Origin of the sequence: Levilactobacillus fujinensis (assembly GCF_003946335.1) — a bacterium.
Taxonomy (GTDB): domain Bacteria; phylum Bacillota; class Bacilli; order Lactobacillales; family Lactobacillaceae; genus Levilactobacillus; species Levilactobacillus fujinensis.
The window spans coordinates 1-82,877 of the sequence record NZ_RHNX01000011.1 but is presented as its reverse complement, the minus strand read 5'-3'; the positions used below and the strand labels follow the sequence as shown (position 1 = coordinate 82,877).

At 47.7% G+C, this 82,877-nt stretch carries 78 protein-coding genes, 1 riboswitch and 1 other annotated feature; of the genes, 14 read left to right on the top strand and 64 right to left on the bottom strand.

Features of this window, described 5'->3' with window-relative positions; all coding sequences use genetic code 11:
- Window positions 1-130: 130 nt before the first annotated feature.
- From EKM89_RS05985 to EKM89_RS05945, 9 genes are all read right to left on the bottom strand, one after another.
- A complete protein-coding gene (locus EKM89_RS05985) occupies window positions 131-439 on the bottom strand; it encodes a HesB/YadR/YfhF family protein (RefSeq protein WP_125686647.1) in 309 nt (102 codons plus the stop codon).
- A gap of 463 nt (window positions 440-902) precedes the next feature.
- Complete coding sequence (gene greA, locus EKM89_RS05980) at window positions 903-1,379, bottom strand: transcription elongation factor GreA (RefSeq protein ID WP_125686645.1); 477 nt, start codon at window positions 1,377-1,379, stop codon at window positions 903-905.
- A gap of 108 nt (window positions 1,380-1,487) precedes the next feature.
- Entirely contained in the window at window positions 1,488-2,171 is a 684-nt protein-coding gene (gene udk / locus EKM89_RS05975; protein ID WP_382333202.1) for a uridine kinase, read from the bottom strand.
- Window positions 2,172-2,174: 3 nt separating this feature from the next.
- On the bottom strand, window positions 2,175-3,308 hold the full coding sequence (gene mltG / locus EKM89_RS05970) for an endolytic transglycosylase MltG (protein WP_125686641.1): 1,134 nt from the start codon (window positions 3,306-3,308) through the stop codon (window positions 2,175-2,177).
- Between the two features lie 399 nt (window positions 3,309-3,707).
- Entirely contained in the window at window positions 3,708-6,116 is a 2,409-nt protein-coding gene (pheT, locus tag EKM89_RS05965; protein ID WP_125686639.1) for a phenylalanine--tRNA ligase subunit beta, read from the bottom strand.
- A gap of 9 nt (window positions 6,117-6,125) precedes the next feature.
- Window positions 6,126-7,172: a phenylalanine--tRNA ligase subunit alpha gene (gene pheS / locus EKM89_RS05960; protein ID WP_125686637.1), complete on the bottom strand. Its 1,047-nt coding sequence runs from the start codon at window positions 7,170-7,172 to the stop codon at window positions 6,126-6,128.
- 367 nt (window positions 7,173-7,539) lie between these two features.
- Window positions 7,540-7,908 carry a winged helix-turn-helix transcriptional regulator gene (locus EKM89_RS05955; RefSeq protein WP_125686635.1) on the bottom strand — a complete coding sequence of 123 codons (369 nt, stop codon included), beginning with the start codon at window positions 7,906-7,908 and terminating at the stop codon, window positions 7,540-7,542.
- Between the two features lie 35 nt (window positions 7,909-7,943).
- Window positions 7,944-8,441, bottom strand: coding sequence for an HD domain-containing protein (locus tag EKM89_RS05950; protein WP_048736225.1), 498 nt, complete (start codon window positions 8,439-8,441; stop codon window positions 7,944-7,946).
- Window positions 8,442-8,660: 219 nt separating this feature from the next.
- Window positions 8,661-9,431 carry a TrmH family RNA methyltransferase gene (locus EKM89_RS05945; protein ID WP_125686633.1) on the bottom strand — a complete coding sequence of 257 codons (771 nt, stop codon included), beginning with the start codon at window positions 9,429-9,431 and terminating at the stop codon, window positions 8,661-8,663.
- 183 nt (window positions 9,432-9,614) lie between these two features.
- On the opposite strand from EKM89_RS05945, the gene EKM89_RS05940 reads away from it, so the two are divergent.
- Together EKM89_RS05940 and yidC are read left to right on the top strand one after the other, a co-directional pair.
- Complete coding sequence (locus EKM89_RS05940) at window positions 9,615-9,887, top strand: acylphosphatase (protein ID WP_125686631.1); 273 nt, start codon at window positions 9,615-9,617, stop codon at window positions 9,885-9,887.
- A gap of 101 nt (window positions 9,888-9,988) precedes the next feature.
- Window positions 9,989-10,900, top strand: coding sequence for a membrane protein insertase YidC (gene yidC, locus EKM89_RS05935; RefSeq protein WP_125686629.1), 912 nt, complete (start codon window positions 9,989-9,991; stop codon window positions 10,898-10,900).
- A 617-nt stretch (window positions 10,901-11,517) separates the two neighbouring features.
- Here yidC and EKM89_RS05930 read toward each other — a convergent pair.
- The 3 genes from EKM89_RS05930 to EKM89_RS05920 form a co-directional block, all read right to left on the bottom strand.
- Complete coding sequence (locus EKM89_RS05930; protein WP_125686626.1) at window positions 11,518-11,922, bottom strand: YxeA family protein; 405 nt, start codon at window positions 11,920-11,922, stop codon at window positions 11,518-11,520.
- 146 nt (window positions 11,923-12,068) lie between these two features.
- A complete protein-coding gene (locus EKM89_RS05925; RefSeq protein ID WP_125686624.1) occupies window positions 12,069-13,700 on the bottom strand; it encodes a HAMP domain-containing sensor histidine kinase in 1,632 nt (543 codons plus the stop codon).
- The gene (locus EKM89_RS05920; RefSeq protein WP_048736232.1) at window positions 13,697-14,383 is read right to left on the bottom strand and encodes a response regulator transcription factor; all 687 of its coding nucleotides are present in this window, start codon (window positions 14,381-14,383) and stop codon (window positions 13,697-13,699) included. The genes EKM89_RS05925 and EKM89_RS05920 overlap by 4 nt, the downstream gene beginning before the upstream one ends.
- A 417-nt stretch (window positions 14,384-14,800) precedes the next feature.
- Between EKM89_RS05920 and adhP the strand changes: the two genes are divergently transcribed.
- A complete protein-coding gene (gene adhP, locus EKM89_RS05915; RefSeq protein ID WP_125686622.1) occupies window positions 14,801-15,817 on the top strand; it encodes an alcohol dehydrogenase AdhP in 1,017 nt (338 codons plus the stop codon).
- A 186-nt stretch (window positions 15,818-16,003) separates the two neighbouring features.
- On the opposite strand, the gene EKM89_RS05910 is transcribed toward adhP, so the two are convergent.
- The 32 genes from EKM89_RS05910 to EKM89_RS05755 all read right to left on the bottom strand — a co-directional run bounded on the left by EKM89_RS05910 (window position 16,004) and on the right by EKM89_RS05755 (window position 47,890).
- Window positions 16,004-16,651 carry a matrixin family metalloprotease gene (locus EKM89_RS05910; protein WP_125686619.1) on the bottom strand — a complete coding sequence of 216 codons (648 nt, stop codon included), beginning with the start codon at window positions 16,649-16,651 and terminating at the stop codon, window positions 16,004-16,006.
- Between the two features lie 170 nt (window positions 16,652-16,821).
- A complete protein-coding gene (locus EKM89_RS05905) occupies window positions 16,822-18,102 on the bottom strand; it encodes an FAD-binding oxidoreductase (protein ID WP_125686617.1) in 1,281 nt (426 codons plus the stop codon).
- Complete coding sequence (locus EKM89_RS05900) at window positions 18,096-18,854, bottom strand: FAD:protein FMN transferase (protein ID WP_125686615.1); 759 nt, start codon at window positions 18,852-18,854, stop codon at window positions 18,096-18,098. The genes EKM89_RS05905 and EKM89_RS05900 overlap by 7 nt, the downstream gene beginning before the upstream one ends.
- A gap of 4 nt (window positions 18,855-18,858) precedes the next feature.
- Window positions 18,859-19,326 carry an FMN-binding protein gene (locus EKM89_RS05895; protein WP_125686613.1) on the bottom strand — a complete coding sequence of 156 codons (468 nt, stop codon included), beginning with the start codon at window positions 19,324-19,326 and terminating at the stop codon, window positions 18,859-18,861.
- A 225-nt stretch (window positions 19,327-19,551) separates the two neighbouring features.
- The gene (locus tag EKM89_RS05890) at window positions 19,552-19,749 is read right to left on the bottom strand and encodes a hypothetical protein (protein ID WP_125686611.1); all 198 of its coding nucleotides are present in this window, start codon (window positions 19,747-19,749) and stop codon (window positions 19,552-19,554) included.
- An 83-nt stretch (window positions 19,750-19,832) separates the two neighbouring features.
- Complete coding sequence (locus EKM89_RS05885) at window positions 19,833-20,642, bottom strand: Cof-type HAD-IIB family hydrolase (RefSeq protein ID WP_125686609.1); 810 nt, start codon at window positions 20,640-20,642, stop codon at window positions 19,833-19,835.
- A gap of 476 nt (window positions 20,643-21,118) precedes the next feature.
- A complete protein-coding gene (rpmF, locus tag EKM89_RS05880) occupies window positions 21,119-21,307 on the bottom strand; it encodes a 50S ribosomal protein L32 (protein ID WP_048731903.1) in 189 nt (62 codons plus the stop codon).
- A gap of 66 nt (window positions 21,308-21,373) precedes the next feature.
- Window positions 21,374-21,925, bottom strand: a complete 552-nt coding sequence (locus EKM89_RS05875; RefSeq protein WP_125686607.1) for a DUF177 domain-containing protein — start codon at window positions 21,923-21,925, stop codon at window positions 21,374-21,376.
- Window positions 21,926-21,998: 73 nt separating this feature from the next.
- The gene (locus tag EKM89_RS05870) at window positions 21,999-23,147 is read right to left on the bottom strand and encodes a nucleotidyltransferase (protein WP_125686605.1); all 1,149 of its coding nucleotides are present in this window, start codon (window positions 23,145-23,147) and stop codon (window positions 21,999-22,001) included.
- Window positions 23,148-23,149: 2 nt separating this feature from the next.
- Window positions 23,150-23,896: a class I SAM-dependent DNA methyltransferase gene (locus EKM89_RS05865; RefSeq protein ID WP_125686603.1), complete on the bottom strand. Its 747-nt coding sequence runs from the start codon at window positions 23,894-23,896 to the stop codon at window positions 23,150-23,152.
- On the bottom strand, window positions 23,893-24,249 hold the full coding sequence (rsfS, locus tag EKM89_RS05860; protein WP_125686601.1) for a ribosome silencing factor: 357 nt from the start codon (window positions 24,247-24,249) through the stop codon (window positions 23,893-23,895). The genes EKM89_RS05865 and rsfS overlap by 4 nt, the downstream gene beginning before the upstream one ends.
- 13 nt (window positions 24,250-24,262) lie before the next feature.
- A complete protein-coding gene (yqeK, locus tag EKM89_RS05855; RefSeq protein ID WP_125686599.1) occupies window positions 24,263-24,868 on the bottom strand; it encodes a bis(5'-nucleosyl)-tetraphosphatase (symmetrical) YqeK in 606 nt (201 codons plus the stop codon).
- Window positions 24,861-25,493, bottom strand: coding sequence for a nicotinate-nucleotide adenylyltransferase (locus tag EKM89_RS05850; RefSeq protein ID WP_125686597.1), 633 nt, complete (start codon window positions 25,491-25,493; stop codon window positions 24,861-24,863). The genes yqeK and EKM89_RS05850 overlap by 8 nt, the downstream gene beginning before the upstream one ends.
- A gap of 15 nt (window positions 25,494-25,508) precedes the next feature.
- Entirely contained in the window at window positions 25,509-25,817 is a 309-nt protein-coding gene (locus tag EKM89_RS05845; protein ID WP_125686594.1) for a YhbY family RNA-binding protein, read from the bottom strand.
- A gap of 17 nt (window positions 25,818-25,834) precedes the next feature.
- Complete coding sequence (yqeH, locus tag EKM89_RS05840; protein ID WP_125686592.1) at window positions 25,835-26,977, bottom strand: ribosome biogenesis GTPase YqeH; 1,143 nt, start codon at window positions 26,975-26,977, stop codon at window positions 25,835-25,837.
- A complete protein-coding gene (locus EKM89_RS05835) occupies window positions 26,958-27,500 on the bottom strand; it encodes a YqeG family HAD IIIA-type phosphatase (protein WP_125686590.1) in 543 nt (180 codons plus the stop codon). The genes yqeH and EKM89_RS05835 overlap by 20 nt, the downstream gene beginning before the upstream one ends.
- Window positions 27,501-27,904: 404 nt before the next feature.
- Window positions 27,905-28,264 (bottom strand): 50S ribosomal protein L20, encoded by a 360-nt coding sequence (gene rplT, locus EKM89_RS05830; RefSeq protein ID WP_048731924.1) that lies wholly within the window; start codon window positions 28,262-28,264, stop codon window positions 27,905-27,907.
- 70 nt (window positions 28,265-28,334) lie between these two features.
- The gene (gene rpmI / locus EKM89_RS05825; RefSeq protein WP_048731926.1) at window positions 28,335-28,529 is read right to left on the bottom strand and encodes a 50S ribosomal protein L35; all 195 of its coding nucleotides are present in this window, start codon (window positions 28,527-28,529) and stop codon (window positions 28,335-28,337) included.
- A 46-nt stretch (window positions 28,530-28,575) separates the two neighbouring features.
- Window positions 28,576-29,100, bottom strand: a complete 525-nt coding sequence (gene infC, locus EKM89_RS05820) for a translation initiation factor IF-3 (RefSeq protein WP_225421827.1) — start codon at window positions 29,098-29,100, stop codon at window positions 28,576-28,578.
- Window positions 29,101-29,137: 37 nt separating this feature from the next.
- Window positions 29,138-29,278: a sequence feature (ribosomal protein L20 leader region), on the bottom strand.
- Between the two features lie 91 nt (window positions 29,279-29,369).
- Window positions 29,370-30,854, bottom strand: a complete 1,485-nt coding sequence (locus EKM89_RS05815) for an MDR family MFS transporter (protein ID WP_125686588.1) — start codon at window positions 30,852-30,854, stop codon at window positions 29,370-29,372.
- A 260-nt stretch (window positions 30,855-31,114) separates the two neighbouring features.
- Window positions 31,115-33,058 (bottom strand): threonine--tRNA ligase, encoded by a 1,944-nt coding sequence (thrS, locus tag EKM89_RS05810; protein ID WP_125686586.1) that lies wholly within the window; start codon window positions 33,056-33,058, stop codon window positions 31,115-31,117.
- A gap of 561 nt (window positions 33,059-33,619) precedes the next feature.
- Window positions 33,620-34,546 (bottom strand): primosomal protein DnaI, encoded by a 927-nt coding sequence (gene dnaI / locus EKM89_RS05805; RefSeq protein WP_125686584.1) that lies wholly within the window; start codon window positions 34,544-34,546, stop codon window positions 33,620-33,622.
- A 3-nt stretch (window positions 34,547-34,549) separates the two neighbouring features.
- The gene (locus EKM89_RS05800) at window positions 34,550-35,914 is read right to left on the bottom strand and encodes a replication initiation and membrane attachment family protein (protein ID WP_125686582.1); all 1,365 of its coding nucleotides are present in this window, start codon (window positions 35,912-35,914) and stop codon (window positions 34,550-34,552) included.
- Window positions 35,915-35,917: 3 nt separating this feature from the next.
- Window positions 35,918-36,418 (bottom strand): transcriptional regulator NrdR, encoded by a 501-nt coding sequence (gene nrdR / locus EKM89_RS05795; RefSeq protein WP_048731935.1) that lies wholly within the window; start codon window positions 36,416-36,418, stop codon window positions 35,918-35,920.
- A gap of 322 nt (window positions 36,419-36,740) precedes the next feature.
- Window positions 36,741-37,340 carry a dephospho-CoA kinase gene (gene coaE / locus EKM89_RS05790; RefSeq protein WP_125686580.1) on the bottom strand — a complete coding sequence of 200 codons (600 nt, stop codon included), beginning with the start codon at window positions 37,338-37,340 and terminating at the stop codon, window positions 36,741-36,743.
- Window positions 37,333-38,193, bottom strand: a complete 861-nt coding sequence (mutM, locus tag EKM89_RS05785; protein ID WP_125686578.1) for a bifunctional DNA-formamidopyrimidine glycosylase/DNA-(apurinic or apyrimidinic site) lyase — start codon at window positions 38,191-38,193, stop codon at window positions 37,333-37,335. The genes coaE and mutM overlap by 8 nt, the downstream gene beginning before the upstream one ends.
- 20 nt (window positions 38,194-38,213) lie before the next feature.
- Window positions 38,214-40,874, bottom strand: a complete 2,661-nt coding sequence (gene polA / locus EKM89_RS05780) for a DNA polymerase I (protein ID WP_125686576.1) — start codon at window positions 40,872-40,874, stop codon at window positions 38,214-38,216.
- 201 nt (window positions 40,875-41,075) lie between these two features.
- A complete protein-coding gene (locus EKM89_RS05775) occupies window positions 41,076-41,786 on the bottom strand; it encodes a Bax inhibitor-1/YccA family protein (protein WP_125686574.1) in 711 nt (236 codons plus the stop codon).
- A gap of 440 nt (window positions 41,787-42,226) precedes the next feature.
- On the bottom strand, window positions 42,227-43,558 hold the full coding sequence (murC, locus tag EKM89_RS05770; protein ID WP_125686650.1) for a UDP-N-acetylmuramate--L-alanine ligase: 1,332 nt from the start codon (window positions 43,556-43,558) through the stop codon (window positions 42,227-42,229).
- A gap of 139 nt (window positions 43,559-43,697) precedes the next feature.
- The gene (locus tag EKM89_RS05765; protein ID WP_125686572.1) at window positions 43,698-46,532 is read right to left on the bottom strand and encodes a DNA translocase FtsK; all 2,835 of its coding nucleotides are present in this window, start codon (window positions 46,530-46,532) and stop codon (window positions 43,698-43,700) included.
- 364 nt (window positions 46,533-46,896) lie between these two features.
- Window positions 46,897-47,535 carry a YtpR family tRNA-binding protein gene (gene ytpR, locus EKM89_RS05760; RefSeq protein ID WP_125686570.1) on the bottom strand — a complete coding sequence of 213 codons (639 nt, stop codon included), beginning with the start codon at window positions 47,533-47,535 and terminating at the stop codon, window positions 46,897-46,899.
- 22 nt (window positions 47,536-47,557) lie between these two features.
- Window positions 47,558-47,890: a thioredoxin family protein gene (locus EKM89_RS05755; RefSeq protein ID WP_125686568.1), complete on the bottom strand. Its 333-nt coding sequence runs from the start codon at window positions 47,888-47,890 to the stop codon at window positions 47,558-47,560.
- Between the two features lie 177 nt (window positions 47,891-48,067).
- Here EKM89_RS05755 and EKM89_RS05750 point away from each other — a divergent pair, with 177 nt between their 5' ends.
- On the top strand, window positions 48,068-48,394 hold the full coding sequence (locus tag EKM89_RS05750; RefSeq protein ID WP_125686566.1) for a PepSY domain-containing protein: 327 nt from the start codon (window positions 48,068-48,070) through the stop codon (window positions 48,392-48,394).
- Between the two features lie 511 nt (window positions 48,395-48,905).
- Window positions 48,906-49,847: a nucleoside hydrolase gene (locus EKM89_RS05745; protein WP_125686564.1), complete on the top strand. Its 942-nt coding sequence runs from the start codon at window positions 48,906-48,908 to the stop codon at window positions 49,845-49,847.
- A 645-nt stretch (window positions 49,848-50,492) separates the two neighbouring features.
- On the opposite strand, the gene EKM89_RS05740 is transcribed toward EKM89_RS05745, so the two are convergent.
- Together EKM89_RS05740 and pepV are read right to left on the bottom strand one after the other, a co-directional pair.
- The gene (locus tag EKM89_RS05740) at window positions 50,493-50,999 is read right to left on the bottom strand and encodes a universal stress protein (protein WP_125686562.1); all 507 of its coding nucleotides are present in this window, start codon (window positions 50,997-50,999) and stop codon (window positions 50,493-50,495) included.
- A gap of 34 nt (window positions 51,000-51,033) precedes the next feature.
- The gene (pepV, locus tag EKM89_RS05735) at window positions 51,034-52,434 is read right to left on the bottom strand and encodes a dipeptidase PepV (protein WP_125686560.1); all 1,401 of its coding nucleotides are present in this window, start codon (window positions 52,432-52,434) and stop codon (window positions 51,034-51,036) included.
- A gap of 137 nt (window positions 52,435-52,571) precedes the next feature.
- On the opposite strand from pepV, the gene EKM89_RS05730 reads away from it, so the two are divergent.
- Window positions 52,572-53,402: an NAD(P)H-hydrate dehydratase gene (locus tag EKM89_RS05730; RefSeq protein WP_125686558.1), complete on the top strand. Its 831-nt coding sequence runs from the start codon at window positions 52,572-52,574 to the stop codon at window positions 53,400-53,402.
- A 227-nt stretch (window positions 53,403-53,629) separates the two neighbouring features.
- Here the strand turns inward: EKM89_RS05730 and EKM89_RS05725 are convergent, their stop codons facing one another.
- Entirely contained in the window at window positions 53,630-54,319 is a 690-nt protein-coding gene (locus EKM89_RS05725; RefSeq protein WP_125686556.1) for a pseudouridine synthase domain-containing protein, read from the bottom strand.
- Window positions 54,320-54,331: 12 nt separating this feature from the next.
- Window positions 54,332-55,972: a putative polysaccharide biosynthesis protein gene (locus EKM89_RS05720; protein ID WP_125686554.1), complete on the bottom strand. Its 1,641-nt coding sequence runs from the start codon at window positions 55,970-55,972 to the stop codon at window positions 54,332-54,334.
- A gap of 244 nt (window positions 55,973-56,216) precedes the next feature.
- Here EKM89_RS05720 and EKM89_RS05715 point away from each other — a divergent pair, with 244 nt between their 5' ends.
- Window positions 56,217-56,537 carry a hypothetical protein gene (locus tag EKM89_RS05715; RefSeq protein ID WP_125686552.1) on the top strand — a complete coding sequence of 107 codons (321 nt, stop codon included), beginning with the start codon at window positions 56,217-56,219 and terminating at the stop codon, window positions 56,535-56,537.
- Between the two features lie 448 nt (window positions 56,538-56,985).
- Window positions 56,986-57,753 carry a flavodoxin family protein gene (locus EKM89_RS05710; RefSeq protein ID WP_125686550.1) on the top strand — a complete coding sequence of 256 codons (768 nt, stop codon included), beginning with the start codon at window positions 56,986-56,988 and terminating at the stop codon, window positions 57,751-57,753.
- Between the two features lie 312 nt (window positions 57,754-58,065).
- Here EKM89_RS05710 and EKM89_RS05705 read toward each other — a convergent pair whose 3' ends face one another.
- The 3 genes from EKM89_RS05705 to leuS form a co-directional block, all read right to left on the bottom strand.
- Window positions 58,066-58,737 (bottom strand): AAA family ATPase, encoded by a 672-nt coding sequence (locus EKM89_RS05705; RefSeq protein ID WP_125686547.1) that lies wholly within the window; start codon window positions 58,735-58,737, stop codon window positions 58,066-58,068.
- Between the two features lie 229 nt (window positions 58,738-58,966).
- Window positions 58,967-59,725: a hypothetical protein gene (locus EKM89_RS05700; protein WP_125686545.1), complete on the bottom strand. Its 759-nt coding sequence runs from the start codon at window positions 59,723-59,725 to the stop codon at window positions 58,967-58,969.
- A gap of 399 nt (window positions 59,726-60,124) precedes the next feature.
- Window positions 60,125-62,554, bottom strand: coding sequence for a leucine--tRNA ligase (gene leuS, locus EKM89_RS05695; protein WP_125686543.1), 2,430 nt, complete (start codon window positions 62,552-62,554; stop codon window positions 60,125-60,127).
- 1,066 nt (window positions 62,555-63,620) lie between these two features.
- Here leuS and EKM89_RS05690 point away from each other — a divergent pair.
- On the top strand, window positions 63,621-64,259 hold the full coding sequence (locus EKM89_RS05690; RefSeq protein WP_125686541.1) for a phosphatase PAP2 family protein: 639 nt from the start codon (window positions 63,621-63,623) through the stop codon (window positions 64,257-64,259).
- Entirely contained in the window at window positions 64,260-64,826 is a 567-nt protein-coding gene (locus EKM89_RS05685) for a class I SAM-dependent methyltransferase (RefSeq protein WP_125686539.1), read from the top strand.
- A 321-nt stretch (window positions 64,827-65,147) separates the two neighbouring features.
- On the opposite strand, the gene EKM89_RS05675 is transcribed toward EKM89_RS05685, so the two are convergent.
- The 7 genes from EKM89_RS05675 to lysA are packed head-to-tail and all read right to left on the bottom strand — an operon-like array spanning window position 65,148 to window position 72,306.
- Window positions 65,148-66,212, bottom strand: coding sequence for an aspartate-semialdehyde dehydrogenase (locus EKM89_RS05675; protein WP_125686535.1), 1,065 nt, complete (start codon window positions 66,210-66,212; stop codon window positions 65,148-65,150).
- 31 nt (window positions 66,213-66,243) lie between these two features.
- Window positions 66,244-67,431: an aminotransferase class I/II-fold pyridoxal phosphate-dependent enzyme gene (locus tag EKM89_RS05670; RefSeq protein WP_125686533.1), complete on the bottom strand. Its 1,188-nt coding sequence runs from the start codon at window positions 67,429-67,431 to the stop codon at window positions 66,244-66,246.
- 26 nt (window positions 67,432-67,457) lie between these two features.
- Window positions 67,458-68,234: a 4-hydroxy-tetrahydrodipicolinate reductase gene (dapB, locus tag EKM89_RS05665; RefSeq protein WP_125686530.1), complete on the bottom strand. Its 777-nt coding sequence runs from the start codon at window positions 68,232-68,234 to the stop codon at window positions 67,458-67,460.
- On the bottom strand, window positions 68,231-69,118 hold the full coding sequence (gene dapA, locus EKM89_RS05660) for a 4-hydroxy-tetrahydrodipicolinate synthase (RefSeq protein ID WP_125686528.1): 888 nt from the start codon (window positions 69,116-69,118) through the stop codon (window positions 68,231-68,233). The genes dapB and dapA overlap by 4 nt, the downstream gene beginning before the upstream one ends.
- A 14-nt stretch (window positions 69,119-69,132) precedes the next feature.
- Entirely contained in the window at window positions 69,133-70,278 is a 1,146-nt protein-coding gene (locus EKM89_RS05655; RefSeq protein ID WP_125686526.1) for an N-acetyldiaminopimelate deacetylase, read from the bottom strand.
- Between the two features lie 3 nt (window positions 70,279-70,281).
- The gene (gene dapD / locus EKM89_RS05650; RefSeq protein WP_125686524.1) at window positions 70,282-70,986 is read right to left on the bottom strand and encodes a 2,3,4,5-tetrahydropyridine-2,6-dicarboxylate N-acetyltransferase; all 705 of its coding nucleotides are present in this window, start codon (window positions 70,984-70,986) and stop codon (window positions 70,282-70,284) included.
- An 18-nt stretch (window positions 70,987-71,004) separates the two neighbouring features.
- Window positions 71,005-72,306 carry a diaminopimelate decarboxylase gene (lysA, locus tag EKM89_RS05645; protein WP_125686521.1) on the bottom strand — a complete coding sequence of 434 codons (1,302 nt, stop codon included), beginning with the start codon at window positions 72,304-72,306 and terminating at the stop codon, window positions 71,005-71,007.
- A gap of 226 nt (window positions 72,307-72,532) precedes the next feature.
- Window positions 72,533-72,714: riboswitch (Lysine riboswitch) on the bottom strand.
- Between the two features lie 171 nt (window positions 72,715-72,885).
- On the opposite strand from lysA, the gene EKM89_RS05640 reads away from it, so the two are divergent.
- Window positions 72,886-74,253 carry an aspartate kinase gene (locus EKM89_RS05640; RefSeq protein WP_125686519.1) on the top strand — a complete coding sequence of 456 codons (1,368 nt, stop codon included), beginning with the start codon at window positions 72,886-72,888 and terminating at the stop codon, window positions 74,251-74,253.
- Between the two features lie 3 nt (window positions 74,254-74,256).
- Window positions 74,257-75,246 carry a diaminopimelate epimerase gene (dapF, locus tag EKM89_RS05635; RefSeq protein ID WP_125686517.1) on the top strand — a complete coding sequence of 330 codons (990 nt, stop codon included), beginning with the start codon at window positions 74,257-74,259 and terminating at the stop codon, window positions 75,244-75,246.
- Between the two features lie 356 nt (window positions 75,247-75,602).
- On the opposite strand, the gene EKM89_RS05630 is transcribed toward dapF, so the two are convergent.
- From EKM89_RS05630 to EKM89_RS05605, 6 genes are all read right to left on the bottom strand, one after another.
- On the bottom strand, window positions 75,603-76,928 hold the full coding sequence (locus tag EKM89_RS05630; RefSeq protein WP_125686515.1) for a glycosyltransferase family 2 protein: 1,326 nt from the start codon (window positions 76,926-76,928) through the stop codon (window positions 75,603-75,605).
- Between the two features lie 37 nt (window positions 76,929-76,965).
- Complete coding sequence (locus EKM89_RS05625; RefSeq protein WP_125686513.1) at window positions 76,966-77,499, bottom strand: hypothetical protein; 534 nt, start codon at window positions 77,497-77,499, stop codon at window positions 76,966-76,968.
- Window positions 77,499-78,302: an EAL domain-containing protein gene (locus EKM89_RS05620; RefSeq protein ID WP_125686511.1), complete on the bottom strand. Its 804-nt coding sequence runs from the start codon at window positions 78,300-78,302 to the stop codon at window positions 77,499-77,501. Before EKM89_RS05620 ends, EKM89_RS05625 begins: the two co-directional genes overlap by 1 nt.
- Window positions 78,303-78,406: 104 nt before the next feature.
- Entirely contained in the window at window positions 78,407-79,135 is a 729-nt protein-coding gene (locus tag EKM89_RS05615; RefSeq protein ID WP_125686509.1) for an adaptor protein MecA, read from the bottom strand.
- A gap of 149 nt (window positions 79,136-79,284) precedes the next feature.
- Window positions 79,285-79,689 carry a transcriptional regulator SpxA gene (gene spxA / locus EKM89_RS05610; RefSeq protein WP_125686507.1) on the bottom strand — a complete coding sequence of 135 codons (405 nt, stop codon included), beginning with the start codon at window positions 79,687-79,689 and terminating at the stop codon, window positions 79,285-79,287.
- Between the two features lie 261 nt (window positions 79,690-79,950).
- Complete coding sequence (locus tag EKM89_RS05605; RefSeq protein WP_125686505.1) at window positions 79,951-80,691, bottom strand: MBL fold metallo-hydrolase; 741 nt, start codon at window positions 80,689-80,691, stop codon at window positions 79,951-79,953.
- 176 nt (window positions 80,692-80,867) lie between these two features.
- Here EKM89_RS05605 and EKM89_RS05600 point away from each other — a divergent pair, with 176 nt between their 5' ends.
- Window positions 80,868-81,377 carry an antibiotic biosynthesis monooxygenase gene (locus EKM89_RS05600; RefSeq protein ID WP_125686503.1) on the top strand — a complete coding sequence of 170 codons (510 nt, stop codon included), beginning with the start codon at window positions 80,868-80,870 and terminating at the stop codon, window positions 81,375-81,377.
- Window positions 81,378-81,522: 145 nt separating this feature from the next.
- Complete coding sequence (locus EKM89_RS05595) at window positions 81,523-82,689, top strand: DUF2075 domain-containing protein (protein ID WP_164510518.1); 1,167 nt, start codon at window positions 81,523-81,525, stop codon at window positions 82,687-82,689.
- Window positions 82,690-82,877 lie beyond the last annotated feature (188 nt).

The window sequence follows — 82,877 nt, the reverse complement described above, 5'->3', positions numbered from 1 at the left end:
GTACAAAAAAGAGGCCCAATTCGTAAATGAATTGAACCTCCGAAATTCCCTCCATCAACACCGGTTGACAAAGAGCCAAAAGAAATCCCATCATTGCGATTACCGCAATGATGGGATTTTTGGTTCATATTTAACGGTCAAGTTCACCGTTATCATCATAAATGTAGGTTGGACCATCAGTTTGTGGATCGTAGTCAATTGTCAGGTCATACCCAACGAAGAACCACTGGTCGCCTTCGGTAATGTAGTAAGTCACATCGTCCTTCTTTTCAGCAACAATGGGGTCACGGGGATTATCATCAGGGGTCATCCCCAAAGAGAATCCTTGATGAACAGGTGTTTTACCGTAGACCTTACCAAAGAAACGAATCCCACGGCCAGTCATTCCCATTTCATCACGGAACCATTTGCTGGCTGCATCAGTAACTGTAATCTTCATAATTATAAGACTCCTCTTAAACAGGCTATGAATCCGTTTTCAATCTCATTTATACCACGCCAAGGCGGTCCTTGGCAAGTATCATTTCACAAACTACATTATGCACGATTTAATTGTGCTTATCCAACAAAATGCTCAGTTGATTGTGTGTTCAACCTGATAGCAAAAAGTTGTAAGCCAAAATATTCACCTTACTTTTGTGACCGTAAGAATTGTCACCGCTAGATTAGTGGTAATGACCGCACCTCCGGCTACCAGGGATTCCACTCGCTGTGGGGACCAAAGAACGGGATTCCGGCTATGCAATCTCAGAACGGCCAACTAGGCCGAGAGATTGACAGCCAGGGAAATCAGACATGGCGTTTTACCTAGCCAACTAGTACTCAAAAAGTGGTGCCACGACAATTACCTGCCATGGCACCACTTGAGACTTCAAATTGCAGTCTTTTATTATAAATTTGCTTTATTCAACCGCTAAAATTTTAACAGACATAGAACCACCTGGCGTGTCAAAACTGACCTCTTCACCCTTTCGGTGACCCAAAAGGCCCTTAGCAATTGGCGAGTCGTTAGAGATCTTACCAGACATTGGGTCTGCTTCTGCGGCACCAACGATGGTGTAGTCTTCAGGCTCCTCATCGGGAAGTTCCTTAAAAGTCACTTTCTTACCAACGGTGATTTCGTCTTTGTCGGTAGAATCATTGTCGATGATCTGCGCGTATTGGAGCATCCGTTCAACGGTACTGATTCGTGTCTCTAACATGCTTTGTTCGTCCTTGGCTGATTCGTATTCGGAATTTTCGGAAAGGTCCCCGTATGAACGGGCAATCTTAATGCGATCGATTACCTTAGGCCGTTGAACCATTTTTAAGTCCTCAAGCTCCTTTTCCAGCTTTTCCTTACCTTCTTCAGTCATTGGATACATCTTGTCTTGTGCCACACTGGCCACCCCTTTTATCTTTTTTTTATGTTATTGGCCGCCATTGCGAACCAACTTTATTTTTAATTTTAGAAAAGGTTAGCCGTCATCCAGCTAACCCGTCCTATTCTATATGCTTGTATCTGGATTGTCAAAAACTTCTTTATTTCCACTGGCTTCTAAAATGGCCCGAATCTTCGTAACTAACAAGTCGATGGCCACTTGGTTCTCGCCACCTTCTGGGACAATCAGATCGGCGTAACGTTTTGTTGGTTCCACGAACTGGTGATAAGTTGGCTTAACCGTTGCTAGATACTGTTGGATAACGGATTCCAGCGAACGACCCCGTTCGTTCATATCCCGTTGAATCCGCCGAATGATCCGAATATCATCGTCGGTATCAACGAAGACCTTGATGTCCATAAGATCCCGCAAACGTTCATCATCTAAAATTAAGATACCTTCCAAAATAATGACGTCGCGTGGTTCCTGATGAATCGTTTTCTTACTTCGTGTCGACAACGTGTAATCGTAAACCGGTTTTTCAATGGATTCGTATTTCAGTAACTGCTTTAGTTGCTTAACCAGGAGGTCAGTATCAAAGGCCAAGGGGTGGTCGTAGTTAACGGCTGCCCGCTCTTCCATCGTCATATCGTCCTGATTATTGTAGTACGAATCCTGCTGCAGGATCATAATGGAATGTCCAATCAACTGATTGAAAATTGCCCGACTAACGGTCGTTTTACCGCTACCAGAACCCCCGGTAACTCCAATAATAATCGGTCGTTTTTTGTTTGCCAACACTGTCGCCATCCTTTATTTATTATCGCTTGCTAATGAACTTGTCTTTTCTTGATGCTGCGCGTACGTCTCGGAGAAGTAGACCTTCCCTGTCTTGGTGTTCGCGATGAAGTAGTAGTACCCTTTCTTCCGGTCCGTTGGATGTAAGACTGCCTTCACGGAAGAGACACTTGGATTATCGAAAGGTCCTGGCCCATAACCTGTATGAATGTACAGATTATATGGCGACTTCGTCTTCAGATCCTTGTATGTCAAAGTTTTCTTTGTCGTCTTCAACGCATATTGAACGGAAATATCGGATTGTAAGGCCATCCCGGCGTCGATGCGGTTTAAGAAAACACCGGCAATCTTATTCCGATCGGACTGGGTCACCCCTTCACGTTCAACCAGAGAAGCCAGCGTCAATGTTGCTTGCACCGTCCGCTTTTGTTTCTTAATGGTGGCATAACTACCCTGTAAGTTTTGGTCCGTTTTAGCAACCATTTCGGTAATCAATTGCTTTAAAGTCATCTTTTTGCCAGCTTGATAAGTTGCTGGTGCCAAGTAACCTTCCAACCGGTACCGAACGTTTTTGGCCTTCTTGGCCGAGTTTAAAAGTTGTGGGTACTTCGCAGCCAACTGATTAAAGAAGGCTTTGTCCGTAATCACACTCATAAATTCTTTCTTGGTGAAATCGGTCTGAATTGGAATTTCTGCGGCTAACTGATCGATTGTTTCACCTTCACGCATGAGTACCTTTCCAGCAGTACTCTGAATTGGCTCGGCGGACCCGCCTCTTTGTAATTGCTTGGCAATCTGCTTAAGTGTCATCGACGGTTTCAATTGGTAATACCCCGCCCGGAAATTAGTAAACTTGTTTGATTTGACGTAGTAGTTAAAGACCATACCACTCTTAACCACTTTTTTATCCTGCAAAATTTCCCCGATTTTATTGGACGTCGCCCCCATAGGAACGTGAACCTGAACGACGTTATTGTTGCTAGAATCCATCGGTTTGAGCGCTGACTGAAAATAGTGATACCCAATAAATCCAATTGCCACGGCCAAAATGACCAGTAGGCTCACCACACCAACCATAATTCTCCGAACAAACGAGCGTTTATTCCCCGAATCTTGCCGTGATGGGGTGGGATTTGTGCCATTATCCAACTTATTTCCTCCGTTCTATGCCATAGTCTTCTCTATTATACAGAATTTCCCCGTTTACGGAAACCTGAAAGCGCTACTTTGAGGAAAATGTAATCTTTTGATTGGTTATCAAATCCATTAGCAAAATAAGCTGTGTCTAACCATGACTACTTTTTATGGTCTCGGCACCCATACCGGTCCTCCGTCCACCCCCACTCGACAGTAATTGATAACACGACATTTTTTCGACATCGACTAGCATCCTGGTACTGACCAATAAAAAAGCTGCCACTATCAGTAAGACCAAACGCACACCAAAAGACGTTGCCAATCCCCACACCACGGGTCATTAACAACGTCTTTACTTATTCAGTTAGCAATCTTAATGCGCACCAACCTAAACACACTTTTTGTCACCCGTTACCGAATTTCAGCGCCTAAGTCGTCTTGCAACCGCTTCTCAACCTTTTCAAAGGCCTGTGTTACGGCGTCATCGACTAATGTTTCGTGCTTGTCTTGGTACGTTAATGTGTAGGCCAAGGACTTCTTGCCCTTTGGTACCTTGACACCATCATACACGTCAAACAGCTTAACGGATTGTAAGAACGCGCCGCCTCGCTTTTCGATCAACGCTACAATTTGGTCATTCGAGATTTCGTCCGGCACTAACATCGCAATATCTCGTGTAATGGCCGGGTAACGAGAAATGACATCGTATTGGTTTTCCTGTTTGGGCATATCGATGATTGCTTGTAAATTCAGTTCAAAGACATAAGTGGCCCCTATCTTGAATTTCTTCGCAATCGTAGGATGAACTTGTCCCATGAACCCAATTCGATGACCGTGAACCAAAATGTCCGCCGTCCGACCAGGATGCATTTCTGGTATGTCTGCATTGGCCTCGTAGGTTACATCGCCGTTGATGGCCATGTCCTTCAAGTAAGCAGCCACAATCCCCTTGACCTGGTAGAAGTCAACGTCTTGCGCAGGTTGATTCCACCCGGCAGGCATTAACGTCCCCGTAACGGCCCCGGCGATATGTTCTTCTTCGCTAGGCCGGTCGTTGCCAGCCTCACGGTAGAAGACCCGTCCCTGTTCATACAAGGCAACGTCTTTTACCTTCCGGGCAGTGTTGTAGGCAATGTCGTCTAGCAGCCCCGTGATAACGTTCATTCGCAACACCGCGTGGTCCACGCTCATTGGCCAAGCCAACTTAGTTTCTTCGCTCGGTTGCATCATAAACATTTTCGCCTTGTCGGTCGTCGTTAACGCGTAAGAAATAGCTTGGTTCAACCCTAAGCCTTCCAAGGAATGACGGGTTGACCGCATTAATTTTTGAGCACTCGTCAACGTTCCCATGGTCATCCGACCAGTTGGTAGCGTCGTTGGTAAGTCGTCGTACCCATAGATCCGCGCGATTTCTTCCAATAAGTCCGCTGGAATGTGAATATCGTTCCGCCGAATTGGTACGGTGACCGTCATGTCCTCACCGGCTGTAGTAACCGTGAAGCCCAAGCTCTCTAAGATATGAACAACCTTAGCTAGCTCGAGGTCCGTCCCTAAGACGGCGTTGACGTGTGCCAATGATAACGGGATAACAGTTGGCTTCGGCACGTTGTCCGAACCAATTACCGTACCAGCTTGAACGGCGCCGTCTGCCAAATTCGTCATCAGTTCTGCGGCCGCATCCAACGCGTCTTGAACGCCAGCGCGATTAACACCTCGTTCAAAACGTTGGGAAGCATCCGTATGCAAATTGTGACGTTGCGCAGCCTTACGGATATGGTCGTGCTCAAATACAGCAGCTTCAATAGCCACCGTGGTCGTTTCGTCAGTAATTGACGTGGTCAACCCGCCCATCACACCAGCTAAGGCGATTGGCGCTTGGTCGTCAGCAATCACGATATCATGCTCATCCAGGTCATGTTCGCCCTCGTCAAGTGTCGTTAATTTTTCACCGGCCTTGGCATTTCGAACGTAAACATCTTGTCCAGCAAACTTGTCATAGTCAAAAGCATGTAACGGCTGGCCGTACTTCAACATGATGTAGTTCGTGATGTCGACTACGTTATTGATTGGCCGGTAATCGGCATTCCATAAACGAATTTGGAGCCACATTGGACTTGGTGCAATTTTCACTTGCTTAACGAGGCGCATCCGGTATTGCGGTGCCAAATCGGCGTTGGCGTGAATGGCCAATTGATCAGCGATTGCAGCGCCAGTTTCCTTAACTTCAGGTTGGTCCAACGTAACTGGCTGGTCATAAATAGCAGCCAGGTCACGTAACGTTCCATTGAGGCTCAACATATCCCCACGGTTAGGTGTCACGTCTAAGTCGATCAGACTATCGTTCATCCCCAGGTAATCATAAACGTCATCTCCAGGCGTTGCGTCGGCTGGCAACACATAGATGCCATCAACGTAATCCTTAGGAACCACATCATCAGAAAAGCCAATCTCTTGCAAAGCACAGATCATCCCTGCAGACGGGATACCGCGCATCTTTGACTTTTTGATTTTTACATTATCCGCAATCCGTGACCCTGGCAAAGCCACAATGACCATTTGGCCCTTAGCAATGTTAGGGGCACCACAAACGATTTGTAAGGGCTCGTCTTCACCGACGTCCACTTGGCAAATGTGTAAGTGATCTGAGTCTGGATGGGCTTCAATAGCTAACACATGGCCGACAACGATTTTCTTCAACCCATCGCTGGGCTTAACCACGTCGTCAACTTCAACGGAAGTCCGTTCGATCTTTTCCGCCAAGTCAGCGGGTTTAACGTTTAAATCTAAATATTCTTTAATCCAATTGTATGAAATCTTCATGGTTGGCGGCTATCCTTTCTTTGTGAATTGCGTGAGGAAACGAACATCGTTTAGGTAAAAGTTCCGGATATCATCAACACCGTACTTCAACATTGCAAATCGGTCTGGACCAACCCCAAAGGCAAATCCACCGTAAACGTCGGGATCTACACCAGCCATCTTCAAGACGTTGGGATGAACCATCCCGGCACCGAGGACTTCGATCCAGCCGGTGTTCTTGCAGACTTTGCATCCCTTACCGCCACAGTTAAAGCAGGTAATATCGGCTTCAACGGAAGGTTCCGTGAATGGGAAGTAGCTAGGCCGCAACCGAACGTCAAATTTATCACCGAAGAGTTCGTGCGCTAGGACCTGTAAAGTCCCCTTCAAGTCAGCCATCGTGATATGCTTGTCGATCACTAACCCTTCCACCTGATGGAATTGGTGAGAGTGCGTTGGGTCATCAGTATCACGACGATAAACGACACCGGGGGAAATCATTTTAAGCGGTCCTTGACTGAAGTCGTGCGTCTCTAACGTTCGGGCCTGCATGGGTGAAGTCTGGGTCCGCATTAAGATTTCCTTCGTAATGTAGAATGTGTCCTGCATGTCACGAGCTGGATGATTCTTAGGCAAGTTCATCATTTCAAAGTTGTATTTGTCTTCTTCAACTTCGGGGCCGCTAAGTACTTGGTAGCCCATCCCCAAGAAGAGGTCTTCGATTTGATCGATAATCTGTTGGATCACGTGAGGTTCACCCTTAGCTACTGGGGTCCCAGGTAACGTCACATCGATCTTTTCATTAGCCAACCGGGCGTTTAAGACGGCATTTTCTAATTCTTCACGCCGCTTAGTCAAAGCCGCCGTCAAGTCATCTCGAATTTCGTTAGCAAAGGCACCCACCTTAGGCCGCTCTTCAGCATCTAAGTCACGCATTCCCCGTAAAACTTCGGTAATGGGACCCTTCTTACCTAACAGTGAGACCCGCACCTGATTAACGTCCTTGAGGTCAGTAGATTTTTTAATTTCTGCTAAACCGCGTTGATGCAGTTCGTCTAATTTATCTTTTAACGACATACGTCATCCTCCATTTTTTTATATCCTAGTACCAAAACATGCCATAAATTCCGCGTTTCAAGCCAATAAAAAAGGCTTCCTCCCCATAAATATAGGGACGAAGCTTCGCGGTACCACCCTGATTCAGTCGAAATCCGGGGACTCCGACCACACTCAGTCGTGATAACGGTCACTTACCGGAAAATCATTCATCGCCATTTGACGACTCCCGATTCCAACTCAGGAACTGAATTCACCCGCTAATCCGAAGTTTGCTTCCAGTCATGGCAAACTCTTCCTGACAAATCGCGCTGGCTACTACTTTTCCATCATCGCTTTTGAACTATTACGTGCTTTAAGCCTAACGAATTTCGCTAAGTCTGTCAACCTACTTTTGGTTAATTTCGGTTGGACAGTACCACTTATCGGACCACGCATGAACAGCCGTCATAATATCTTTAAATTCTTGGCCCTTTTGTGTTAACTCATATTCGATCAAGGCATTATCTGGAAACGTCTGGCGTAAAATAATTCCGTTAAATTCCAATTCCTTTAACCGTTCAACTAAGACCCGATCACTACAGCGCGGAATTTTCCGGGCTAGATCACGGAACCGCTGTGGCCCTTCTTGAAGTAAAACGTCAATAATTAAGCCGTTCCATTTCTTGCCCAAGAACGAGAAGGTTTGTTCAAACCGGGGACACAGCTCAAAATCAACCGTGTTCTCATCCTGTTTATTTGGTGACATCATTTGCATCGTTAGTTTTGCCTCCCATCCACGTTTCGTTGAAACTAGGCGTTAGGCGTGAGTTTGCTCATGAGAGCTTCCACACGTTTACGAGCTGGTCCACAGAATTCATGAACGGCTTCGTAATCATCTACCAAAGAAACAATCGCACTTTCGCGATACTTTGGCGTTGCCAGGGTAGCACCCCACATATGTTTCAAGATGATATCCTTTTCCATCGGACTCAGGTCCGTCAACTTTTCAGCATTCCGGAGTGCAACTCGCGGATGAATAAACGCATGCGAACCCAAGTTAAACTTCGTCGTCCGCCAATCATAATAAAACAAATCATGTAACAACCCACCCCGCGCAACGGCCCGGGTATTCAAACCAAGTTTCTTTGCAATCAAATAACTGTTGTAGGACACTGAAATACAGTGTGTTAATCGGTCAGAATGATGGTGCTGGGTGTAATTCGCCAGGCGTTGGACCGGCTCCTTGGCCAACAAATCAGAAACTAAAGCAAGGTACTCGGGGTCATCACGCCAAGTCAGTTTGGTCATAGAATGCTTCCTTTTCATTTTAAATTATGATTTTTAGTCACTTAATTACCCTATATCATACGTTCTTTTACATAAATTGCAACCATTACGTCCTATTTGTCAGGGTATTTACCATTTTTTAAAAAATAGTTGATTTGGCTTGACTTAATCTGGCCGTACCCCGGCTGTCAGGGATTCCGCACACTATCAAAGGACCCATAAAAGTTCAGCGCAAACTTTCTAACCAACTAGTCGGAACATAACTACCCCTGCAGCTATGGCCACGTTCAAAGACTCTGCTTGACCCTTAATCGGGATGTATAGATTTCGGGTAGTCAATTTTTGGAGGTCAGGCGCCATCCCGTTACCCTCATTCCCCATCACGATGGCACCCGCTGTCAAGACTGGAACATCGCGGTAGTCCTTCGCCTGGGGGTCAAGATTCGTCCCGTACACCGGCAAATGGCGCCCCGTGAAGGTTGAAATCCAATCGTGTAGATCCGCCTCGACCACTTCGATGTGAAATTGACTCCCCTGCATCGACCGTAAGACCTTTGGCAAAAAGCGACTGGCCGTCCCCTTACCAAAAACGACTCCGGTCAAACCGGCAGCGTCTGCCGTTCTAACCATTGTCCCAATGTTTCCCGGATCTTGCACGTAATCTAGGAAAAGCCAAACACCTTTGGCTGTCATGGGGTCACCGGCCGTGTCCTTAGGGAGTGGGACCGTCGCAAAGATCCCCTGTGGTGTTCCGGTATCGCCCAACGTCTGTGCTATGCTGTCGGTCAGCTCATAGGTCGCCACGTTAGCCGGCAATTCAGCCACGTGGTCGGCTAATTGCTCTGCCGTCCCCATAATTGCTACCAATGGCTGTTGCGCCTTGATGGCCTCTTGGACCAAATGCCAGCCCTCTAATAAGTAAGTTTGGGTGGCTTTTCTTCCTTTTTTACTGGTCAGTGACCGCCATTGCTTGACCTTTTTATTTTGTCCCGACGTAATTTTTTCTCTCACTAGTGATGACTCCCATCTCGAATTTAATATTGGTTGATTTCAAAAAACTCATTATGGATGCCCCAAACTGGCGACACGTTTTTCTGTTCCATTTTCATTCTAATCTTACCATACTACTAGGCAAGACTGGGACCTACGCGTTATGATTGACCTAAAACTTTTATCAGTCAAGGAGGTCGCCAATTGGAAACCAAAAAAATTCTGGTCACTGGTCAGGTACAGGGCGTTGGCTTTCGCTGGTCAACTACCCGTTTAGCCAAGCAGCTGGCTATCACCGGTACCGTCAAGAATCTTCCTAGCGGTCAGGTCGCCATTGTCGCTAGTGGCGACCCCGACCAATTGACCACATTTATTAAGCAACTTCGTCAAGAAACGACGCCTTGGGTGGTCATTACCGATTTAGACGTCACGTACAGTCCTACGCATCACTTTAGTGATTTTCGGATTATTATTTGAAAAAGCCCGTCAAATCAAGTAAGATGTTTGATGTTAACGGCAATTTGGTCGTTTGGGGGCGTCTACGCTCTACATGCTATCTAAAGGGGTTCAAAATAAAAATGAAAATCTCCAAAAGAGTTTCGGTTACCGCAGCTTTGGCGGCACTGGCACTGATTTTAAGTGGCTGTGTGCAGACAAAAAACGGTAAACCCTACGGCTTCGTCTATGACTACTTAGCCATTCCCGGGCAACACGTGATGGACTGGCTGGCCAATATCTTTGGTGGCAGTTATGGTTGGGCCATCATCATCTTGACCGTAATCGTGCGGATGGTCTTGCTGCCAATCATGGTTAAGCAAATGCGTGACGCTACGGTACAGCAAGAAAAGGTCTCCATGATTCGGCCACAAATGACTGCCTTACAAAAACAACAAAAGGCTGCCAAAACACAGGAAGAACAACAGGCTGCTAGTCAAGCCATGATGGCACTCTACCGGAACAACGGGATCAGTATGACTGGTGGGATCGGTTGTCTGCCACTGTTGATTCAAATGCCTATCTTCGCTGCTCTGTATGCCGCTATTCGGTATTCACCAGAACTATCTAAAGCCGTCTTCTTCACGATTCCACTGGGACATTCTAGTTGGATTCTGGCCGTTTTATCCTTCCTGTCTTATTTATTACAAGGTTACCTGTCCTTATTGGGAATGCCCGAAGAACAGAAGAAGCAGATGCGCTTCACGCTCTTCCTTTCTCCAGTAATGATTCTGTTCTTCACAATCAGTTCACCCGCTGGACTGGGCCTGTACTTCTTCGTTGGTGGGTTATTCGCTTGCCTACAAACGTTGATCATTAACTTCTACCGACCACGGATTCGTAAAGAAATCACCGAAAAGATGAAGAGTCAACCCGCTCCTGTTCAACCTGTTATTTCTAAACCTGTCACGCCAGCCGCTAAGCAAGCGAGTGTTCAAAAAACGAGTCAAAAGAACCGCAACCGTAACGCGGGTAAGCAGCAACATCATAAATAAACTATGAAACTTTAGGCAGTCCGGGGGCAATCGGGCTGCCTTTTTTTGTACTTACTTACTGAAGGTTGAAAGTCCCGAAACACACATTATGACCGTTGTCACAACGATACTCGGTCTAAAATTAGGCAACGTTGTCCAACTATCGCCTTACCGGCTGACGTAGTTGGTCTGAGGCAACATGGATTATGCCGCTAGGAACGCTGCTGAATTATGCTTAAACTTTAGCGACCACTTGGGATTCAGTGATTGAAATTGACATGTACAATTAGAGCCGGAGTGCGGCTGTTTTCACTAATTTAGCCGTGATAATCCTTACTGTCGCAAGAGTAACGCAAAAATTTTGGCTTTCACCCTTTAGTTACTTACAGAAATTAAAAATCAAACTAGCCACGTGATATTCGTGGTAGCAAGGATTGTCACCACGAAATAAAACTAGTCACCCTCTGACTGCCAGAGGTTCTACTTGCTTACGCCAGCAGTGTTCCCCAATTGTAGCTAGCACGTAACCACTCAGCACCCCACTGCCGGTCGTTTGTAGGCTACAATATTCTGATAAATCAATAGCGGTGCCAGCAACCTCAATCGATCACTGCCACCGCTATTTTTAATCTATCCCGTTATACCATCATCAGGCTCTGCCGAACGCCGCTTGGAACCGACTCTCTGCCAATTGCACCCCAGGACTCTACATTCTGTCCCTTCGTTGAAATCTTCAAAAACTTCTGTGGTTTCAAACGCCACTGAGAATCAAACGTTAACGTTCGTGACTTTCCCGCCGAATTGTAGGTTAGCAATTGATAGGTGTACTCATCTTCGCCACCACCACCAATAAAATGTCGCACCGGTTTGGCATTTGTTGACGCGTAGACCGTCTCTGCTTTAACCATTGGATTCACATTATCCAAGGCCATCGCTAACTCAGAATGCTTATTTCTCGTCATATTGGGTAATACAATTGCTCCCACTCCTGCTAATACTACTAAAACACCGATTACTGATAAAAACTTCCCCAAAATTTTCATAATAAGCTCCTCTGCATTGGTTAATTACTCAAGTAACTAAGTAGTTACCATAGAATAACTAATTTTATAAAAGTTGTCAACCCCAAAAAGGCGCCACCGAATTTTCTCCTAATGAGAAGAGTCGGTGACGCCTTGATTATTGTACTTTAATCCGTGTGTTCTTGAGAATTATCGGTCGACTTCTTTTGCGAATCGTTTACTAACAATTCTGACTGAATACCGGTAATTTCATTCGCCGCTTGGGCTTGTTCTTTTTTCTTATTGAGAATCTTTGCATCGGCATCTGCTAAAATTGGCAGGGAAATACGGAAGACTGACCCATGACCCAAGGCACTCTCAATGGTAATGTGCCCATGATAGGCTTCAATCAGACGCTTGGCAATCGCTAGACCCAGGCCATTGCCCCCCTTAGTCCGTGAACGGGCCTTATCTACCCGATAGAAGCGGTTAAAGACGCGGTCGCGGTTCTCCTGCGAAATTCCTTCACCAAAGTCCTGAACGGCAATCTCAATATTGCGGGAATCACTCTCATATGATAAGTGGACCTCTTTACGCTTCTGCGAATATTTCACCGCATTGTCCAACAGAATAATTAAGATTTGCTCCAGATGGTTTCGATAGATTTGTGCTTGAATCGGCTGATGGACATCGTCATCCAGAATAAACAGGTAGTCCGGATGAATCATCTTGAAGTTATCATAGACCTGCGTCACGACTTCCGTGACATCAGAAACTTCATTGGTATAGTTCACTTCGATCTGTTCGGCTCGTTGCAAGTCTAACATCTCTTGAACTAAGCTCTGCATTCGCTTAGTTTCCTGTAGAGAAGCCTTGATCGACTCGTTCAACACCTCTGGGTCATCCTTGCCCCACCGGTCCAGCATCTCCATGTGTCCCTGAATGATGGCCACCGGCGTCCGCAATTCATGAGAGACATCCTCCACAAATTGCTGTTGTTGATCCATATAACGCTGGGTGGTATCCAACATACTGTTAAATAGCAGACCCAGGTCACTCAACTCATCTTGATGATGCATCTCGGGCACCCGTACGTCCGTTTGTGGATCCTCACGCACAGCATGAATCGTTTCCCGAATTGCCTCCACCGGTCGCAACAGAAAAGTGGCTAAAATATAGCTCAACACCGCTGCTGCTAAAGCTGCCATGAGGCCAAGCACCACTTCGATCTGAAGTAGCTTGACCTGAGTAGCCCGGTAATCACGTAGATTATCCGTAACCTGAACGTACCCAATGATGGCATTCCCCTGTTTCGAACGAATTGGTGTTCGCCCAACCAAGCTCTTTTGGTGCGCAATCATTTGGGTCTGAATGCTTTGTTGCTTGGTCCGTTTGAACTGAATTGCCCCCTGCCGCGTAGTAAAGAGCGGATTCCCACTCTGGTCATACACAGTTACCGTTTGGCTATCGCGAGCAAGACTGGTAATTACCGCATTGGTATAGGGTGCTGCCGGTTTCTTCTCCTCGTTCAAAACTGCCTTCGGCCGTAACAGATTATTCACTGCCACACCTGTCAGCGGTTCCTTTTGGGTATTCAGCTTCTCAACCACCACATTTAACGTATCTCCCACGTGCGTTTTTTCCTGCCGCATGAGAACTGTCATGAAACTATTAAAAATCAGCAACACAATGACCGCGAAAATGACTAGGACGCCGAAAGCGGTGGACAGAGCCCACTCCCACTTAACGGAAAAGCGGAACCCCTTAGATTCTTTTGGTGTCTCCTCATCTGCCGCTAAATCAATTTCGGGCGATTTCACGAACGCATCACGTACCCTGTGCCCCGAACCGTCTGGATATAACTCTTTTGGCCCGGCACGTCAATTTTATTCCGTAAGTAACGTACGTAAACGTCCACCACGTTCGTTTCAACTTCGGACTCGTAACCCCAAACCTTAGTCAGCAGCACATCTCGCGCCAAAACAACGTTAATATTTTCCATTAAGGCCAAGAGTAGTTCATATTCCCGTTTTGTCAGGTTGATGACTTCATCACCCCGCCGAACAATCCGGTTTTCCTTTTCAATCGTTAAGTCCTTAAACTTCACGGTCGTTTGCTTCGTGTTCTTCTGTTCGCCCTCCAAATGAATCCGTCGCAGCAGTGCCCGAACACGAGCGAGCAATTCTTCGATGGCAAACGGCTTAACAATATAATCATCGGCACCATGGTCTAACCCAGAAACGCGGTCGATCACGGAATCTCTAGCAGTCATCATGATGATCGGCGTGCTCTTAACTTCACGCACCCGCCGAGCAACTTCGATGCCATTGAGTTCTGGCAACATTAAATCTAGCAAAATGACATCGAAATCTTGCGACAACGCTGCCTCCAAACCGGTCCGCCCATTAAACTGCACATCGGTCTCATACCCTTCATGCTTCAACTCAAGCTCGACAAAACGAGCGAGATTTTTTTCGTCTTCAATAATTAAAATTCGACTCATTGCGTTTTAACTCCTCTGGCTAATTAGCTGCGGTCGCTTTCGGTTAAACCTCACCGACTGTGACCGTCCGATATTCATTTCAACATTTAATTTTATCATATTTTCTCATAATTGTATGCGAAAACCGACAGCTCTCTCATATTTATCACTTATGTAAAGAATCCAAACGGGGGTCACTCTAATTTTATGAAATTGCAACCGGTTGTATTCTATTGAAACAGTTGCTTTTGAAAGGGCTTCTATATACTTACTTCACATTAGTAAGCAACTCTAATTAGCATTCTAAGCCCGTTAAGATAAGAAGGGTTATTATGGACTATAACAATTAATTCTCGAATTGTTCAAATTTTCACTTGAATTTATTTGGGGATTAAGTATACTAGGTCTTGTAGACAATATAGAAAAGGGGAATTTTTCATGAAAGCAGCAGTTATTCGCGATTCAGTTGATGGTTACGTAGACATTAAGGACGTTACACTTCGCCCCATTACCCACGGTGAAGCTTTAGTTAAGATGGAATATTGTGGCCTTTGTCACACCGATTTACACGTTGCCGCTGGTGACTTCGGAAAGCAACCAGGCCGGATCATTGGTCATGAAGGTGTTGGTAAAGTTATCCAAGTTGCCGACGATGTTGAAAACTTAAAGATTGGTGACCGTGTCTCTGTCGCTTGGTTCTTCAAGGGCTGTGGCCACTGTGAATACTGCCTGTCCGGTCGTGAAACCCTTTGCCGTAACGTGAAGAACTCTGGGTTCACTGTTGATGGTGCCATGGCTGAAGAATGTATCGTTGATGCCAACTACGCCGTTAAGGTTCCAGAAGGTTTGGATCCAGTTGAAGCAACTTCCCTGACTTGTGCCGGTGTTACCATGTACAAGGCTTTGAAGGTCGGCGAAACGAAGCCAGGTCAATGGGTTGAAGTTGTTGGTGCCGGTGGTTTGGGTAACTTAGCCATTCAATACGCCCACAACGTCTTCGGTGCTCACGTTATCGCCGTTGATGGTAACCCTGACAAATTAGCTGCTGCTAAGAAGGACGGCGCTGAAATCTTAATCAACCGTCATGATGGTGATGTTGCTGAACAAATTCAAAAGAAGGTTGGCGGTGTTGATAACGCACAAGTTACCGCCGTTACCAAAGATGCCTTCACCCAGTCCGTTAACGCTTTGAAGCCAGATGGCAAGTTAGTTGCCGTTGCCCTTCCTCAAGGTGATATGGAATTGAACATTGCTAAGACTGTTCTGGATGGTATTTCTGTTCGTGGTTCCTTAGTTGGGACTCGTCAAGACCTCGCTGAAACCTTCCAATTCGGTGCTGAAGGTAAAGTTCACCCTATCGTTAAGACTCGTCGCCTCGATGAAGTTAACGACATCATTGATGAAATGAAGAACAACTCGATTGTTGGTCGGATGGTTGTTGATTTCACGAAGTAATTCTCAATTAACCTGATTTAAAATAAGACACGTGATGGTTTCCCTTTTGGGAAGTCATCACGTGTCTTTTAGTTTACGAGATTGAAAGTTATGCTGTCTCACACCAACTACGTCACAGATATGGGCTCAGGCGTGTCGTTCTACTGAGTCAGCAGGTGATTCCCCCACTTATCTCATTGGCCCGAGCTATTTCATCTGTCCCGTGTAAATTAATTTCAACGCCTTAATATCACCTGGTGACAATTTCATATGCCCCTGGTCGATTGGATACATGACCGAAGTATGATCCTTGCTATGGTCTAAGCCCAGAGCATGGCCAATCTTATGAATTGCGACCGATGTTTCTTGACCAGCCGGGTAAGTCACGTTTAAACCCGCTCGTGCTAAGTTTAGAGACGGGGTGCGATAGCTCAAACCATGTTTGATTTCCGGCCCCCCCTCGCCTAACTCCAAAAAGTTAGCCCGTGGCATTTCCTTCTCGTAAATGAAGAAGGTCAGTCCATTTTGAAAGGTCGTCGGTTTCCCCGCCACTAGGTTCACGATGCCCGTCTCATTATAGACCGAAATGGCCTTGTCGAAGAGCGGTTTGAAGTCCGGATCGACGCCCTTGGCGAAATGATAATAGTACGTCCGTTGCAACGAACGTGGCTGCACGATTGATTCGATTGGCGTGGCATGTGCACTCTCTCGTCGCCCTACCAGCGGTAAATGCATTCCCGCCGCCTTCGCCACACTAGCCGACGACGTCTTTAACGTCTGAATCCCGTTACCCCAAATGCCGACCCACACCAAACACCCCAGCACGACCAACAACACTCCCCAACGTTTTCGCATGGTGGTTTTCTCCTCTATCCAGTCTATTGCCAGTTTAGTGGATACTTAAGAAAATTACCATTCAAACTCAAATTTAGAAGCAATCGCTAACGTTTTTTAATCTTTTGGTACCGGCTAATGAGTTCTCTAATGCCCTTCACAGCTTAATATAACTATATTTATAATCGACACTACCAATTAAATTCCTCGTAATACATATCTTTAGCCGCAACTCCATGCTGGGTAAGTGCGCGTTGCCACGTTCGCCCCATGACTGCTGGTCCAGAAATCAGATAAATGGTCGCAGTCGAGTTGAGTCCCGCCACCGTTTGTGTAACATCAAATCGGCTAGCTTGCACGTGTAGGCTGAGCTGTGACTGCGTACTGGCTCGCCGCCGTAGTTCCTGTGCATAAATCAGTTGTCCCACTGTGTGTGCCGTGTAGTATAAGTCAACGTTAACTGCTGGTTTGGCTGCAATAATCGCTAATAATGGCACGATTCCACTGCCGCCACCAATCAAAACCAACCGGTCGTGGGGGTGTTCTTGCAGCACCGTCATGAAGCGGCCATAACCGCCCATCAGTCGTGCTTGACTTCCTACCGACACCGTTTGAACCTGCCGCGTGAAGTCGCCATCCCCACGAATTGCTAGCACGACGATTCCAGAATCATCGACAGCATTGACAACGGAAAATGGATGCAGCTCCCGAAGCCCAGCAATTTCAGGGAACTTTAAAAAAACGTAGTCCCCAGCCGCCACCTTTAATTGTTGGGGGTGCCGTAACTGGAAGGTCAGTTCAACAAAGTTAGTCGTTAGTCGGCGCGTTGCTACTAATCGTGCACGAGGAAGTCGCCAAATCTGCCGATACTTTTGCCACAAATACAGGCCCATAACTACTGCTGTATAACCATTAAATAACCAAATGTACGCTGTGATAGCTGTGATGTAACTGATTAATTGGACGTGAATGAAGACCAATAGGACTGCCACCAAATTTAAACGGTGAAGCCACACGGAGAACTCATGGTGAAAAATCCGTTCTAGCTGGCGCTTAACCTGCCGTAACAGCCGACTACGGTTCGTCAACCAGCCTGCCATAAACACAAGTGAATAGATTGCAAGACCCATGAAGAGGTCAAAAGACCAATCGCCAGTCTGCTTGATCAGACCAAACGACTGGGTACCCGTCTTATGCAGGTAAGCCAAACTGATGGCAAATATGCTGAGTATCCCATGAATAAAGTAAACACTAGGCAAACCAATCAACCGATCCAACCATTTTGGCCGCGTACTTAAGTAAATAGCGGCTAAAAACCAGACGTAAGCAATTGACCCCCACTGAATCGCCAAGGATTCACTGGCATAGGTCGCTGGTAACCCCAGTGCCAACGCCTGAATCAGCGGTAAGGGCACCACGAATAGGACCATTAACCACACGATACCTTGGACGTACGGGACACGTTTTAACATGGCTGTTCCTCCCCCACGATTTGATTCGACTGATCAACAAGAATACTTTGTAACCGTCCTGCCGTTAACCGGTTGAACGCTATCGGTCCCATAGACATTGCTGCAGTCGCCCAGATATCGGCGGTGATCAAGTCACGGGCGATGATGGTCGCCTGTTGCAAGGTTCGCTGAACATCCTGCCGAACAATGTGCTCACCATGCCGACTGGTTCCAGAGGTTGCCATGGCCCCATTTCCCAGCTGAAATCCAGTTAGGAGTTGTTGCCGGTCACTGGGATCCTCAACACCAACTTGCCAGCGAAAAGTCGTCATGGCCGAAACACCCGTCTGGATGTCTCCAGCGCCATTGATAGCAGCTGCCACCAACGTCTCATTGGTTAAAAGTGGCTGTAAATAGCGGGTAAAGGCATTTTGAATCGCCCACCCCTTCACAATACCCGTCGGATCAAATTGACCGCGAAAGAAGGGGTCAAATCCCCCAGCCGTCGCTTCTTGCGCACGCATTACCAGACCATAGACCTCCTGAAACTCCGCCGTACAATCCGCAGCGGCCAACTCCCCACGCTGAAACTGACACACCAGCGAGGTCGCTTTAAACGGTGAAAAGTCCTGGTCAATGTGTTGGAGATATCGCGTCACTTTTTGCACGGTCAGTGTGGCATGGAAATTCTGATCACCTGCAACGACAAATTTTACTGAGAAAGGCATCTCCATTGCAATAATTTGTTTTGTAATTAGTTTGGTCTCTGCCATGAGCTTAACCCTCCGCTTGGTCTAAAGCGTTCTGTAGGGATCCGGTGAACCCCTTATAGGTCTCGCTGGCACCGGACACTAACTGAATTTTGGCACTCTGCTTTTTCAAAGTTTCTGCCTTATAAGTCGGCAGTGCCTGTGCATTAATCTCCTTGTCGTGACCATTATCATTCGGATACTCAAGGACTTTAACGCTCGTAATCTTGCCATTTTTGATGACGGTTTGGACCTGCACATCGCCCCACTGGGTAGCTGTGGCTTTCCCCGTATACGTTCCATTTTGATACTTCTGACGAGCAGAGCTACTCTGACTAGCCGAGGAAGCTTTCTGCGAGAAACTTGCAGCACTTGTCGACGTCTGTGTCGTGGACTGGGCAGTGGCATTACGATTTTTGAAGAAGAGGAGGTACCCATCGATAATGATGGCGACCGTGATAATTAGAGCTAAACAGCTTTGAATTAATCTTTTCATTTCACTCACCTCATTTTGACTTGAAGTATAGAAAGAAATCATGAAGTTAATGTGAAGAACCGTTTACAAACTGGCTAAGATAGTTAAGAATCTTACCCAAGATACTACCACGCTGGCTAACCGTGAGACAATTCGTATGGGCTGAAATCTACGTTTTAACAATCTACAAACAAACATACAAAAAATAAGACCGCGACACAATCGTCACAGTCCCAAGTCAAAATTTCATTTAAATAGTTGGCGTTGGCCTGTCTCGCTAGCCTTAAAATGTGTTATCTGCGCCAGTCGTTGTTGATCCGGCCGCACGACTAGCCGTGAATCGGAGACCGCCGCCGACTTAGTCTGATCGCCCAAGTCAATGAGTCCCCAGCCATCACCAAAGATTGCTATCGTCGCCACAGCAACTAATAACACGCGTTTCACACCTATCACCGCCCTCACTATCGAGCAGTATACCCATCTCATATGGGGAATGACGATATAAGTACCCTGTTCGGGCGTTAGCCTTACAAAATTCGCTCAGTAATTGTCTTCAAAACGCCATCATGGTCATTATCGATCGCCGTCGTGTGCGTTGCCGCGGCTTGAATCTCGGGTTTAGCATTACACATTGCCCAACCCTCTCCGACAAATTGGAGTAAGGGGACATCATTCGCACCATCACCGAATGCCATAATCTCATCAGAATTGACATTAAATCGCTGTGCTAACCACTGCACAGCCTGTAACTTGCCCACATTACCCGCAACCACGTCCGCCACGCCATAACCGCTGTCATGTGCGCGTAACTCGCCATCAAAATCAGCGTTTATCTGCGTGACCAATTGACGTGACTGTTTTGACGTTGTCGAGACACTAATTTTCTTAATCCGATCCGTCACCATACTGAGATCGTCAACCTGCTGTAAATGATCATAGAACTTCTCGGCAGCGTCAATTAAGGCTTGTGGCGCACCAGTCTGCGTATAGGACCCTTGCTGGCCAACCAGAATCAGATAGGACGCCCGCAGGTAGTCCCGTTGCCAGTCGACCGTCACAAAATGCTGGACCTGCTCTGGCGTCAAACTACCATCAAAGACCTGTTGACCCTTTAAGTAGATTGAGGCACCATTCTCTGCAACGACCGCTAAGTTATCCGCCATGACTGGTGCAAACAGCTGTTGCAAATGTGCATACTGATTTCCCGACGACAGAACCAAGGTGATGCCCTTTGCTGCCAAGTGACGCAACGTTACCTGCAGTAATTCCTGATTATAACTCTGATCCCCGTGTAGCAACGTCCCGTTCAGGTCGGTTGCGATTAATTTGATTGCCACGATCTCACTCCTCAGTTTCTCTTCGTAGGCTACATTATACGCGAAAATTTAGATAGTCCCCAAACTAAAAGTTAAAATTAATGCAGGCTCTTCATACGAACATACAAATTAGCAACCTCGGGGGGCTTCAACTGGCACTAGCCCCCACGGTGAATAGGCACCACGCTTGTTACCATTCGAGTTTAGAGTCCATTTTGCGCTGTATTATTACGGGTGAAGGACGAATAAAAATATGACTTACGATTGTTGTCACAACGATACTGAACCTAGAAATTAAGGGCCTAGAATAAAACCTCAGACTCCCTTGGTATTTCCGAATTTACATTGCTGAAACGTAGGATAAAAGCCAGTCTTGTCCAATCATCGCCTTACCAGCCGGCAACCGTTGCGCAGTCACCTTACCATATTTGTTTACATTGCCACAAAAAAGCCCCCAGAAGCCGCGGACTTCATGGGAGCTTTTAAACTAAATTGAATTAGTTGTTTGCGTTCTTAACCGCAACGACCTGACGGCCATCGTAGAAACCACAACTTGGGCAAACCATGTGTGACTTACGTAATTCACCACAGTTAGGGCAAGCAGTTAAATTAGGCATCGTTAACTTAATGTGACCACGACGCATAGCCTTTTTCGTCTTAGACGTTTTCCGCTTAGGTACAGCCAAAGAAAACACCTCCTTCAAATAAATTATATCCACTAGTGAAAAAATTTTTAAGGCTTACAAAGAAGATTATTGATCATCCTGATCAGGGAAGAAATCTTTTAGCTTTGCAAGACGTGGATCAACTGATTGATTTTCCTTCTCAACCTTAGCAAGGTCAGCCTCAGCAACGACTTCCCAGTCGTCACCAGTTGGCATCTCAGCACCCTGCTGTTCAGCTTTTGAAAGAATGTGCATCGGAATCTGTAAAATAATGTTATCCCCGATGGCCTTTTCAATATCGATCTGGTCATCCTTCACCACCATCACAACGTCGGTCTTTTCATACCGTTGCGTTGCGGCAGGGTCGGAAACATAAAATTCCGTCATTTTGAAATCTACGGGTAAGTCTACCGGCTCAAGCGAGCGGCTAGACGGGACCGTTAAGTCCGCGGTTACCTGGGCATCAACGACAACGTCACCGGCCACGACGGAAACAATTCCCTTAGCGTGAACGGCGCTCAAATCTAAAACATCATCGCCATAACGTTCCATCAAATCCGCTTTTAAATTCAGCGTCTCATCAAACGTTAGCGGATCATTCCGGTAATTCTTGCGGAGCTCGGTCAACGACCATTTCATCGCAATCCCTCCAATGCAACGTGATAAATTATACCTGTCAAAAAATGTGATGTCAAGGTAATTTCCTTGATAGTCACTCTGAAATCGTTTTTTTCACCGGGATTCGACCATAATCTTGTTTTTCTCCCGTAATTAAGGTTCGTAGCGCGCCCAACCGATCATCAAATTCGCCGGGACCCTTTTGCCAATCCCGGTCTGCACGACTAATCAGTGGAAGGCTCACCTGCTTTTTGATCTGATGTAGGTATGCTTGACCAGCCGTTGAATAACCCAATACCCGTAAGTACTGCGGTTGCGGCTGCATTTCAGCCGGCTTAGCCTGTAATAGCAGATAGGCCGATTGTCGTTGTAACCGTGTGTAGGTGTAACGTTTCGTCTTGACAGCGTGCATAAACGCCGTAAAACTCTCACTAGTCACCGCAGCCTTCTTCAACCGGTACTCGACACCCTCGGTGATTTGATACACTTGACGCAAATCAGCCACATCACCGCTAACCAACTGATAGCGCAGTAACGGCCAAAAATCTTTCCAGCTCGTCAATTGCGCCGCCTGTAGCAGGTCTAAGGTCGTTGTGGGAACGACCGGCACAACTGCCGACCACTCCCCACTTAGGGCCGCAGAACGTACTGCAGTGGCACTTGCAAAGACCGTTGCCGACGCAATCAGAGAATCATTGTGCTGACTCCCTTTTCTCGGCAACGGGACCAAAGTCAATGGATTGCCCTGACGACGATTCGCGAGCGCATAGAAGAATCCTAAAATATCATTGGCCGCATTCAGCGTAATCCCCGTTTGTTCACGCAGATATCCCTGAAAAAGTGAAGCATACGTTTGATCAAAGCGTTTAAACGTTGCCGAATCAGTCGGTAAATGGGCCATCAGCCGCTCGTAATCCATCTCCGGGTGTTCGGTTCCGAATGCCAACCAATGGCATTGGAGCGCCGCTAAGAGGCTTACACCACCGCTTGCAAATAAATGTGCTGGCTGCAAGGCTGCCGCACCGGGCAGTTCCACGACTAAATCAACGCCACCGGCCAAAGCCGCTTGCGTCCGTTGCCACTTATCCATTAATGCTGGTTCGCCGCGCTGGACCCAGTTCCCACTCATGGCCGCCACAACCACATCCGCTCCCGTTTGTGCGCGGGCCTGCTCAATCTGATAGCGGTGGCCATTGTGAAATGGGTTATACTCTGCAATGATTCCCACTGCCTGTAACGTCATGCCTAGGCCTCCCGTGTGACCTCGAAGAACCAACGAGTCGTATCGGTCGCCACGTCGCTATTCCCAAAGTCAGCACTGACTCGGTTCACCGTCAACCCCGCTTCCTTTAAGGCAGCCTGATAGTCAACTAATGGATACGTGCGTTCATGGTGTAATTCCGTTACTTTGCGGTACTCCCCGGTTTCTTTATTCAACGTGAAGAAAGCCAGGTCGTGTTCGGCCGCGTGTTCTTCGTCTTCGATTCCATAACTAGTCCAAACGAAGGCCCGCGTATCATCAACGTAATTGTACATGTACCCGGGATAAACGTCATCCGTCTGGTGCGGCGTAATCACGTCGAATAGAAACTTGCCACCGACGTTCAAATGATCACGAACCTGCGTAAAGGCCTGTGTCACTTCATCGAGGTCAGTCAAATAGCAGAATGAGTCGGCAAAGCAGGTCACCGTTTGGAACGTGCTCTCTAACCCACTCAGATCCAACATGTTACCGGCAATTAATGGCATGATCACGTGGTCTTCTTCAGCATGCTTCGCGGCTAATGCGAGCATATCTTCTGACAGATCCAAACCACTCACGTCGTAGCCAGCCTTGGCTAACAGGACACCCAGGCGTCCACTCCCACATGCAAGGTCAAGGAGTGATCCGCTGGTTGGGGCAACCCTAGCGGCGACAAAATCCAGCCACTGATCGTACATGGCTGGATCGAATAATTCGTCGTAAAGCTCAGCGAAGGATTGATAGATCATGCTTCAACCCATTGGCCCAGATCAACTTCTGGGGCATCAGACCACAACTTTTCTAAGTTGTAGTGACTTCTTTGCTCCTTTTGGAAGACGTGAACGACCACGTCGCCTAAATCAATTAAGATCCAAGTGGCTTCGTTTTTACCTTCAACGTCGCGAATAGCAACATCATTGGCATTCATTTGGTCAGTAATTTCGTCCGCAATAGCTTGAACTTGACGGTTAGAATTAGCCTCCATAATCAGGAAGTAATCTGCCATCAAACTCACCTTAGTCATATCTAAAGCGGTCATTTCCTCTGCACGCTTGTCTTCAGCGGCTTTTACTGCGATTTTTAAAATTTCTTTGCTTTCCATGCAAGTACTCCTCTCAAACGTTGAGATAACGCGGTACCCACGCATTGTAGGTATCAATAGTTTTGGGATAAATTTTTTGGTTGTTTTCAATTAGGTAGGCTAACGTATGTTTCGTTTGAAACGCCACGCCAGCGCCCAGGTCTTGCGCGGTGATTTTACGGGCCTCATCCACATCGGGAAAATCACGACCGGGCTCAATGTAATCAGCCATGTACACAATTTGTTCGAGGGGCGACATATAAACCGCGCCAGTCGTATGATGTCGGATTGCATTCAGAATATCTTCATCATAAATACCCAACTCATGTTTGACCAGCTCAGCACCGACCACCCCATGCCAAATCGCATTGCCATAATTTAACAGCTCCGGATCCAGATGATACTGTTTAATGGCCGCAATAAAATCCTCGTCCGGTCGTTGTTTGGCATAGTCATGAGTCAGCCCCGCAATGCTGGCCTTCTCCTCGTCCACGTCGTTGGCCCGTGCCAACTTCACAGCCGTCCGTTCCACCCGTTGGACATGGGCAAAACGCTTAGGCCGCAAATGCTGCTCGATTCGGTCAAGTAAGTCCTGCCGTGTCCCAGCAAAAATATTTTCTGTATACGTTCGTTCAGTCACGATATAACAGATGCTCCTTTATATAGAGGTCGACCATGGTCGGCACCAGATAACGCACGGACTGGCCGCGCCGAACCTGATCTCTGACCATCGTCGAGCTGATCCCGATTTGGGGCACATCGACCCACAGCACGGGATACGGCGATTCACGCGTAAAACCTTGACGGCAGACACCCACAAACTGGACCAATTTGACTAACTCATCAATGCGGTACCATTTCGGCAAATAAGCCACCATGTCCCCACCGATAATAAAGTAATATTGGTTCTCTGGGTGAGCCTGCGTCAATTGTAACATGGTGTCGTAAGAATAACTGCGACCGCCACGCGCAACTTCCGTTAACTCTAAATCAAACCGCGGATTGTCCGCAATGGCCGCCTTAACCATCGCCACGCGATCCTTAGCCGGAATTGTTAATTTCCGGTCAACGTGCGGTGGCTCAGCGTCAGGCATAAATAAAACGCGATCTAAACCAAGCTGAGTTGCCACTTGGTCCGCAATCACCAGATGTCCTAAATGGGGCGGATTAAATGTTCCACCCAGAATACCGATGCGACGTTTCTTCGCCGTAGCCGCCATCTCTGTAGCGACCTGCGTACTCGTTCGTTCTAAAATCTTGACCACGACAGTCAAACCTCCCTACATATTTTCAACGACTGCTGAAATCTTTTGATTTTCTTCATCCGTTGCGACCCGGTACAAGACAAGTACCCGACCAATCGTTTGGACAACTTGAATATTGGTGTTGTCTTCGATAAATGCTTTCGTTTCGTCAACGGAAACTTCTGCACTCTGTTGGAGATTGATTTTAATTAATTCGCGATTCTCTAACGCCCCGGTCAATTGATCCAACCAAGCTTGCGTTAACCCATTCTTACCCACGGAAAAAAGTGGGTGCATGGTGTGTGCATGTGCGCGTAAATATCGTTTTTGTTTGCCTCGTAACAAGTTTTATTCCTCCATTATTAAATCATTGCTCGTCGTAGTAAAACACCAACACCGGTGGGGGCCCAACCGGTCACATTGACCCCGGCAGGCAAACTGATCCAGCCCAATCCTTCAAAAACCAAGTCGCTCTTCTCGGTGGTCTTGAATTCATGTGCCACTAACGGTGGAAAATCGTCCTTATCGTCAGCATGTGGCGGTGTCAGTAACTGGCCTAATTGCCGCGCATAAAAATCATCGGCATTTTCCAGCTTTGTTCGGTGAATGTACAAGTTATTTTCAAAGTATGCCGTAAACCCATTTTTGCGACCATTTGTGTAGTCAAAGCGTGCAATTCCACCTAAGAAAAGCGTTTGTTGACTCTCTAGTTGGTAAACTTTGGGCTTGATCTGCTTTTGGGGCGTCACAAGTTTCAAATCTTTTCCATCTAGGAAATGGGCCATTTGCTCGTTTTGAATAATCCCAGGTGTATCAACCAAGACGTGATCATCGTCTAGGGGTAACTCAATCTTATCCAACGTGGTTCCCGGGAACCGTGACGTCGTGATTAGGTCCTTGACCCCAGTGTTTTGACGAATGATCTGGTTGATCAACGTGGACTTACCAACGTTAGTTACCCCGACCACGTAGACATCACGATCACCCCGGTACTTGTTGATCATTTGTAATAACTGATCAACGGACTGGTTGGTTTTGGCACTCAACAGCGTCACATCGATTGGCCGCAATCCTTGTTCGTTGGCCCGTTGCCGTAACCAGTCTTGTAACTTGCTGCGTTTCAAAGAACGCGGTAAGAGGTCTTCCTTGTTCCCCACTAGTAAAATGGGATTATTCCCCACAAACCGGTGAAGTCCTGGAATCACACTTCCGTTGAAATCAAAGATGTCCACGACGTACACAATCAACGCATTTGCATCTTGAATCTGCGTCAATAGGTGTAGGAAATCATCGTCAGTCAGTCCCACGGGAACAATCTCGTTGTAATGCCGTAACCTGAAGCACCGTTGGCAATACACTTCTTGGTTCTCCATGCCTTTATCTAATGCCGACTGCGGCGTGTATCCGGGTGCCGTCTTGTCCGTCGTTTGAATCTCCGCGCCACAGCCAATACAGTGGAGTGGCTCACCGTCAACTAAAACGGGTTCAGTGTGCTTTTCGTTCATTAAGATCCTCCTGCCAAGTTAATTCTGGATAATCGTGGCGCAACCGCCACATCACAACTTTTTCCAACACGCGATTGCCTTTGGTAATCCACGCATCAGATTTTAAAATGGGTTTGACCAATACGCTACGAATGCCCGTGTGATGGGCAGACCACACATCCGTCAGTAATTGATCGCCGACCATGATGACTTCATCGCGACGAAGGTGCCACCGCCGCAAAGCGCGTCTCAATCCCCACGATAACGGTTTTAACGCCCGATGAATATACGGGAGGTTAAACGGTGCGACCGCGCGATCTACCCGCGCACGGCTGTTATTCGACACAACGATGACCCGAATGCCGGCCAATTCGAGCAACGTTAACCAATGCCGTAACTCGGGTGTTCCGTCCGGATTATTCCAAGCAATCAACGTATTGTCCAGATCTGTCAAGACTGCTCGGACCCCGTTTTCACGCAGTTGCTTAGGTGTCAAATCGTATATGTTCGTAACCATCCACGTGGGTTTAAATTGAGAAACCATGCGGGTGACTGCCCCCCTTCGTCCATTTGCCAATAATGGCATGTCTAGCTTTTTATTATACGCAATCCAAATCAATTTTACCACCATCAACGGCTGAGATTCCTTAAGTTTACGATTCGGATCGGTTAAAATTTATTGCACCATAGTTGCTAGATATGGACTCAGGCGTGTCGTTCTACTCAGTCAGTCGGTGAGCTGTGAACTGCCTACTGGCTTAGTTGAACGACAGACTTGAAGACTCCCGGTTTTCGAAGCTTCAAATTGCACCCGCACCCTTTTCAGCCCATATCTACCGACCAGTAAAGCAAAGACAACACTATGCCGCCAGCTTCATGGCTAGTGTTGCCAGTGATGGCTAATAAAAAAGACCCCGCATACGCGAAGTCCCTTTATCATTAACTGAATTAAGCAGCCAATGCTTCTTTAGCTTGGTCAGCCAAAGCAGTGAAAGCACTAGCATCGTTAACTGCTAAGTCGGCTAACATCTTCCGGTTAACGTCAATGTTGGCTAACTTCAAACCGTGCATCAACTTGCTGTAGCTCAGACCATTCATCCGAGCTGCTGCGTTGATCCGGGCAATCCAAAGCTTACGGAAGTTACGCTTCGTAGCTTTGCGGTCACGGAAGGCGTATTGACGGCCCTTCATGACTTGGTCCTTAGCTACCTTAAATAAACGGTGCTTAGAACCACGGTAACCCTTAGCTAACTTTAAAACCTTTTTGCGACGTGCGCGTGTAACAGTACCGCCTTTAACTCGTGGCATAATCTTTTCCTCCTAAATCAATTCAAACATTATGTCGACATTTCGTCGACCCGAAAAATTAGTGACCGGCTTACTTTTGTAAAAGTGCGCGGTAAGTCTTGATGGTCGTTTCGTTCATCATCCGGGTACCACGAAGGTTCCGGCGTTGCTTCTTGGTCTTACCGTGGAAACGGTGAGACGTGTATGCGTTGGCACTCTTGATACCGCCCTTGGCAGTTACTTTAAAACGCTTAGCTGCGGCGCGGTTAGTCTTCATCTTTGGCATAATACGAAATATCCTCCTTAAATCGGTAGCTAGGCTACCCAATCAATTACTTATTCTCAGCGATGGGTGACAACATGAGAAACATGCTGCGACCATCCATCTTTGGCCGTTGTTCAACTGTAGCGACGTCAGAAGTTTCCTGAGCCATCCGGTTGAGCACCTCACGACCAATGTCCTTATGCGTAATTGCCCGACCCTTAAACCGAATTGAGACCCGAACCTTTTCACCCTTACCCAAGAACTTCTTAGCGTTCTTCAGCTTGGTGTTAAAGTCGTTGGTATCAATCGTAGGGCTGAGCCGTACTTCTTTGACACTGATCACTTTTTGCTTTTTACGAGCTTCGCGTTGCTTCTTTTGCAACTCAAAGCGGTATTTCCCGTAGTCCATGATTCGGGCTACTGGTGGCTTAGCTTTCGGTGCAACCAAAACTAAATCGAGGTTAGCGTCTTCAGCAATCTGCAAAGCTTCTTGCTTAGACTTAATACCCAATTGTTCACCGTCGCCGGCAATCAATCGAACTTCGCGTGCGCGAATCCCCTCGTTGACAATCGTGTCGTTTGCTATGGTAATCCACCTCCAAAATAATCTCGAGAACTGCAGAAATCTCACTCACAAAAAAATGCGGGAACCTTTGATGAAAATCAAACGGCTCCCGCACCAAAATCCAATCTAAATGATTAGATAACGTGCATATCCAGCCCAATAACCTACGTCATAAGGCGAGAAGCGGAAGCCTCTGCTTAATTTCTCAACTTAACCATCATACCAGCTAGCCCGTTTCATGTCAACGGGTGTTTCTTAGTTTTTCAGAAAATCGGCCGTTCTGACAGTTGCCTCGATTAGTCATCAGGCGCCCCACTACCCAAAACCTGATTGCTATGATCCAGCCGGTTAATGACAAATGTCAACACAACGATGACAAACCCAATCACATAAACCCAATGCAAGCCATTATACAGGATATGCCGCAGGGTTGGCAATAAATTCTCCGGCAAATCACTCGCCGTCTGTGGGTTGATCAGGCGATTCATCATCGCCATACTTGTCCCCGCAGAACGCGTGATTCCCTGCTGCATCCCCGTGTTTAGGATAATTCCAAAAATAGAAACCATCAGAGTTTGGCCAATCGTCCGACCTAACGTGTTGAATGAGGTCGCCACCCCGACATTTTCAGCCGAGACCAAGCGCTGAGAAGTCAGCGTGGTTGTTGTCATAGCAATCCCAAAGCCAAAGCCGTTGACTGCCGTAATGATGAAGAACCAGCCAAACGACGCCTGCATCGGTAATAAAGCTAACGCTAAACCCGCTACTAAGATAAAAGACAGGCTAAAGTATAAGATCCGTCGGGGCGTCCAACGCGCCAAAAAGCAACTCGTTGCAAAGGCCCCCACGACCCACATCAATGAGTTCGGTGTTAACGCTAAACCAGCCTCCGAAGCGGAAACACCATGAAGGCCTTGGCCCCAGGTCGGCACGTAAACCGTCAGTGCCATTAAGTAGCCATTGATCAACGCCGCAATCGTATTTTGCACGATGAATGGCCGATTCTTAAAGAGTTCTAGCGAGATAATCGGGTCGACCGCCCGTTTTTCTCGCCGAACGAATAATATCAGACTGACAGTGCTGATTACCAACCCACCGATGAATCCCGCCCAGATGATGGGGTGACTGCTAAGCACTTGAAAACTCAACATCAGGCTAAGCAAGCATAACATCAACCAGAAGCTCCCCAAATAATCGATACTCTCCGTTCGCTGCCGCTTAGGTTCGTGTAAGTATAATTGAAATAATAACATGGTGATTAATCCAATTGGCACGTTAATGAAGAAAATCCAGTGCCAGCTGAGTTTGTCGATGATGACACCACCCAGTAAAGGTGCTAGCACTGCCGCAATTCCCCACGCGGAGTTCGTAATTCCTAAGATTTTTGCCCGTTTTTCAATCGAATAAATATCAGCAATAATCGTCATTGAGACTGGAAGTAAGGCACCTGCTCCAATTCCTTGAATCGCCCGCCAAAAAATTAAGACTGGCATGCTCGTAGCCAGTCCGCTCATCGCCGACCCCACAATGAACACGGCTAGTCCAAACTGCATGATTGGTTTACGGCCGATCACATCGGCGAGTTTGCCATAGATTGGCGTCACCATCGCGGTGGCCAGTAAGTAAATTGAAAAGACCCAGTTCATCAACGCAACACCATGTAGATTTCCGACAATTGTGGGTAGGGCGGTCGATACGATGGTCCCTTCAATCGCGCTCACAAATGTTGCCACGTAAATAGCAATCGTCACGGCAAGCACGTTGGTTCTTGGCTGTGACATCCTAACATCTTCCTTCTTAGATATAGATACGCTCTTCGGTCGCTTCCCAAAACGTCTCCACTTCGTCCGCACGGCTGTCACCACCGTAATCATTCGACGCCATTCGTCCACGGGTCCTCTAAACAACTCTATGAACTACGTTACCACTTCTCCTCATGACTCTCTAGCTAAAGAAAACGAGGCCGCCAATTTAGCGTCCCCGTTTCCCTTTATGATATATGTGTCAAGAACCAGCTACATTCTTGATCTTAAAGTTAGTTTTACTTTTCTTCGCGGCTATAAGAAGCAATATCGCCTAAGATTTCCTTGACGAAGGCATCACTACTCATGGACTCACTATTGTCTTCCCCATACTTCCGTACAGAGACCGTCCCGTTAGCCATTTCGTCTTCACCAACAACCAACGTGTATGGAATCTTATGCGTTTGGGCATCACGAATCAGGTAACCCATCTTTTCACCACGCTTGTCGACGTTGACCCGGACATCAGCAGCCTTTAATTCGGCAGCCAATTTATCGGCGTAAGCACCATGCTTTTCTTCGGAAACAGGAATGATGGTTACTTGCTTAGGCGCTAACCAAGTTGGGAAAGCCCCCTTGTAGATTTCAGTCAGATAAGCGGTGAACCGTTCCATCGTTGAAACCAAGCCACGGTGAATCATAACTGGACGGTGTTCTTCACCATCGGCACCGACATAGTGTAAGTCGAAGCGTTCTGGCAGCATGAAGTCCAATTGAATCGTTGAAAGCGTTTCTTCGTTTCCAAGAGCCGTCTTCGTTTGCACGTCTAACTTAGGACCGTAGAAGGCAGCTTCCCCTTCGGCTTCAACGTAAGGTAAGCCAAGGTCATCCATGGCACCCTTCAACATCTTTTGTGCGTTGTTCCACATTTCGTCATCATCGAAGTACTTTTCCGTGTTCTTAGGGTCACGGTAGCTCAGACGGAACGTGTAATCCTTGATATCAAAGTCATTGTAAACCTTAACCATCAAGTCCAGGATACTCTTGAATTCATCTTGGATTTGTTCTGGTGCAACGAACGTGTGACCATCGTTCAAGGTCATTTCACGAACTCGTTGCAGACCACTCAGGGCACCGGACTTTTCGTAACGGTGCATCATCCCTAATTCAGCGATCCGTAATGGCAATTCACGGTAAGAACGGATGTGGTGGTTATAAATTTGAATGTGGCTTGGGCAGTTCATTGGCCGCAATTCGAGTTGTTCGCCATCACCCATATCCATTGGTGGAAACATATCTTCACGGTAGTGGGCCCAGTGACCGGATTGCTTATACAGATCCAAGTTAGCAAGGACTGGCGTGTAAACATGTTGGTAACCGTTAGCAACTTCCTTGTCGATGATATAACGTTCGATGGTTCGCCGAATCGTGGCACCGTTTGGCATCCAGTAAGGTAACCCGGCACCAACCTTAGGATCAACAAAGAATAAGTCGAGTTGATTCCCAATGACACGGTGGTCACGGTCATGGGCTTCTTGACGCTTAACTAAGTCGGCATCCAAGTCAGCTTGCTTGTAGAAGGCCGTCCCATAAATCCGTTGGAGCATTGGGTTTGAGGACTTGCCTTGCCAGTAAGCACCGGCAACGGAGAGCAACTTGAACTTCTTGACGTCACCCGTGTTGACTAATTGGGCACCATCACTGAGAATTTGGTAGTCACCGATTTTCAGGAAAGAAACGGCGTCGCCAACAACGGCATTGATCAATTCAGTCGTGTAAGGATCGTCTTTAGCAGCGGCTAAAGCGTCGTCCTTGTTCAAGGAGACCCGTTCGATAGGCAGTTTGTCACTAATTAATTTTTCAACGATCACAGCTAAGGCGTCTAATTCGTCAACGCTAACTTGTTGATCATCCTTGTCGGTATCCACGAAGAACCCGTCTTCGTCAGCACTAACTTCACCCAAACGAATGGCTGGGAATTCCTTCTTCAAGGCGATCCGCAGTAATGCGGCAGTCGTGTTCCGCAAAACGCTCAACCCTTCGTCGCTGTCCTTCGTGATGATTTCAATAGCACCATCACCGGCCAGTGGCGTCAAGTAATCGACCACTTTGCCATCTAACTTAGCGGCAACGGCCTTCTTTGCTAAACTGATGGAAATAGACTTGGCAACGTCAGCGGGCGTTGACCCTTCTGGAAATGCTTTCGCTTTACCATCAGGGAATTTGATTGAAATATCTGCCATAATTATGATCTCCCTCATTGATTTTTGGATGGTCGTCGACGCAAAAAGTCCCCAGCACCTATTAAATAGGCACTGGGGACGTCAATAACGTGGTTCCACCCGATATTTTTCACGAGACTACTCCCGTGAACTCTAGTCGTCGATAACGGAACGGACCGGCCGAAAATTTCCTTTCGACAGCTGAGGAAAGCGGTAATGTTTGCGGTCGCTGAGTCGGCTTCCAAGCTAGGCCAACTCTTCCTGTGAACGATCCCGCCAACACCATGTCTTTCGTCATAGCTCTTCTTGGTTTCATTGACTATTAAACACTTGCCAGTGAAAGTTGTCAAGCACTGACAGGGAATTTGTTCAAGATCGATAGCCAATGATCGCACTATGGCTGCCAGGGATTCCACTTGCTGCAGGAGAGCCGTCAGCCAAAAAATCCGTTTCTAGTTCGTCTGAAAAACGCGAAATCACACATCTCTCAAGTTGTTTCCGCTGTCAACCAAGATTCTAACAGATTTGGACTCAGGTCTATTGTTCACCCCGTTCTAGTCTCCAGAGAGGCAAAAACTAACCCTATTGTGGCCGTCGATTGACACCAACCATCGTAATTTCACGGGCTAGGAAACGAATTCGCTGCATCAGGCGTTGGGCCTTCAGTGGCTCATCATCCCCACGCGTTGAAATTCGTAAATGTTCCGTCTCTAATTGCTGCATAGAGAAATTAGAACTAAAAAACGTAGGTAATTCCTCTTGCATCCGGTACTCCAAAATGACACCGAGAATATCGTCACGAACCCATGCGGACATTGCATCTGCCCCGATATCGTCAATCATTAAGACCGGTGCATTCTTCAAAGCATCGAGTTTATCAGCCACACCGTTTTTGGCAATCGAATTCTTCATCTCGACTGCAAAACTTGGAAAGTGAACTAGCGTGCTGGAAAATCCGTCTGTAGCCAATTCATTCGCTAAGGCTGCCAGTAAATAAGTTTTCCCCACGCCAAAGCTACCAGCCAAATATAAGGCTTGGTGGCGACGTTTCGGACTCGCTTCATAGGCATCTTTAAAGTCCAACACTGCCATCAAGGCCTCCGCACGATCAGCATCCTGGTCAAATTCAGTCAGACTGGCATCCCGAATATTCTTTGGCATCGCAATCGACTTGACCCGTTGGCGTAGTGCTTGTTGAGCCTGCTTTTCTTGTGTTTCAACTGTGGGCACGTAAGCAACATCAATAAGGTGATTCGACACAAGTAACTGTGGTTCGTACCCCGTTGCAAAGGTCACGCCCCCCTTTGCTAATTTTTCCCTTTCGCTCACAAATTCATAAAGTTTTGCTGCCGATCGGGTCATCACGTCTGCTGCCAGCTCTGCTTGATGCTCATGATAAAACTGGATGACCTGTGGATCTGCGTAGACTTTATCCATCAATTGGCGGTAGTTGTCGTTTAAGTGGCGTTGATTCATGAGTTGCTGCATCGTTTTACTGAGATCTTCCATGGGTTAGTCCTCCTTCCCTGATTCGCGGTTCTCTTTAAGTTTTGCAATTCGCTCTTGTAGGCGCTGCTGCTGCTCGGTCGATAGCTTGGCAGTCGACGTTGTTGCCGCGGCCGCCGGTTTTTTGGCCCAATCTGGCAAGGTTTCCTTTACCGTTGGCTGGCGATTCCGCGACTTGCGCGGTTGACTTGCAGCCCGCTGCCGCTCACGAATCTTTTGAATAGCTAACTGGGGAGTATCGACCTTGGCCTTGCTCCAGTCGTTAGCAATCGTATCTAACAGATTTTTATTTAACGTTGGCTTATCTTCATCGACCAAAACGTGATAGATCATAAGATTCAAGACCGCCTCCGAGAAAAGCTGGCGGCTAACTAAATCACGGACGATACGCTGCTCCCCATCCGTCACAAAGCCACCATTTTTCTGCTTAATGGCCTGTAGAAAGACTGCCGGTGCCGTCGTCGTGGCCACCTTGATCAAGGCTTGTTCCGCAGACGTGGTCGTCCCAATCGTTGATTCGACTGGCTTCGACTTATCCGTTATCGGTACTGTCGTCCGTCGTGGTTGCCCGAAATGCTGTGCAACGATTCGCTTAAACGTTTCCGTATCAAACTTATTTGTCGCCAGGTCCGTAGCCTCACCCACATAACGCGCCATCGTGACCTCATCTAAACCATAGGTCACATGTTCGGTCAGTAACAGTTGCCGGTTCGCTTGAACTGCTCGTGTGTCGATAAATGAATGCTCGAGAATTTCTCCCAGCAATTTAAAATCGAAACCCGGTTCAGTATCAGTGGACAAGACAGGAGTCGGTGTTGCCTCCGTTAAACGTTGCCGACCTGTCGTGATGGCTGCTGGAAGCTCATTTAGCTCCTGCCCGTCCACATGAAAAACTTCCAGAAAGTTCTTCGTAATGTCTTTTTCGTTAGGCATTGTTGCCAGCCGGGGCACATTTGTCGTAACCAGCTGCTGGTACATTTCCTCGCCCACGACTCCCAGCAGTTGAACGCTGAGCAGGTCATCCTTAAAGAAGGCGGCCGGGGCTAAGGGTGCGTGTAATTCATAAACAAAACCCGTCAGCTCATCCTGAGTGGTTACCTTAGTTGTCAATAGCCCCGTGGCTTCTAGGCGAATACGCGCATCATAAAAGTGCTCCAGATCCAGACCAAGGACCGCCAACAGCGTGGTATGCCGTTGATAGGTTCCCGGACTTGGTAGCCAAAAAAGGGCCGAGAAGAGCCCTACGGCACTCGGTCCCATAATGGGCTGGTAGAGTTGGGTCAACGTTTGCCAACTCAGATCACTGATACGACCATTTACCCGAACCGTAAAGCCGGTCTTAGGCTTCAATTGGTGCCAGGAATCTTCCATACCCTACTTCGCCTCGCTTTGCCCATTCGATTCTTTTTTAGCCTTTTCTTTGTCTTTATCAAGCATATCCTTAAGTTCGTTAAAGAACACACCAGTATCCTTGAATTGTCGATAAACACTGGCAAACCGAATGTAGGCAATCTCATCGACGTCAACCAGCTTATCCATCACATACTCCCCAATCAACTGACTGGAAATCTCATTGACGCCTAATGCGCGAATCTTGTTCTCAACACTATCGACAATATCGGTCATGACATCCATCCCCACCGGTCGCTTTTCGGCCGAGCGAATAATCCCCTTTAGAATTTTTTCACGATTAAACTCTTCCCGCGTTCCATTTTTCTTGATTACCAGTAGAGGAGTCACTTCGACCCGCTCAAATGTCGTGAATCGAAAGCCGCAGCTCTCACACTCACGGCGCCGACGGATTACCCGACCATCGTCGGTAGGCCGACTATCGACGACCCGTGATCCGTTATGATGACAGTGTGGACACTGCATATTTGGTCACCTCGCTAAATTTATTTCCGTTTTTCTCTCATCATCAAATACATTTTTAAAATTGTATAGGCTGGTCGCACTAACTCTATAACCAACAGTTCAAAGCTACAGATACATTGCACACCTTACATTCTGTGTAAACCAAGACTCGGCAAATATGAGCTTAACTGCGTCGTTCTACTCGGTCGGTATTCTTGATGGTTTAGCAAAAGCCATCCTTACAGGCTCGGCACTCTCGAGGCTTCAAGGTGTGCTCGCACCGCTCCAGTTCATATCTACCGACCAGTAAAGTGAATGACACACAATACCACCAATTCTAATTTTATTTTAGGTTCTTCATGTCAAGCCATTTTACCACTTGTTGACGCGTTTCGGCAATCGTTCCCCCGTTATCAATGACAACGGTTGCGTGGGCGACCTTCTTTTCAATTGGCCATTGCCGATCCATTCGGGCCTGGGCATCATCCGCCGAAAGCTGATTTCGCGCCATCAGGCGGCATTTTTGCGTGGCCACATCCGTTGCCACTACCATGACGTGATCCGTAAATGCTTCGAGATAGCCAGATTCAAAGAAGGTTGGTGCGTCGATGATGACAACGGGTACCTTCTCCTGTCGGTAATTCGCTAATTGCCGTTGAATCTCGGTTTGAATCAGTGGCGTCGTAATGGCCTCAAGCCGTTTTAACTGCGTTGGATCATGGAAAACCAATTGGCCGAGTTTCTTGCGATCCAACTCACCTGCCGTCAGATACAATCTGCCAAAGGCCGCGGCAATCTGCTGCAAACCCGGCGTTCCCGGTGCCACCACTTCACGGGCAATCACGTCGGCATCGATCACGGGTAACCCCGCCGCTTTTAGCCAGGCACTAACGGTCGATTTCCCGGTCGCAATGCCACCAGTCAATCCCCATACCTCAGTCACGATCGAACGCCTCCAAAGCTGCCTTGGGCAACGGCTGACACTGTGGACAGAAATGCGTCCCGCGTTGGGCAACCTTGATTTTCTCAATCTCGGTCCCACAGCGCTCGCATGGTTCGCCCTCGCGACCATAGACGTGCAGATGGTTCTGGAACTGCCCGGCCTCGCCAAACGCCGTAGAGAATGAATGAACGGTAGTCCCATGGCCCTGAATTGCTAGCGCCATTTCCGCAATGATGTTCCGTCGTAACGTCTCCAATTGGGCTTTGGTCAACTCATTGGCCGGCGTCAATGGATTGATCTTTGACAACCACAGCACTTCATCGGCATAGATATTTCCTAAGCCAGCAATTCGTGACTGATCAAGTAAAAAGGGTTTGACCACTTTATGAGATTTCCCAAAAATCGTTTGCATATAAGCTAACGTCAGTGTTTTCTCGGTCGGCTCTGGCCCCATTTTAGCCAGTGATGGCATCATCTCGGCTTCTTGTCCCGTTGGCACTAGTCGCATGCGACCAAACTTACGGGTATCCGTATACCGGAGCTCCCGGTCATCTTTCAAATGAAAGACCACGTGGGTGTGCTTGGTGATCGGACTGCCCTCGGGTTGAACATCATACTTGCCTTCCATTCGCAGGTGAGACACCATCGTGAGGTCACCACTGAACCGAAATAGCAGGTATTTCCCCCGTCGGTCAATCCGTTCAATCTGCCGCCCAATTAATTCAGCCGTGAACTCGTCGCGGTCTGGGGTGACCATCTTGGGATAAAAAACCTCGACATATTCAACGGTGGCTCCGGCCACCAACCGATTCAATCCGCGCCGAACCGTTTCAACTTCTGGTAATTCTGGCATAAACCGTCTCTCCTTTTACCCTACTTAGCGTCGTACCAGGTAGGTCCGTAGTGACTTTCTACCTTCAACGGAATCTCTAAGTCAATGGCAGAATCCATCACACTTGGCACTAATTTAGCCAGCGTTTCAATTTCTTCCGCTGGGGCTTCAAAGATCAACTCATCGTGAACCTGAAGCAACATGGTGGCCTGCATATCCTTAATAGCATCTTCCATCCGAATCATTGCAATCTTAATGATATCGGCCGCACTTCCTTGAATAGGCGTATTCATTGCCGTTCGTTCGGCAAAGGAGCGCTGATTGAAGTTCCGCGAGTTGATGTCTGGCAAATACCGCCGGCGGTGCGCAATCGTTTCGACGTAACCTAATTCATGTGCCTGCTGAACCATGCGCTCTGTGTAGGCCTTAACACCAGGATATTCTTCAAAGTAAGTATCAATAAAGTTTTTGGCCTGCTTCCGACTAATACCGATGTTTTGTGACAAACCAAAGTCACTGATGCCGTATACGATTCCAAAGTTAACGGCCTTGGCCTGGCGCCGAATATTTGGTGTCACCTCTTCGTCTGGTCCCATTCTAAAAATTCGTCGTGCCGTTGCCGCATGAATATCTTCGCCTTCGCGAAAGGCTTCCTGCATGTTAGCATCATGACTCATGTGGGCTAAGACCCGCAACTCAATTTGGGAATAGTCAGACGAAAAAATCTGCCAACCTGGATGGCGGGGAACAAATGCCTTTCGAATTGCCCGGCCCTCTTCGTTACGTACGGGAATATTTTGCAGGTTCGGATCAACCGAGGACAACCGTCCGGTCTGCGTCAACGTTTGCAGATAACGGGTGTGTACCTTGTGATCATCGGGATGAATGACCTTCAGTAGACCCTCCACGTAAGTCGACTGAATCTTCGCAATCTTCCGATATTTCAGAATATTTTCCGCAATTGGCGCTTCCGCCGCTAATTTTTCCAGCACACCGACTGCCGTCGAATAGCCAGTCTTTGTCTTCTTAATTGCAGGTAGGCCCATTTTCTCAAAAAGGATGTGACCTAACTGCTTCGGCGAGCCAATGTTGAATTCTTCACCGGCTTCGTTATAAATCGTCTGTTCAATTTCAGCCAATTGTTCGGTAAATTTACTACCCATGGCTTCCAATTCGCTAGCTTGAACCGTAATTCCAGCAACTTCCATTCGCGCTAAAACAAAGGCCATTGGCAACTCGATATCTCGATAGAGTTTTGTCTGTTCATTTTCCTCTAATCCCTTAAATAGGTGTGGCCGCAAGCTTTCAATTGCCCGTGCCTTTCTGGCGAGGTGGGAGAAGAAATCAACATCGTCGGCTGGAATCGCCGCCTTGGCACCCTTCCCGTAGACATCTTCATCGGTCGCCACCTGGTGATAACCGTGCTCCATGGCAACGCGACCAAGGTCGTTACTGTTGTCATAAGTGTTCAGCAAATAAGAGCAGAGTAAAAGGTCACAGTCGATGCCGGCCAGCGTAATGTCTAACCGCTTTAAGCCAACGTAAGTTCGTTTCGCATCGAAAACCTGCTTTTTAACCTCGGCCGATTCAAGTAACGCCTTCAACGGTGCTTGCTGCAGGAGCTGAACGTCACGGCTGACCCACCACTGGTCTTTATCACCAACGACAAAGCCATCGAGATGGGCCGTATGGTAATTTTCATCCAACATTTCCAGATAGAATTCGCAGCCATCCGTAAATGCAGGTAAGTCGCTCAAATTGTCCGCCTTAAGTACCGTGAACTGAACGTCCTTCAAACCTGGCGTTGCAGTCGGCACTTCGCCAGCCACACTCATTTTACTCAGAAATTGGTTGAAGTTCATGCGTTGATAGAACTCGACCAGCTTTTCTTGATCATCACCCTGATAGGTTAAGTCCGCAACCTTCTTTTCAACCGGTGCATTCCGTAAAATCGTGGCTAATTTTTTCGACAAAAGCGCTTGCTCGTGGTCCGCCACCAAGTGTTCTTTAAGCTTTTTAGCCGTAATCTCGTCAATATGATCGTACAGATTTTCAATACTACCATACTTTCCAATCAGAGCAACGGCACGCTTAGGTCCGACCCCCGTCACACCAGGATAATTATCAGAATTATCGCCTTGAAGGCCCTTGATATCAATGATTTGAGCGGGAGTAACCCCCATCTTTTCCTTCACGTAAGCCGGTGTATAGTGTTCGATATCACTAACACCTTTCTTGGAAATGGAAACCGTGGTGTGGTCATCAGTCAACTGCGTTAAATCACGATCTCCGGTCACAATGGTCGTGGTAAACCCAGCGTCTTCAGCCTGTTTTGCCAGTGTCCCAATAATATCGTCAGCCTCATAATCGGGCAGCTCATAAGTCTGAATTCCCCGAGCAGTTAAGAGTTCTTTCACATATGGAAATTGTTCGGACAATTCCGGTGCCGTCTTTGCCCGACCACCCTTGTAATCGTCGTACATTTTCGTTCGGAAAGTCGTCTTCCCGGCGTCAAACGCAACTAAGGCGTGCGTTGGCTTCACCGTATCCAGCATGGTCTCCAACATCGTGTTAAAACCATAGATAGCGTTCGTGTGTAAGCCTTCGCTGTTAGTGAACTTGCCTAAAGCCGTATATAACGCGAAGAAGGCCTTAAAGGTGACACTGTTCCCATCAATTAATAATAATCGTTTCTCTGCCATGTGGCGCTCCTTTCGAGCCTTGTTTTTTTCGTACTCGAGTAGTTTAGTTCAGGTAACATACAGTCGTCATCGTTTAGTCGGTCGCTTTGAATGTACCGCTAAACGTTCCGTCCCTATTTTACCAAAAAAAAGGTACAATCCGAAGCCATAAAAAAAGAAGTATTGGTTCAAGCCCAATACTTCTGACGTACAACGGTTCGTTTAGTCGCGACCGCCACCAAAGATACCGAAAATTTGTAAGAGTTGTAAGAACAAGTTAACGAAGTCCAAGTACAGTTGCAAAGCCCCATTGACGGCCAGTCCGGTCGTAGAGACCTGATCACCGTACTGCAGGTACATTTTTTGCATGCGTTGCGTGTCCCAAGCGGTCAAGACCGCAAAGATGATAACCGTAATCACTGAGAAAATCAGGGAGACCATGATGCTCTTCACCAAGAAGGCGTTCACGAGCACGGCAACGATAACCCCAATTAAAGCGGCGGTTGCCTGAGTTCCCAGCTTAGTCAAATCTCTTTTGGTAAAGATTCCGAAACCAGCCATGCTAATAAAGATGGCTGCACTGGAAACGAAAGCAGCGGTCATCGATGCATTTGAGTAATACAACGAGTACGTCGAAATAACAATCCCGGTGACGACCGCATAAACCATTAAGCCAACGAACGCGACAGTCGGACGTTTCATCGATTGACCACTAATCACGAATGGTAAGATGAACCAGACGATGATTGGTAACAACAAACCACCACGACTTAGACTCTGGACGGCACCACTAAATTGCGTTGCCATCACGAAGGCCGTAGCGGCGGAAATTAAAACTGCTAAGCCCATCCATCCAAACATCTTGGTTAGAAAGGCATTTAAGCCAACCTCGGTGTTAACTGTTGCGCGGGGCTGCTGATCAAAGTTGTTCATTGAAACGCTCCTTTTTTCAAATCAATTCCCGACTTAGCCGCCACGAGTGGCGACCAGTTTCTGGGTTTATTGAATATATTCTATCAAATCTGACGATAAACACAAGTAATCAGTCGTGAAAACCAGCGTTTCGATGAAAACCTTATCGTGGAAAATTACTGCACTCCGGTTACCCGAGTGACATATCATCAAAGCCAGTGGAAGCCGTCCTTTGGCTGGAGGTGTTCCCCCACAGCAAGCGGAATCCCTAGTGGACGACGTATGACCGGTTCCATTAATTTAGCGGTGATAATTTCTACTGTCGCAAGAGTAAGGTGAACAATATGGCTTTCAACCTCAGCTTTCAACCCTTAGTTTGCGTATCACCGAATGAATTCTGCCTAAAAAGGTCAGTGACCATCACGGCTTTCCGCTATAGTCACTGACCTTCAGTTTTTAATTTAGTTATTCTTTAATGATAGGTGGCTCAGTAATTCTTCGTAAGCACGTTCGTACTTCTGAACGTCACCGGCACCCATGAAAACAACTACAGCATCGTGGAAGTCCAGTAGTGGTGACATATTATCAACGGTCAGAATTTCGCCACCCTTAACAATCTTAGCAGCTAAGTCTTTACTAGAAACCGCCCCTTGCGTTTCACGAGCTGAACTGAAGATGTTGGTCAAGAAGACCTTGTCCGCCAAGTTCAGGCTCTTCGCAAAATCGTCCATCAGAGCAATCGTCCGACTAAACGTATGTGGCTGGAACACGGCAATAATTTCCTTGTCCGGATACTTTTGCCGAGCAGCATCCAACGTTGCTTTAATCTCTGATGGATGGTGAGCATAGTCGTCAATGATGGTCATGTCAGCTAACTTACGTTCCGTAAACCGACGCTTAACTCCCTTGAAATCAACCAATTCATGTTTGATTTCGTCCATATTGACCTTTTCAAAGTAAGCCACAGCAATCACAGCTAAACTATTCAATACGTTATGTTCCCCATACAAATGAATTTCAAAGTTACCTAAGAATTCATCTTCATGGTAAACATCAAAGGTAGATCCAGTCGTCGAGCGCTTGATGTTTTTAGCCTGAAAGTCATCTCTGTCGCCCGTCCCGTAGTAGTAAACGGGCACATCGGTCTTGAGCTTACGTAATTCAGGATCGTCTCCCCAAGCAAAGATTCCCTTCTTGACCTGGTTGGACCAAGTTTCAAACGCACTGTAAACATCATCGATGCCGGTGTAGTAGTCAGGGTGATCAAAATCAATGTTGGTCATGATGGCGTAGTCTGGCTTGGTAGCCAAGAAGTGACGTCGGTATTCATCGGCTTCGTATACGAAGAAACGCGCATTAGGCGTCCCCTTCCCAGTACCATCACCAATCAAGTAAGACGTTGGTGCCACACCACTCAGGACGTGCGCCAACAACCCAGTCGTACTAGTCTTCCCATGCGCACCAGCAACCCCGATACTCGTATAGCCTTCAATCAAGTGGCCTAAGAATTCATGGTAGCGGTAAACAGGTAAACCCATTTCGCGAGCCTTCTTGATTTCAGGATGGTCATCCGTAAAGGAATTCCCAGCAATCACCGTTAAACCCTCGTGAATATTGGCTTCGTCAAATGCCATGACATCGATTCCAGCCTGTTCCAAGCCGCGTTGGGTAAACGTGTACTGCGTAATATCTGAACCTTGAACCTTAAAACCCTTATCATGCAAAATCAGAGCGAGGGCACTCATCCCTGATCCCTTAATTCCAACAAAGTGATACACCGTTGCGTTATCCATTAAATGATCCTCTTTTCTACTCTCTTCGGCAAAGGCCACTGGTCCCCCCAACCGATCGAGTGACTCTATTCTCATTTTAGCATATCCCCCACCCCCATAAAAGAACTGGGCAATTAAAGACACGTGAGGACTATTCAAGCTAAGATGAGAATGGTGCACCCTGGTCATGAGGTTCCGGCAACTTTTTTCCTAAGTCTTCGGGTGTTAAATAAACCTCGCGTGGCTTTGAACCATGTTGCGGCGAAACGTAGTGGTGCTGCTCCAAATCGTCGATCAGATTGGCCGCACGATTGTAGCCAATGGAGAAGACACGTTGGAGTTTAGACGTAGAGACCGATTTTTCTTGGGCAATATAGTCCAGAACTTTCGGTAAGAGCTCGTCCTGATTTTCTTCAGCGGTCTCCCGTTGCAGTAAACCCTTGGGCTCAAAAGCATAGTGGGGCTGGCCCTGTGTTCGCACAAAGTCTGTGACGGCATCCACTTCGGATTCGACAAAGGCCCCTTGCAGCCGCATCGGCTGACTGGCACCGTTCCCCAAATATAGCATATCCCCACGTCCAAGTAAGTTTTCGGCTCCCGCAGTGTCTAAGATAGTTCGGGAGTCAATCTGACTGGAAACCATGAACGCAATTCGCGTTGGAATATTATTCTTAATGGTCCCGGTCACGATATCAACACTTGGTCGTTGCGTGGCGACTAGTAAATGAATTCCGGCGGCCCGGGCCTTTTGCGTGATACGGACAATGTAATCCTGAACTTCACTCGCCGCCATCATCATCAAATCAGCCAATTCATCGATAATGATCACAATGTAGGGCATCTTTAAAGCAGGTTCGTCGTTAGCATCGGCGCGATCATTGAATTGCTCAATGTTCCGAACACCGGCTGCCGCTAATTTCTCGTAACGTTCATCCATTTCGCTCACGACCCATTTCAAAGCTGCTGCAGCGGCTTTGGGGTCAGAAATCACTGGTGACAACAAATGTGGTAGGGCATCGTAAGGCGCCATTTCCACGGCCTTCGGATCAATTAACAGGAGTTTGACCTGTTTGGGCGTGGCCTTGTACAAGATCGACAGGAGTAAGGAGTTGATGAACACACTCTTCCCTGAGCCAGTTGCCCCGGCAATCAGGCCATGTGGCATTTTACGCAAGTCCGTCACTTGTGGTTTCCCAAATAAATCAACGCCGAGGGCCACAGTCAATGGTGACTCGCTCTTCTTAAAGGCCTCTGAATTCAGAATTTCCGACAACATGACGGGACGAGATTTTAAATTAGGAATTTCAATTCCGACCGTTGTTTTTCCAGGAATCGGTGCTTCGATACGAATATCCTTCGCAGCCAAGGCGAGCTTCAAATCATCGTTCAGGTTCGTGATCTTATTGACCTTGACCCCCAGCGCTAGGCTAATCTGAAACTGGGTAACCGTGGGGCCGACCGTCCAGTCAGTCACGTGCGCGTCGACGTGGAAGGCACTTAACGTGGCGTCTAACACCTCTGCCTGATGTTCGATCCATTCGTCCAAAGCCTCTTCGTCTGGTACCACAGGATTAGGTAATAAGCTTAAATCCGGAAAATGGTAGCCACGATCAGTGTCCGCTTCGACCTCTGGTTCGACTGGTGTGGGAGTTGGCCGGTCAAAAAGTGCCAAATTACGTTGATCATTGCCTTCCTCTTGCATGATATCACCCAGAGAATGACCTAAACCACGACTAGACTTAGCTTTCGGCTTAGATGGTGTAACTTTTGGCTGATCGCCCGCAATGGATTGTGCGGCTTTCTCACCTGAAATTGTGGTTTCAGTTCCCCTCCCCTCCTCACTGGCCACTGTGGAAGTAACTTGAGGGGCTCCTGTTTTTGCCACCGGTGACTCGCTAGTCTGCTCAGCATCAGCCACGGCTCGTGCCAAGAACTCACCCACTTCAGCGGGTTTTTTGGCAACGGTAGCCGCAGTGGTGGCGGTGTCATTAATCTTCTCATCAACCGCTGGTGTTACCCGTCGCGTTTCTTCCTTAGCAGCAGATGATGAACCTTGTTGTGTAGTTGGACTATCAGCCGAACCCACGGGCAAATAAGCCACCTCAGACGCTTGTTTAGCCGGCATCTTACCTGTTACTTGCCCGTTATCACTCGCTATATCGGTGTCTTTCGCCATTAAGTTTTCAGACGATTTACGCGGAATTTGTTCAGCGCTTACTTCTGGTTCTGAATCCATCTTCAGTTTAGTCTCTGATTCAGAAGTCGCCTCAGACGCGACTTCAGCATCGCTTTCTGACTCCACACCATTTTCTGCCGCCGCAATTGGTGCCGTTGGATAGAAGATCTCAGTTGGTGCTGGTTCAGCTGTCATCGACTTTTCGGTAGTAATCGGTTCTGAAACAGCCGTTGATTTTTCAGTCACCATTGACGTATCTGTGGCCAATGTTACGGGGACCTTCGATTCATGTGTGGCCGTCACCGTTAAACTAACAGGTGTCGCTGGTGTCACCTCATGTTTCACTACCGATTCTTGCGTTTTGATAGGTGCAGATACCCTATTTTTCATCGGAGCATTGATCGTGGTAGTGGGTAAATCTGCATCCTCAGCGCGTCCAAACAAAAAGAAGCTCGCGTCACTTTTATGTAGACTAGCAACTAGCCGCTGATATCGACGTCGCGATTCTAATGTTGGTCGCGTCCAGTGAAGCTGCTTAGGAATTGCCGTTACCTGAAACGGCCGATAGTTTCCCATACTGGTTGTCGATTTTTCTGCTGTCGTTTTCGACTGTGTACTTGGTGATACTACTACCGATCGATTTTTTTCTGACGTTGCTGATTGCTTCTGCTGGTTTTCACGCAGCCGTAGGCGATCGTTACGGGCTTTACGTTCCTTAACTTGTCGCTGGGCCCGTTCATTCGTTGTATCTTCAAGTTCTTCAGGGGTCGGTTCTACTGGAAATTTCCGGTAAAAAGCCGGTCCATCATAATGCTCCATGTTGCTTCCTCCTTGATAAGCGCAAAACTTACCGCTTCTTTACTACGGGAGGAGAGACCACCTAAAGCGGTCGCTATACTCATTCCCTGAATTTTCAAATGATTTTTTTATTTAAGTTGCCTAACGCCCTTGAATAACACGACTTTAGGGACGGTTAACCTTGTGTTCATTGAAGGCAACTGGTAAATTTCACAAGAAACAACTCTTTTTTTCTTAGCTAACTTGCAAAATCCCAGCTAGACGGTACTTCTGACAACTTAAATTAGTCCTTATCGTCACAGCCTAGGCCACACACAGTTACTCTACACTATTGTACACAAAAAAGTGGGTAGACGACAAGGTCTGACCCACTTTGTAATGTTTCTTAAGCTTTAAAAATAGTTTGGCCCCGTTCAAAATCAAACGGTTTGCCCACTTCATAGTCATCGGGCAGAATTAAAGCACCTGGTTTTTGTGGTGCGTTAGCTAATCCCAGCTCGCGACCGGAGCAAATCATGCCGTTGCTGGTAACGCCACGTAATTCGCCTGGCCAAATAATCAGCCCATTTGGCATCATGGCGCCCACCTTCGCAACAACTACTTTGATGTCAGCCTGCATGTTAGGTGAACCACTGACAATCTGTAAAGACTCATCGTTATCCACAACCGTCTCCGTTACCAACAGGTGGTCGGAGTCGGGATGAGGATCGGCAGTCTTCACGTAACCCACGACAAAGCGTGAACTGGTTTCGGCAACTAACTCACCTGCAAAACCAGCATCTTCCAAAGCCGCATTCAAAGCCGCCACGTCGTCAGCTGATAGGTGAATTTGGCCCAGTCCACTGATATCCGGTAAAATCTCGGAAATAGCAAGGAAATTGTACCCGAGCGTTTTCTCAGTGGCTGAGTCATAAATACGCGCAATATTGTCTCGTACCGTGTGCGCTTGTTCAGTAGAATCCTGCGCCACGATAACAATCAAGGTATCCCCTAATTCTTGGGGATTGTAACTAGAAATTAACATGTCTGAATCCTTTCCAACGGGTTTAGTCGGCGTTGGTTGCCAAAGAATTAATAAATTCTTCTACCTCTGCTTTAGTCTTACGATCTTTGTTCACCAACCGGCCAATCTCTTCACCATCGGCGTAAGCAATGAAACTAGGAATGCCAAATACATTAAGTTCAATGGCCAAATCGATGTTTTCATCACGATCAACGGCGATGAACTTAAAGTCAGAATATTCCGCTTCGATTTCTGGCATTGCTGGCTTAATAAACGCGCAGTCTGGGCACCAGGTCGCGGAGAAGAATAACATGGTCTTGCCGTCTTTGACAACATCCTTTAATTCAGCGGCAGACATCTTGGGTAATTGTTCCATGAATAAGCACTCCTTTGTTTTTAGTTTTGAAAGTTACACAAGAACTATTATAGCATGCCAAAAGGAATTTACACGATTTTTGTCTTTTTACGGGAACTTCGCGGCAATCATTGTTATACTGGTGGCAGAAGTGATGGGAGTAGTGCCCAACATTAACCTGCTTAAGGAGGCGGTAGCATGACTGCTAAAAATGGACAATTGTATCAATTAAGTCTCACCGGTGTGCTCGGAGGCCTGATGGGCATTTTCATCACGCGACTTTTCGGTGGCTTTTCTCGTTTGGATCCCGATAACATCTTGGATCAAGTCAAACGGCAATTCCGACAAGAAACTCCAATCGAAGGTGCGTGGATTGAGAAACATGCTGTACCGTTTCAAAAATTCGCGGTGAAGACGGAAGCTTATTACGGTGGTATCACCCGTTATGAGGACGACCAATTAGTCCAATACCAGTTTATTGCCGACGCCAAAACCGGTAGTGTCCTCGACATTCATCGACTTTAAACCTTAATTTAAAATCCATTTTGGAGCTAACAATAGAATTTGTTGGCTCTTTTTGTTGTCTTCTGAAGGTTTAATGTATCCCAGATGCCTGTTATGACTGTCGTTACAACGCTAATGATTCATGTTCAAGCTGAAGCGACCGTATGGAATTCAGTACTTGAAATTGACGGGGACAATCTGAGCCGGGCGCCAGTTCTTTGACCGGAGACATTCCCCACAGCCAGCGAAATCCCTGGCCGGCTGTTTTCATTAATTTAACCGTGATCCTTCCCACAATCGCAAGCGTAACGTGAATATTTTAGTTTTCTGCTTCCCAGTAAAACAGGTCAGCCAACAAACTAATATTGACTTTAATTTGATTAGTATTTTTTAAAAGGGTAAATCGATTTATATTTCGGGTTTTACGTTTTACCTTTGCCTAAAAATAAATTTTTACCTGTTTTAGCTGTTAAATCACGAACTTATATGCTATACTTTTGAGAATTTGTAATCATATAAGGAGTGTTTTGGCTTGCAAAATGTCTATTTCAATCATGATGGTAATGTTGATGACCTCGTTTCCCTACTGCTCCTTCTTCAGATGCCCGATATCAATTTGACCGGCGTCGGCGTAGTTGGTGCTGATTCCTACGTGGAACCCGCCGTCTCAGCTTCACGTAAGATTATCGATCTGTTCGGCCAGTCACAGCAACAGCTAGCGGTAGCAACGTCGAATTCGCGACCTGTCCACCAATTTCCACAAAACTGGCGATTATCGGCCTACTCATTTGATAACTTTCCGGTGCTCAACGAACGGGGCTTCATTTCCACCCCGTCGGCCGAAAAGCCCGCGCATCTCGATATGATTGAAAAACTCCAACAGACACCCGGTAAAACGACTCTCGTGATGACTGGCCCTCTGACTGACTTAGCCCGGGCCTTGGCGATCGACCCCACCATTACGACTAAGATCGATAAACTTTACTGGATGGGTGGCACGATGAATAACCAAGGAAACGTCAGTGAGCCCGACCAAGATGGCACCATGGAATGGAATGCCTTTTGGGATCCCGAGGCCGTTAAGACCGTCTGGGACACCGATATCGACATTCAAATGGTCGGTCTGGAAAGTACCGACCAGATCCCGCTAACGGCCGACCTTCGCCAACACTGGGCTGAGCTTCGCCGCTATCCCGCTATGGACCTGATTGGTTATGGCTACTCCTTAGTCATGGCATTTGAGGCCGATTCCACTTACTACCTGTGGGATGTCCTCACTACGTTAACCAGCCGTTACCCAGAAATTGTCGACGCCACAGTCGTTCACAGTGACGTCCTTACCACGGGACATGGCGCGGGTCGCACATTCATCACACCAACCGGCCGTCCCGTCACCCTCGTCACGCAGGTCGACAAGGTCCAGTTCTACGACCACTTCGACACCCTCGCCAAATCCGCGACTCGCAATTACTAACGATTGGGCAACACGGTGGCCTTTTCACCTTGCCGACCACCAGTTATGGACTGAAACGGCGTGAACCCGGCTTCACGCCTTGAAAACCACGTATCTACAAGCTTGATTTTCTGCTAGGCCAGCCCAAAATGCCGACTAAGCAGAACAACGTACCTGAAACTGGCGACCTCTCAGCTTACATTATGATTCCGTATGCCAGCTGGCATAACTTTTGCTATCGGGTTAAGCACAACAAACTGCCTTATAATGCACGTTTCGTCACCATAATGGCGTAAATAAAAGTTGCTCCTTTCAGAACCTAACGATTCTGAAAAGAGCAACTTTTTAAATTATATCCCAGTTTTTAGTCTTAGCTGAAGGTTGACAGCCAAAATGTTCATTTTACGCTGCAACAGTGAGAAATGTCACGACTAAATTAGTGAAAATGTCCGTACTACGGCTGTCAAGGATGCCGCTGGCTTAGTAGAAAATCAAGCCTGAAGACTCAGTACTTTCACGGCTTCAAGTTGTGTTCGTACCGTTCCAATCCATATCTGCCGGTCGGCAAGGCGATGCCGGGACTAAGTTGCCTAATTTTGGCCACAATATCGTTGCTACAACAGGCATAATGGGTGTTTTGACACTTTTAATCTTTAGGTCTTAGCCCTAGTCCATCGGCAAATGTTTCAGATTAGTGGCCTGGTTATTAATATCTGTCCGAACCACGATGACGTCACAGATGGCGTTACTGACCACATAGCTTGCCGTGGACCCCATTAACATCCGTTCAACCACGTTGACCCCTGTCGCACCCAGCATAACTAAGTCCGCCTGATATTCTTTAGGTAATGTCCGGGCCAAGTCGACCTTGGCATGCCCGTAGTAAACGGCAGTCACAACTTCTTTAACACCGGCATCCTGAGCCCTTTTACGGTATTTATCGACAATTTGTTCGAGGCGTTGACGCGCTTCGTCCATCACCTGCTGGTCAACGTAACCAAACCCAACTTCGGTATTGTTACCCAGGCCCACATAGTCACCGCCGCTCATAATGGTCACAATGATTAATTCAGCTTGATTCCGTACCGCAACCGCAATGGCTTTTTCAACTGCGCGGCGTGCTTGGCGGGAACCATCAACTCCCACTAAAATCCGTTTATATCCTTCGGTCATCTCTACCACTCCTTTGCCGGTCATTCTCACGACCTTATTTGGTCAATTCGAAGATTGCCTGACCATAAATAGCCATCGCCTTTAATAAGTCCGCTTCTGGTTGGAATTCATCGGCCTGATGCATCGTGTCCTGCGTTCCAGGGAACAAGGCCCCAAATGCGACACCACGCTTCATCAAACGGCCATAAGTTCCCCCACCAACGACTTCTGGTTGGGCAGTCGTATCACCAGTTTGCTGCCGATAAACATCCATCAACGTTGCCACGATCGGGTCAGATGGGTCAACATAGTGTGGGACCATTTCACGGCCCTGCTTCAATGTCACGTTCATGTCAGCCGTGGCCTTTGCCAAACCAGCCTGAATGTCAGCGGCACCGGTCCCAGTTGGGTAACGGAAGTTGGTGTTGATCAAACCACCCTCATCAGCCGTAAAGGTCATGATACCGACGTTCATCGTCAAATCTCCCATAACCTTATCGGTGTAAGCCATGCCGAGTTTATTAGCCCGTGAATCATCGTGTAACTGGTTGGCCAACAGGCCCAAGAAATCCGCTGCATCGCCGCCAAAGTCTTGTGCAGCCAAGAAGGTTGCCAGGTAGGTCCCCGCGTTGATGCCGTTCTTCGGCTCCATTCCGTGGGCCGCTTTACCGATTACATGGAGATGTAAACCAGCAGCATCGGCCGTCACGTCACCCGTAACTGGAGCAGCTGCCAAGAACTTATCAAAGTCGGCGGTCAATTGTACCTCGTCGCCATTTTCAACCGTTGCTTCGGCATCCCGTGGCACCATATTTTCTCGCAACCCAGCGTCGAACTCGCGTAAAACTAGGCCATTACCATTCGTGCCAGTAAAGGTCGACGTGAAGGTCACGTTCCCCTTTTCACCGTTGATCAGTGGGAATTCGGCGTCAGGTGAGAAACCCAAGGTTGGCGCTGGTTCTAAGTCGAGGTAGTGGTTCATCCCCGTCCAGTCACTTTCTTCGTCGGTCCCAATAATGAAACGAATCTTAATTTTAGGCAGAATACCTTGTTCCTTTAACATTTTCAAGCCATAGTAGGCGGCTAAAGCCGGGCCTTTGTCGTCGGAAGTTCCCCGACCATACAAGTTGCCATCCTTAGCAGTCAGTGTAAAGGGATCCGTGTGCCACCCTTTTCCGGCCGGCATGACGTCGGCGTGTCCAAGAATCGCTAAGGTCTCATCGCCCTCGCCATACTCCACGTAACCCGCCAGATTATCTAAATTTTTCGTCTTAAATCCGTCACGTTCGGCTAACCCTAAAAATGCAATCAGTGCTTTGGCCGGACCAGGGCCTAATGGGTAGTCTTTGGTGGCCTTAGAGTCGTCACGAGAGCTGTCGATACCAACCAGGGTAGTTAAGTCTGCGATATAATCCTTTCGGTACTTTTCAGCTAGCTGTTGCCAATCAATTGCCATGATTGGACCTCCTTCATTTTATTCGGACCAAACGTCCAAGAATACTTACCTTTGATTTTAGCATACCCGCGCCCGAATGTAAGCCGATTTCATGAACGAACATGCTATACTAAAACTGAAACGAGGAGGCCTTCACCATGCAAACTCTATCCACAGAAATTTTAACGCAAACGATTCGGCAACGTCCCGCTAATAGCTACAAGGGAACATATGGGCGAATCACCTTAATTGGCGGTAATCGAAACTTTGGCGGTGCCATTCTCATGGCCAGTGCCGCGGCTGTTTACGCCGGTGCTGGTCTGGTCACGACAATCACCGACCCCAGTAATCAGGGAAGTTTACACGCCCGCCTACCGGAAGCTATGTTCGCCGACTTCAATGACTTAGCCCAAACGCAGGAGCTGATCAAAGGCACCGATGTTATCGTCATCGGGCCGGGACTCGGTACCAGTCCGCAATCACTCGCCATTCTGAACAACGTCTTTAGCGTCGTTCAAGCCACCCAAACGCTAGTCATTGACGGGTCAGCCATTACTTTGGTTGCCCAACATCAGCTTGCCTTGCCACAAGCACACCTGATTTTTACCCCCCATCAAATGGAATGGCAACGCCTCAGCGGTATCGCGATTGCCGAACAGACGCCGGAAAAGAACCAACCGATCGTCAACCATTTGAGCGCCACGGTCGTACTCAAATCACATCGAACACAAATCTACACACCAACTGCCGCCTACGAAAATCCATTGGGAACACCCGCTCAAGCAACTGGTGGCATGGGTGACACCCTGGCTGGTATGGTCGGTGGTTTTGTCGCTCAGTTTACCAACAAAACGGATGCTGTCCTCGCTGCCGTCTACAGCCACAGTGCCATCGCCGAGGAACTGGCACGAACCCAGTATGTGGTTCTCCCCCACCAAATTATCGATGTCTTACCACAGTTCATGAAGCAACATGAGGGACTAGGTTAGTGCATTAGTTACATTGAAGCGCTTCTACGGCAAGCGTTTTGCCTAAGGTAAACCCTATCCAAATATTGCCAAAGTAACCCGACAATTTACATTCTTTCTTTGAATCATAACGTGTACCGATGCCCAAGCGGCCAATTTTCAGACCGACCCCAACGCTAGTCATCTGCTTTTAGGTCGTTAAAAAATAGGCGTCCCCTATCATTTTTCGATAGCCGGGACTCCTATTTTTAGTTAGTCTTTATTTTTTCGTCTAGTGGTCCCGTCAACTCATCAATCTCGGTTGGCAGTAAGCCACGGTACGCACCTACCGGTAAGTCGACTGGCAGTCGCAATGGTCCAACTGCCAAACGTTCGACGGGACCAAGAACATCTGGCAATTTCTCTAGAGCTGCCACCGCCATGGCACTGTCGATCGTGGTTAAAGCGACTGTCACCTGCTGATGAACCTGATCGACCTGCATCGTCACATCCTGAAAGGCTTGATTGGGTGCTAGTGTCGGCACCACGGTTCCACTGACTTGAACCTGAAATCGACTTGGCCAGTTTTGACCCGTCACATCGGTCAGAAAGCGCACATCGTCACTGGTCAGTACCAGTCCCACGGCTTCCTTTGGCAGATCAGCCAACGCATCTAATTGTCGTGGTTGGTCAAAAGCATTTAGCAAGCTTCCTAGACTATGTGGCATCGTGGGATCCATGCTCAATTGAAATCCAACTGGTTTATTGAAGACGAGGTATTGTGGCTGACGACCGGTGACGGTCATCCCGTCAACGCGGACGTTATCCGCCTCGACCACCGTTGTACGGGGTGAATCAATAACGTCTGAATTGACCGTCACCCGACCCTGTCGTAGTAACCGCAGAATTTGTAGTGGCGTTCCCTGTCGATGTTCCGTTAAGTACCGTTCAATGTTCATCTCAACGTCCTCCTAGTGAATATGCAACCGCCGCCGTAACCCCGCGACTCGGGAGCCCATAATGGCATCTGCTAATCGGCTCTTCAAGACCACGTAAACGTAGAAATAGCCACCGATCAGCGCCGCCACTGCCACAATCAGGAAGTTTACAATTCGACCTTCGCTCCCGCTAAAGCTACCCAGGAAGGTAATTGCCTTGGCCAAGAGGTACGTCCCGATTGACGTCAGTAAAATTCCATTCGTCTTCTTCGCAATCTGCGTGTAGTTGATACCAAATTGAGCGTCCAACGAATGAATAATCAGATAACACGTAACCAAAAATCCACAACCTGTCGCCAGTAAGGGGCCGAATGCCCCAAAGAAGTAAACCAGCGGCCACTGCACGATAAATTTAACAATTGTCCCAACGATAAAATACCGTACAGCACGCTTATTTTGCGAGATTCCTTGCATGAGCGCTGAAACTACCGTGTACAGCCCCAACAGAATCGAAAGGTACGAGGAGAATGCCAAAATCGATGCCGCTAGCGCCTCGTGTGCCCGACCGTAGAAAACCAAGTTCAAAGGTCGTGCTACGGCAGACATCCCTAATGCACTGGGAATCATGACGAATTCAAACATCAAAAATGCATTAGATAATTGGTCTGAAATTGATTTTTTATCTCCCCGCGTATAGGCTTCAGAGAGTAGCGGCACGACCGTCACGGCCAAAGCCGATGCTAAGGAAATCGTAATCATAATTAATTTGTTGGCATTAACCCCAAACAGCGCGAATAAATCATTTAAGTAAGCTGCTGAATAATTCCCAGCCATATGCATAATGGGTGCAAAAGTATACTGGTCGATCAGTTGAAAAATCGTAATCCCAGCACCTAAGACCACGAATGGGACGGCTTGCGCAATAATTTCACGATAGAGTTGTGATGCAGGCACAACCATTTGATTATTACTGTTCCGGACCAACGAACGGAAATGCCGCCGGCGTCGCCAATAATAAATGCCCAAAACCAGTAGACCACCTAGTGCCCCCATTGCGGCAGCCAAAGTGGATTGCGAAACCGCGGTGATCCAGTTTCCCTTCAGAACCCGCATGATCACGTAGGCAGAAAGTAACATGTACAGGACACGAACAAGTTGTTCAACGAATTGTGAAATGGCGGAAGGTGCCATTTGCTGAAATCCTTGGAAATATCCCCTAGTTAGACTCATCGTTGGGATGATCAGAATTGCCCACGCCAACGAGTGCAGAACTGGAATCAGGTTGTCATCCCCTCCTGTAAAGAGCGGCGCACCGAAGTACATCAGTGCGGCAATCACAATTCCGGTCATAATGGCAATTTCCAAGCCCCGCTTATACAGGCGGACACTAATACCGTATTCATTCAACGCATTGTAGTGCGCCACTTGTTTTGCAATCGCCGAGGGCACCCCCGCAATTGCAGCAATCAGGAAGAAGCTATAGATATTGTACCCTTTTCCGTACAACGCATTTCCTTGGAGATAAAAGGCGCCGAACCAGATGTTCCAGGGAATAATATAAACTGCGCCCAGGATTCGCGAAAAGATACTTCCCCCCGTCATCCACGCAGAGCCCGCTACCATCTGTTCTTGTGCGTCAGCTTGATTGCCAGAATTACCAGACTTTGCCGCCATTTGACACCCTACTTTCAATTTGTAAAATTAAACGTTCCTATTACTTAGGCCCTTACCGAATCTAAGCTAATCAAACCAACATTATACCATAGCTTTTTCTTAAAAATTATCAGGTTTCGTTAAAGATTTGGGAGAACCTCCTCTAAATTCGCTGAAACCAGCTGACATTGCTTACCGGATACGACTAACAGTGGTATGCTGAAAGTAGGAAGAATTCAGAACTTATTCAAGGAGGAATGCCAATATGACGCAAGCAACAGCCGGTGCAACCACGGCACCGAAGATGGAAATGTCCCCCGAGCGGGCCAAACAGGTCATTACGATGACCAAGAATATCCGCGCACATTTTCCAGAACTGGCAGACGTTTCCGACGCTCAGTTGATCTACTCAACCTGGCGGGCTTTTAAACGCATCGACCAAACCAACGATAGCGATTATCAGACTATGGCCAACGTTTTCTTCCACGAAATTGACCGCCACTTACTGAAGTATAAACTCTCTAAGGCAGGTCAAGGGGAAATCATTTCCCAACGCTTCTTCGCCATTCTCACCGAAATTCTCTAACGTCTTGTCCCTCACAGGCTTCTGCCGTGAGGGTTTTTATTTGGGTTTTAGGTTCAAGAATAGCCAAATACGGCTGCTCTCGGCTACCTCCTGCCAGCCATAAAGCAACGACTTAAGTTGCCTAATTTTAGTTACACTAGCATTATTACACAATCATGATGGGTATTTGGACTCTTTAGACCTTTTTTCTATCCTTGCTGATTCGTTTACTTTGTGCAACGCAAAATAATCAGCAAGCTTACGTGATCATTTTAGCGCTCACCGCAGCCGCTTTAAAGCCCCTATCACCAGTTGCGCTAACCAATAACCATACTTCAGCGTCATCTAACCATTTAATTTCACAATTTTCATTGATTTTAGGAAAATCCCTAATCCTCATTCCCCCAGTAAATGCGGTATACTTATTGTACGCAACTTAGTGATGATTTAATATTGTGAGGCGATTACTGTGCGTTATTTGGCGTTATTAGGAAGTCATGAGCGGAATGGAATCACGGCCAGCTACTTGCAGGCTGTCACCGATAATTTACCATCCGATGCCACTGTCGAGACTGTTTTTCTACGGGATTATGATATTTATCCTGACACCAAAGAAAAGGCTTGTCCGGCGTTAGATGAAATCGAGGACAAAATGGCAACCAGTGACTTTTGGATTGTCTGTGCACCTACATATTGGGGTGGTCTCTCGGGTGTGATGAAACAGTTCTTCGACTGTATGCGGTTTCGGTTAGTGCGGATGAACTCCGTGGCCGATACCTTACCTGGCAAGTATAAGGACCGGCACTACCTGAGCATGACGACTTGTTTTATCAGTTCCACCGAAAACTTTTTCACCGGAATCACGGATCAGACCTTCGTGACCATCGACCGCGTTTTAACTGGTGCCGGCTTGATCAAGGTCGGTGAATTCGTTGGCACGGGCACTTGGGGTGGTACCCATGCTCCTCGACCAGAAAAATTAGCAGAATGTCAACGTTGGGCCAAGAAAATCGCCAACCGACCACGAAAGGATGATAATACCTTGAAACGTTACTTATTGCTGTTCGCCATGATTGCCGTCATGGCCCTCGTCACCATGGGCTTACAAGCGTGGTGGTTCGGTGTCTTTGCGGCCGGTAAGTTTTGGATCACGTACGTTAGCTTTGTCATCATCTTCTACGTACTCTTAGCCAGTCTCCTACACTTCTTTACGTTCGTGCGACATCGGCGACGTTAATCTCAGACAATGACAGAAGAGCGCCGAATAAAGGCGGTTAGGCGGCGAACATTACTCTTGCAACAGTAAGAATTGTCACCCCTAAGTCAGTAAAGATTGTCACACTCCAGCTGCCAGAGATTCCGCTTGCTGCGAGAATTCTTCCGCTTTCGGCTCGCCTGAAGGCCCAAGCGTCTTCTAGGTTCCCATTTAGATGCTCAAATAGAGGCCGTGACGTAAGTCTCCAATGTAAAAGCTGGTTGAGAAAAATCCGCAGATTTTTCTCAACCAGCTTTTTAGTATAATTCTTACCTCTAACCTCAAGGGCTATCTCTAAGAATCCGTCTTCAGATACGCGTCTTCCAGACTCTGCGTGTTAGTCTCTGCCATCAACTTGGCCGGCGTCCCCGTGAAGGCAATACACTTGCCAGCGAGCACCAGCAGTTGAACATTTCTCTCAGGAAGATTGCGAAACTGGTGAGTCGTCATAATCACTGTCTTCCCCTTATCAGCTAAGGCCGTAATCTGGGACATCATCTGTGCAGCAACCTTAACGTCCAAACCACTTTCCGGTTCATCAAATAAATAGAGATCGCGCTGGAGCAGACAAATCCCTTCCAAAATAACCAGTCGCCGTTGCCCCCCAGAGAGATCACGAAAGCGACTATTGGCAATCTCCCTTAGACTTTCCGGCAACTGATTGCTATCAAAATCAGCGGTCGGTTGATCTAAGTTCACCATCATTTGAATAGCTTCCATGACCTTGGCTGATCCCGTAAATGGGGCTCCCTGCATCTGATAAGCGATTCGTGACATCTCAGGGAAGCCCTTAAACGGTAAGCCCTTTCGCTCACTGACGCCAGCAATAAAATCGAGTAGCGTCGTCTTCCCCACGCCGTTTACGCCCAAAAGAATATTAACTTTACCCGGCTCAAAGTCAGCCGTTAAATGATCAAATAGTATCCGGTCATCTGGTAATTGATATGAAAAATCTTGGATTCGCATGACTGACCTCCCGTTTAGAGTGCTATATTGTCCGCTACCAAGTGTTGCCAATTATGGGCTTAGATACGTCATTCTGCTTATTCGGTGGGTGGCTTGTAGAAAACCAAGTTTGTCAGCGCGACATTTTCGAGGCTTCAAGTGGTGCTTATCCCCTTCCAGTCTATATCTGCCGGCCAGTAAGGCAAAGAGACCACCATTCAGCCCAATTTTAGTACAGCCGTTTTAGATGTCAGTAACGATTCGTATTCGACTGTAGCTTCATGTGACGTACTGGGTAGTAGCCAATGAGCAAGTAAAACACCGCTACTCCGGTCAACAAACCGACATGCAGTAACGTTACCCGTCTCAGGATATCTAGTCCCACGCTGTAGAATTGAATCATGTATGAGCAAGGGTTGAAGGCTGCTAGAACCTCATTGATCCAGGGAGCTAATCCTAGCCCCGGGCTGATCAGAAACATCCCCACAAAGATATATCCCGCGGTTATCAGAGACACTAGATTGACGCGCAGGGGAAGAATCAGTAGAAAGTTCGTGAAACCCACAACGATTGGAATCAGGATCACATTTAACAGTAATCCCCCCGCCATCATGGGGAGTAAGGTTAATGATGCCGGATTCAAGCCCAACACGACTAAATCAAAAAAGAAGACTTCAACTTCAATAAATAGAACCTGCACAATAAGATTGCTGAAGAAGATCAATCGCTTATCACCGGCAATCACCGTAAACATCTTTAGAAAATTCGATTCGCGCATACCAATCAGAGTAAACTGAAACCCATTTAAAACGCCCACTAATACAATGTAGACCCAATAGGCTAGTAGCTGTGAGGCCAAATCATGAACACCAAATGGATGGCCGTTTGAGCTAAGATCCGTAATCACAAAGAAAACCACGGGTGCAATCAGCGTATAAAATAAGACCATCTTGTCATCCCAGGTCTGTCGCAATTCAAAACGACTGAGAATATTTAACTTACGCCACACGAGAATCCCTTCCCTCATTATCCTTGGCTTACAGAATAGGGACTTTGCTATCCCAAATTCGGTAGCAATTCACTAATCTAGTTTTATTTCCAAGAATCGTCTTCCTCATAAATCGCCACGAATTATCTCCCTAACCGTAATTTTTGCCAACTAAAAAGTGCCGGTAGCTCACCATTTGGAAAGTTACCGACACTTCATTTTAATTTGCTAAAGCAGCTGAAAACCAAGCTTGGAAACTCGATATTTTCGCGGCTTCAAGTTGTGTTCGTCCCGTTCCAACCCGTATCTACCGGCTGGTAAGGTGATAACTGCACTAAGTTGCCCAACTTCAGTCTCGAAATCGCTGTTACCACCGTCATAACACACGTTTTGAAACTTTCAACTTTTAGTTAGTTTAGCTTAGTTTGCAACAATGTTGACCAGTTTCCCTGGGACCACAATGACCTTACGAACCGTCTTGCCATCCGTATGCACCTTGACCGTTTCGTCAGCCAATGCTTGGGCTTCAATGTCATCCTTAGCCGCATCCTTAGCAACCTTCAGATGCGCACGAACCTTTCCGTTGACTTGAACGACCATTTCAACCACGTCCTCAACCAATTGCTTGGCATCGTACGTTGGCCATTTGGCATAAGCAATCGTGTCGTCATGACCCATCAAGGCCCACAGCTCTTCGGCGATATGTGGCACAATTGGTGAGATCATCTTGACGAACCCTTCCATGTAGATCAATGGCAGGCTATCCGCCTTGTAAGCTTCGTTGACAAAAACCATCAACTGCGAAATCGCAACGTTAAACCGCATAGCTTCAAGGTCTTCGCTCACCGTCTTCACGGTTTGGTTATAGATCTTATCTAACGTGCCATCGTTAATCATCGTGACTCGGTCACGCAGATGATTATTGTCATCGATCAAGAGCCGCCAAACGCGATCCAGCCAACGACGAGACCCGTTGATTCCTTCCGTACTCCATGGTTTGGAAGCCTCTAATGGTCCCATAAACATTTCGTACAGTCGCAGCGTGTCGGCACCAAATTTCTCGACGATTTCATCAGGATTGATGACGTTGCCCTTCGACTTGGACATCTTTTCGTGATTGGTTCCCAAGATCATCCCTTGGTTCACCAACTTCTGGAATGGTTCCTTAGTTGGGACCACACCGAGATCGTAGAGGAACTTGTGCCAGAATCGCGCGTACAGTAAATGCAAGACGGCATGTTCTGCCCCACCAATATACAGATCGACTGGCATCCAGTATTTCAACTTTTCCGGATCAGCAATCGCTTGATCGTTATGTGGATCAATGTAACGCAAGAAGTACCATGAACTTCCAGCCCATTGCGGCATGGTATTGGTTTCGCGTTTCCCCTTACGTCCGTTTTCGTCCACGACATTTACCCAGTCGTCCAGGTTTGCCAGTGGGCTTTCACCAGTCCCAGAAGGTTCAAGTTGCTTAGCAGCTGGTAGCTTCAGTGGCAACTGGTCTTCTGGAACCAATGTGGTTTCGCCATCTTCCCAATGAATAACTGGAATTGGTTCACCCCAATAACGTTGCCGCGAGAAGATCCAGTCACGTAACCGGAAATTGACCTTTTTATGCCCAGCCTTGTGTTCTTCCAGCCAGTTAATGGCCGCAGCAATGGCATCCTTCTTGTTCATCCCATTCAAGAAGTCAGAATTGATGTGTTCACCGTCGCCAATGTAAGCAGCCTTTTGAACGTCGGTATCCTCAGCGCCCGCAATGACTTGGATGATTGGCAGATTAAACTTCTGCGCAAATTCGTTGTCCCGGTCATCATGTGCTGGAACGGCCATGATTGCTCCGGTCCCATAAGAGGCCAGCACGTAATCACCGATCCAGATTGGCAGCTTCTTACCACTCAACGGGTTGATACCGTAAGCACCAGTGAAGACCCCCGTCTTGTCCTTGTTTAAGTCGGTCCGTTCAAGGTCAGACTTACTGTCGATAGCTTCCTTGTAAGCCTTCACTTCAGCAGCGTGTTCTGACGTCGTAATTTGATCGACCAAAGCATGTTCCGGAGCCAGCACCATGTAGGTTGCCCCAAACAACGTGTCAGGACGCGTCGTATAAACTTCAACCTTGGTGTCTTCTTGCCCGTCAACCGGGAAGAAGACGCTGGCACCTTCAGAACGGCCAATCCAGTTACGTTGCATTTCCTTGATGCTGTCTGGCCAGTCCAGGTCATCCAAATCATCAAGTAATCGGTCAGCATACGCCGTGATTTTCAGAACCCATTGACGCATTGGTACACGGTAAACGGGATACCCACCCCGTTCCGTCTTACCATCAATAACTTCTTCGTTAGCCACAACGGTTCCACCCATGAAGTCAGGGGCCCAGTTAACCATGATCTTGTCTTCGTAAGCAAGACCCTTCTTGTACATTTGTTCAAAAATCCATTGCGTCCACTTGTAGAAGGATTCGTCGGTCGTGTTGACCTCACGACTCCAATCGTAAGAAAAACCGAGTGAACGAATTTGACGTTTAAAGTTCTTAATATTGTGCGCGGTGAAGTCCTTTGGGTTGTGCCCAGTCTTCAAGGCATATTGTTCAGCGGGGAGACCAAATGCATCCCAGCCCATTGGGTGCAAGACGTTAAAACCCTGCATCCGCTTCAAGCGCGCCATGATATCGGTCGCCGTGTAACCTTCAGGATGTCCCACGTGCAGACCTTGCCCAGAAGGATATGGGAACATATCCATAACGTAATACTTTGGTTTGCTTGAAGTGTCAGCGGTCTTAAACGTTTCGTTGACCCGCCAGTAATGTTGCCACTTATGCTCAATAATTTGGTGTTTGTATGCCAAAATTCTTCGCTCCCTTTCTCATTTTCAACGCCGAGCCAGAAAAAAAGCCCCCAGAAGTCCATAAAACGACTTCTGCAGGGCGTGTTAGCGCGGTACCACCTACATTTCCCCGGTCTTGTACCGAGGCTCATTCCGGCTGATAACGTCGCCAAACGCCCACCTTGCAGCGGAGAAGACTCAGAGACAAGTTCGTCCCACAGGATAACGGATTTACAGCGACCATCCGCTTGCTGAATACCCCATTAAACTACTACTTCTCATCAATGTCTTTGTCTAATCAGATTATTTTCATCTTAGCAAACCCCCTAAGGAAAAGCAAGGGCCACACTGATTTCTTGGGGAATAATTCAGTAAACCGAAAAATAAGACCGCTAACCGCATACCTGGTAGCGCCGTGGTTCTGGCCAATTCTTTCTGTGACACCGTGTGATGACCCAAAATTGCTGAAACGACCCTTTAGATTTCTTCGCTGTAAACTTAACTATCGTTTTTACTGGAAATCGGTAATCAGTCTTACCTTAACAAGAATCCAAAATAGCACATCACATACAGGGAGCGTTACGCGACCACCGTCATCATTATTGTAATCTGGTTTCATCTCTTCTCTATCTATTTTTCTGTTCATATAGAGCCATTTGATCATGGATAAGCTTCGTATACGTTTACTAATAGTTGGATGACGTTGCCCAACTTTAGTCTCCGTATCGTTGTGACAACAATCATAATGAGTATTTTAGAACTTTCATCCTTCAGATACATTGCCAAGTTGTTGCTATACTGACATTCTCACTCTTCAAAACCATCTAGTTTTTACTTTGCCTTTAAGCATATATTGAATGACACATCGGTCACAACAAATCAGTTGCTAAAAGACAAGAGTTAGATTACCCCATAAAATGCTGAATCAAAACGCATATTAGGCCAATGGCACGCTACTTTGAAACGTCTCGTGTAGTTTCTGCAATATTTTCACGAGGCTTGTCTCAATACTTTCCAAAATCAAATCCGGTCCTTTCAGAACACTGTGCTATACTAAAATTATTATAATCATCTAGGAGGTCAACCTTTGACGACCATTTCAAAAACCCGCTGGCGCTTTACTTGGGCCGCGGGCATCTTATTTCTCATTGACTTACTCGGAGTTACTTTGCAGCAGCCTTGGATCAAGGCATTTGACCAGCTGATCATCGGCTGGGTACGCCATCCCTTGCCACACGGCTTAACGCAAACCATTATCTGGGTAACCAAGTCTGGCAATCCGAAGCCCGTGACCTGGGTCACACTGTTACTTGTGGCCGTACTAGTCATCGCCCGCCATTACCGTGGCGCACTCTTCTTGGCATTCAACGTACTAATCTGGGCCGGGCTGGGGAATACCATCATTAAAAACATCGTTCAACGCCCACGGCCAACCGTTAACCGGTTAGTCGCTGCTAGCTCGTACAGCTTTCCCAGTGGGCACGCCATTACAGCTATGCTCCTGTGGGGATCCTTGATTGTTCTACTGGGTTGGTCCCTGCGGCAGCATCATAATTGGCGCTGGTTTGGCACATTGGTTCTGGGCCTTTGGATCGTCTGCATTGGCCTATCCCGAGTCTACGTCGGGGTCCACTACCCCAGTGACGTGGTTGCGGGCTGGTCATTAGGGTTCTTCCTATTAACGGTCAGTCAATGGTTTCTCACGCGTTATGGAGATGCATTATAAATGAATTTACCAAATGCTTTAACTTATAGTCATACGTTGCTCACGGAATGCGTAGGTCCCGGCGATACGGTCGTTGACGCCACCGTGGGTCAGGGCTACGACACAATTTTCCTAGCAAATCTGGTTGGTAAGTCTGGTCACGTCATTGGTTTTGATATCCAGCAAGCGGCGCTCGATGAAACACAACAGCAGCTCACCCTAACCGGTCTGGGTGCTCAAGTCGACCTGCACGCCACTGGCCATGAAAATGTCGGTACCCTTCTGGCGCCAAATGACCGCATCGCAGCGGCTGTCTTCAATCTCGGCTATCTGCCGGGGGGTGACAAGTCAGTGATTACTCGCCCCGCAACAACATTAACGGCAGTCAAAGCCTTATTGCCTCATCTGCCACGCGGCGGCCGCATTATCTTGGTTGTCTATGCTGGTCATCCCGGTGGCCCGACCGAACGTGATGCCGTCATTGACTTTTGTCAGAAACTTCCACAAAAAATCTATCAGGTTCTGCGTTATGGTTTTATTAATCAAATTCATACGCCACCGTTTCTGTTAGCAATCGAACGGCGGTAACTGAAAGACACAATCAAGTCCCCGTTTGGACTTGATTGTGTCTTTTCGAATCTTATTTCGAAGCTTGAAAGCTCCACAACACTCATTATGACTGTTATCGCAACGATACTGGCCCTAAAATTGGGCAATGTCGTCCAGTCATCGCTTTACCGGTCGGCAGGGGCTAGAAACGGTGTGAACGCGCCTGATCCCATATCTGCTGACCTCTCGGCCTACGTGGTTATCCTGATGCAGCATATGGAGTGTACCTATAAAATCGTTATTGAATTACGCTTAAACTTTAGCAACTCCATGGAATTCAGTGTTTGAAGACGGGCACAATCAAGCTGGCGCATGAACCAGTCCATCCGTCACCAAGCATTCCGCAACCTGAACGGTATTCCATGCCGCCCCTTTCAACAAATTATCCGCCACGACCCACAGGTTAAAAGCACCTGGATTCTCTAAGTCTGGACGAATTCGGCCAACATAGGTCTCACGCGTTCCGGTTGCATTTAATGGTTGCGGATACAATTGATGTCGCGGATCATCTTGCAGCACGACCCCTGGAGCATTCGCTAAGGCCTGTCGTACTTGGTCAACCGTCGCGTCTGGCTTTCCAGTGTCAATCCAGATAGATTCACCGTGACTGAATGGCACTGGTACTCGCACACAGGTCGCTGTGACTTTGATGTCGCTGGCATTCATATCGCCCAACATGATCTTCTTCGTCTCATGAATCATTTTCCACTCTTCATGCGAATATAAGTTGTCCTCTAATATATCAATCTGCGGTAATAGATTGAAGGCCAACGGGTAGTGCTGATGATCACCCTTGATTGGAAAAATCTCGGCCGTCATGGGTTGCTCATCCAGATAATCTCTGGCTTCTTGATAAAACTCGTCCAACCCCGACTGTCCGGCCCCTGACGCTGCCTGATACGTCGAGACGATGATTTGTTTCAGCCCTATCGCCCGGCGAATCGGGTTTAATGCCACCATCATTTGAATCGTCGAACAGTTTGGATTCGCAATGATGCCGTGATGCTGTCGTAAGATCTCTTTATTGACCTCTGGGACGACTAACGGCACGGTCGGATCCATTCGAAAAGCACTGGTATTGTCAACACAGACCGCACCCTGTTCAACTGCAATTGGCAAGAATCGTTGCGACACCGTGCTCCCGGCGGAGGCCAAGACCAGATCGATGCCTGCAAACGACTCAGCTGTCGTCGCTGCGACCCTCAGTGCGCGTCCTTTAAATGACAAAAGCTTCCCCGCAGAACGGGCCGACGCCAATAGTTTGACTGTCTTCACTGGAATTGTCGACTGGGCCAACTGCTGCACCATTCGGGTTCCCACAGCACCCGTTGCCCCTAAAATAGCAACTGTAAATCCTTCCTGCATCCCATCATCCCCCATTTTTAGTTAAAACGTGCTACCGTAACTGCGCCGTGAAGACCGCTAATCGCCGCATGGCTTCTTTAAGATCCGTCATAGAAGAAGCGTAGGATAGGCGCACATAGCCTTCACCGCCGGCACCAAAGCAGCTTCCCGGTGTAACACCCACCAAAGCTTCTTCCGCCAGCCTGGTCGCAAATGTGACGGAATCTAGACCGAACTCCGGGGGAATCTTCGCAAACGCATAGAAGGCCCCCGCCGGCATCATCGTCGCATAGCCTAGTCGATTGAGTTCGGGCACCACGTAGTCCCGCCGCTGCTGGTACGTTTGCCGCATCTGTTTTGAATCATCCAGTCCATGAGTCAATGCCTCTAATGCCGCATACTGAGCTGCATTAGAAGGACAAGTCACCACAAATCCGTGGAGCTTGCTGATGGTTGAGATCACCTCGGCCGGACCGGCAAAGTAGCCGATTCGATACCCTGTCATAGCGTGTGATTTGGATAAGCCATTGATCAAAATCGTCTGTTCCGGCAGAAGTTCCGCCATGGCCGTATGTGGGCGATCGTATGTGAGTTCCGCATAAATTTCGTCAGTAATCACGTACAACCCCTGACGCTTTACAACATCGGCCACATCTTGCAATTGCGCGCGGTCATAGGTGACGCCCGTGGGATTCCCCGGGAAGTTTAAAATCACGGCTTTGACCGTGTCCGCCCCTTCCCGGTCAAGAACTGCTTGCAAGTGGTCACCCGTCAGTCGAAACCCATCAGTCGTGGTATCGACCTGAATTGGGATTCCACCAAAGATTGCGATAACCGGCCAGTACAGTGCAAAGGTTGGGGTGGCCACCAAGACTTTATCACCCGGGTTGATCAACCCTCCCAGTACGCTAAAGATAGCCTCTGAAGCCCCGACCGTCGCCACGATTTCCGTATCAGCATTGTAGGCGACCCGAAAACGTTGCTGGAGATAGTGACTGATGGCCTGCCGTAGTTCTAGAATTCCTCGCTGATTCGTATAGTGTGACTTGTTGTCTTGAATGCTCCGCATGGCGGCATCCTTGACGTGTTCTGGAACATTAAAATCCGGCTCACCCAAGGTCAATTTGATAATTCCTGGAATCTGATCAAACTTCTGGGCGAAGGCACGAATCTGAGATGCACCCATCGCCTGAATTTTGTGATTAACGATTGTTTTAAGCCTAGCATCTAATTCTGGCAAACCGATTCCCCCTTAATCTTCTCGCCTTATAAGATATTTTCTAGCCCAATCACCAAGTCCTGTCGCTGCATGACCGCCGTAATCGCTAACTTCACTCCAGCCATAAACGACTGTCGGTCGGTCGTGCTCTGCTTGATAGTCAACGTCTCCCCGGGACCACCGAAGATAACCTCCTCGTCGGCCACAAAACCTGGCAACCGTACGGCGTGAATCTTGATGCCGTGGTAATCGCCACCACGGGTACCCAACAGATCTTGCTCTGACGATGGTTGCGGTTCGTCAGCTTGCTGAGCAGCATAGATCAATCGGGCCGTGTTCAGTGCCGTTCCAGAGGGTGCGTCGAGCTTGTCCTCGTGGTGATATTCTACGATTTCTGCGCGTTTGAGATAGGTCGCGGCCTGCTGAGCGAATTTCATCATGAGCACCGCTGTCACGCCAAAGTTTGGGGCGATGATGCCACCTAGTTGCCGGGCGTTAGCCGTGGCCTGCAACCGATGTTGCTGCTCAGCGGTTAATCCACTGGTGCCAATCACTGGGTGCATCCCCTGTGTAATCGCAAATTGTGCATTATTGGCGACCCCACCGGGTGTGCTGAAATCGAGCCACACGTCGGCTGGCGTAGTGATCTGCTGGAGATCATTGTAAATGCTGACCGCACCATCTAAGCCATAATCTGTGGCGCGGCGACTTGTGACGTGGGGATTGTAGGCCCCGGCCAACTGAAATTCCGGACTTGCTGTGATCAGCTGCACCGCCTTTTGTCCCATTGTACCGTTGAATCCCGCAATGATTACTGAGATCACGCCATCGCCCCCTTTAACGCTAAGGCGTGATACAATGCCGCCTTTTCTGCCGCATTCAGTGGCAGTACCGGTAGCCGGCACGTCCCCACATCGTAGCCTTGATCGTTGAGTAGTGCCTTGACCGGCGATGGCGACGGATACATGAAGAGGGCCGCCATCTTGGGGGTTAGTTCTCGCTGCAACGCGCCGGCCGTCCGGTAATCTCCCTTAGTCAATGCATCAAACATCTGTCTGATTTCGGTACCATAGAGATGGGCCGCCACGGAGATTACGCCACTGCCCCCCACAACCTTTGCGAAGAGGGCTTGACTGTCTTCTCCGCTGTACACCATGAAATCACTGGGAGCGTGTTCAACGATGTACTCAAAATCCGCCATGGTATGGCACTGCTTCACGCCGGCAATATTCGGATACTGGGCCAACTCAACAATAGTTTCTTTGGCCATCAGGACGCCAGTACGACCCGGAATGTTATACATCATGATGGGCAAAGAGGACGCATCGGCCACGGCTTTGAAATGGGCCTGCATCCCCCGCTGGTTAGGCTTGTTATAGTACGGCACTACAACCAAGGCCATGTCGATACCAGCAATCTGTGCCAACTTTTGGACAAAGTCTATCGTCCCAGCCGTATTGTTACTGCCAGCACCAGCAATGATCGGTACTCGACCGTTTACGATTTGCGCAAACCGCAGATAAAGTGTCAACTTTTCCGTTTCGCTCAACGTCGGCGTCTCGCCTGTCGTCCCGCCAATGACAAACCCCTTAGTTCCTGTATCCAGCAAATGATTCGTTAATTTTTCAAGCGCCGTGTAGTTAATTGCACGGCCATCATTCGTAAACGGCGTAATGATCGCCGTAATCAGATCAGCATTGGTAAACATCATCGCTCACTCCTTCACTGGGTCATTCGGTCACATAAGAATCCACGAATTGCGGTTACTCCTTTAAAAATCGAAGCTTCATTCGGTTGGAAATTAGCGGCGTGGAGCCCTCCTGGACTGTCGACGCCCAACCAAAACATGGTTCCCGGAATTTTGGCTAGTAGGTAACCAAAGTCCTCACCCGTCATTGCTGGTGGCGTTGTCTGAAAGTCAACGTCCGTGGCAGTCTGCATATACCGAATAAAATTAGTCGTCAACGTTGGATCATTTTCAACCGGATAGTAGCCGCCCTGATTAAAGCTCACATCGATTCGTGCCTGGTAGGTCAAGGCGACACCGGCCGCAATCTCACGCACCCGCTGTTGAATGAAGCTGATCATATCCTGCGTCAATCCACGAATCGTGCCCTCTAGCCGTGCCTCGCCGGCAATTACATTGCGAATGGTCCCGGCGGTAATTTTACCAATCGTCAACACACCACAGGCCGTGGGATCAACGTTACGTGCCACGATAGTCTGTAGTTGCATGACCAGACTCGCCGCAATCACGATGGCATCATTAGCCTTTTGGGGAAATGCCGCGTGGCCGCTCGTTCCGTGAATGATCAAGTTGACTTCACTTGTACCAGCGAAAAGTGTTCCTAACTGACAACCAATGGTCCCAGCCGGTAAATCTGGGTGGTCATGCAGGCCATAGAACTCATCGGGCCGAAATTTCCCGGTCAATAGCCCCCGATCATAAGCGAGTTTTCCCCCACTCTCACTTTCTTCCGCGGGTTGGAAAAAGAAGACTAGGTCGTCGCGCGGTTGCTGATCGGCAAAATAGCTGAGGAGCCCCAAGGCCACTGTCATGTGTACGTCATGACCACAAGCATGCATGATGCCCGGATGTGTCGACTGAAAAGCCAGGCCGTTATGTTCCGTGACCGGTAAGGCGTCGATATCCGTTCGATAGCCAATCGTTCGCTGGGGCTGACTTCCAGCAACTCGCACCAGTAACGCCGTGGGCAGGTCTGCCGAAGTCTTCACGGTCAGATAGGTCTGCGGTAACGCCGCAATCACTCGTTTCAAATAGGCCTGCGTCATTGTCTCCTGTAAAGCCAGTTCCGGAATCTGATGTAACTGCCGGCGAATCTGAATCAATTTGGCTTCCGTCAACATAGCTCACAACTCCCTCAGCTGGTCTTCAATGTGCGTCTTCGCCATAGTCTGTTGGTCCTTGACCTTGATGACCCGCGCCGGAACGCCAGCCACCACGGTCCCTGGCGCCACATTCTTTGTCACCACAGCCCCTGCACCGACAACTGCATCATCCCCGATTTGAACGCCTTCTAGAATAACTGCGTTGGCGCCGATTGTTACACGATTGCCGACGCAAACTGGTGTCGCCGAGGCTGGCTCAATGACACCCGCCAGCACGGCATTCGCACCGATATGGGACTCTTCACCCACCGTGGCTCTACCGCCCAGAACCGCGCCCATGTCGATCATGGTCCCAGCACCGACAACCGCACCGATGTTGAGGATGGCCCCCATCATGATAACGGCGTGGGCCCCGATTTCAACTTGGTCACGAATCATCGCCCCTGGTTCAATGCGGGCGTTAATGTTTTCCATATCAAGTAGTGGAACGGCTGAATTACGAGCCCCAACTTCCACCTCATATGTCTCTGCCGGTCGGTTGGCTAACAGCGGCGCAATCGCCTGGTAATCTCCAATCAGGATGGTTAACCCAGGCGTCGTAAAACACTTCACTCCAGTTGGAACCATTGCCGAATCAAGTGTGTCTTGCAGATAGACCTTAGCCGGTGTCGCCTTTTTGGCGGTGCCGATATACTGAATAATTTCCGTTGCTGTCATTTTCTGCATGTTCGTTTTCCCCCTCAATTATTCGTAGCGTGCATCCAACCGAACTAGGTCTGCATATGTCTCCCGCCGCACGACAACCTTAGCTAGACCATCCTCCACAAAAATGACGGCTGGGCGCGGATTACGATTATAGTTAGAGGCCATACTGTAGCCATAGGCCCCGGTGTCCAGCATGGCAATCAGGTCGCCCGGTTCACTCCGTGGTAATGCCAAATGATCGACCAAGACGTCGCCCGATTCGCAGTATTTTCCGGCAAGATGGACGGTCTCTTGGGTCGGCGCGTCCATTTTATTTGCCAAAACAGCAGCGTATTTTGCGTGATACAGAGCCGGTCGAATATTGTCGCCCATCCCGCCATCGACGCTGAGATACGGTGTCAAATTGGGGATGTCTTTACGCGAGCCCACCGAATAGAGATTGTAACCAGCGGGTCCAACGATGGCCCGACCTGGCTCAATCCAAATCTCTGGTAACGCCACCTGATGCTGGTCTGCTGCTTCTCGTAAGGCCATGGCGATGTGCTGGATGAAGTCAGCTGGTGTCAACGGGTCATCTGCCGCCGTGTAAGCGATACCGAAACCACCACCAAGATTTAAAATACCTGGCGTAAAGTCCAACTGATCTCGCCACTGCGCGGAAAGTGCCATTAACTTTTTGACCAGCAGCTCAAAGCCAGTTACACCAAAGATCTGTGACCCAATGTGCGCATGAATGCCAATGATAGTCATCTGTGGTATGGCTAGAACTTCTTGCACTGCCCGTGTTGCCTGGCCGGAATCCACGTCAAACCCGAATTTACTGTCGACCTGTCCCGTCTGGATATAGCGATGCGTGTGGGCGGTAATTCCTGGCGTTAGGCGCAACATCACATTGCAACTGGTTTTATGGGCCAGCAATACCCGTCTTAGCAGATCAATCTCGTGAAAATTGTCGAGAACGATGACACCAACGTGGTTTTCAACAGCCATTTCAAGCTCGGCCAACGACTTATTATTTCCGTGAAAACTAAGGTTGCTTGCCGGAAAACCGGCTTGCAACGCCGTATAAAGCTCGCCTCCAGAAACGACATCGGCGTGTAACCCTTCTTCGTCAATAACCTGATACATCGCCACCGCTGCGAAGGCCTTACTGGCATAACTGATTTGATATCGAAGACCACTATGTCTCAAAGCAGATTGGAATTCCTGAATCTGTTGACGAATAACGGCAACATCATAGACCACTAGAGGGGTCCCGTACGCCTGTACCAGCCGTGTGGCATCCACGCCACCCAACACCAAGTGACCTTGCTCATTTACCCGTAACGCTTGCTTATCCATTGGCCTCACACGTCCTTTCAATTCCACCTTATCAGCCAGATTAGACTAAAATATCGAAAATAACACACCTGTGCCCAGGCCTGACACCCTTTCGGCCCATGCGTCCTTACAACTGTAGTACGACCAGTTCAGCCACACGACCTTTGACTCTTCCCTAACAAAGTATCAAAAAAGATCTCTTTGCCTACAAACAAAGAGATCCCAGGACTTCACAGTCCGAATCGAATTCGTCGTAAGCACCCCGTAGCAGATATCTTGCTACGACAGTCCGTGACCTCTTAGATCAACGGCCCAGCTAACCAGTCGCTGAGTCAACTGGTGCTTCGGCAACCGCCCCTTTCCGCAAGCTCATCGTCCACTCAGGGACTCCCTTACGTACTACTGTTGGTTGCAACCTCTTAGATATTGACATCAGAGTAAGGCAATTCACCCAGAGCGTCAAGACATCGGTCGCGAATTCGCTGTGTTTTCTAACTTTACGAACTGAATTCAACTTTCATTGCTTGCTTTAATTTCGACAGATGCTAAAGTTGCCGTTAAAAATAACTGTAGCTTTTAAATATTTCTGAGGTGATATCTGTGAAAGTCGTTAAATTCGGCGGCAGCTCCCTAGCCACTGGTGAGCAAGTCGCCAAGGTTGTTTCAATTCTCAATGCTGACACGGAACGCCGGGTCATCGTCACGTCTGCTCCCGGTAAGCGCAATCCAACCGATATCAAGGTCACTGACCTCCTAATTCAATATGCCCAATGTGCCATAACCCATCAAGAAACCGCGCCCGTCGTCACGCAGATTCTTGCACGTTACCAGGCCATCAGCGACTATTTCGACCTCCCCAATGAGGTGATGATTGCCCTCACGAACCGCCTCCACAACATAGCCACAACAACGTTTGCGGACAACGCTCACCTACTAGCCACCTATAAAGCTCAAGGAGAATTGTTGAACGCCATCTTACTCGCCGCCATTTTGAATCAGCAAGGGGTTCCCGCAAAATTTGTAGACCCCCAGACGGTCGGTTTTCTCGTCGGTGGTGCCCCTGATGACGCTACCGTACTACCGATGACCTATGCCAATCTAGCACGTTGGACCCTACCAGATACTCGAATCGTCTTCCCCGGCTTTTTCGGTTATAACCAGACTGGTGACATCTGTACCTTTGCCCGGGGTGGCTCGGACATTACCGGAGCCATTCTCAGCCGTGGTCTCCGTGCCGATCTCTACGAGAACTTTACCGACGTCGATGCCATTTTTACGGTCGACACCCATATCGTGCCCCATCCTGCGATGATTACCAAGATGTCCTACCGTGAAATGCGCGAACTGTCTTACGCCGGCTTCTCGGTCTTTCAAGATGAGGCCATCATCCCCGCCATTCAGGGACAGATCCCAGTGAACGTAAAAAACACGAACAATCCGACCGCCCCGGGAACCCTGATCGTTCCAGAACAATTTCTTTTTAATCCCGCTAATCCCATCACGGGTATTGCATGTTCCGACCGATTTTCGGCGCTTTATCTCCACCGTTACCTGCTAAATAAAGAGGTTGGCTTCACCCTAAAATTGCTCGAGATCTTCCAGAAATATAACCTTTCCTATGAGCACATACCGTCTGGAATCGATGATCTCACCATTATTTTCGACCGTAGTAAGTTAGACGCGACAACCATCCACAGTCTCTGCCGCGATATCCGTACGACACTCCATCCGGACTATCTGGAGTGGATTGATGACTACGCAATCATCATGGTTGTTGGCGAAGGAATCGCCCACACGATTGACACCATGGGTAAAATCATTGACTCACTCACCCAAAATAACATTGCGATTCATATGATCAATCAGGGCGCCTCTCGTATCTCAATCATGATCGGAACCCAGCGCAAGGACGCGCCCGCCGCTGTTCGCCATATTTATGACACATTCTTTGTCAAAAGTGAGGTGTAGCCTATGCTGACTTTGATTAAAGCTCACGGCTCAGGAAACCAATTTTTCTTACTCGACCAGAACCAGCTCACACAACCACTGACCATCAATGCACTGACTCGGTTAGCTCGCCAGCTCTGTCATCCTCAGACTGGCCTACTGGGTGGTGCCGACGGTTTGCTCGTAATTGCCTCGTCGACAATCCCTGATTGTCTAGGTGCCATGCGCGTGTTCAACGCCGATGGTAGTGAAGCTAAAATGTGCGGTAATGGTCTTCGTACCGTCAGTCGTTATCTGGCAGAAAAAACAGGCAAATCACGCTTCCGCATTACTACCCTAGAGGCCAATCTCAACGTGACCCGGTCGGCAAACCTCGCGCCAAATGTACCGGCATTCAGCGTCCAAATCGCACCAATCTCAATGGCGGCTATGGACCTGCCCTTGGCCTACCACCAGTTACCGGAACTCTTAAATGTGCCCATTCCCGAATTCGCCGCTCACCAAACGTTTACGGCCATCGCCGTTCCCAATCCCCATTTGATTAGCTTTGTCGACCAGATTTCATTAGACACACTCGGTGAGTTGGGACAGCGCTTAAATGCCCCTAACTCCTATTTTCCAGAGGGCGTCAACGTGAGTTTTGCAAAGATTCTAGGTCCTAATCGCCTGTTCGTCCAGACATACGAACGTGGTGTGGGCTTCACTAATGCCTGTGGAACGGGGATGTCCGCAACTAGTCTAGCCTTTGCTATGCAACACCCAACGCAGTTCGACCCAACTAGCGATCTCACCGTCTTAAACCCTGGCGGATTAGTCAAAACACACGTTACGTTGGGCAAAACGGTGGCGACCAGTACGCTTCGGCTCATCGGTAACGCAACATTTACTGCTAAGGTTACTCTTACCGAAAAGGACCTGCGCACAGGAAGCTTCGCTCAAGCACACATCGATACGACTAACGAAGAGGCTGCTTATCAAACTTTTATCCACCATGCAAAACAAACCGTCCTGTAAGAGAGTGGGGCATAAGACGGTTAGTTTGCGAGCATTAACGTGATAGTGGAGATTATTGTCTGATTCTGACATATTTTTTGCTCTAGGGTTAAGCGCAACGAACTGTCTTATGTCCTACGTTTCAGCACCATAGTAGTGTAAATAAAAGTTGCTCCTTTCAAAATCATTAGATTCTGAAAGGAGCAACTTTTTGAGTTATGTCCCAGTCTCTTATTCAAGTTTATATGGCCAAAATGTGCGCAGACGGGCAACCGGTTCCACTTAAAACTAATAATTGAGGTTGAAAGTTTCAAAGCACTCATTATGCCTGTTATCACAGCGATATAGAGCCTAAAATTGGACAATACCAGCTTACTTCAGTCCTTATGCAACGACTTCCGCTTCGGACTGACCCACGTTCCCGATCCGAAACCAAGAATTGTCTTGAGTGCTGGAATAAAGGTCATGACCACCGTAACCGGATTAACCATCCAGTAGAACAGCATATATAACGGCGCAAAAATCAGGTACTTTAGTTTAGCTCCTCGATGGTCCAACAAAAGAGCCGCAATAAGCTGCATAAAGCCTGCAAACAGCTCGAAGGTCACAAAGATAAAGGAAATGACGATACCGTGAAAGACCCGTTCAAAATCCCCTGTAAAGAGGAAATACAGCATCATGGCAATAAAAGCAACTGAAGTGATCGTAAAGAAAAACGACCAGATGATGGACAACGTTGAGTCGATAAACATCGAAATCTGATAGCGGTGCTCGATGGGATGGCGGAAAAATTTTTTGATGTTGGTCAACCATACCTCAGTCCCACCCTGAGCCCAGCGTTTGCGCTGATGATACAAGTCCTTAATGGTTTCTGGCACGTTCATGTGGAAGATGACATTCGGGGCGAACCGTGGCACGGCCCCCAGCATCTGGTGATCCCAAGCAATACTGATATCTTCGGTTGCCCGGTTCTGCCGGAAACCACCAACATCGATCAAGAAATCCTTCTTGTACAACGTGTTGGCCCCACTGTAAGCGTACATTGAATCATTAATAGCAGTCTGGCTGCGCTTGATGACCCCCACAATACTTGAAAATTCGACTGTCTGCGATTTTCCTAAAAGCGTTGAGCGATTCTGAACGTCCATGTTCGCCGTTACAGCCGACGTGTTCATGTCCCGGTCGCGCATAAAAAAATTCATATACTTCATCAAGGCATCCGGTTCGGGAATTGTGTCAGCGTCATTGCTTAGAATGTACTCCCCTTTGGCAAAATACATGCCAATATTAAAGGCGTGGGCCTTCCCTTTGTTCTTGAGGATTTCGACGGTCCGTAACCGCGGATACTTTTCCTGCAGTCGCGTAATGATTTCTCCAGTCTTGTCGGTTGACCCATCATTCATGACTAAGACTTCATAATTGTCATAATTCAATTCTTCAAACAAATAGGTGATGGTCTCTTCAATCATGACTTCTTCGTTATGGGCTGGAATCATGATGGTAATCATCGGTTGCTTACTCGGAAGAATTGGCGACCAGTCGCCGTCTCGCTTATTGGTTTTTAAGAATCGATATGATAGCGCGCCGGCAAACCAGAAAAAGGACCCCACCACGGGATACAGGCAGAGAATTAACAGAAAAACGTTGAGAAGCGTTTGTCCCAGAGTTGCTTTTAAAATGCTATCGATAAAGATATTCCACACGAGCTGTTAATTCTCCTTCTTCACACCTACTGCCACGCTAGTCGTCCAGGTCGTTTAAATCATGTTTGGCATACAAATCATGAATTTGTTCCGTATCCAAGTTCTGTTCCGGCTTCACCTGATAGTGACGCACACTTTCTCGAAACTTCTGGTCACCGAACCGCTCCGTCATGAAACGCCCCAGCTCACTCTCTCGCTTCTGCTGATTGATGGGGTTAAAAGTTGGCCACTGTTCAACGACCCGGTCACGTTTGCGGTTCTGAATAATCGTCATCCCCACGGCAAATAAAGAGACCACAACAAATGAAAATAAGAGTAAAACACCGATAAACTTGATTTCAAAAATTCCCTCTTGATATGTCCAAATGTGGGGCACTCGCGGATCATAAGCCGACCAGAACGAGAGCACCGTGACGACAATGGGGACAATGACACATAGCCATCCGAAAATAGCGACCACCGTTTGCCAGATTTTTAATCCCCAATGGCCCTTCGCAAAATAATCATCGGTATATAGCTGTTGCCGTTCCTGTTCAGACTTTTCTGCTGCCTGCTGTGATTGTTGTGTCATTACGATTCCTCCCGGGGATTAATTGGACGACCAAAGTGATAGCCTTGTCGTACCCGAATTTTAAGTTGTTCGGCGAGTTTTTCATCTGCTTCATCTTCAATTCCCATCAGGATCAACTGAATGTGATTGTCTTGAGAAAGCTTGTTCCAAAATTGAAGATTCAAGTCAAGCCAAACAGACGGGTCTTCCTTACGAAAGCTCCGCATGGAACACTTCAACGAGTCAACTTGTGGTAATAACCATTCGATGTTTTTAAGATTACCGAGCGTGGAGCCCACGTTATCAACGTCAAACCTCATACCATATTGGCGAGCTTCTTTAATACGTTTGGTAAATAAGCGACGGTTGATTCGCCCATCAACGTGGTCTGCTGTATACTCGACGGCTAAATTCATCGGCGTAATCTTCGAAATGGCCCAGCGAACGAAATAATGAAAATCAGGACTGATGATTTGATCATACTCTAGATTAATGGATAAGGTAATCGGTTCCGTTGGTAGCGCCTTAAAGGTATCCTCCAGCAGAAAAATCACCCGCTGAAGGGGCAATGAATCGAGCTGCTGCGGCAGTGACCAAGAGCCATCAACATTGTGCTGTCGTAGCAAGCACTCATAGCCGGTGGTATTGCCCCGAAAATCGACTTGCTTTTGAATAAAGTAACGCAGCTCGAGCTCATGATTCTCTAAATAGTTATTGCTGCTCTTGCGCGAGTACCAGTAATAAATTGTGATGGTCCCCACAACAATGATTGCCATAATACCCGTCATCCACAAGAGAACCGCTTCAAGTTGTTCCAAGGACATTGCCAATCACTCCAGTCTGTAACCATGCCTACTTTTCACGTCGTTAATCGTCAAAAAAACACCAATAGGCCTAAGTCCCCCATTGGTGTCCACCGATTAACGATTTACTTATCAGCGCTTAAGAAATGGAACCGAGTAAGTTCCAGTGCTGAGTGTTCCATAATTAACTTCCCATGTTCGGCGAGCACATCGGCTGCCACCTTGCTACGGTCCGCATATTCATACGCTACCGCTAGTTCATCCTTGATGGACTCTTTAGACGATTCGTTAACGAAGAAAATTAATTCTAAGTAATAGTCCCCGTTGTATTGGTAGAGATTAGAGGCTGCGTTTTCAAGATGCAGAACACGCGCCAAACTAATCATATCCTCAAAGGAGTGGAGCTTGACCACGCGCGTCGTCGTTTGCTGACCATCGTCGTTCAAGTAGTCTTCAATGTCATTGGAGTCACTAGCCTGCGATTTGAAATTTGAGAAGAAATCTTTCTGATCATCTTTTTCCAACAAATGCTCCTTAATCTGATCCGACACTTGATCGGGGTGATCACTATCAACACTCGCGTCCGCACCGTTATCATCCGCTGCGTCATCCTCGTCTACGTTCTTACTAATAAATAATTCTAGACCATTACGATTTGGTAGAACCTGGAAGGTCACCGCATCATTGTCTTGGAATTGGTGATCAACATCGACCTCTTCTAGAATACTATAGAAAAAGCCTTCAATCTGTTTGTGGTTACCCAGTAGATCCAAAACAGTAATGCCGCGTTCGCTTAGATCATCGTTACCAATAACCACCCGAATCGTGTTTTCATTGATTCGTTCCATTTCCATGAATAACACCCCTTTCTCGTGGGTTTGGGTATTGTCCTTGATTTTCATTCTAGTCATTTTTTGTTACTTGTAAAGTAATCATAACAAAAAAACCGGACTGCAAGTAATATTTTCTCACAAATCCGGTCAGATGCAACTAATTAAGCTTATTAGATGCCATTTACCAGGCGCTGGGCCCGTTCTAATTCTAGCGCCCGAACCTCACGAGGTAGAAAACGGCGAATTTCTTCTTCATTAAAACCAACTTGGAGCCGTTTATCATCCACCATAATCGGTCGGCGTAGAATGCCGGGGTGTTGGCGAATCAGCTCATACAAGTCACGAAGCGGTAAATCGTCCAAATCAATCGTCAATTCTTGGTAGACGCGCGACCGGCGAGAAATAATCTCTTCCGTTCCGTTTTCCGTTAACCGTAGGATCGACTTAATTTCAGCTATAGTTAAGGGCTCGGAGAAGATATTCTGTTCCCGATACGCAATTCCGTGTTCTTCAAACCATAACCGAGCCTTACGACAAGACGTGCAACTGGGTGATGTATAGAGCATAACTGTCATCATCTTTTCCTCCCTCTCATTAGCAAACGATTAGACTATCATGGTCGACAACCGATGAACAACCTGAGTAGCCTGTACGGCATATAAATTATTTAATAATTATATTATACTATTTTTTCATAAAAATGGAAGTCTTTTTGTAATTTTAATTAATAAACAATATTATACTATCTGACTATTTAGCTGATAAATAGAGACATGTAGTAATCATTACGCCTAGAAAAAGATGATGGGCAATTAATTTAATTCGAATAAAAACAATTAGATATCATAAATAGATTGGGGCTTTACTACGGCAACATCGACTGTGGCTCCCGCCGCGACCTGAGCCTCTTGTCGCAATTGATCCAAGCTTCCAATTTGCGGCAGATGCGTCAATAGGAGTCGTTTAACCCCGGCTTGCTTGGCTAGCGTCCCTGCTTGAGTCGAGGTCAAATGCCAAGCAACTCCCTGATGATCGGCAAAGAAGTTTGTATCCGCTAAGAGCACGTCGACTCCGCGTGACCACTCAGCGATACCCTCGAAAGCCGCCGTATCAGCCGTGAAAGCTAACGTCGCCCCCGTCTTGACCTCGGTAATACGCGGTGCATAGGCCGGTACGGGATGATGGGTCGGCAGAAAATCAATTTTAAACGGTCCCAGTTCCAATGTTTGCGCTGGATTATAAGCTTCACCCACCGTGGCATTGGGCCAGGTCAAACTCCCAAAATTTAACGGGTCAGCCGTATGTCCATAGATTGGCAGTAGTGGCTCCGCCTTTTTTCCTGGTGCCAATTGCCAGAGATACTGCAAAACACCCACATCGGCCGTATGATCATGATGGTAGTGCGTTAACAGCACGGCGTTTAACTGTAACGGATTCAGCACCTTTTCAAGTGCCAATAAGGCTCCTGAACCACAATCTAATAGGAGATGGTAGTCTCCACTAGTTAATAAGTAGCTACTGGTTCCCACACCATTATGTGGATATCCCCCATAACACCCTAAAATTGTTAATTGCATTAAAAACACCCTTTCTCATTCGTCATATTCCAGTGTAGCGCGCAAAACACAGCGTGTAAACGGTTCGCTTTTTAATCAGAAACCCTTATAATGAAGGTAGTTATCTCCGACTGGATTAATTGCTAACTATTTTGACCAATTACCCAGTCTGTACGCATTCGTTAGGAGGGGTCAGCATGCTTCATAGATTATCTTTAACGTTCGGTACCCGGGATTTGCTAGCCAAAATCATTGCCCGCAACCCGCAACGCCAACTCATTCTCATGGAAAACGCTGGGGACGACGAAGGGCTACAACTTCTAGACGTCACCGATGAACCCACCATCTTTACTGGTGGCCTAGATTACCGGGTCCAGTTGCACCAGGGATCTCGTGACTGGTTGGGCTTCTTTAGCTTCGCCTACTTCACCTTTGACCATGACACCGCGACGGTGTTCGATGCCAAAATGAACCAGTTGGCCAGCAATGTTCTTCCAGCTGGCATGACAGCCATGTACGTCTTGACCAAAGAACATAACGTTGGTGAGTATGTCTTACTGACACAATGGGTCGACAGTGAGGCCTTCTCCCTCTGGCGGCATTCAGCATCATTTGTGCCTATCGACCAATATGCTACGAGTGCCAACCATTTCCACACGGCAAACTATCACCAGGTCAAGCCCGATGCACCAGACATCACAGCCTAAATTTAACCATTAGTGCTTGGGAGAAATCCCGAGCACTTTTCATTCACAAACAAATCGCAGTACAATAATCATATTCTATTTTTAGAAAGTAGGCGTAAAGTTGAGTCATTTTATCTCTAATGCAGCGACTGAAAAAATATCGCCCATGCTACCACTGACGCGCGATCAGAAACACTTGGTCGACCAAATTTTAGCCTTCACGACCGACCATGTCAACGAAACCGGCCCAGCTGTCTTTACGGTTTATGGTGACGCTGGAACTGGTAAAAGTGTGATTCTTGCTCACCTTTTTAATCAGTTGCAGACGGCAGCACGCACACAACCTAACAGTCCGTTAACTCAGACGACCAACTATTTTTTGGTCAACCATCCAGAAATTCTGAAGGTATATCGAGAAATTGCAGGTCAGGCACCTCACCTGTTAAAAAAAGACTTTCAACGACCGACTACGCTGATCAACCAGTTGGCAAAGGGACAAACCACAGCTGACGTTCTGGTCATTGACGAGGCCCATCTGTTGTTGTCTCAATCGGATCACTACAACAACTTCTATGGCGATAATCAATTGCGCTCACTGCTGACTGCCGCTAAGGTTATTATCCTAGTCTTTGATGAGACGCAAGTCCTACGAATGAAGAGTTATTGGACGGAAGAACGGCTAGAACGTCTGCTTATGCCTTATCCCCACCAACACGTGCGGTTGACCCATCAATTTCGAATGCAGGCTAGCGATGCGCTTGTCACCTGGATCAACGACTTTACTCACGGCCACGTGCACCACCTACCCAAGGACATTGGTACCCATTATGACCTGCGGATCTTTAATGATGCTGAGCAAATGCGCCAAACAATTGTCGCGAAGAACAATCAGGTTGGTCTTTCGCGAATCGTTTCAACTTCCGGCTATCCCTCCACACTGGATGGCGGTAAGCATTACATTACAGAAGGTCACTTCCATTTACCGTGGGATCAATACAACTACACCAGTACACCCTGGGCAGAACTTCCTCAAACAATTGATGAGGTCGGTTCCATCTATACCTGTCAGGGATTTGACCTCAACTATGTCGGCCTCATCCTAGGACCGCCGCTGACTCTCTCTCCACAAGATCAACTAGAAGTTCATCTAGATCGATATACAGATGTTGAAGCCTTCAAGCGCCGTGCTGACATCACAGACAAGCAAGAGCTCATAGCTGTCAAGAAACAACTCATTTTAAACGCCGTCAACGTCCTTATGAAACGCGGTGTCCAAGGTCTCTACATCTACGCTCATGATGCCCATCTCCGCCAGTTTTTAGGTGCCAAATAACAAATTAAAAATCATGACTTCTTGACGGTGGTCATGATTTTTTTAACCCACAACCATGCTTTCTATTGCTAAGCTAAGCAGTCATTGGTTCTATCTTTATCACGCTCCCCCGTAAGCACCCAATAACTGACCGTATTGAAATTTAGACCAAAAAAGAAGAATGGCGTCCTCGGGTTTTGAGGGCGCCA

Bases quoted from the DNA above. Each gene is read 5' to 3' on its own strand.
- EKM89_RS05765 (WP_125686572.1), bottom strand. From the start codon at position 46,532: ATGGAGCATTATGATGGACCGGCTTTTTACCGGAAATTTCCAGTAGAA.
- EKM89_RS05815 (WP_125686588.1), bottom strand. From the start codon at position 30,854: ATGTCACAGCCAAGAACCAACGTGCTTGCCGTGACGATTGCTATTTAC.
- EKM89_RS05720 (WP_125686554.1), bottom strand. From the start codon at position 55,972: ATGGCGGCAAAGTCTGGTAATTCTGGCAATCAAGCTGACGCACAAGAA.
- EKM89_RS05625 (WP_125686513.1), bottom strand. From the start codon at position 77,499: ATGACACAACAATCACAGCAGGCAGCAGAAAAGTCTGAACAGGAACGG.
- pheT (WP_125686639.1), bottom strand. From the start codon at position 6,116: ATGAAGATTTCATACAATTGGATTAAAGAATATTTAGATTTAAACGTT.
- EKM89_RS05615 (WP_125686509.1), bottom strand. From the start codon at position 79,135: ATGGAAATGGAACGAATCAATGAAAACACGATTCGGGTGGTTATTGGT.
- pheS (WP_125686637.1), bottom strand. From the start codon at position 7,172: ATGTCGTTAAAAGATAAATTAGACGAACTGCATCAACGCGGTTTAGCA.
- rpmI (WP_048731926.1), bottom strand. From the start codon at position 28,529: ATGCCAAAGATGAAGACTAACCGCGCCGCAGCTAAGCGTTTTAAAGTA.
- EKM89_RS05870 (WP_125686605.1), bottom strand. From the start codon at position 23,147: ATGACGTTACAGGCAGTGGGAATCATTGCAGAGTATAACCCATTTCAC.
- EKM89_RS05955 (WP_125686635.1), bottom strand. From the start codon at position 7,908: ATGCAAATGATGTCACCAAATAAACAGGATGAGAACACGGTTGATTTT.
- rplT (WP_048731924.1), bottom strand. From the start codon at position 28,264: ATGCCACGAGTTAAAGGCGGTACTGTTACACGCGCACGTCGCAAAAAG.
- EKM89_RS05675 (WP_125686535.1), bottom strand. From the start codon at position 66,212: ATGCAGGAAGGATTTACAGTTGCTATTTTAGGGGCAACGGGTGCTGTG.
- spxA (WP_125686507.1), bottom strand. From the start codon at position 79,689: ATGACAGTTATGCTCTATACATCACCCAGTTGCACGTCTTGTCGTAAG.
- EKM89_RS05985 (WP_125686647.1), bottom strand. From the start codon at position 439: ATGAAGATTACAGTTACTGATGCAGCCAGCAAATGGTTCCGTGATGAA.
- EKM89_RS05900 (WP_125686615.1), bottom strand. From the start codon at position 18,854: ATGGCAGAGACCAAACTAATTACAAAACAAATTATTGCAATGGAGATG.
- thrS (WP_125686586.1), bottom strand. From the start codon at position 33,058: ATGGCAGATATTTCAATCAAATTCCCTGATGGTAAAGCGAAAGCATTT.
- adhP (WP_125686622.1), top strand. From the start codon at position 14,801: ATGAAAGCAGCAGTTATTCGCGATTCAGTTGATGGTTACGTAGACATT.
- EKM89_RS05800 (WP_125686582.1), bottom strand. From the start codon at position 35,914: ATGGAAGATTCCTGGCACCAATTGAAGCCTAAGACCGGCTTTACGGTT.
- EKM89_RS05750 (WP_125686566.1), top strand. From the start codon at position 48,068: ATGACTGCTAAAAATGGACAATTGTATCAATTAAGTCTCACCGGTGTG.
- EKM89_RS05755 (WP_125686568.1), bottom strand. From the start codon at position 47,890: ATGGAACAATTACCCAAGATGTCTGCCGCTGAATTAAAGGATGTTGTC.
- EKM89_RS05705 (WP_125686547.1), bottom strand. From the start codon at position 58,737: ATGCGAATCCAAGATTTTTCATATCAATTACCAGATGACCGGATACTA.
- EKM89_RS05715 (WP_125686552.1), top strand. From the start codon at position 56,217: ATGACGCAAGCAACAGCCGGTGCAACCACGGCACCGAAGATGGAAATG.
- EKM89_RS05655 (WP_125686526.1), bottom strand. From the start codon at position 70,278: ATGTTGACGGAAGCCAAATTGATTCAGATTCGCCGGCAGTTACATCAG.
- rsfS (WP_125686601.1), bottom strand. From the start codon at position 24,249: ATGGAAAGCAAAGAAATTTTAAAAATCGCAGTAAAAGCCGCTGAAGAC.
- EKM89_RS05725 (WP_125686556.1), bottom strand. From the start codon at position 54,319: ATGAACATTGAACGGTACTTAACGGAACATCGACAGGGAACGCCACTA.
- murC (WP_125686650.1), bottom strand. From the start codon at position 43,558: ATGGATAACGCAACGGTGTATCACTTTGTTGGAATTAAGGGATCAGGG.
- EKM89_RS05865 (WP_125686603.1), bottom strand. From the start codon at position 23,896: ATGATCTATCAATCCTTCGCTGAGCTTTACGACGAATTATTCGATCCA.
- dapF (WP_125686517.1), top strand. From the start codon at position 74,257: ATGCTGACTTTGATTAAAGCTCACGGCTCAGGAAACCAATTTTTCTTA.
- pepV (WP_125686560.1), bottom strand. From the start codon at position 52,434: ATGGCAATTGATTGGCAACAGCTAGCTGAAAAGTACCGAAAGGATTAT.
- dapA (WP_125686528.1), bottom strand. From the start codon at position 69,118: ATGTTTACCAATGCTGATCTGATTACGGCGATCATTACGCCGTTTACG.
- mutM (WP_125686578.1), bottom strand. From the start codon at position 38,193: ATGCCAGAATTACCAGAAGTTGAAACGGTTCGGCGCGGATTGAATCGG.
- EKM89_RS05730 (WP_125686558.1), top strand. From the start codon at position 52,572: ATGCAAACTCTATCCACAGAAATTTTAACGCAAACGATTCGGCAACGT.
- EKM89_RS05910 (WP_125686619.1), bottom strand. From the start codon at position 16,651: ATGCGAAAACGTTGGGGAGTGTTGTTGGTCGTGCTGGGGTGTTTGGTG.
- yidC (WP_125686629.1), top strand. From the start codon at position 9,989: ATGAAAATCTCCAAAAGAGTTTCGGTTACCGCAGCTTTGGCGGCACTG.
- EKM89_RS05685 (WP_125686539.1), top strand. From the start codon at position 64,260: ATGAATTTACCAAATGCTTTAACTTATAGTCATACGTTGCTCACGGAA.
- EKM89_RS05895 (WP_125686613.1), bottom strand. From the start codon at position 19,326: ATGAAAAGATTAATTCAAAGCTGTTTAGCTCTAATTATCACGGTCGCC.
- udk (WP_382333202.1), bottom strand. From the start codon at position 2,171: ATGGCGACAGTGTTGGCAAACAAAAAACGACCGATTATTATTGGAGTT.
- EKM89_RS05835 (WP_125686590.1), bottom strand. From the start codon at position 27,500: ATGGTTTCTCAATTTAAACCCACGTGGATGGTTACGAACATATACGAT.
- yqeH (WP_125686592.1), bottom strand. From the start codon at position 26,977: ATGAACGAAAAGCACACTGAACCCGTTTTAGTTGACGGTGAGCCACTC.
- EKM89_RS05740 (WP_125686562.1), bottom strand. From the start codon at position 50,999: ATGACCGAAGGATATAAACGGATTTTAGTGGGAGTTGATGGTTCCCGC.
- EKM89_RS05605 (WP_125686505.1), bottom strand. From the start codon at position 80,691: ATGCAATTAACAATTTTAGGGTGTTATGGGGGATATCCACATAATGGT.
- EKM89_RS05600 (WP_125686503.1), top strand. From the start codon at position 80,868: ATGCTTCATAGATTATCTTTAACGTTCGGTACCCGGGATTTGCTAGCC.
- EKM89_RS05930 (WP_125686626.1), bottom strand. From the start codon at position 11,922: ATGAAAATTTTGGGGAAGTTTTTATCAGTAATCGGTGTTTTAGTAGTA.
- EKM89_RS05775 (WP_125686574.1), bottom strand. From the start codon at position 41,786: ATGAACAACTTTGATCAGCAGCCCCGCGCAACAGTTAACACCGAGGTT.
- ytpR (WP_125686570.1), bottom strand. From the start codon at position 47,535: ATGTTAATTTCTAGTTACAATCCCCAAGAATTAGGGGATACCTTGATT.
- EKM89_RS05620 (WP_125686511.1), bottom strand. From the start codon at position 78,302: ATGTCCTTGGAACAACTTGAAGCGGTTCTCTTGTGGATGACGGGTATT.
- EKM89_RS05920 (WP_048736232.1), bottom strand. From the start codon at position 14,383: ATGAGTCGAATTTTAATTATTGAAGACGAAAAAAATCTCGCTCGTTTT.
- polA (WP_125686576.1), bottom strand. From the start codon at position 40,874: ATGGCAGAGAAACGATTATTATTAATTGATGGGAACAGTGTCACCTTT.
- EKM89_RS05905 (WP_125686617.1), bottom strand. From the start codon at position 18,102: ATGTTAAAACGTGTCCCGTACGTCCAAGGTATCGTGTGGTTAATGGTC.
- EKM89_RS05950 (WP_048736225.1), bottom strand. From the start codon at position 8,441: ATGACCAAACTGACTTGGCGTGATGACCCCGAGTACCTTGCTTTAGTT.
- EKM89_RS05875 (WP_125686607.1), bottom strand. From the start codon at position 21,925: ATGAAATGGTCGTTGACCGAGCTCCGCAAGAATTACCGGAATGATCCG.
- EKM89_RS05595 (WP_164510518.1), top strand. From the start codon at position 81,523: ATGCTACCACTGACGCGCGATCAGAAACACTTGGTCGACCAAATTTTA.
- lysA (WP_125686521.1), bottom strand. From the start codon at position 72,306: ATGGATAAGCAAGCGTTACGGGTAAATGAGCAAGGTCACTTGGTGTTG.
- dapD (WP_125686524.1), bottom strand. From the start codon at position 70,986: ATGCAGAAAATGACAGCAACGGAAATTATTCAGTATATCGGCACCGCC.
- nrdR (WP_048731935.1), bottom strand. From the start codon at position 36,418: ATGCAGTGTCCACACTGTCATCATAACGGATCACGGGTCGTCGATAGT.
- dnaI (WP_125686584.1), bottom strand. From the start codon at position 34,546: ATGGAAGATCTCAGTAAAACGATGCAGCAACTCATGAATCAACGCCAC.